Consider the following 115,343-nt stretch of genomic DNA (forward strand, 5'->3'; position numbering starts at 1 on the left):
GGCCGGCGGCGCGTAGTCCAGGCACATCCGCACGTCCTGCCGCAGGACCCGTACCGACAACGACACCAGCTCGTCCGGGATGGCCCCGTCGCCGAGGTCTCCGGCGACGCGCCGGAGCTCCGCGGCGATGCGGTGGTCGGACATCCACGGGTGGTAGTAGCCGTAGAAACCCCGGCTCGGCGTCAGGGACGCCGACACGAACAGCCGCTCGGGCGCCCGGACGCCGATCTCCATGGCGCGGGTGGCGAACGCGTGCGCGAGCAGCGCGCCCATGCAGTGGCCGATGAGCGCGTACGGCCGCGCCAGGTAGGGCAGGAGCGCCTCGACGGCGTCCTTGGCGAACGTCTCGAAGTCGCGGTACGGATCTTCCTTGATCCGGTACTCCCGGCCGGGAAGCTGCACGGGATGGACCTCGGCCTCCCCGATCCGCCCGGGCCAGCGCCGCAGCGAGGACGCGCCGGAGCCGGCGTAGGGGAAGGCGAACAGCAGCGGCCCGTCTCCGGCCGACGGCTCCTGCAGCAGCCAGCGCGTGGATGGTCGGCGCACATGCCCTCCAGAAGTCTCGACTGCCGACTGACGCTAGCCGGGAGGGGTTAGCCGCCGGTTACGCGGGAGAGGCGTAACCGGCGGCTAACCACGCCGGGGCATAGTCGGGAGCACGTGCGAACCGGAGGTGTCCCAGGTGTTGCCCGTACTCGACCCGGACCAGGTGGAGTCCCTGGACCTGACCTCGCCGACGATCCATGCCGAGGGTGACCTGTCGGCGGTGTGGCGGCGCCTGCGGTCGGAGCACCCGCTCTACTGGCACCCGCCGATGGGCGGCAACCCGGGCTTCTGGGTCGTCACCCGGCACGCGGACGCCGTCAGCGTCTTCCGCGACGGCCGGCGTTTCACCTCGACGTCGGGCAACGTGCTGGAGACCCTGCTCGTGGGCGGCGACTCGGCCACGGGCAAGATGCTCGCGGTGACCGACGGCCCCCGCCACACGGAAGTACGCCGCATCATCACCGGCGCGCTGACCCCGGCCGTGTTCGACCGGCTGGCGCGGCGGATCGAGGATCAGGTGCGGCGGCTCGTGGCGAACGCGCTGGAGCGCGAGGACTGCGACTTCGGCGACGACGTGGCCGCCCAGGTGCCGCTGGCCACGATCTGCGACACGCTCGCCGTGCCCGACTCCGACCGCGCCTACATCCACCGGCTCGGCTCCACCTCGGTCAGCTCGCACGGCCCCGCCCACACCTCGGCCGACGGCTGGAACTCCAAGAACGAGATCCTCGCCTACTTCATCGAGCTCGCGGAGGAGCGGCGCGGCGGCGACGCCGATGACCTGGTCAGCATCCTGGCCAACGCCCGTGTCAAGGGGCGGCCGCTCGGCACCGACGAGATCGTCTTCAACTGCTACAGCCTCATCCTGGGCGGCGACGAGACGACCCGGCTGGCGATGACCGGCGCGGTCCTCGCGCTGGCCGAGAACCAGGATCAGTGGCGGGCGCTGCGCACGGGTGAGGTCGGACTGGACAGCGCGGTCGAGGAGGTGCTGCGCTGGACGACGCCGTCGCGGCATCTCGGCCGGCTGGCGGCGGAACCGGCGGACCTCGGTGGCGGCCGGGTCGAGGCGGGCGACGTCGTCACGGTGTGGCTGGCTTCGGCCAACTTCGACGAGCGGGAGTTCGCCCGTTCCGAGCGGTTCCTCCTGGACCGCACGCCGAACCGGCACCTGACCTTCGCCTACGGGCCGCACTTCTGCCTGGGCGCGCGGCTGGGCCGCATCCAGCTCGCGGCGACCCTGGCCGCCCTTCGTGACCTGGTCGGCGAGATCGAGGTGACCGGCACCCCCCGGCGCGTCTATTCCAACTTCCTCGGCGGCACCTGCAACCTGCCGGTCAGGCTCACCTCGTCCAGTTAGAGGTCCAGGTAGGCGTCCAGGTAGGCGGCGAGGTCGCCCAGGACGGGGTGCTGGAAGACCGTCACCATCGGGATCGCCGGGACGCCTTTGCGGCGCAGGTGCGCGACCAGCCGGATGGCCAGCAGCGACTGGCCGCCGAGCTCGAAGAAGTTGTCGTCCACGCCGACGCGCTCGATCTCCAGCACATCGCGCCACGCGTCGGCGACGAGCCGCTCGGTCGGGCTCATCGGCGCCGCCTCAGCGGAGTGCTCCTGCCGCACCGGGGGCGGCAGCGCGCCGCGGTCCACCTTGCCGCTGCCGGTCAGCGGGAAACGATCAAGCCCGACGAGTACGGCAGGCAGCATGTACTCGGGCAGGTAAGCGGCGGCTGCGCGCCGTACCAGATCGGCGTCGAACGAGCCCGCGCGCTCGAGCCGGCAGTAGCCGATGAGACCCGCGCCGCCCGGCATGTCGTCGCGGACCATCGCGACCGCCTGGACCACGCCCGGGCAGCGGCTCAGCACCGCCTCCACCTCACCCAGCTCGATCCGGTACCCGCGCAGCTTCACCTGGTCGTCCACGCGGCCGACGAACTCCAGCCGCCCGTCGGGGCCGATCCGCGCCCGGTCGCCGGTCCGGTACATGCGCGTGCCGTCGCCGGCGATCACGTCGGCGACGAACCGCTGCGCGGTCAGCGCCGGAGCGCCGGCGTAGCCGCGGGACACGCCGTCGCCGGCCACGTAGATCTCACCTTCGACGCCGGGGCCGACCGGCCTCAGCTTGTCGTCGAGCAGGTGGATGCGGACCCCGGGCAGTGGCTCGCCCAGGTGCGGCCCGCACGTGTGGTCGATCGGCGCCCACGTGGCGTCGACCGTGCATTCGGTCGGGCCGTACAGGTTGACCGGCGTCAGGACCCCGGCGGCCCGCCGGTCCGCCAGCCGGATCCACAACGCGGGCGCGACGGCCTCCCCGCCGACGAGCAGCCGCAGGGGCGGCCCCTCGGCGCGTTCGGTCAGGTGGTCGAGCAGCGACACCAGGTGGGACGGCGTGATGTCGAGCTCGTCCAGCCGCTCCTCGGCGATGAGCGCCGCCAGCGCCTGCGGGTCGCCGCGCACCTGGTCGTCCACGAGGACGACGGTGTCGCCCCGGCACAACCGCGACCACTGCTGTACGGAGGCGTCGAACGACGGGCTGGCGTTCCACCCGATCCTGGCCGGCCCCGGCCCGACGGCGTGCGCCAGATTGTCCACGAGCGCGGCCAGCGACCCATGCGTGACCTCGACGCCTTTCGGCCGCCCGGTCGAGCCTGAGGTGTAGATGACGTAGGCCCGGTCTCCGGGCAGGATCGGGGCGCGGCCCGGGACCGCTCCGGCGGCGACGCGAGCACAGGTGTCCACCGTCAGGACCTGCCTGCCGAGGGCGGGCGAGACGCGGCGGCGGGTGACGGGATCGGACAGGACCAGCTCCGCGCCCGCCTGCCGGCACATGTAGCGCAGCCGGTCGATCGGCAGCGCCGGATCCAGCGGCAGGTAGGCGCCTCCGGCGCGCAACGTGCCGAGCAGGGCGGCAGCGAGGTCGATCCCGCGTGGCAGCAGCAGCCCGACCAGGGATTCGGCGCCGATGCCGCGCCTGATCAGCCCGGCCGCGATCGCGGCGCTGCGCGCGGCGAGCTCTCCGTAGGTCAACACGCCGCCCCGGTGGACGATCGCCGGGCGGTCCGGGCAGGCGGCGGCCGTCTGCTCGAATCGGCTGACCACCGTACGCGGGCCCGGGGCCGCCGGGTCGGTCGTGTCGGCAGGCGCGGGCAAGGTCATGCGGTTCTCCCGGGCGTCAGTAGCTGAACTTGGCCGGCGCCACGTCCAGCACGGCCACGCTTTCGGCGAATCGCCGCTCCAGAGCGGCCAGGCGCTCCGGGTCGCCGCCCCGGTCGCGCACCCCCATGAGTTCCTGGCTCGTCCGCAGGAGCCCCATGAGCTCCCGCACGTTCACGCCCTTGCCGTCCAGGTAGGGCAGCGACCAGAAGTCGAAGTCGTACAAGGGCAGCCACACCGACTCGGTGACGCGGTCGAGCATCTCGTCGGTGAGGTCGGCGGCCTGCGAGGAGGTCATGCTGAAGTGCGACCACTTGTAGCCCTCTCCCTCGATGCCCAGCAGTTCCTTCTGCTGGTAGATCGGCGAGCGGGGGTTGGCCCACCAGGCCTGGGCCCGCCACAGGTCGGGGGCGGTCTCGTTGAGGAAGTCGATGGTGTTGCCGACGGTCTTCTCGGTCTCGCCGGGGAATCCGACGATGATCGAGGCGAAGGTGGTCACGCCACGTTCCTTGAGCCTGGCGATGCCGGCGCGGTACTGGCTGTCCTGCGCGAGCTTGTGCATGTTGGCCAGCACGTCGCTGTCGCCGGACTCGATGCCCAGGAAGACGCCGGAGCAGCCACTGGCGGCGGCCAGGTCGAACGACTCCTCGTCGCGGGCGTTGGAGCAGCGGAAGTAGGAGTACCACCGCAGGCCGAGATCCTCGTCGATCATCATCTGGCAGAGCTGCTTGAACCGCTTCGGCGGCACGTTGAACGTGTCGTCCACGAAGACCACGTTGCGGACGCCGAGCTCGGCCAGCGCGCGAAGCTCCTTGCGCACCGTCTCCACCGAGGCCGTGGTGAGCGCCCCGGCGCGCGTCGGGTAGTCGCAGAAGCTGCACTTGAACGCGCAACTGCGCGCGGTGCGAAGCTGCGCGGTCGGGCCGATGAGGTCCGGGCTGAAGCCGGCCCAGTCGATCGAGCATGCGTCCAGATCGTTGGCCTCCGGGCGGCGCCTGGTGCGCACCCAGGTGTCCTCGGGGCAGTGGATCAGGTTGTCCACGCCGGACAGGTCGCCGCCGGCGCGTACGGCCTGGCAGAGCTGGCCCAGGCTGTGCTCACCCTGCGATTCCTGGATGTAGGAGTCGGCGCCCATGGCGAAGAAGAAGTCCTGGACGGCGCCGTTCACGCCGGACTGGCACAGGTTGTCGATGAGCGGGCCGCCGACCACGATGTGGCTGGTCGGCGACATCTGGCGGATGTACTCGACGACCGGGCCGACCGGCAGGATGTTGACGTAGAAGGTGGTCGTGATGGCGACGACGGCGGGCCGTTCCGCCAGCAGCGCCGCCAGCCGGTCGCGCTCGCCGGTGAACAGCGAGACGGGCTCGGCGCGCAGGCCGCGCCTGCGCAGGTAGCTGGTCAGGTAGAGCGCCGCCAGGTTGAACACCTCGCCGACGTGGTATCTGTCGGCCCGGCCGGTGCCGCGGTTCCTGAGCCGGCTGAACGCGTCCAGCCACGGCATCGCCGCACCGTCGACCACCAGGTGCTCGGCACGCATGATCTGGTATTCCGGCGTGCCGGGACCGGCCCGCTCGCACATGACCCGGTAGTCGTCGAAGTCGCCCTCGTTGTATCCGATCACCACGCAGTCGAGCTCGCTCATGCCGTCTCCCGTACGGTGTGGCGCTGTTCACGGTCCAGCCACCACTCGATGAAGATGAAGGCGAGCGTCCATGGCAGCCAGGTGACGCTCGCCGAGACCGCCTGTTCCAGGGCGTGCTTGTCGCCGCCGAACGTCGTGTCGAGCTGGTTGGCGAGGATCATCCCGATCGGGAAGCCGAGGAGCCGGTTGAAGATGATCGAGATGGTGAGGGTGAAGCTGCGCAACATCCACCGGCGGTGTTCGGCGTAGCGGCCCCGGCGGGCGTTCACGAAGCCGAAGGTCGTGACGGTGAACCACAACGACGCCAGCACGATGTCGCTCAGCGCGCTTACCGGGCCGAACCCCCACAGCACCGAGATCACCACCGCGGCCGTCGCGGCAGGCCACACGCCGGCGACGACGTAGGCCCGGCCGACGACGCGGTGCACGCGGGGGTGCCTGCGGCGCAGCCACGGCCACACCTGGAAGACACAGCCGACCATGGCCACCGTGGCGCCGAGTATGTGCGTCATGAGCACGGGGAAGAACCACGGCTGTTCGTCCGGCGAGATCCTGCCCAACTTCGGGTTGAAGGCGAGGTACCGCGGAATGGACAGGCTCACGAATATCGTGACGGCGATCGCGAGCACGCCGAGGGCGATGCGGCCACCGAGCCGCCGCCGACGGGGCCGGGCTGCGCGGCTGGGATGACCGTCCCGCTCCTGACCGTCGGTCTGTGCCGGGCTGACGGGCGATTGCGGTACGGATGGCATACGCACAGGATGAACTGCGGCCCCGTTTCCCAGGCATCCCTTCTTCATGTGACATCACCGGCCGCCGCACCCACGGGTAGCTTCGAGTCCCCGGAGAGACGGGGAGAAGACGTGGAAGAACGCATCTCTGTCCGCACGTTCGGCACGTTCGAGCTGGCGTTCGACGGCCGCCCGGTGGGACGGTGGAAGGCGGGCAAGGCCCGCAACCTGCTGCAGTTCCTCCTCCTGCGGCACGGGCGGATCGTCTCGCGCGATGTGCTGTACGACGCGTTGTGGCCGGACGGCCCATGGCCCAAGGGCTCCAGCTCGCTCAAGGTCGCCGCGCACATGCTCAGGAAGGTCCTGGACGGGCAGCCGGAGGGCGGCCCGGGCCTGCGCCTGCTCACCCGCGAGTCCGGCTACCTCCTGGAGGCGGCCGGAGTGCCGCTCGACTTCGAGCTCTTCATCCGCCTGGCCGACGAGGCGCACGCGGCGCAACGGCGCGGCGGCCGGGCGGAGGCGGCGGCGCTCTACCTGCGGGCCGACGGGCTGTACGCGGGCGACTTCCTGCCGGACGAACCGTATGAGTGGGCGGTGGCGCAGCGGGAGTGGCTGCGCAGCAGGCTGCTGTGCGGCCTGACCTACCTGGCGGAGACGAACATCCTGCGCGGCGACCACGTCGGCGTCATCAGGTGGTGCCAGCGGATGCTGGAGGTGGAGCCGTTCCACGAGGAGGCGTTCCGGGCGCTGATGCTGGTCCACGGCCATCTCGGGCAGCTCGAGCAGGTGCAGCGCTGGTACCGGCTGTGCGACGTACGGCTGCGCCGGCACCTGCAGACGGCTCCGGACCTGGCCACCCGGCGGCTCTACGCCCGTGCGGCGCACGGCGCGTTCACCGGGCGGGCCATCGATCCCCGGCTGTGGCAGCACGAGCTGCAGCCGGACGGCCACACCTCGCTGCTGCGCTCGACCGCCTAGGCCGCCACCTCGATCGGCAGATGTTTGATGCCGAGCATGAAGTTCGAGGCCAGCCGTTCGATCTTCCCGCTCGGCGTGAAGCGCAGGCGGCGCCGTACCAGTTCCTCCACCAGCAGCGTGATCTCCATCCAGGCCGCGGACATGCCCACGCAGCGGTGGTTGGCGACGCCGAAGGCCAGGTGGTGGTTGGGGGCGCGGCCGAGGTCGAGCCGGTCGGCGTGGGGGAAGGCGCTCTCGTCGCGATTGGCGGAGGAGTTCCACAACGTCAGCGTCTGCCCGGCGGGTATCCGGATCCCGCGCAGGGTCACGTCCTTCGTGGCGGTCCTGCGCACGTAGGCGTTGGTCGAGGTCCACCGGAAGAACTCGTCCACCGCCGTGCGGACCAGGCTCGGGTCGTCGTGCAGGCGGCGTTCCTCCTCCGGGTGGCCGATCAGCGTCTCGACGATCGCCGAGGCGGTGAACGGGGTGGTCTCGTTGCCGCCGACGGCCACGTTGAGCGCGTTGTAGAGGATCTGGCTCTCGGTCAGGCCACGCCCGTTCGTCTCGGCGGCGAGCAGGATGCTGACCAGGTCCTCGCCGGGCTCGGCCCGGCGCCGGTCGAGCAGCTCGGTGAGGAAGTCGAAGATCTCCACCTGGGCGCCGACCAGGGTCAGGGCCTCGCCGCTGTCCCTGACGTACTCCTCGTCGCGGAAGCCGATCATCGTGCGGGTGAGGTGGAGAAGGTGGAGCGCGTCGGCGCGGCCGATCCCGAACATCGCGGCGAGGAGACCGGCGGGCAGCGTGGGGGCGACATCGGTGGCGAAGTCGCCGCCGCCGTCGGCGGTGAGGCGGTCGAGCGCGTCGGTGAGGTACGCGCGCACGTGCTCGGCGGCCGCGTGCATCATCCGCCTGTCGAACGCCTTGTGCACGTGGTGGCGCAGCAGCCGGTGCTCGGGCGGGTCGGAGCAGATGAGCATCTGCCCGGTCGCGGTGTCGGTCGCGCTGCGGAACGAGCCGCCGAGCACGGTGCCGTCCTTGGAGGAGAACGCCGCCGGGTCCCGGTAGACCGCGCTCACGTCCGCGTACGTGGTCAGGGCCCAGTAGCCGCCGTCGGCGGTGGCGTTCCAGTAGACCGGCGCGTGCTCGCGCAGCCACGCCCAGGCGGCGTACGGATCGCCGGACACGAACAGGTCGAGATCATCGAGGTCGATGAGCGCTGTCGCCATGGCGGCGAGGGTAGGCGGCGGCGGTTGGCCACCGGTTACGCGCGCCGGAAAGCGACGGGTGTGTCCCCTGAAGTGGGGAGGTGATGGCGGCTGCCGTATCCACGAGCATGGGCGCGTGCGACGGCCATCGACGGCGGACGGAGCGATCGCTCATGCGTAGGTTCACCACACTCTGGGTGGGTTATCTGGTCTCGGTGCTCGGCTCCTCGCTCACCAGCCTCGCGCTCGGTGTGTGGGTGTTCCAGCGGACGGGCTCGGCCACCCAGTACGGGCTGATCATCGTCATGAGCTTCCTGCCGGGCATCCTGGCGACGCCGGTCGCCGGGGCGCTCGTGGACCGCTGGAGCCGGCGCGGCATCCTGGGTGTGAGCAACGCGCTGTCCGCGGTCACGATCTTCGCGCTGGCGGCGTTGTTCCTGAGCGGGACGCTCCAGCCGTGGCACATCTTCATCGTCGTCGGCATCCAGTCGCTCCTGCGCGCGCTGACGGCGCCCACCATGAACTCCATCGTCATCCTGCTCGTGCCGAAGGAGCAGGTCGGCCGCGCGAACGGGATGGTGCTCCTGGCCCAGGCCCTCGGCGGAACCCTGGGCTTCGCCGCGGGCGGCGTGCTGCTGATGGGCGTCGGGCTCGGCGGCGTCCTCCTGATCGACTGCGCCTCCTTCGTCGTCAACATGCTGGCCGTGCTGCTCGTCTCCATCCCGCACCGGCGCAGGTCCGAGAGGGGTTCGACGGGCGGGGACGGCCTCGGCGCCGAGATCCGGCAGGGCTGGCGCTACCTGTCGGCCCGCCGCGGCCTGCTGGCGCTCGTCGTCCTGTACGGCACGGTCGGCGTCGCGGTCGCCCCCGCCGACGTGCTGATCACGCCGGTGGTCCTCTCCTACTCCTCTGCCGAAGCACTCGGCGTGGTGCTGGCGGCCGCGGGAGTCGGCGCCGTGGTGGGCAGTCTGGTGCTGGCCGCCTGGGGCGGGCCGCGCCGCCGCATCCACGCGCTGGCCGGCCTCACGCTGCCGATCGGCGGGTTCATGTGCCTGGGAGTGGTACGGCCCAGCGTCGTCCTGATCATGATCGCGGCCTTCGGCTACTCGTTGTTCTCCACGATCGTCGACGGCACGGCCAGGGGCATCCTCCAGGTCGAGGTCGAGCCGGACATCCAGGGCCGGGTGTTCGCCCTGTTCAACATGGTCGCCAACACCGTCCAGTGTGTGGCCTTCGCGCTCGCCGGTCCGCTGGCCGACCAGGTCTTCGAGCCGCTGCTGCGGAACGGCGGGCCGCTCACCGGCTCGGTGGGGACGTTCTTCGGGGTGGGCCCGGGCCGGGGGACCGCCCTGCTCATCCTGTTCTGCGGCCTGGCCGTGATCGTGACGGCGCTGGTCGCCTACCGGCAGCCTGACCTGCGTGCCCTGCCCGACCGGCCCACCGGCGGCGCGAAGAAGGCGGCGGCGAAAGACGAGCCCGATCCACCGGCAATGGCTCTTGCGCGGGAACGCGCGGATGGGGAGACCTCATGACCGACCTGCAAAGCCGGATCGCAGCTCTCTCACCGGAGCAGAGGGCGAAGTTGGAGTCACGGGTCGCGGACCTGCTGGCGACCCGCGAGCCCGCCCGCGAGGAGCGGATCCGGCCACGCGATCGTTCCCTCCCCACCCCGCTGGGCATCGCGCAGCAGCGGGAATGGGCCATCGAGCGGCTCCGGTCGGCCAACAACATCAACAGCGCCTTCCGCATCGAGGGCAGGCTCGACCTCGGCCTGCTCGGCAGCGTGCTGACGGAGGTCGTCGATCGTCACGAGGTGCTGCGCTCCACGGTGGAGCTCCAGGATGACGGCACGCCTGTGCAGGTCGTCCATCCCACCGGTCCCGTGCCCACTCCCGTGGTGGACCTGACGCACGTCGCGCCCCAGGACCAGCGCGCGGCGGTGCGGCGGCACTGCAAGGCCGAGATCATGCGTCCCTTCGACCCCCGCGACCCGCACCGGTTGCGGGTCACGCTGCTGCGCCTGGCCGAGGACCTGCACGTCGTGCTGTTCACCACCGACCACGCCGCCTCGGACGCGTGGTCGTTGTCGATCATCGTGCGCGAGCTCGTCACCCTGTACGGCTTGAGCAAGAACGGCGGCGGCACGCTGCCCGCCCCCGGCATCCAGTTCGGCGACTTCGCCGCCTGGCAACGCGAGCAGTTCGACGACCAGAGGGTGGCCGCCGAGCTGGAGCACTGGCGGCGGACGCTCGACGGCATCGAGACGCCGCCCGAGCTGCCCGCCGACCGGCCGTATCCGGCGCGGCCGTCGTTCGCCGGCGACGTCCACATCGTGAACCTGCCGGCGGAGCTCACCGCCGCGCTCGGCGCGTTCAGCGAACGCGAGAACGCCCCGCTGGTCTCCATCCTGCTGGCAGGGTGTTCCATCCTCCTCCATCACTACCTCGAACAGGACGACCTGGTCGTCGGCTCACTGGTGTCCGGCCGCAACCGGCTGGAGACCGAGCAGGTCATCGGCTGCTTCGCCAACCCGGTCCCGCTGCGCGTGCGGCTGACCGGCGAGCTCACGCTGCGCGAGGTCGTACGGAGGGCACGCGAGTCCATGGCCGTCGCCATGGACCACCAGGACGTGCCTTTCGAACGCGTGATCGAGCTTCTGGACCTGGGCCGGGAGGCGTCGCAGACCTCGCTGAGCCGGTTGTGGATCAACGTCCTCACCGTGCCCGGCGAGACCCTGGAGGTTCCCGACCTGCGGATCAAGCCGGAGCCGATCGACCTCGGGCTGGTGTCGGTCGACCTCACCCTATCGGCCATCCCGAGCCCCGAGTCGCTGCAGCTCCAGTGGCACTACATGACCGAGCTGTTCGACAGGGAGACCATCGTCCTGCTGGCCGGGCAGTTCGAGGAGATCCTGCGGCAGCTCGTCACCGTGCCCGACGCGGCGGTGCGGCAGCTGACGCTGATCGCCGCCCCGGTGGCACCCGTCCGGCCGCAGACCTCGGACGCCGGCTTCGTCGAGTTGTTCCAGCGCCGGGTCACGCTCGCGCCGAACGCGCCCGCCGTCGTCTGCGACGGGGTCGCGACCAGCTACGGCGACCTCAACCGGGCCGCCAACCGGCTGGCGCGGGAGTTGCGGGCCAGGGGTGTGGGCCGGGAGACTCCCGTCGCCATCCTGGTGGAGCGTTCCCCTGAGCTGGCCGTGGCGATCCTCGGCGTGCTCAAGGCCGGTGGCGTCTATGTCCCCGTCGACCCGTCGTATCCGCCCGAGCGCATCTCCTTCATGCTCGCCGACGCGGGTGCGAAGGTCCTGATCACACAGGTGCGGCTCGCGCCGCTCGTGACCGACCCGCCCGCCGCAACCGTCCTCCTCGACGGCCCCGCGACCGGCGAACACGCCGACCACGACCTGGACGGCCCGCCGGATCTCGCCTCGCTGGCCTACGTCGTCTACACCTCGGGCTCGACCGGGCGGCCCAAGGGCGCCATGATCGACCACGGCTCGCTGGTGACGTTCGCCCGCGACATCATGGAGCGCCTCGGGCTCGGCGCCGGCGACAGGTTCCTGCAGTTCGCCTCGCCGAGCTTCGACGTGCTGGTGGAGGAACTGTTCCCGATCTGGCTGGCCGGCGGCGCGGTGGTCATCCCGACCCAGCACCTGATCAGCGGCGAGGCCGACCTGGTGGATCTCGTCGAACGCGAGCGGCTCACCGTGATGGAGCTGCCGACCGCGTACTGGCACGAGTGGGTACGCGAACTCGACCGGCTGGGCCGGATGCTCCCGAGCTGCCTGCGCCTGGTGATCATCGGCGGGGAGCGGGTCCTGCCCGAACGGCTGGCCATGTGGCCGCGGCTCGGCGTGCCGCTGATGCACGTCTACGGGCTGACGGAGACCACGGTCAGTTCGACCTTCTTCCGCCTCGACCCGGGCGAGAGCTTCGCCTGGCCGAACCTGCCGATCGGCACCCCGATCCCGTCGGCCGACCTGCGCATCCTCAACAGCAGACTCGCGCCGGTGCCGACGGGCGGCGTCGGCGAGCTGTACATAGGCGGGGTCAGCCTGGCCCGCGGTTACCTCGGCCGCCCCGGCCTGACCGCGCAACGCTTCGTCGCCGACCCCGCGCACCCCGGCGAGCGCCTCTACCGCACCGGCGACCTGGTCCGCCGGCGCCCCGACGGGAACCTCGAGTTCGTCTCCCGAGTCGACACGCAGATCAAGATCCGCGGCTTCCGGGTGGAGCCCGCGGAGATCGAGTCGGTGCTCAGCGGGCATCCGCAGGTCGGCGAGTCCGTCGTGGCCCTCTACGAGCCCGTGCCCGGCGACCGCCGCCTGATCGCCTACTTCGTCCCGGCACGCGCGGAGGACGCGCCGACCCTCACCGAGCTGCGCCGCTACCTCGAACGCGGACTGCCCGCGTACATGGTGCCCTCGACGCTCGTGGAGCTCGACGCGCTTCCCCTCAGCGCCAACGGCAAGCTCGACCGCAAGCGCCTGCCCGCGCCGGACGGCGGCAGGCCCGAACTGATCGAGGACTACGTCGCGCCGAGCACGCCGCTGCAGCGGAGGCTGGCCGACATCGTGGCCACGGTCGTCGGCGTGGACAAGGTCGGCATCTACGACAACTTCTTCGAGCTCGGCGGCGACTCCATCCAGGCCATCCAGGTCGTGGCCAGAGCCCAGGAGGACGGGATCGGGCTGTCGCCACTCGACTTCTTCGAGCAGCCGACGATCGCGCTGCTGGCGCAGGCGGCCACGGACGCCAGCCCGGACCGGATCGTCCGGCCACGGCCGCCGGACGCCGAGCCGGTGCTCTCCTTCGACCAGGAACGCCTGTGGCTGGAACACCAGCTTCGGCCCAAGACCGCCTACCACGTCGGCGGCCGCTACCGCCTCGCCGGCCCGCTCCGGGTGGACGTGCTGGAGGCCAGCATCCGCGCGATCGTGGCGCGTCACGAGGTGCTGCGCACCACGTTCCCCATCGTGGACGGCCGGCCGGTGCCCGTGGTCGGCGAGGTGGGCGACTGGCGGCTCGACGTGGTGGACCTCTCCGCGGCCGAGGACGGCTTCGAGATCGGCAAGCGCATGCTGGACGAGCAGTTCAGCGCCGCCTTCGACCTGGCCGAGGGCCCGCTGTTCAAGTGCACGCTGGTCCGGCTGAGCGACACCGAGCACCTGCTCAACATCACCTCGCACCACGTCGTCTCGGACAACTGGTCGATCGGCCTGTTCGGGCGGGAGCTGCTGGCGCTGTACGAGTCGGGCGGGGACCTGGCGCGGGCGGGCCTGCCCGACCTCCCCGTCCAGTACCGCGACTTCGCCGTCTGGCAGCGCGAACGCCTGACCGGGGACGCGCTCGCGGAAAAGGTCGAGTACTGGCGCGGCCACCTGGCCGGAGCGCCGCCCGCGATCACCATGCCGAACGCGCCGCTGAACCTCGGAGCCGGGGGCGGGCGCAGCATGCTGAAGATGACCGACGAGCAGACGGTCGCGCTGCACGAGCTGTGCCGCCGCCTCGGCGTCACTCCGTTCATGCTGGTGCTGGCCTGCCTGGCGACGGTGCTGCGGCGCTGGTCCGGCCAGTCCGACATCGTGATCGGGACCTCCGTGAGCGGTCGGACCGACGTCGCGCTGGAGAACCTGATCGGCTGCTTCATCAACACCATGCCGCTCCACCTCGACCTGTCGGGCGACCCGGACTTCACCGAGCTGCTGCGGCGGGCCCGCCAGGTGTCGGTGGACGGCTACACGCACTCGGACACGCCGTTCGACGTGCTGGTGAAGGAACTGCAGGTGCCCCGCGACCCGCGCAGGACGCCGATTTTCCAGGTGGTCCTGAACGTGTTCGACCTGCCGCCGATCCGGCGCATCGGCGACGTCGGCCTCGAGGTGATGCCGCTGCCGGAGCTGTTGAGCAGCTTCGACCTCGTCTTCACCGCGCTGGAGGCGTTCGGGGCCTTCCAGCTCCGGCTGGAGTACGACGCCGAACGGTACCAGGCGCCGATGATGGACGCGCTGCTGGAGCACCTGCGCACGATGCTCAACGCGGTGGTACGCGATTCGGGCAAGGGGATCCTCGACTATCCGCTGGAGGAGGCGGCCGAGGTCACGCCCGGCGAGCGGATGCTTCCCGCGCCGCACCTGGCGGTGGCACGGCAGGGCCGTACCTCTGACCAGGTCGCGGTGGCGGACCGGGACGGCGAGTGGAGCTACGGATGGCTCGCCGCGGCGGCCGAGCACTTCGCGCGGGCGCTTCCCGACGCGGAAAGGATCAGCATCGTCAGGCGGCCCACGGCGGCGTTCGTGGCGGCGGTCCTCGGATGCGTGCGGGCGGGAGCGGCGTTCGGCGTGGACGCGGCCGGCACGCAGGGCCCGGCGGTGCTCGACGTGAGTGAAGGCCCGCTCGACCTCGGCGAACTCGGCGGCGCTGCCGAGGGTGTTGGCGACCTTACGGCGGCGGACCGGCGGGACTGGGCGGTCGAGCGGTTCGGGCTCCGCGGTGACGACCGGTTCGCGGCGGTGTCGAGCAGCCCCGCCCATCTGGTGTCGGCGATGACGAGCGCGTTCCACGCCGGAGCGACGCTGGTCGTGCCGGACCGCTCGTTCACCGGGGACCTCGACGGCCTCGTGGCATGGCTGAAGGAGAACTCGATCAGCGTCGCCTACGTCGACGCGCCGCTCCTGCGCACCATCGCCGCGGGCGGGAACCTGACGGAGCTGCCGGGGTTGCGGTGCGTGTTCGTGGACAACTCGGGCGAGCTCATCTCCCACGACCTGGACGCGCTGCGGCGGCTGTCGCCGGACTGTCGGTACGTGGCGGTCTACCGGATGGGCCTCGACGGGCGGCCGCTGGCCGCGTACGCGGTGCCGCACGACTGGCAGCTCGACGCGGCGCCGCTGCGGGTGCCGCTCGGCGCGCCGCTCGACGACCTGCCCGCGCGGTTGCTGCACCCGTCGGGACAGCCGGCCGCGACCGGCGAGGTCGCCGAGATCTGCTTCGGCGAATACCACACCAGCGACCTGGGCCGCCGCTGGGCGGACGGGACGCTGGAGTTCGTCGGCAAGCTCCGCTGAGGAAGGGACCGGAAACACCGTGGTGAACCACACCGACCCGCAGGTGGACACCGTCGAGACCCTGGCCGCCCTGCGCCGCGTTCCTGACGTGCGCGGCGCGGTGGTGACCGGATACGTCGGCGTGGACGGCCGGACGATGCTGCTCGGCTACGTCACCGGCCCGGACCCGGCGGTCGGCACGATCCGGATCCGGCAGCACCTCAGCAGCAGGCTGCCCGGCTATTTGATCCCGGACCACCTGTTCGTGCTGGACGCGCTGCCGCTGACCCCGGAGGGCGACTACGACCTGAGCGCGCTGCCGACGCCGGAGGCGGACCTAGGCCCGGCCGACGCGCACGTGGCGCCGCGCACGCCGGTGGAGCGGCGCCTGGCGGAGATCTTCCAGGAGCTCCTCGGCGTCAGCGACGTCGGCGTCCACGACGACTTCTTCGCGCTCGGCGGCTCCTCCATCGTGGCGACCCGGCTGGCCGCCCAGGTCCGCGAGGTGTTCGCGGTGGAGGTGTCGCTGGTGGACGTGCTCGCGGCCTCGACCGTCGACGAGCTGGCGCGGCTCGTGGACGAGGCATGACGAGCTCTCAGGGCAGGTGCGCATGATCCCCGATGAGACCCGGCCGGCTGCCCGTCCCGATCTGCCGGAACCCGGCGGCCCCGTCCCGCGCCGTCGCCGCCGGTGGTGGAGGGTGGTGCGGTGGACGGGCGCCGTGGTCGTGGTGCTCGCGCTGGTGGCGTCCGGGCTGGCGGTGTGGTCGGTGCGGCGCGGCTTCCCCCAGTACGACGGGACATTGTCCTTGCCCGGCCTGACCGCGCCGGTGAAGGTCTTCCGGGACTCGTACGGCGTCGCCCAGATCTATGCGGGCTCGGCCACGGACCTGCTCCAGGCCCAGGGCTACGTCACCGCCCAGGACCGCTTCTGGGAGATGGACTACCGGCGGCACCTGACCTCGGGCCGCCTGGCGGAGTTGCTGGGCCCTCCGCTCGTGCGCACCGACGCCTTCCTGCGCACGCTCGGCTGGCGGCGGACCGCGGAGCGGGAATGGCAGCGGATCTCACCCGAGGCGAGAAGCTACCTGCGCGCCTACGCCGACGGCGTCAACGCCTGGATCGCCGCGAACGGCGCCGCCGCGGCCTCCGGAGCGAAAAGCCTGGAGTACACCGTCCTCGGCCTGCAGAACCCCGGCTACACGGTGGAGCCGTGGGACCCGGTGGACTCCCTGGCCTGGTTGAAGGCGCTGGCGTGGGAGCTGCTGGGCAACATGGACGCCGAGATCGACCGCTCGCTGCTGCTGGCCCAGGGCCTGAGCAGGCGCCAGATCGAGCAGCTCTACCCGCCCTACCCGTACGCGAGGAACCGCCCCATCGTGGACACGCCGGGCACCCCGTCCCGGCCGGTTCCCGCCCGCGTGTGGCGGGAGGCGGCCCCCGCGCTCGACGCGCTGCGCTCACTCCCGCTCCGCGCGGGCGGGGATACAGCGGGCATCGGCTCGAACTCCTGGGTGGTGAGCGGCGCGCTGACGGCGTCGGGCAAGCCGCTGCTGGCCAACGACCCGCATCTGGCGGCGTCGTTGCCGGGGACGTGGTACCAGATCGGGCTCCGGTGCTCCTGCGCGTACAACGTGCAGGGTTTCACGATGCCCGGCCTGCCCGGCGTGGTCACGGGACGCAACGAGCGGATCGCCTGGGGGCTGACCAACCTGCCAGCCGACGTGTCCGACCTGTACCTGGAGAAAGTCGAAGGTGAGCGGTACTTCGACGGCAAGGCGTGGCGCGCGCTCGACTCGCGGCAGGAGGTCATCAAAGTCGCGGGCGGCGAGCCGGTGACGATCACCGTGCGCGCCACGCGGCACGGTCCCCTGCTGTCGGACCGGCGGGCGGACATGCTCGGGGTGGCGGCCCGGCCTCCCCTGGACCCGTCGGGCGGACCGCTGCCGAGCCTGACGCCGGGGCCGCTGCCCAGCCTGGACACCGGCGAGCCCGGGGTGCCCGCGCCGGCGGCGGCGGAGCCGTACGCGGTGGCGCTGCGCTGGACGGCGTCCGAGCCCGGCCGGACGATGGACGCGCTCTTCGGCATCAACAAGGCGGCGAACTGGACGGAGTTCCGGGCGGCGGCGGCGCTCTTCGACGAGCCCGCGCAGAACCTGGTCTACGCCGACGTGGACGGCCACATCGGCTACCAGGCCCCGGGCCGCATCCCGGTCCGCGGCAAGGGTGACGGATCCTGGCCGGTCCCGGGCTGGGACCCCGCTTACGACTGGACGGGCTTCATCCCGTTCGCCGAGCTGCCGACGCTGTCCGACCCGCCCGGCGGCGTCATCGTGACCGCCAACCAGGCGGTGGCCGGGCCGTCCTACCAGCACGTCATCACCACCGACTGGACGTACGGCTACCGCGGCCGCCGCATCCTCGACCTGATCGCCGAACGCACGGCGCGCGGGAAGATCGGCGTGGCGGACATGCGGCGGATGCAGTCCGACAACCTCAATGGCGGCGCCGCCGCCGTGGTGCCCGCGCTGCTGGCCGTTCCCCTGAACGACGGCGCCTCCGCCAAGGCGCGGAACCTGCTGAAGGGCTGGGACTTCCAGCAGAGCACCGACTCGGCCGCGGCGGCCTTCTACAACGCGACCTGGCGGAGCCTGCTCGCGCGGACCTTCGACGAACTGCCGCAGGACCGCAAGGCCGGCAACGGCGACCGCTGGTGGGAGGTCGTGGCCGCGCTGCTGAAGTCGCCCGGGTCGCCGTGGTGGGACGACCGGCGCACCGGCAAGAGGGAGTCGATGGCCGACATCCTCGCCGCCGCCATGGACGAGGCCACCACCGAGCTCACCGCGCGGCTCGGCCCCGACCCGGCCGCCTGGCGCTGGGGCGACCTGCACACGCTGACGTTGCGGGGCTACGGGCCGGGCCAGTCCGGCATCGCGCCGGTGGAGTGGCTGTTCAACCGCGGCCCGGTGCCGATCGCGGGCGGCGGCGACGCGGTCAACTCCACGAGCTGGTCGGCCGCGGGCGGGTACGACGACGTCGTCTTCGTGCCCACGATGCGAATGATCGTCGACCTGTCCGATCCGGATGGGTCGCGATGGGTCCTGCTGGCCGGCACCTCCGGGCACGCCTTCCATCCCCACTTCGACGACCAGCTGGAGCTCTGGCGTACGGGACAGGACACCCCCATGCGCTGGAGGAGGAAGAGCATCGAGGCGGCGGCAGAGCACGTCCTCACCTTCGCACCGACCGGTAAAGGATGACCGTTCATGAAGCTCGCGATCGCGAAACTCGAAGAGTGGATGCGCCTCTACTACCACAACGTCGACCACGACATCGGCAGCAGCGGCGTGCGTGACCTGACCATCGACGAGCTGAGGACGATCTGCGGGTTCGACCTGTCCGAGCTCGGCTCGATGATCTTTCATGACAGCGAGTGCTTCGGCGGCGGCGCGTTGCGGGCGGCGCTGGCCGACCGGTGGACGGGTGGCGACGTGGACGGCGTGATGGTCACCCACGGCTCCAGCGAGGCGATCTACATCGTCATGCACACGCTGCTGGACCCGGGGGACGAGGTGATCGTGGTCGATCCCGCCTACCAGCAGTTGTACGACATCGCCGCCGGGATGGGCTGCCGGATCACCCCGTGGCCGCTGCGCGCGCAGGAGGGCTTCTCCGCCGACCTGCCGCTGCTGCGGAAGCTGGCTTCCAACGGGCCGAAGATGATCGTGGTCAACTTCCCGCACAACCCGACCGGCGTCTCCATCACGCGCGAGCAACAGCAGGAGCTGATCGACATCGCCGCCGAGGCCGGCGCCTGGCTGGTGTGGGACCACGCCTTCGGCGAGCTGACGTACACGGCCGACCCGCTCCCGCTGCCCTTCGGCCGCTACGACAAGTGCATCACGTTCGGCACGTTCTCCAAGAGCTACGGGCTGGCCGGGCTCCGGGTCGGCTGGTGCCTCGCACCGCCCGAGCTGCTGTCCCGGATGGCGGTGCTGCGCGACTACATCGCGTTGTACGTCTCGCCGGTCCTGGAGTTCTTCGCCGAGAAGGCGGTCAGGAACGCCGATCGGATCGTCGCGATGCAGCGCGAGCACGCGCACGGCAACCTGCGGTTGCTGCGCGACTGGGCGGCGGAGCTCCCGGACCTGGTGCGGGTGAACCCGCCCGACGGCGGCGTGACCGCGTTCGTGGAGTTCCCCGGCCACCCCGACGCCACCGCCGTGTGCCGCCGGCTGGCCGAGCGGGACAGGGTGCTGCTGGTGCCCGGCGAGTGTTTCGGCGACGCCTTCACCGGCTACGCGCGGCTGGGCTTCGGCGGCACCACCGCGGAGCTGACGGCCGGGCTGTCGAGCGTACGGCGGGCGCTGCTCGAAGGCGTGCCGGTCTCGGGGGCGCGGTGAGCGGCCCCAGGCTCCTGGCGGTCAGCGACCTCCACGTCGGCCACAGGGACAACCGCAGGCTGCTCCTCGACCTGGAGCCCGGGTCCCCGGGCGACTGGCTGATCGTGGCCGGGGACGTCGCGGAGCGGCCCGGCGAGATCGAGTGGGCGCTTCGGCTGCTCACCGAGAGGTTCGCCAAGGTGATCTGGACGCCGGGCAACCACGAGCTGTGGACGCTGCCCGGCGACGTGTACGGCCCGCGTGGCGAGGACCGTTACCGGAGCCTGGTCGAGATGTGCCGCCGGCTGGGCGTCGTCACCCCCGAGGATCCCTACCCGATCTGGACGGGGCCCGGCGGGCCGGTGACGGTGGTGCCCATGTTCCTGCTGTACGACTACAGCTTCCTGCCCGAGGGGACGACGACCAAGGAGGAGGCGCTCGCGCGGGCGTACGAGTCCGGTGTCGTCTGCACGGACGAGCTGCTGCTTCACCCCGACCCGTACGTGAGCCGCGAAGCCTGGTGCGAGGCGCGCGTCAAGGAGACGGAGGAGCGCCTGGCCGAGCTCGGACCCGGGGTCCGCACGGTGCTGGTGAACCACTTCCCGCTGGTGCGCGATCCCACGCGGGTCCTGCGTCACCAGCTGTTCGCGCAGTGGTGCGGCACGTGGCGCACCGCGGACTGGCACCTGCGCTTCAACGCCGCCGCGGTCGTCTACGGCCACCTGCACATCCGCAGGACCACCTGGCACGACGGCGTGCCGCACATCGAGGTATCCGTGGGCTATCCGCGGGAGTGGTCCAGGCGCGGCGGGGTCAACGGCACCGGGCCGCGCCAGGTGCTGCCCCTTCCCGTCGAGCCGTCGTGATCGAGCGGCTGCTCCCGCCCGCCGTGGCGGCGGCCGAGGCGTACGGCGACGCGCCGGGGGTGCCGCTGCACCCGGAGGAGGTGGTCTGCGTGACGCGGGCGCTGCGCGGCCGCCGCCAGGAGTTCGCGACCGGGCGCCACCTGGCCCGGTCCGGCCTCGTCCGGCTCGGGTTGCCGCCGGTCGGCATCCCCAGGGGTGAGCGGGGCGCGCCGCGCTGGCCGGAGGGGGTGGTGGGCAGCATCACGCACTGCGCCGGCTACCGGGCCGCCGCGGTGGCGCGAACCGACGACCTGCTCGCGCTCGGCATCGACGCCGAGCCGCATGGGCCGCTGCCTTCCGAGGTGCTGAAGCTCGTGGCCACGCCGGCGGAGGGCGCCAGGCTCGAAAGGCTGGCCGGCGGCGACCCGCGGATCGCCTGGGACCGGGTGCTGTTCAGCGCGAAGGAGTCGGTGTACAAGGCGTGGTATCCGCTGGCCGGGTCGTTCCTCGACTTCGACGCCGTGGAGGTGGTGTTCGAGGAGGCCACGGCGTCCTTCGCGGCTCGCCTGCTGGTGCCGGGGCCTTTCGTGGCCGGTGAGCGGCTGCGGGAGCTCACGGGGCGCTTCGCCGTGCAGGGTGGGCTGGTGGTCACCACGGTCACCATTGACGCGGCCTGACGGGAAGTTCCCCGTCAGGCCGCGTGGTGCGCTCACTTCCGGAGCGCCGAGCTGTCGTGGACCGCCGCGAGGTTCTTCACGTGGCCGTTCTCGGCTCATCCGTTCTCGCTACCGACCAGACGGCCCAGCAGGGCCGCACGGGTGAGCTCGGCCTTGTTGCCCACGCCGAGCTTGGTCCTGATCCGTTTGACGTAGGTGTCGACCGTGTGAGGGCTGATGCCGAGCCGCGTGGCGATCTGCCCGTGCGTCAGGCCCCTGGAGATCTGGCGGAGCACCTGTTCCTCCCGCTCGGAGAGGTGGTAGCCGGGCGCCTCGTGGCGTTCGAGCATGGGCCGTACTTCGCACTCGACGGGAACGAAGCGGGAGCCGGACGCCACGGCCCGCACCGCCGAGACCACGCGCTCGGCCGTCGCCCGCTTGCCGATGACACCCGACGCTCCCGCGTGCAGGTAGCTGTCGGTGTCGTCCCCGTCGTTCAGAACCAGTACTTCGGTGCGCTTGGCGACTTCCCTGATGTAGGCGAGATTGTCGGACAGCGGCAGCGCGTCCACGTCGATTAACGCGGCGTCCGCTATCCAGGAGGGTTCTTCGTCGGGAGATGACCTCTCCGCGACCACCTGAATACCGGCACTTGTCAGAGCCTGGACGAGCCCAGCGAGGAAGATTGGCGAACTGATAAGGACGTCGATTCTGATCACGGGGCCCCCGTACATCCCGCCGGCCGGGCATCATCATGGATTTCCATTACAAGCGAGGAAATATACTTCTTGACTCGCTTTTCACCTTACCAGCCTTTTCTAAGCTGTTTTCTCGTCGATGTCAACCTCTCGGCGTGCCTATCGAATTTCACATCCAGTGATGATTCCGCGCCGTTCGGTAATTCTCGGAGTTGACCTAGAGCCGGCCCGATAAGGCCTATAGGCAGCGCCGCGGCGGAGATGATAAGGTCCGCCGCGGCCTGCACTTCTGGATGAATTCGGGATCTAGGTAAATGTGATCAATTCGCAGGTATGGTCATGTACGACATTCCCGCGGCAGTCAAGCGACCGGCGAAATCAGTGAACGATTCCTGATCCACATTGCTAAAACTTGCCCGCAGCATCCGACCATCTTCAGGGAGAAATGCCGTACCGGGAATGACGAGCGTGTCATACGTGATCGCCAGGTCCCGGACGACCTCCTCGGTGGGGCGCCCGGCGAACGGATGGCGTATCCACCCGTAAAAGCCCCCGGCGGAGACCAGCTCGAAGCCGCCCGGCCGCTCCGCCATCACGGCGGCGAAGCGCCGCCGCTTCTCCTCCATCTCGCGCGCCCGCGCGAGCTTCCACTCCTGAGCCAGCGTCAGGCCCGCCCAGGCGGCCTCCTGCCCGATGCGCGGCGCGCAGATCGCCACGCAGTCGAGCAGCTTCATCACCTCGCGGTTGAGCAGCGGCGAGGCGACCAGCGCCCCCACCCGGTAGCCGGGAATGGCGTAGTCCTTCGAGAAACTGTGCAGGCTCACCACCGTCTGCTCCCACCGGGGGTCGGACAGGAGCCGGTGCGCCGGTTCGGCGGTGTCGCGGAAGGAGCGGTAGGTCTCGTCGAGGATCAGCGCCAGATCATGCCGCCTGGCCACCTCCGCCAGGCGCTCGATCGCCTCGGGGCCGGCCGTCACCCCGCTGGGGTTGCCCGGAGTCACCAGGACGATCGCCCGGGTCCGCGGGGTGATCAGCGCCTCGGCCGTCTCCGGGCTCGGCAGGAGATCCGGGCCGGGCTCCAGGTAGACCGGCCGGATGCCGTTCAGGCGCAGCCACATGTCGTGGTTCGGGTAATACGGCACTGCCAGCACCACTTCGTCGCCCGCCTCCGCCAGCGCGGACACCACGAGGCAGAAGGCCTGGTTGCAGCCCGCCGTGATGACGATCTGCTCCGCGCGCACGTGGCTCAGATAACTTTGGGACAGGTCGGCGGCGAATGCCTCGCGCAGGTGCGGCAACCCGGCGATGTCGGTGTAGTCCCCGCCGTGGGGGTCTCGCGCGATGGCGGCGATGTGCTCGACCACGGCCGGAGCGGCCGGATAACACGGAGCCGCCTGAGAGAGGTCGAGCAGGTCGCGTTCCCTGCGGCGCTGATTTTCCAACTCGCGTGCCTCGCCGAACGGCGAGTCGATCTGGCGCACCGTCCTCGGACTCAGTCGCAAGTGAATGCTCCCTTCGTATGGCACTGAGCATCCCGAGCACCGCGTGACAACACCATTCCCTCCTTCAGGGGACATTGATCCCGTATATCAACAAACCTTGTGAATCCAGGCGAAAGGGTCGGGGGTGCGGCCGTACTGGATGTCCATGAGGCTCTGGCGCAACCTGAGCGTGACCGGCCCCACTCCGCCGTCGCCGACGAGCCAGTCACCCGAGGTGCTCCTGACCGCGCCGACCGGGATCACGGTGGCCGCCGTGCCGCAGGCGAACACCTCGACGAGCTCGCCGGACGCGCACTGCGCGCGCCACTGATCGACCGAGATCCGGCCCTCCTCGACGTCGATGCCGAGCGTGGGCGCGAGGTGGAGCAGCGAGTCGCGGGTCACCCCCGGCAGCAGCGTCCCGGTCAGCGCGGGCGTCATGATCCGGTGCCGCCCGTCCTCGGTGGCGTAGACGAAGAACAGGTTCATCCCGCCCATCTCCTCGACCCAGACGTGCTCGGCGGCGTCCAGCCAGACCACCTGGTCGCAGCCCCGCGCCACGGCCGATTGCTGGGCGGCGAGCGCGGGGGCGTAATTGCAGGCCGCCTTGACGTCGCCGGTGCCACCGGGAGCGGCGCGCGTGTAGTCCTCCGACAACCACACCGTGAGCGGTCTCGGCGTGCCTCCGCCGAGATAGCTCGCCGGGGAGGCGATGGCGCACAGCAGGTAGCTGCGCGAGGGCAGCGTGAAGCCGAGACCGCGCTGGGTCGCGATCACGAACGGGCGCAGGTAAAGGCTGTTGCCGTCGCCCGACGGCACCCAGTCCCGCTCCTGGGTGACCAGCAGCTCCAGCATCCTGATGAAGACGTCCTCGGGCAGCTCGGGCGCCGCCAGCCGGCGCGCCGTCCGGTTGAACCGGGCGGCGTTCCGCCACGGCCGGAACATCACGATCGCCCCGCTGTCCTGCCTGTACGCCTTCATCCCCTCGAAGAACGCCTGCGCGTAGTGGAAGACCACGGTCGCCGGATCGAGGCTCAGCGGCGCGTACGGCTCCACGCGGGCGTCATGCCAGCCCTGCTCGGTCGTCCAGCGCAGCGTGGCCATGTGGTCGGTGAAATGCTCGCCGAACCCCGGCGCGGCCAGCACGGCCTGCCGTTCCGCGGCCGGCACGGGGTGGTCGCTGGGACGGATCTCGAAAGAGATCGACATGGGGTGCTCCTCAGGCGGCGGGCGACGGTTTGGGGCGGAGGGTGAGCTCGGAGGGCAGCGAGGCGAACCCGCGCTGGTGCGGCGAGTGGACGCGCCGGGCGGCGGACAGGTCGAGGTCGTAGTCCGCCACCACCGCGCCGACCTCCTGCAGCACGACCGCGATCTCGAGCTGGGCCAGCGCCGCGCCGAGGCAGAAGTGCGGGCCGTGGCCGAAGGCGATGTGCCTGCTCGTGTCGCGGTCCAGGTCGAAGGTGTCCGGTTTGGGGAAGACCCGCCCGTCGCGGTTGGCGGAAGCGGGCAGCAACGCGATCCTGGCGCCTTCGGGCAGCCGGACGCCGTGGATGACGCTGTCCTCGGTGAGCGTCCTGCCCGTCATCTGGCTGGGCGAGTCGTAGCGGAGCGTCTCCGCCCCCCAGTCCGTGGCCCGCCCGTTCAGGCCCGCGCGGGCGACGTCGGGAAGGCGCCACCCGTGATACCAGGCGTTGCCGATCAGCTTGCCGGTCGAGTCGTTGCCCGCGCTGACGAGCAGGAAGAGGAAGGCCACGAGCTGCGAGTCGGTCAGAGGACTCCCGTCGACCCGCGCCTCGATCATCATCGAGGTGAGGTCGTCACCCGGCCGCCTGCGCCGCTGCGCGATCAGGTTCACGTAGTAGACGGCGAGGCGCAGCCCCGCGCCGATGGTCTCGCCCGACCTCTCGTCGGTGCCGTCCTCGCAGTGGTTGAGCAGGTCGTTGTCGGCGCGGATCCGGTCCCGGTCCGCCGCCGGTATGCCGACGACCTCGCACATGACGTCGTTCGGCACGGCTGCCGCGAAGTCCGCGAAGTCGAAGACCCCGCCGTCCCGTGCGGGCGCCAGCCGGGCCCGCGTCAGCTCCCGTATCCGGGGCTCCAGCGCCGCCACCCACCGGGGCTTGAACGCGTTGCCCAGCAGGCGGCGCATCGCACCGTGGTCGGGAGGGTCCATGGCGAGGAAGAAGCTGGTCTTGACCGCGGCCTGCCCCCACAGATCCGGCTCCAGGGAGATGCCGTTACGGCTGGAGAACAGCCCCGGGTTCCGCAGCGCGGGCAAGACGTCCTCGTAGCGGGACAGCGCCCAGAAGTCCCGCTCGGCGTTGTGGTAGAGCGGCGCGTGCTCGCGCATCCAGGCGAACACCGGATACGGGTCCTCGTGGATCCGGTACGAGAACGGGTCGTAGACGAGCTCACCCGGTGCCAGGTTGCGCATATTCGGAACGTACGGACATGTCGCCCGTGTCGCCTGTCACGCGAACCAGGGGCTACCCCGGAAGCAGCGTGGTCTCCAGGTCGGGAAGCTTCTCCCACCAGCGGTCGTAGCGGCGATACGGGTGCGGCTCGCGCCCGGCCAGCAGCGCCACCAGGGCCTTCGCCTCGGCCGCGAGCCCGTCCCACGCCTCGTCCGGCAACGGATGGAACGCCGCCGCCTCGATCCCTCCTTCGGCCGGCCGCCACACCCCGGCGACGTAGCCGTCGACGAGCAGCGTGGGCAGCACGTCGCCGTTGGCGCGGATGACGAGCTTGCGGTAGGCCGGCGGGAGCAGGCGGTCGCGCTCCACGTGCGCGAGCAGCGTGTTGTCCCACATGGCCATCAGCCGGGGCGGCGCCGGGACGTCCTCGGGCGGGCGGGAGGCGCCCCGCAGGTCCCACATCACCTTGCCGCCGGGGCCTTCGAACTGCTCGACCTCGCCGTCCATGGCACGCAGCGCGACCTTGACCCGGGCCTGCTGGACGAGCGCGAACTGCGCGACGTCCGCCACCGACGCCGGTCCGAACGCCTCCAGGTAACGCCGCGTGAGCACCCGCAGGGCCTCGGCCGAGGCGTCCAGGTCGAGCGTGGGCCGAGGTGAGGAGGCCACGCACGACACCCGCGTGGTGAACGACCACGACCCGCCGGTCGGCACCCGCAGCAGCGGCGTGTACGAGCGCAGGATCGCCCACACCCCCGCCGCCGACAGCTCGCCGAGGCGTGGCTCCAGCCAGTCCTTCATCTCCTCCACGGTCCGCGGCTCAGCGGCGAACTCCAGCAGGTCCCTGACCAGGATCCGCCCCGCCTCGACGGTGAGGCCGCGCGGCGTGAAGCGGCCGTTCAGATGGGTGGCGTACATGGTCGGCTCGATGGCGTCGCGGAAGGCCGGATAGTCGTCGACGTGCACGGCGTGCAGCGTCATCCGCATCATCGTCCCCCGCACGACCGTGTAGCTCGAGAAGGCGGCGTCGAGGTCGGCGAGGTCCAGGTCGGCGACGCGGTTCCACAGCGCGACATACGGCGAGGCCGCCTGCTGCGCCTGCAACGCCATCACGCGGCGCACCGCCTCGGCCACCTCCAGCGGCTCCCTCCGCAGCAGGAGCTGCCGATCGAGTGTGGCCCGGTTGAGTGCCCGCGCGGTGAGCTTCATGCCCGGATTCTCTCAGCCCCCGCCTCCCGGGCAGATCCCCCGGAGGTCCCCAGTAGAGGGGACAGGTGCGCGACCGTGGCTCGACCTAGGCTGCCGCTGCGGCGGCATATGCCGCGAAGCCCCATGTCATGCCGCTGGGAGGGCCACAGATGATCGAGGTTGGCAACCTCACCACGATGGAAGTCGACGCGCTGACCGACGTCGATGGCGGCCTCAACCTAACCGACGGTCACGCGAGGCTGGTCCTCTCCGAGCAGCAGGCGGCCATCGTCGCCCGGATCCCGGAGATGTTCGCCGAAGCGTCCCGCCGTCCATTCCCCGACATCGAACGAGAGGCGCACGCCACGTTCCTGAAGGCGATCGGGCAGCACAGCGCCCCGGTCGGCACCGGTCGCATCCTGAGCTGCTACTCCTCGACGCTCGCCACCGACATCGTGGCGCGGGCGCTGCCGTCCGGGTCGACCGTCGCCGTCCTGCACCCCACCTTCGACAACATCGCCGACCTGCTCGTCACCCGCGGGCTGAAGCTGGTGCCCCTGGCGGAGGAGGAGCTGCTCGACATGAGCTGGCCGGGGCCGCCGGTCAGCGCCATCGTGGTGACGCACCCGAACAACCCGACGGGGCTGGTCACCCCCGAAGGCCATCTGCGCTCGCTCGCCGAGCACGCCGTACGGCACGGCCAGATCATCATCGTGGACGCCAGCTTCCGCGGGCAGGTGCGCGACGCGCAGTACGACACCTACGCCGTCCTCGACGAGGCGGGCGCCGACTGGATCGTGATCGAGGACACCGGCAAGCTGTGGCCGACGCACGAACTCAAGATCGGGCTGCTGGCCTACAGCGCGCGGACGAAGCTGCCCATCGACCGGGCGTTCTCCGAGTCGCTGCTGTCCGCCTCGCCGGTGGTCCTGCTGCTCATCGCGAACCTCGCCGGCGACTGGGTGAACGGCGGTTACGAGCGCGCCCGCGACCTGGTGACGCGCAACCGGACGGTGCTCAGGGAGACGATCGGCGAGGTCGATCTGCGGCTGGCCGACCCCGCCTCGCAGATCAGCGTCGCGCGGATCGAGCTGCCTTCCCACGGGCCGGACTCGTCGCTGTTGTACAAGGACATGGTCGGGCGCGGGGTGCACGTGCTGCCGTGCGCGCCGTTCCACTGGGCCGACTCGGACAGCGGTCTCCGGTTCATCCGGGTGTCCCTGGCGCGCCCGTACGACACGGTGGAGTCGGCGGCGCGGACACTGGTCCAGTCGTACACGGAGATGTCCGCGCGAAAGCCGTGAACCCCGGTTATTCTCCCGTCTCCCCGTCCACCGACTCCCGGAGGAGGTCGGCGTGACCGTTGTGGCGTGCGTACTCCTCGATCATGTGGACCACGATCCAGCGCAGGCTCGGCGCCTGGCCGTTGGGCCAGGCGCGCTGGGCCGGGCGGTCCAGCCCGCCGTCCTCCAGCGCCTCGGCGACCGCCTCGCGGGAGTGGTCCACGGCCTTCTGCCACAGAGCGAACAGCTCGTCCGGGGTGTCGCCGGCGGCGGAGTGCCACTCCCAGTCCTGGTCGGCGCGCCAGTCCACGGTGTTCCACGGAGCGGAGCGGTCCCGGCCGTGCAGCGCTCGGGAGAACCAGTCGTCCTCCACGTAGGCCAGGTGCTTGAGCAGCCCGCCCAGCGTCATCGACGAGGCGCCGACCGTCGCCGTCAGGCCCGCGGTGTCCAGGCCCCGGCACTTCCAGGCCAGCGTCGCGCGCTGGTAGTCGAGGAAACCCAGGAGGGTCGCGGTCTCGTCGCCTGCGACGGGCGGCCAGGGCCGATCGTGCTCGTCCATGTCTGTCATGGGCAGCGAGTGTAGCCACTGGGGCCCTCCACCGGTCACGACTCGCCAGGCCCCAGGTTCCGGGGACGCGACGAGCGCGTGGCCCCGCCGTACAGTCGCCGTGAGCAGCAGTGGAGTGTTGATGCCGCATTACGATCCGTTCGACTTCAAGGTGCAGGAGGATCCGCATCCCGTCTACGCGTGGATGCGTGAGCACGCGCCGGTCTATCGCAACGAGGAGCGCGACTTCTGGGCGCTGTCACGCCACGCCGACGTCCACGCCGCGCTGCGCGAGCCGCACCTCTTCTCCAACAGCCACGGCATCTCGCTGGAGCCGGAGTTGTGGGGGCCGCAGGCGAAGAAGACGAGCCTGTTCCTGTCCATGGACCCTCCCGAGCACGGCCTCTATCGAGGGCTGGTGGCCTCGGCGTTCACCCCCCGCCGCATGGCCGCGCTCGAACCCCGCATCCGCGAGCTGGCCCGCGCCCGGCTGGAGCGGCTGTGGGACGAGCCGACGTTCGACTTCTGCGCCGACTACGCCGCGGCGCTGCCGAACGACGTCCTCTGCGAGATGCTCGGCTTCCCCGCCGACGAGTGGGACGCGGTACGCGCCGACACCGACCTGCTCAACCACCACGTGGACGGCTCGGACGGGCGCAGCCCGGACTCGGCCATGGCCGCCCTGCGCCTGGCGAGCCGCTTCGTCGTCCTGGTGACCTCGCTGCGCCGCCGGCCCGGCGACGACCTGACCTCGGCCATGATCGCGGCGGAGGTCGGCGGCGCCAGGCTCACCGACGCGCAGATCGTCGCCTTCCTGTTCGTGATGATCGGCGCGGGCAACGAGTCCACCGGCAAGACGCTCGGCAACGCGTGGTACCACGGCTGGCTCCGGCCCGACGTGCAGCGGGCAGGGCTCAACGGGCGGGCCGACGACTGGGCCGCCGAGACGCTGCGCTACGACTCCTCCAGCCAGATGGTGGCGCGCGTGCTGACCGAGGACACCGTCATGCACGGCGTCCGGATGCCCAAGGGCGCCCGGATCGCGCTGCTGCCCGCCTCGGCCAACCGGGACCGGCGGGTGTTCCCCGACCCGGACACCTTCGACCTGGACCGCGAGACCAAGCGGATGATCAGCTTCGGGCACGGGCCGCACCACTGCCTCGGGGCCGCGCTGGCCAGGCTGGAGATGCGGATCGCGCTGGAGGAGATCGGGGCGTTGATCTCCTCGTACGAGATCGACCTGGCCAACGCCCGGCGCTCACACTCGCCGCACCAGTGCGGGTTCACCTCGCTGCCCTGCGTGGTGACCCCTCGTACCTGAGCCGAGCGGTACGGCCCGGGCCGGGCCGTACCGCTCAGGCGAGGTCGTGGCTGATGGTCCTGATCACCTGCTGCTCGCCGGCGGAGTCGAAGAAGTGCCCGCCGGGCACCGGGTCGAGGTCGAAACGCGCCGCTGTCTCCACGCGCCAGCCGTCCATCCGCGGCGGCGGCGACTCGATGTCCTCGGTGCCGGCGAATGCGCGGATCGGCACCTCCAGCGGCTTGTCCGGGTGGAAGCCGTGCGTGCTGAGCACGGTGAGGTCGGCACCCAGCGTGGGCAGCAGGCCCGCGAGCAGCTCGGGCTCGGCCAGCACCTCCGCCGGCGTGCCGCCCATCTCGCGCACGTAGCCCTCCAGGCCGTCCGCGCGGTCTTCCCACGCCCAGGTGCCGTCGTCCAGGCAGGGGGCGATGCTGGCCGCCACGAACAACACGCGCGGCAGCGGCAGCGCGCGTTCCCGCAGCTCGTGCGCGAGCGCCCAGGCCACCCGCGCGCCCATGCTGACGCCGTAGCAGGCGAACGGACGGTCGAGCAAGGGCTTGATCACCGCGATCAGCTCGTCCACGAGCGGCGCCATCCGATCGAACGGCGGCTCGGCGAACCGGTCGGCCCGGCCGGGAAGCTGCACCGCGATCGGCTCGACGTAGCTCGGCACGAGCTGCGGCCAGTGCCGGTACATCGCCGCGCTGCCGCCGGCGTGGTGGAAACAGAGCAACTGGACCTCGGCGGGCGTGCCACGCCCGAAACGTTTGAGCCAGCGGGGGTCGCCGTGCCGCACCTGCCCGTCCTTCCTACCCGTCCTTACGCTGCGCTCAGCCCTGAGCACATCACGTCCAGCAGATCCTCGGGCGCCTCGATGAAGCGGTGGTGGCGGCCGTCGAGGAGCACGGAGGTCGTCTCGCCGCACTCCCCCCATCCGCCCATGGTGGAGAACGGGATCTCGTCGTCCTCGGTCCAGCCGATCGCCGTGATCGGGCACGACAGCCGGTACGGTTCCGGCATCACGTACCGTTTGTTGGTCTCGACGTCGGCCCGTAACACCTCCAGGTAGAGCTCGATGAGCTCCGCGCTGGGCTTCCCCCCGAGCTGGGTGATCAACTTCTCCAGCTCGGCGCCGAGCCCGGCGTCGTCCATGGACAGGAACCGCCCGGCGGGCCCGTCCTGCGGGGCCACCTCCGAAGAGACGTAGACCCGGGCGGGCGCGGGCATGCCGCTCCTGATCAGCTCGGCCGACACCTCGTAGGCCGCCAGAGCGGACCCGCAGTGGCCGAAGAAGCCGAACGGCACGTCGAGATGGTCCTCGAGCCCGATCACCATGCTCTTGGCGAGCTCCTGGTAGGTCTCGAAGTTCGGCTCGGCGAAGCGGGTCTCGTGGCCGGGCAGTTCGACGGGCAGGAACTCGACACCGCCGCGCCGCCGCGGCCACTGGCGGTACATGCTGGAGCCACAGCCCGAGTACGGGATCAGGAAGACCCGGCCGGTCGCCGTGGCCGACGGCTCGTGCGGCAGCCATGGGTTGCGGCGCTTCGGGCGGTTTGCCATGAGCGGCCCTCCGGGAGTCAGAGCGTCTTAGCGGTGATCGGCAGGTGCTTGAAGCCGGAGATGAAGTTGGAGTGCAGGCGGACGGGCTCGCCGGCCGGCTCGAAGGCGGTGAAGCGCGACAGCAGCTGGTTGAACAGGATGCGCAGGGTGACCCGGGCGACGGTGTGGCCGACGCAGTAATGCGGGCCGATCCCGAAGGCGAGGTGCTTGTTGGGCTTGCGGCGCAGGTCGAACGTCTCGGCGTCCGGGAAGACCTCCGGGTCGCGGTTGGCCGCGCCGAGCCAGGAGACCACCGCCTGACCGGCCTTGATCCTGGTGCCGCGCACCTCGGTGTCCTGGACGGCGTACCTCATGAAGTGGCTGACCGGGGAGCCCAGGCGCAGGCCCTCCTCGACCGCGGTGGGGGTGACGCTCAGATCGGCCGCCCACCGGTCCAGCAGGCCGTCGCCGATGTGCTCGGTCATCATGTAGTTCGGCGAGTGCGGGGTGGTGACCACGGCGCCCAGCAGCACGCTGTAGCAGTTGGACATGACCTCGCCGGGCGACATGGTGCGCCCGTCGACCTCGGTGGTGATCAGGATGCTGATGAGGTCGTCGCCGAGGTTGCGGCGGCGCTCCTTGTAGATGTCCTGGAAATAGGCGAACAACTCGCGGTGCGCCTGGTCCAGGGTGGCCTGCGCGCCGCCGGGCACCCGGTACTCTGGATCCTCGGCGGCGATCGAGGCGTTGAGCAGCCGGCCGAGCCAGGGCCAGTCGGCCCGGGGGAGGCCCATGGACTCGCCGCCCACCGCGACCGGCAGGGCCAGCATGGCCTGGGCGAAGTCGAACGGACCGCCGTCGGCGAGCGGGGAGATCACCTCCAGGACCAGGTCGCGGATCAGGTCCTGCTGCGCCTCGATGGACTTGATGGCCAGTGCCTTCTGCAGGCGGGCCCGCATGATCGTGTGCCGGGGCGGGTCGGTCGCGGCGATCTGCCTGCCGCCCGCCGGGTCCTCGACGCCGAGGATGTTCAGGAGCGTGCCGCGTTCGGAGGTGAACGTCTGGGCGTCGCGCAGCACCCGGTCGACGTCGTGGTATTTCACCACCGACCAGAACCCGTTCCGCTCGTCGATCTGCTCCCAGTCCAGGTGGTCATGGTTCCGCAGGTCCGCCCACTTCTCGCGGAAGCGGAAGTCGAGATCGGCGTAGAGCATCGGGTCGGCCAGCCCTCGCGCGGCGGTGCTGACTGGGCAGCCGGGCGCGGCCTGCTCGCCGGTGCTACTGGGTCCCTGCATCCGCGCTCTCCTTCCTGGTCGTGCCGGGCTCCTGCCTCAGGAGCAGTTCCTCGGCGAGGGCGGCGATCGTCGGCCGCAGGTAGAGGATGCGGGCCGGCAGGTTGACGTCGAACTCGGCCTGGAGCGCGGACAGCAGCTCGGCGGCGAGCAGCGAGTGCCCGCCCAGGTCGAAGAAGTTGTCGTCCACCCCGATCGGCTCGACGTCCAGCGCGTCGCTCCAGATCTCGGCCAGGCGGCGCTCGACCGGGCGGTCCGGCTCGACGTAGTCGTTCCAGACGTTGCGGGGGATCTTCTCGGTGGGCAGCGCCGAGCGGTTCACCTTGCCGTTCGGGTTGAGCGGGATGTCCCTCACCACGATCACCGCCCACGGCACCAGGTGGGCGGCGACGGTCGCGATGAGTTTCTCCCGCAGCGCCGTACCGAAGGAGGTCCACTCGGCCGGATCCATGTCACCCACGGCCACGTAGGCGATCAGGCGGGTGTCACCGGCCCCGTTGGTACGGGTGAGGACGGCGGCCTGCTCGACGCCCGGCTGCCTGAGCAGCTCCATCTCCACCGTGCTCAGCTCGACCCGGTAGCCGCGGATCTTGACCTGCCGGTCGGAGCGGCCGAGGAAGTCCAGCACGCCGTCCTCGGTCCAGCGCGACAGGTCGCCGGTGCGGTACATGCGGCTGCCCGGCGGCCTGGACGGGTCGGGGTCGGCGACGAAGCGCTCGGCCGTCGCGCCGGGCCGGTTGAGGTAGCCGGTGGCGACGCCGTCGCCGCCGACCCACAACTCGCCGACGTCCCCGTGGGGGACCTCGTGCAGCCGTTCGTCCAGGACCCTGCCGGTGCTGCCGTCGATGGGCACGCCGATCGGCACGCGCGTCGCGTCGCCGCTGTCGCGGGTGGTCCAGCACGTGCTGAACGTGGTGTTCTCCGTCGGGCCGTAGCCGTTGGTGAAGACCAGATCCGGGTAGGCGGCCATCACCCGCTGGACGTGCGCGGGAGACAGCACGTCGCCTCCGGCCAGCAGGTGGCGGATGCCGGACAGCCCGTCGAGGTGATGGGTGACGATCTTGTGGAACAGGCCGGTCGTCAGCCACAAGACGCTGACGCCTTCGTCGCGGAGCGTCGCCACGATCTCCTCGAGGTCGGCGTGCCCGGTCGGCGCGAGCGCCAGCCTGCACCCCTTCACCAGCGGCATCCAGATCTCGAAGGTGGAGACGTCGAAGCCGACCCGGGTCAGTTGCAGGAAGACGTCGTCGTCGCGGACGTCGATCCAGCCGGGAGCGTTGATCAGCCGCCAGACCGCGCGGTGGGGGACGACGACGCCCTTGGGCTCGCCGGTGGAGCCGGAGGTGTAGCAGACGTAGACGGGGGTGTCGGGGTGAAGCGGCCGCGCCGTTCCGGCCGGCTCAGGTGCGCTCGCCTCGGTCATCTCGGGCTCGACGTAGAGGATGTGCTCCACGTCCGGCGCCTGCTCACCGAAGCGCGAGCCGACGACGGCGAACCGGGCCCGCGCGTCGCACACGATCTGCTCCCGCTGGCCGGACGGCTCCGCCGGGTCGAGATAGAGGTAGGCGCCGCCCGCCTTGAGGATCGCGTACAAGGTGACGATGAGCTCCGGCGTGCGGCCCAGGACCACCGCGACCACCGATCCGCTGCCGACCCCGGCCGCTCGCAGGCGCGACGCCAGAGCCTCCGCGGCCTCGTCGAGCCGGCGGAAGGTCAGGGTGCTGCCGCGGAAACTGACCGCGATCCGGTCAGGCGTGCGTGCGACCTGCTCGGCCACCATCTCGTGGATGCATCGCGGTGCTCCTGCGTCGGTCATCGCCACTCCTACTCGTGAGCGGTACTCGCGAGGTGCTCGCGACGGGCGCTGCGCGGGCGCAGGTCCGTCCAGTTGGCCTCGATGTAGTCCAGGCACGCCTGCCGCGTGTCCTCGCCGTGCACGACCCGCCACCCGGCGGGGACGTCCAGCGCCGCCGGCCACAGCGAGTGCTGGTCCTCGTCGTTGACGAGCACCGTGAAGCTGCCATCGGGGTCATCGAACGGGTTCATGAAGTCCTCTCCTTACGCTCCACCAGCAAAGCTAACGAGGACGCCGCTCGCCCGGATGTCCCCTCTAACGGGGACCCATGCGGGACGCGGATGGCTCCTACACTCCGGAATGTCACCGACATGGAAGGGAACCGCGGTGCGCCGTTTGACGCTGACACCGGAGGACAACGCGGAGCTGTCCCCGATGATCGCCGAGATCGCCAAGGCCTACGACACGGTCGAGAACCCCGAGCTGATCCGCCGGGCGCCGGTGCTCGCCCGGTCCTTGCCGGTCCACGTGCTGGAGTTCCTGGAGGAGTACCGGATCGGGGAACCCTCGGCCCTGTGCGTGATCTCCGGGCTCGACGTCGACGAGGCGCAGCTCGGGGACACCCCCGAGCACTGGCGCGACAGCCAGTACGACTCCCCGGCCTTCCCCCAGGAGGTGTTCTTCCTCCTGTGCGGCTCCGTGCTCGGCGACGTGTTCGGCTGGGCCACCCAGCAGGACGGCCGGATCATGCACGACGTGCTCCCCATCAAGGGCCACGAGCACTACGAGATCGGCTCCAACAGCCTGCAGCACCTGTCCTGGCACACCGAGGACGCCTTCCACCCCTGCCGGGGCGACTACGTGGCGCTCATGTGCCTGAAGAATCCCGACGCCGTCGAGACCATGGTCTGCGACGCCGCCGACCTCGACTGGCCGGCCATCGACGTCGAGTCGTTGTTCGCCGCCGAGTTCACGCAGATGCCCGACAACTCGCACCTGCCGCAGAACGCCACCGAGTCCACCGGCGACCCGACCATCGACCGGCTCCGGGCCAGGAGCTTCGCGCTCATCCAGTCCTGGAACGACGATCCGGTCAGGCGGCCCGTCCTGTTCGGCGACCGCGCGCAGCCGTACATGGCGCTCGACCCGTACCACATGAAGACCGAGGGCTGGTCCGAGGCGTCGCTGCGCGCCTTCCAGGGGTTGTGCGACCAGATCGAAGCCAACATGAAGGACGTCAGCCTGCGTCCCGGCGACTGCGTGTTCATCGACAACTTCCGGGCCGTGCACGGCCGCAAGTCCTTCCGTCCTCGCTACGACGGGTCCGACCGCTGGCTCAAACGTCTCAACATCACCCGCAACCTTCGCGGCTCTCGCGCATGGCGGCCGGCTGCCGACAACCGCATCATCTACTGAACCCGCGCCGCGGAGGGAACAGGGCCAGTGACCAGAGGAGACTTCCCCAACGTTCGCACGGTCGCCGAGGTGGAGACGCTGGCGTGGCTGCTCCGGTGGCGGGCTGCCCGCCGGCCCGAGCAGGTCGGTCACGTCTTCCTCGCCGAGGACGGTGCCGAAACCCCCCTCACCTACGGCGAGCTGGACCTCCGGGCCCGCGCGATCGCGGTCCGGCTGCGGGGGGCGGGCCTGGCCGAGGGTGATCGGGCGCTGCTGCTCTACCCGCCCGGCGCGGACTTCCTCTCGGCGTTCTTCGGCTGCCTGTACGCCGGTGTGGTCGCCGTCCCCACGTTCCCTCCCGACCCGCTCCGGCTGGACCGCACGCTGCCGCGCCTGCTCGCCACCGTCACGGACGCCGATCCTCGCGCGGCGCTCACCGTCACTCCACTGCTGCCCCTGGCCGGCAGCCTGCCTGGGCAACCGGCCTGGATCGCCACCGACGCAGATGTCTCGGACGCCGCCGAATGGCGGCCGCCCGAGGCGACCGCTTCCTCCACCGCCGTGCTGCAGTACACCTCCGGCTCCACCGCCGAGCCCAAAGGCGTGATCCTCTCCCACGGCAACCTGCTGCACAACTCCCGGCTCATCCACGAGTTCTTCGGCACCACCGAGGACAGCCGCGGCATGAGCTGGCTGCCTCCCTACCACGACATGGGCCTGATCGGCGGGCTCCTCCAGCCGCTCTACGCGGGCTTCCCCGTCTGGCTCATGTCTCCCCTCGACTTCCTGCGGCGGCCGCTGAGCTGGCTGGAGACGCTGTCGCGGGTGGGCGTGACGGTCAGCGGCGGCCCCAACTTCGCCTACGACCTGTGCGTGCGCAAGACCACGGCGAGCGAGCGGGACCGCCTGGACCTCAGCTCCTGGCGGGTCGCCTTCAACGGTGCCGAACCCGTCCGCCGCGCCACCCTCGAACGCTTCGCCGACGCCTTCGCACCCGCCGGTTTCTCCAAGGAGTCCTTCTTCCCCTGTTACGGCCTCGCCGAGGCCACGCTCATCGTCACCGGCGGCTTCGCCTCCTCCGTGGACGACTCCGTGGACGACTCCGTGGACGACCGGGTCAGCAGCGGCCGAAGCGCACCCGACCAGAGTGTCGAGATCGTCGACCCCGGCACCTGCCGCCCCTGCCCGCCCGGTGAGGTCGGCGAGATCTGGGTACGCGGCCCGAGCGTGGCAGGAGGCTACTGGGCCCGTCCCGACCTGAGCCGCGAGGTCTTCCAGGCGCGGCTCGCCTCCGGTTCCGACTACCTCCGGAGCGGCGACCTCGGCTTCCTGCGCGACGGCGAGCTCGTGGTCACCGGCCGGATCAAGGACCTGATCATCATCCGGGGCCGCAACCACTACCCTCAGGACCTCGAGGCCACCGCCGAGCGGGCCCACCCCGCCGTGCGTCCCGGCGGGGTCGCCGCCTTCCTCGTCGAGGACCGGCCGGCCCTGGTGTACGAGCTCGCCAGGGACGCCGGTGACGTGGACATCGCCGCCGTCTCCCGCTCGATCCGCCACCGGGTCGCGGAGGAGCACGGGGTGAGCGCCGGCCTGGTCGTGGTCATCCCCGCCGGCGCTCTGCCCAAGACCACCAGCGGCAAGGTACGGCGTGACGCCTGCCGTCAGCGACTGCTGGCAGGAGACCTGCCCGAGATCGGCAGAAGCGAAAGCGACCCCGACGCGACGGACGTGTCCGCCGCCGGTCTCACCCGGGAGGCGCTGCTCGCCATGCCCGGCGACCGGCGTGCCGGGGCCGTCCAGGACTACCTGCGTGCCCGGCTCGCCGCCCTCTGCGCCGTGCCCGCTGACGACCTGACGCCGGACCTGCCGCTGCTGGCCGCCGGGCTGGACTCGCTGGGCGCGCAGCAGCTCCAGCAGGACGTGGAGACCGAGCTGGGGTTGCGCCTGCCTCTCGCCGACATCCTCAGCGGCGCCGCGCTGTCCGAGGTCGCCACCCGGATCGCCGCGTCCGCGGACGGCGAGGCCGTACCGGACCCGCACACCACGGCACCGGCGGTGGCTGAGACGACGACGCGGCTCACCCCCGGCCAGCGCACCCTGTGGTTCCTGCAGCAGCTGGCGCCGGAGAGCACCGCGCACACCACGGTGGCGGCGTTCCGGCTGAGCGGCCCGCTCGACCCGCTCGCGCTGCGGGCGGCCTTCGACGCGCTCGTGTCCCGGCACGACGCGCTGCGGTCGGCCTTCACCGGCAAGGACGGCGAGCCCGTACGGGTGGCCCTGCCGCACCTGCCGGGAGCCTTCGAGCACGTCGAGGCGGACGGGCTCGACGACGAGGCGCTGCGGGCGCGGCTGGCTGAGGACGCGCACCGGCCGTTCGACCTCGCCTCCGGCCCGCTCGTGCGACTGCGCCTGTACCGGCGCGCGAGCGACGAGCACGCGGTCCTGGTGACGGCGCACCATATCGTGACGGACTTCTGGTCGACGATGATCCTCGGCCGTGAGCTCGCGGCGCTGTACACGGAACGGGCGGGCGGCCCGCCCGCCGAGCTCGCACCGCCCGGCGCGGACGTCATGGACGTGCTCGCGTGGCAGGACGCGCTGCTCTCCGGCCCGGCCGGACGTGAGCTGGATCGCTACTGGAGCCGGCGGATCGGCGAAGGCGCTCCTCCGCTGGAGCTCGCGTCGTGGAACGCGGACAACGCATCGGATCGCGGTCAGGCCCGGCATTTCAGGATCGACAGCGCGCTGATCGGCAGGCTGAAGCGATGCGCGGCGGCAGAAGGCGTCACGCTGAACGTGCTGCTGCTCGCCGGTTTCCAGGCACTGCTGCACCGGCTGACGGGCCAGGACGACATTGTGGTCGGCACGCCGGTGGCCGCCCGCACCGGACCGGGTTTCGCGGACATCGTCGGCTACCTCATGAACCCGGTGCCGATCAGAAGCCGCGCCGACGGACGGCTCACCTTCCGGCACCTGCTGAAGGAGACCAGAAGCCAGGTCATCGGCGCGATCGAGCACCAGAGCCTGCCCAGCGCGCTCCTGGCCGAGCGGCACGCGCGCCGCGGGTTGTTCCAGACGATGTTCGTGTTCAACCAGCCGAACGCCGCCGACCTGGCGCGCTTCCCCGCGGTGCTGCTCGGCCACACGGGGGTGCGCAGAGCCTTCGGCGGCGGTCTGGTGGCCGAGTCGCTGCCGGTCGAACCCCGGGAGAGCGCGTTCGACGTGGAGGTGTCGCTGTCCGAGATCGACGGCGAGGTCCGCGGCCTGCTCCGATACCGGACCAGCGTGTTCGACGGCCCGGGAGCGGAGCGGTTCGCGGAGACCTTCCTGACGCTGCTGGAGGCCGCCGCCGACGATCCGGAGACCCGGCTCGGCACGCTGCTGCCCGCGACGGGGGCCGAGCGCGTGCGGGTCCTGCGGGAGTGGAACGCCACGGATCGCGCCGTGGACACGAGCACGACCGTGGCGGAGCTGTTCGAACGGCAGGCCGCCCGGACACCGGACGCGATGGCCGTCGTGGCGGGCGGCGAGCGGGTCTCCTATCGGGAGCTGGACGAGCGCGCCAACCAGCTCGCGCACCTGCTCGGCGAGAGGGGGGTCAGCCCAGGAACGCGGGTGGGGATATATCTGGACAAGGGCCCGGCCATGGTCGAGGCGCTGCTCGCGGTCGTCAAGGCGGGTGCGACCTATGTCCCGCTCGATCCCCTCAACCCCCCGGAGCGGGTCGCCACCGCCTTCGCCGACGCCTCCGTGACGGGCGTGCTGAGCGAGCGTGCCCTGAGAGACAAGCTGCCGGAAGCTCCGGTGATCCTGCTCGACGCGGACCGGCCGGAGATCCGGCGGCAGCCGACGACGCCGCCACGGATGAAGCCCTCCGACACGGCATACGTGATCTACACCTCAGGCTCGACGGGGACACCGAAGGGGGTGGCGGTCCCGCACACGGCCCTGACCAACCACACGCTGCACGCCGCCGGGATGTACGGGATCAGCCCGGCCGACCGGATCCTCCAGTTCGCCTCGATCGGGTTCGACGCCAGCGCCGAGGAGATCTACCCCGCCCTGGCTCAGGGCGCCTGCCTGGTCCTGCGCACGGACCGCATGCTGGCCGACCCGGCCGGGTTCCTGCGGGCCTGCGCGGCGGAGGCGGTGACCGTGCTCGATCTGCCGACCGCGTTCTGGCACGACCTGGTGGGAGCGCTGGAGGACGGCGAAGCCGTACTGCCGGAAACCCTGAGGCTCGTCATCATCGGTGGCGAGCGCGCGCTGCCGGACCGGGTCGCGGCCTGGCGGGGCCGGGCCGGCGACCGGGTGCGGCTGGTCAACACCTACGGGCCCACGGAGGCCACGATCGTGGCCACGTCCGGCGAGCTGACGGGCGCCGCGGCCCCCATCGGCCGTCCGATCGCGAACACCCGCGCCTACGTGCTCGACGAGGCGTGCTGGCCGGTGCGGGCCGGAGTGGTGGGCGAGCTGTATCTGGGTGGCATCGGGCTGGCCCACGGCTATCTCCATCGGCCGGCGCTGACGGCGGAGAGGTTCGTGGCCGACCCGTTCGGCCCCGCGGGCGGGCGGCTGTACCGGACGGGCGACCTGGTCAGGCACCTGCCGGACGGCTCGCTGGCGTTCGTGGCCCGTGCCGACCGTCAGATCAAGCTGAACGGCTACCGCGTCGAGCTCGGCGAGATCGAGTCGGCGCTGCGCCGCCTGCCCGGCGTCGCTGACGCGGCGGTGACCCTGCGGGAGCACCTGATCGCCTACGTGACGCCTGCCCTGCCCGCCGAGGAACTGCGCGCGTCTCTGCGCGCCGTCCTCCCCGGGTACATGGTCCCGGCCCACTACGTCCCCTTGGCCGCGCTTCCCCGGACCGTCAACGGCAAGATCGACTACGCCGGGCTGCCCATGGCCGATCCCGCCCCCGTGCGGGAGGGCCCGGCCGAGCCGCCGCGGACGCCGGAGGAGCGCGCGCTGGCGGAGATCTGGCGCGAGGTGCTGGGAGTGCCGGAGGTGGGGCGGCACGACGACTTCTTCGCGCTCAGCGGCCACTCGCTGCAGGCCACCAAGGTGCTGGCCCGCGTGGCCGACACCCTCGGGCTGGACCTGCCGTTGCGCGCGGTCTTCGAGTCGCCCACGCTCGCCGCCCTCGCGGCCCGCCTTCCCGGTGCCGCACCCACCCGGTCCGGGCCGGTGCCGCCCGCCCCGCGTGACCAGCCGCTGCCCCTGTCGTTCGTCCAGGAACGCATCTGGTTCCTGCAGCAGGTCGAGCCGGACAGCACCAATTACAACGTCCCCCGGGCCATGCGCCTGTACGGCAGGGTGAACCTGGAGACGGTCACCCGGGCGCTGGCCGACCTGGAGGTCAGGCACGAGATCCTCCGCACGACCTTCCCCGACTTCGACGGCGAGCCGGTGCAGCACGTGCACGAGCCACGCGGCATCCCGGTGACCACGCTCGACCGGACCGGGCTGCCCGAGCACGAGCGCGACGCCTGGATCCGCGACTACATCCTGGCCGCGGGACAGGAGCCGTTCGACCTGGCGGAGGGCCCGCTGCTCCGCGTGTCCCTGGTCCGGCTGGCGGCCGAGGAGTACGTGCTGGTCGTCGTGGAGCACCACATGATCCACGACGGGTGGGCGCAAGGGGTGTTCCTGCGCGACTTCCTGGAGCTGTACGAGGCGCACGCCACCGGCCGCGAGCCCCGCCTGCCCGAGCTGCCCGTCCAGTACGCCGACTTCGCGCACTGGCAGCGCCGCGCGATCGCGGGGGAGCGGCTGACGACCCTGCTGGACTTCTGGCGCGGCAGGCTCGACGGCGCGCCGCCCCTGTTAAAACTCACCACCGACCGGCCCAGGCCCGCCGAGCCGACGTTGCGCGGTGGCGAGGAGGTCCTGGTCATCGAGGACGGCCTCGCGCGGCGACTGCGCGAGCTCGGGCGGGACCACGACGCCACCCTGTTCATGACCATGTTCGCGGTGTTCGCGATGCTGTTGTACGGCGACAGCCGCCAGCAGGACATCGTCATCGGCAGCGGGATCGCCAACCGGCAGCGGGCCGAGCTGGAGAACCTGCTCGGCATGATGATCAACACCGTTCTGCTGCGGGTGGACCTGTCCGGGGACCCGGCCTTCCCGGAACTGCTGGAGCGGGTCCGTGACACCTGCCTGGAGGCGTACGCACACCAGGACATGCCGTTCGAGAAGCTCGTCCAGCACCTGCGACCGGCGCGGAGCCTGAGCCACACGCCGTTGTTCCAGGTGATGTTCAGCTTCCTCGACACGCCGATGCCGAGACTGCGGCTGCCCGACGTGCGCCTGGAGGTGCTGAACGCGCACAACCGCTCGGCCAAGTTCGACCTGAACGCGGTGATCATCCCGCATGCCGAGGATCGCTTCCAGGACGCGGGCTCCGGGCCGCGTGAGGAGACGATCACGGTGTTGCTGGAGTACAGCACGGATCTGTTCGACGCGGCGACCGTGCGCGGGATGCTGGATCGCTACCTCACGCTGCTGCGGGCGGTCGTCGCGCGGCCGGGGATGTCGGTGGCGGAGCTGGTGACGGGTGGCGGGGTGCTCCGGTGAACGACTCGCTTCCCGCGTTGTTCGCGGAGGTGTGCGCGCGGCAGCCGTACCGGATCGCGGTCGTCTGCGGTGCGGAGCGCCTGACCTACGCGGAGCTGGACGCCGCGGCCCGGGGGCTCGCCGCCGAGCTCGTGCGCCGGGGTGTGCGGCGCGGGGAGCTGGTGGGGCTGCGGGTGAGCCGGTCGGCCGACGTTCCGGTGGCGGTGCTCGGGATCATGCTGGCGGGCGCGGCGTATGTGCCGCTCGATCCGCGGTATCCGGCCGAGCGGCTGCGGCTCATGGTGGACGAATCCGGGATTCGGCACACGGTGGGCGGCGACGTGCCGGTCTGGGGCCACGAGCCGGCAGCGGTGGACGGGCTGCCCGCGCTGACCCCCGGCGACCTCGCCTACGTGATCTACACCTCCGGCTCCACCGGGCGGCCGAAGGGCTGCGTGCTCACCCACGCGAACGTGCTGAGCCTGCTCGACGCCGCGCTGCCGCTGTTCGACGTCGGGGCCGACGACCGGTGGACGCTGTTCCACTCGATCAACTTCGACTTCTCGGTGTGGGAGTTGTGGGGGGCGCTGGCCACCGGCGCGACCCTGGTGATCGTGGACGCCGAGACCTCCGTGGACCCGGTGGAGTTCCTGGAGCTGCTGATCCGGGAGGGGGTGAGCGTGCTCAACCAGGTGCCGCCGGTGTTCCGCGTGCTGGTGGAGACGCACGCCGACGCGGGACGGCCCCCGCTGCCGCTGCGCTATGTGATCTTCGGCGGGGACGCCGTGGACCTGGACGTCACCGCCGCCTTCCTGGACGCACTGCCCGAGGACGGCAGGCCGGTCGTGGTCAACATGTACGGGATCACCGAGACCACCGTGCACGTCACCTTCAAGGAGCTCGACCAGGCGGCGTTGCGGGGCCCCGAACGCTCGCCGATCGGCCGTCCGCTCCCGCATCTGGACGTCGTGCTCCGCGACGCGTACGGCGGGGCGGTGCCGGACGGCGAGGCCGGCGAGATGTGGGTGTCCGGCGGCGGGGTCGGCGTGGGGTACCTGGGCCGTGACGACCTGACGGCCGAGCGGTTCGTCGTCGCGGACGGCGTGCGCTGGTACCGGTCGGGGGATCTGGCCCGCCGTACGGGTGACGGCGAGTTGCAGTACCTCGGGCGGGCCGACCGGCAGGTGAAGCTGCGCGGGCTGCGCGTCGAGCTCGGGGAGATCGAGACGGTGTTGCGCGGGTGCACGGGGGTCCGGGACGCGGTGGTGCGGTTGGTCGCCGATCGCACGCTCGGGGATCTCCTGATCGCCTATGTGGTGGCGGGCGACGGCTATGACCCCAAGCTGGTGCGGGACGAGTGCGGGACGGTGTTGCCCGCCTACATGGTGCCCGCCCGGTACGAGACCCTGCCGGCGGTTCCGCTGTCCACCACCGGCAAGGTCGACCGGGCTGCCCTGCCGTACCCCTAAGGGCGCTTCATCGCGACGATGCGCAGCTCGGCGGTGTAACGGGCGCCGCGGGCGTCGCGCAGCCACAGGCGGTCGATGTCCGGCAGCATCTCCGAGATCGTGACCGTACCGGACCCGGTTTCGGCGCTGCGGCGGATGGACTTGCCGAGCAGGTTCACCAGCGACAGGCTCCTGAAGTCCACGGCCATCGGCTTGCGCTCGGTCGGCACCCGGACGAAGCCGCGTTCCGGCAGGTCATGCTGAGCGCGCCAGCGTCGTCCCTGCACGTAACGCCGCCGCTCGTCCTTGACGAAGGCCCAGGCCACGTCGGCGGCCGGGAACGTCCACGCCTCGCGGTTGACGACCAGCCGGTCGACGGTGATGCGCGGGCTGTGCGTCGCGCCGCCGAACGGCTTGAACGCGTCGACGACCAGCGAGCTGAACAGGTCGCCCGCGGCCTCCATGAACGTGTGCTCGCGGCCGTGCCCGGAGCGATGCCGCACGACGAGGTCGTCCCCGCGCCGCTCCACCACCAGGTCCAGCACGGAGACCAGCGGAGACTCCGGTGGCGGCTCGAACGACTCGGCACCGATGCACAGGTAGGTGTAGCCGGACAGCATCATCTCGTCGGCCCGCGACATCCGCGTGGTGGCCAGCGGCGAGTCGGCGCGCGGGACGACCACCACGCGCTCGTCCAGGCCGCTGGCGACGGCGGCCTCGTGCAGGCGGCGCGGGTCCGGGTGCTGGTTGACGAATACCTTGTTCTCCAGCGTGTTGGCCGAGCAGTGCAGCTCGCCGAGCACGAAGTCCACGTCGCCGCGGGCCAGCGCGTCCTCGTCGGCGGTGAGGAGCATGAGGTCCGGCGAGAACCAGTGCGCGGCGCTCCAGCGCGGCACGCCCGTGGCGAACTCGGCCGCCACCCGGCCGGCGAGCTCCCCGGCGGTGAACCGGAGCTCCCGCGTCGAGCCGAACTCCTCCGGCGGCAGCTCGATCACCCGCCGCCAGCGCCGCCGGAACTCCTCCACGACCTCGTCCACGATCTCCGACCCCGGCGTCAGCGTGAGCCTGCCCAGCTCCGGCATGACCGAGGTCAGCAGTTGCAGCAGCGCCATCGTGGCAGAGCCCGTGCGGGCCGTCTCGCGGTCGAACGACTCGCGCGCCCGCGCCTCGTAGCGCTCGGCGACGGCATCGGTCAGCCACCTCGCGCTGTCCAGCACCAGTCCGAGCGGCGCGGCCAGCGCGTCGGTCACCCTCCGTCCCAGCCGCACGTCGAGGTCGCGGACGGTGTCCTCATAGACGAGGGTACGGCCGGCGTACACGCCACCGGAGCGGCGGGTGGCCTGCCGGCCGGTGATCCGCTCGAACGTCTCGGCCAGCTCACCCTGCGCCGTCATGAGCCGCTCCGCGTCGCCCGCCGCGGCCGACACGGCGTCACGCGCGCCGACCAGCTCGTCCAGCGAGGACCGGGCGCGGGCGCGTACCGCGGCGTCGGCGATCAGGTCGATGCGCTCGGCCAGCTCCCGCTCGGGCCAGGTGACCAGCTTGCCGTTCAGGTCGACGCGCACCGCGCCGAGCTCGCACAGCCGTAGCAGGACGGCGACGATCGCCGGATCCGGCGGGTCGCCCGCGAGGTCGCGCACGGTGCGGCGGCCGTCGCAGCGTCCGAGGACACGCAGCTCGGCGGCCCGCAGCGGGACCGGCTTGCGGAACGGCAGCCGCAGCACCCCTCCGGTGAGCGTCGCCGCCGCGTCCGTCGTGGGACGCAGCCAGGGCCACACCTCGGGACGTGCCGCGAGCGTCTCCGCCACGGCGTCGATAGCCCAGCCCTCGAAGTAGGCGGTGCGCCGGGACAGCAACCCGGGTCCCGGAGTCATTTCCAGGCCGGTGTCATCCGCGCCGATCCGGGCCCAGCCGAGCGGGCCGAAGAAGCCGACGGTGTCGTTCTTGAGGGAGTAGCGCTGCAGGTACGTCGTGATGGTGAGCTCGTGGCGGCGGCCCTCGCGGTGCGAGCGCGGCTCACCGGCGGCCACCTTGTCCAGGCAGACCCGGACGACCTGCGGGTTCTGCCAGGCCACCGCCTCGCGGAACAGGGGATCGGTGGACGCCCGGCGCATGACGGCGGTCAGCCGGTCGGTGGCGGCGGCCCAAACCTTCTCCCACTGCTGCTGGGTGGCCGGAGCGCGCTCATCCAGGTGGTCCGCCGCGGCGGCCAGCTCGGCGTCGCACAGCTCGGCGAACCACGCGGCCGGGAGCCCCGTGCTGCGCAGCGCGCATTCGCGCCACAGCATCCAGCCCGTCGCGCCCAGCGGCGTGTGGTGCTCGGTTTCCTGGGTCATCGTCCTCAAGCTCCCGGTCCTGCCGACTCGATCTCGTTCAGCAGCGCTTCGAGGTCGTCGGCGCCGTACAGCTCTCCCTGAGCGCGGACGATCAACTGGGCCAGGCTCTCCACCGTCGGCGAGCCGAAGACGTCCCGCAGCGACAGCTCGATGCCGAACGTGTCACGGATGCGCGAGGCGAGCTGGGTGGCCAGCAGTGAGAAGCCGCTCAGCTCGAAGAACGTGTCGTGGACGCCGACCCGCTCCACGCTGAGCAGCTCCTCGAAGATCGCGACGAGACGGTGTTCGATCGGCGTGCTCGGCGGCACATAGTCGTCGACCGGGTCGCCGTCGTCGTCGGGGACGGGGAGAGCGTCGAGGTCGTAGTCGCCGTCGCGGGTGCGGGGCAGCTCATCCAGGATGAACAGGTGCTCGGGCATCAAGGCGTCGGACAGCACCGTGAGGAGGTATTGCCGGATCTTGACGGTGCCGAGCGCCGGGTCGGGGCCGGTGAGGTAGCAGACCAGCACGATCCTGCCGTCCGCCGCGACATGCTCGGTCACCAGCGCGTCCCGGATGTCCGGGCCGTCGCGCAGCGCGGCCAGCGTCTCGACGGGATCGGCGTCCGCCCGGCCGACGAACTCCAGCGTGCCGTCGATCCAGCGGCGGGCCAGGTCGCCGAAGTGCTGGGAGCCGGAGCAGAGCTCGGCCACCTCGCCCACGGCGGCGAGCTGATCGCCGGCGTGGCGCAGCTCGGCCCGGTCGTCGGCCGGACTTCCGCTCAGCGGCACCCGCACGCCTGCGTTCTGCGGCTGCCAGTCGGCCGGGACCGGATAGACGGCGACCGGCCGCCCGTCGCGGCCCACCCGGTAGACGCCGACACCCCGGCATCCGGGCGACAGGCGGCGCAGCGCCACCAGGTCGTGGGAGATCAGGTCGCCGGAGTTCTCCACGAACGCGTGGCGGAGCGCCGGGAGCGTCTCGCGGGCAGCGTCCAGACCGCGCAGGATCGCCGGGGTCAGGTAGGCGACCGTGACCGCGTGTTCCCTCAGCAGGGACAGGTCGCCGCGCTCCGGCAGCAGCAGCGCCGCTCCGGCGCCGAACGCGCTGGACATCGCCGACACCAGGTGACCGGGCAGGGCCGACAACACCGCGAACCGGTCATCCTCCTCCAGCCCGAACCTCCGCACCGCCCAGTCAGCCTCCGGCCGCTCGGGATCCGACCCCTCCGTGGCTCCAGTCACCCTTTCGCCGTCGTTGTCGGATATTTCGGCGAAGATCGGGCTCAGATCGACATCCACTTCGCTGCCCGGGAGCACGTCCACCACCGTGGAAACCCCGAGATACCGTGCCGCGACCGGCCCCGCCTCCTCGATCACGGAGAAGGTCACGCCTGCCTTCCCGCATCCGAGGACCGCCGCCACGAAGGCCGCCGAGGCCCGCCGTACCACCCCGAAGTGCTCCATCTGCGACGCCGCACGCTCCGACACCACGCGAGCCACCCGATCGGCCGCGCGGCTGATCCACCGGTAGCTCCGCTCGCCGTCCCGGTCGATCACCGCGACCCGATCCCGCTCCTGCGCGAACCAGTCCACCGCCAGATGCGGCGCCACGGCAGGCCAGTCACCGGCGGCCGTCTTCCCGGCCGCGTCCGGCGGGTAGTCCAGCAACCCCCGGCCGGGATCCTCCACCACGGCGTGCAGGAACACCCGCAGCTGCTCCATCAACACCCGCATCATCGCCGGCCGGTACCGCTCGGCGTTGAACTCGAGGTGGATCTGCAGCGCCTCCCCGACCTCCTGCGCGCTGATCATGAGATCGAACTTGCTGTCCAGCGCGGGCATCTCCATCGGCTCGACCGCGACGCCGGTGATCTCCTCCGCCACCGGACTCCCGATCACGTTGAGCAGCACCTGGAACAGCGGCGTCCGGCCCGGGTCCCGTGGCACCCGCAGCTCCTTCACCAGCACGTCGAACGGCGCGTCGGAGTGCGCGTACCCGTCCAGCGCGACCTGGCGCACCCGGGTCAGCAGGTCCGCGAACGTCGGCTCGCCCGACAGGTCCACCCGGAACGGCAGCGTGTTGACGAAGAACCCGATCAACCGATCGGTGCCCTCGTCCGTACGCCCGGCGACCGGCACGCCGATCACCACGTCCCGCTGCCCGGACCAGCGGCCCAGCGTGGTGGCCAGGCTCGCCAGCAGCACCATGAACGGCGTCACACCGTGCTTGCGGCACAACTCGTGCAGCTCACCGGTCTCCTGCGGCGACAGATCGAACCGCAGCCGCTCACCCCGCGCTCCCCTGGCCGGCGAGAACCGCCGCGCCAGCGGCAACGCCAGCGGCGGTGGCGCGTCGGCCAGATGCTCGCGCCAGTAGCCCACCTCCCGCTGGAGCGCCTCGCCCGCCAGCGCCGCCCGCTGCCACACCGCGTAGTCCCGGTACTGGATCGGCAGCTCGGCCAGCTCCGCCCGCTCCACGTCGCCACCGGCCTCGTACAACGCCGACAACTCACGCACGAACAGCCCGACCGACCAGGCGTCGGAGACGATGTGGTGCATCGTGACGGCCAGCACGTGCTCGGTGTCGCTCAGCTTGACCAGCAGGCACCGGAACAACGGCCCCCGCGCCAGATCGAACGGAGTGGTCGCCTGCTCGTCCGCCAGCCGGCGCGCCTCGTCGAGATCGGCGCCCTCGACGACCTCCAGCCTCCAGTCGGCGCCGAGATCGTCCACCACCTGGACCGGCCGCCCGTCCACGGTCGGAAAGCGGGTACGCAACGTCTCGTGCCGGACCAGGATCGCGCGGATGCTCGCCTCCATCGCCGCCACGTCGAGCGGCCCCACCAGCCGCCGCCGCCCGTGCACGTTGTAGGCGGTACCCGGCCGGAGCTGGTTCTCCAGCCACAACCGCTCCTGGTCGAACGACAACACCGGCTCGGCCTCAGCCGTACGCGGCTCGACGGCGGAACCCTCCGACGACGAGCGCGCGGCCACCACCGCCGCCAGCCCGGCCACGGTGGGGGTAGCGAAGAACTCCTTCACCGAGACCCGCACACCCAGGATCTTCCTGATCCGCGCCACCACCTTGGGCGCCAGCAGCGAGTGCCCGCCCAGCTCGAAGAAGTCGTCGAACACGCTCAGGTGCGGAGAGCCGAGGATGTCGCGCCAGATGTCCGCGACAACCTCCTCATAGGGGGTACGCGGGGCCATGCGCCGGCTCGGAGCCCAGGAAGGGTGTGCCATAGCCGAACCGTACGTGTCGCCCCCGGGCGTCCGGATGTCACACAAAAGGGGGATCGCAGCAGCCCGGCCCGTCCGTGCGCTACCCCCGGATCACGTGCTCCGGGCCGGGCAGCGCCGCCGACTCGGGGCTGCGCAGATATCCCATGACGAGATCGGCCAACCCGGCCCGCCGCGCCTGCCCGCGCGGGTCGGGGGCGGGCTCGCCCCTGACGAGGAGCTCGGCCTGCCTCCCGGCACGGCTCGCGCTCACGACCGCGGCCCCGGCTGCCATCGGCCCGGCCGGCTCGGTGGACCCGGTGAGGACGTAATGGCCGGCCAGTAACTCCTCGATGTCGCCGCTCACCTGCACCTGACCGTCGTTCAGCATGACCAGCCAGTCACAGGTCTCCTCGATGTCGGCGACCACGTGCGAGGACAGCAGCACGGTCAGCTCCCGCTCGGCCACCTCCGCCATGATCGAGCGCATCACATCGTGCCTGGCGAGGGGGTCGAGGTTGGCCAGCGGCTCGTCCAGCACGAGAAGGTCGGGCCGCCGCGCCATCGCCAGCGTGATCGCCACCTGCGCCCGCTGCCCGCCCGACAGGACGCCCACCTTCCGATCCAGAGGCACCCCCAGCCGGCCGAGCCGGTCACGGGCGGCGCCGTCGTCGAAGCGGGGGTTCACCCGGCGGCCGAAGGCGAGCATCTCGGCGGCGGTGAACCTCTCGGTCAGCGGCCTGTCCTGGGCCACGAACGCCACCTCGCCGTGCACCACGACGCTGCCGCACGTGGGCTTGAGCATGCCGACGGCGGCGTGCATGAGCGTGGTCTTGCCCGCGCCGTTCGGTCCTACGAGCGCGGCCACGCGCCCGGCCGGGATGGACAACGAGCAGTCACGCAACGCCCAGGAGCGGCGGTACCGCACACCCAGCCCGTTCGTCTCCAGCGCCGGCCTCACGCCGCCCCTTCCTTCGTGCCCTTCCCGGGGCCGCCCTTCTGGGAGTCCGCGAGGACAACGGTGACCAGCGCCCTCAGGTCCTCCTGGTCGAGCCCGGCCTCGCGCGCCTCGCGTACCCACCTCTCCAGGTCGCGCCGCAATCGGGTGTGCGCGACGAGCGTCGCGCCCGTGACGCTCTGCAGCACGAATGTCCCCATGCCCGGCCGCCCTTCGACCAGACCGTCCCGCTCCAGCTCGCGGTAGGCCTTGAGCACGGTGTTGGGGTTGATGGCCAGGCTCTCGACCACCTCGCGGGCGGTGGGCAGCTGGTCGCCCGGCCGCAGCGTGCCGAGCCTGAGAGCCTGCTTGACCTGGTGGACGAGCTGGAGGTAGGTCGACACTCCCGAGCCGCGGTCGAGGTGGAACTCGATCACCGCAACACCCTTTCTCTATTCGAATAGTGAAAGAGTGTTGCAGGGGATCACCTGTTGTCAACTCCGAGCCGCGTCATGGGGTGAAGCGGTAGCCCATGCCCGGCTCGGTGATCAGGTGGACCGGGTGGGCGGGGTCGCGTTCGAACTTCTTGCGCAACTGGGCCATGTACTGGCGCAGGTAGTGGGTCTCCTTGACGTGCTTGCTGCCCCACACCTCCGTCAGCAGGTAGCGCTGGGGGATGAGCTTGCCGGGGTTGCGCAGCAGGATCTCCAGGATGTGCCATTCGGTGGGGGTGAGCCGCTGGCCACCCGAGACGGTCTTGCCGACGAGGTCGACCGTGTGGTCGCCGATCTGGATGCTGGCCAGCTCGGCCTCGTGGATGGCGGCGCGGCGGGAGACCGCTCGGATGCGGGCCAGGAACTCCTCGATGCTGAACGGTTTCGTCACGTAGTCGTCGGCGCCGGCGTCCAGAGCGTCGATCTTGTCCTGGTTCCCGGCCCGGCCGGACAGCACCACGATCGGGATGCGGGTCCAGCCGCGCAGGCCGTGGATGACGTCGACGCCGTCGATGTCGGGCAGGCCGAGGTCGAGCACGACGAGGTCGGGATGCCATTCGGCGGCTTCGCGCAGCGCGGAGGAGCCGTTCTCGGCGACGGCGACCTCGTACTGGCGGGCGGCCAGGTTGATGCGCAGGGCCCGCAGGATCTGCGGTTCGTCGTCGACGACGAGGATCTTGGTCATACTGTCACCGCCTGGGATGAGATGGGCATCTGGACGGTCATGGTGAGACCTCCCCCTGGTGTCTCCTCCGGTATGAGCGTGCCGCCCATGGCCTCGGTCAGGCCGCGGGAGAGCGCGAGCCCGAGGCCGACGCCCGTGCCGTTGTCGCGGTCGCCGAGCCGCTGGAACGGCTGGAAGACCCGGTCGCGGGCCTCGGGCGGGATGCCGGGGCCGCGGTCGATGACGCGGATCTCCACCTGCTCGTCGTGCCAGCTGGCGGTGATGAGCACCTTCCGGCCGGCGGGGCTGTAGCGGACGGCGTTGGTCATCAGGTTGACCAGGACGCGCTCCAGCAGGGCGGGGTCGGCGACGATCTCGGGGAGTTCGATGGAGATGTCGCCCTCGACGCGGTCGCGCAGCGATCCGAGGTCGTCGATCGCCCGCGGCACGACCTCTTCCAGGGCGACGGGCTGGAGCGACAGGCCGAGCACTCCGGCCTGCAGGCGGCTCATGTCGAGCAGGTTCTCCACCAGCCGGTCGAGGCGGCCCAGTGATTCATGGGCGGTGTCGAGCAGTTCGTCGCGGTCCTGGGGAGACCAGTCGATGTCGGAGCTGCGCAGGCTGTCGACGGAGGCCTTGGCGGCGGCCAGCGGGGTGCGCAGGTCGTGGCTGACGGCGGCCAGCAGGGCGGTGCGCATCTTGTCGGCCTCGGCCAGCGGCTTGGCCTGCCCGGCCTCCTCCTCCAGGCGCTCCTGCCGCAGCGCGACGGCGGCTTCGGCGGCGAACGCCTCCAGCACCCGCCGGTCGCTGGCGTCCAGCAGCCGGCCGCGGGCGGCGAGCACGAGCCGGTCGTTGATCTGCACGTCGGTGTCGGCCGCGCCGGGGTTGGTGCACGGGGTCTGGCCGGTGGTGGCGATGATGCGCCAGGCGGCGGGCTCGGACTGGTCGTCCGGGGTGGGCTCGCCGAGGCGTTCGAGCAGGGTGACCGAGTCCAGCCCGAACGTCTCGCGCAGGCGGCCGAGCAGCGACGGCAGGGCCGCCTCGCCGCGCAGCACGTGCCCGGCCAGCGTGGACAGCGCCTCGGCGTCCGCGCTCGCGCGGGCGGCCTGTCTGGTACGGCGGGCGGCGAGGTCCACGATCGAGCTGACCGCCGCCGCGACCAGCACGAACACGACCAGCGCGAACAGGTTCTCCGGATCGTTGATGGTGAACTCGCCGATCGGCGGCGTGAAGTACCAGTTGAGCAGCAGCGATCCTCCGACGGCCGCGGTGACGGCCGGCCACATGCCGCCGGCCAGCGCGACGCCGACGGTCAGGCAGAGGAAGAACAGGATCTCGCTGGGCAGCGACAGCACGTCCCTGAACGGCGCGAGCAGGGCCGTGAGCAGCGGCATCCCGGCCACCGCCAGCGCCCAGCCGGTCAGGCGGCGCTTCCTGGTCAACGCGGCCCGCGAGCGTTCGGGACGCCTGCGCCCCTGCTTGACCTCCTCGTGGGTGATCATGTGGACGTCGATGGAGCCGGACAGGGCCGTGGTCTCCACGCCGACGCCCCGGGAGAAGATCTGCGCGAAGCGGCCTCTCCGCGACGCTCCGAGGACGAGCTGGGTGGCGTTGACGCCGCGGGCGAAGTCGAGCAGCGCCTGGGGGATGTCGTCGCCGACGACCTGGTGGTAGGTGCCGCCCATGCTCTCGACCAGCGTGCGCTGGCGGGCCAGGTTGGCCGGGTCGCCGCCGGCCAGTCCGTCGGCGCTGGTGACGTGGACGGCCAGCAGGTCGGCGCCCTTGGTGCGGGCGGCGACGCGGGCCGCCCGGCGTACCAGCGTGTCGCCTTCCGGGCCGCCGGTCAGTGCGACCACGACGCGTTCCCGGGTGTCCCAGGTGGTGGCGATGCCGTGCTCGGCGCGGTAGTTGTCGAGCTGGTCGTCGACCTTTCCCGCGACCCAGAGAAGGGCGAGCTCACGGAGGGCCGTGAGGTTGCCGACGCGGAAGTAGTTCGACAGGGCGGCGTCGACCTTCTCGGGCATGTACACGTTGCCGTGGGCCATGCGGCGGCGCAGCGCCTCCGGCGACATGTCGACCAGCTCGACCTGGTCGGCGCGGCGCACCACCTCGTCGGGGACGGTCTCGCGCTGCGGTATTCCGGTGATCTCCTGGACGACGTCGTTGACGGACTCCAGGTGCTGGATGTTCACCGTCGAGATGACGTCGATCCCGGCGTCGAGGATGTCGTCGATGTCCTGCCAGCGCTTGACGTTCCTGGAGCCGGGCACGTTGGTGTGGGCCAGCTCGTCGATCAGCGCGATCTTCGGCTTGCGCTCGATGACGGCGTCCACGTCCAGCTCGGTGAAGGTGGCCCCGCGATAGACCAGCGTCCTGCGCGGGATCACCTCCATGCCCTCCAGGAGGGCCGCGGTGCGGGCGCGGCCGTGGGTCTCGACGAAGCCCACGACCACGTCCCGGCCGCGCTCCATGCCGCGACGGCCCTCGCTGAGCATCGCGTACGTCTTGCCGACCCCGGGCGCCGCCCCGAGGTAGACCCGCAGGCGGCCCCGGCTCATGACCGATCCAGCGCCAGGTTGAGTTCGAGGACGTTGACGGCGGGTTCGCCCATGAAGCCGAGCACCCGGCCGGTCGTGTTCTCGTCGATGAGCGCCTTGACCTTGTCCAGGGCCAGGCCGCGTTCCTTGGCCACCCGGGGAGCCTGGAGTTCGGCGTAGGCGACGGAGATGTGCGGGTCCAGGCCTGATCCGCTCGCGGTCACCGCGTCCGCGGGCACCGGCACCCGGCTCGCCTCGCTGCGCACGGGCACGGTCCGGCCGGCGGCGTAGTCCTCGCCGGGCTTGGCGCACTCCACCTTCAGCCCCTGGTAGGTGGCGACGAAGGGGGTGGCCGGGCAGGCCTGGTTGACGCTGACCGCCCGGTCGGGGAAGACCTTCAGCACCGCGCCGACCCCGTCTGCGGTGCAGTACGGGCGGGCGCCGCTGACGCCCTCCAGCTCGCCGACCGCCTTGGACCGGGCGCACACCCGGGTCAGCAGCGACTGCCTGCCCTCGGCGCCCAGCACCGGCAGCACGTCGACGACGTCCTCGGGGCCCAGATTGCTGGCCCCGGTCGAGGTGGGGTCGTAGCCGTCGCCGGCGGCCGACGGGCGGGACTGGAAGTACTTCTTGACCGGATTGCCGTCGGCGTCGGTGAAGGACTGGCCGATGATCGCGCTGCCCACGTCCTTGCCGCCGGCCCGCACGATCGAGCCGTTGGCCTTGCCGTTGAACAGCGCCTGCGCGATCCCGGTCGTGGCCAGCGGATAGATCAGGCCGAGCAGCACGGTCAGGACGGCCACGGCCCTGATAGCGGCCAGATGCCGGCGCAGCCAGCTGGGTAGACGGTCCATTACGACATCCCCGGAAGAAACTGGATGAACAGGTCGATGATCTTGATGCCGACGAACGGCGCGACGATGCCGCCCAGGCCGTAGACGTACAGGTTGCGCGAGAGCAGCTTGGAGGCGCTGGAGGGCCGGTACCGGACGCCGCGCAGCGCCAGCGGGATCAGCGCGATGATGACCAGGGCGTTGAACACGACCGCGGACAGGATCGCCGACTGCGGGCTGGCCAGGCGCATGACGTTCAGGGCGTCCAGGCCCGGGTAGACCGCCGCGAACATGGCCGGGATGATCGCGAAGTACTTCGCGATGTCGTTGGCGATGGAGAACGTGGTCAGCGCGCCGCGGGTGATGAGCAACTGCTTGCCGATCTCGACGATCTCGATCAGCTTGGTCGGGTTGGAGTCGAGGTCGACCATGTTCCCGGCCTCCTTGGCGGCCGAGGTTCCGGTGTTCATCGCCACGCCGACGTCCGACTGGGCCAGGGCGGGGGCGTCGTTGGTGCCGTCGCCGGTCATCGCGACCAGCCGTCCGCCCTGCTGCTCTTTCCTGATCAGGGCGAGCTTGTCCTCGGGGGTGGCCTCGGCCAGGAAGTCGTCCACGCCGGCCTCGTCCGCGATGGCCTTGGCGGTCAGCGGGTTGTCGCCGGTGATCATGACGGTGCGGATGCCCATGCGGCGCATCTCGTCGAAGCGTTCGCGCATGCCCTGCTTGACCACGTCCTTGAGGTGGATGACCCCGAGCACGCGGCCCTTCTCCGCGACGACCAGCGGAGTCCCGCCGGAGCCGGAGATGCCGTCAACGATGTGCCCGACCTCGTCGGTGGGGTGGCCGCCCCGGTCGCGGACCCACTTCATCACCGCGGTCGCCGCGCCCTTGCGGACCTGCCGCTCGCCCAGGTTGACCCCGGACATGCGGGTCTGGGCGGTGAACTGCACCCACTCGGCGCCGTGGATCTCCCGCTCGCGCAGGCCGTAGCGCTGCTTGGCGAAGACCACGATCGAGCGGCCCTCGGGGGTCTCGTCGGCCAGGCTGGACAGCTGCGCCGCCTCCGCGAGCTCGGCCTCGGTGACGCCGTTCACGGGGACGAACTCCGACGCCTGGCGGTTGCCCAGGGTGATCGTGCCGGTCTTGTCCAGCAGCAGCGTGGACACGTCCCCGGCGGCCTCGACCGCGCGGCCGGACATTGCCAGGACGTTGCGCTGGACGAGGCGGTCCATGCCCGCGATGCCGATCGCGGACAGCAGCGCGCCGATCGTGGTCGGGATCAGGCACACCAGCAGCGAGACCAGCACCACGCCGGTGACGCCGTCGGCGTTCAGCGCGAGCGAGTCCGGCACGCCGGGGTTGGTGAGCTTGGAGTAGATGGCCAGCGGCTGCATGGTGACGGTGGCCACCAGGAAGATGATCGTCAGCGCGGCGAGCAGGATGTTGAGGGCGATCTCGTTCGGCGTCTTCTGCCGGTTCGCCCCCTCGACCAGGGCGATCATGCGGTCGATGAAGCTCTCGCCGGGCTTCTGGGTGATCTGGACGACGATCCGGTCGGACAGCACCTTGGTGCCGCCGGTGACCGCCGAGCGGTCGCCGCCGGACTCGCGGATCACCGGGGCGGACTCGCCGGTGATGGCCGACTCGTCCACCGACGCGATGCCCTCGACCACGTCGCCGTCGCCGGGGATGGTCTCCCCGGCCTCGACGATCACGAAGTCGCCCTGCCGCAGCTCGGGCGCGCCGACCACGTCCCAGTCCGTGGAGGTGCGGCTCTTGAGGCGGCGGGCCCGGGTGTCGGTCTTGGCCTTGCGCAACGTGGCCGCCTGCGCCTTGCCGCGCCCCTCGGCGACGGCTTCGGCCAGGTTGGCGAAGACGGCGGTCAGCCAGAGCCAGACCACGATGGCCCAAGCGAAGAACGACGGGTCGAGGATCGCCAGCACGGTGGTGAACGCGGCGCCGACCTCGACGATGAGCATCACCGGGTTGCGCCACAGCGTGGCCGGGTTGAGCTTCTTCAGCGCGTCCGGCAGCGACCTCAGCAGCTGCTTCGGATCGAGCAGACCGCCGCCCACGCGGCCGTTCCGCTCCGCTGTCTTGAGCGCGGGGGATGACATGTCAGGACAGTCCTTCTGCGATGGGGCCGAGCGCGAGCGCCGGGAGGAAGGTGAGGGCGACCAGGATGATCGTCACGCCGACGACCATGCCGACGAACTGCGGACGGTGCGTCGGCAGCGTGCCGGCGCTCTCGGGGACCGGCGACTGCGCGGCCAGCGATCCGGCCAGCGCCAGCACCAGGATGATCGGCAGGAACCGGCCGAACGCCATGCACAGGCCGAGCGCCACGTCGTACCAGGGTGTGTTGACGGTGATCCCGGCGAAGGCGGAGCCGTTGTTGTTGGAGGCGCTGGTGAACGCGTACAGCACTTCGGACAGGCCGTGCGGGCCCGAGTTCAGCATGCTCGCCCGCTGCTGCGCCGAGCCCATGGCGAACGCCGTGCCGACCAGCACCAGCACCGGCGTGACCAGGAAGTACAGGGAGGCCAGCTTGATCTCGCGCGAGCTGATCTTCTTGCCCAGGTATTCGGGGGTGCGGCCGACCATCAGGCCCGCCACGAACACCGTGATCACGGCCAGGATCAGCATGCCGTACAGGCCGGAGCCGACCCCGCCGGGCGCGACCTCGCCCAGCATCATGTTGAACAGCGTCATCATGCCGCCGAACGGCGTGTAGGAGTCGTGGAAGGAGTTGACCGCGCCGGTGCTGGTCAGCGTGGTGGCGGCGGCGAAGGTGGCGGAGTCGGAGACGCCGAAGCGGACCTCCTTGCCCTCCATCGCCGCCCCGACGGCCTGCGGCACGGTCGCGTGCCCGCCCAGCTCGAAGACGTTGGTGAGCAGCACGCTGGCCAGCGCGATCACGCCCATCACGGCGAGGATCGCGTACCCCTGCCTGACCTGCCCGACCATCTTGCCGAAGGTGCGCGTCAGCGTGAACGGGATAACCAGGATCAGGAAGATCTCCAGCCAGTTCGTCCAGGTGGTGGCGTTCTCGAACGGGTGGGCCGAGTTGGCGTTGTAGAAGCCGCCGCCGTTGGTGCCCAGCTCCTTGATGACCTCCTGCGAGGCCACCGGGCCGCCGGTGATCGGCTGGGTGCCGCCGGTCAGCGTGGTGATCTCGTGCGGGCCGGAGAAGTTCTGGATCAGCCCGCCGGCCACCAGCACCAGAGCGCCGACGAAGGCGATCGGCAGCAGGATCCGGAGCGAACCGCGGACCAGGTCCACCCAGAAGTTGCCGATGGTGTCGGAGGTGCGCCGGGCGAACCCGCGCACCAGGGCGATGGCCACGGCCATGCCCACCGACGCCGACACGAAGTTCTGCACCGCCAGCGCGGCCATCTGGGTCAGGTGGCCCATCGTGGACTCGCCGGAGTAGGCCTGCCAGTTGGTGTTGGTGACGAAGCTGATCGCCGTGTTCCAGGCGATGTGGTCGGTGACCGGCTTCATCCCGACGCTGAGCGGCAGCCTGTCCTGCAGTCGCTGGATCGCGTACACGAACAGGATCGAGACCAGCGAGAACGCCAGCAGGCTGCGGGCGTAGACGCCCCAGCTCTGCTCGGCGTCCGCGCGCACCCCGAGCAGCCGGTAGATCACGCGCTCGACGGCGTTGTGCTTGGCGCTCGTGTAGACCCGGTGCATGTAGTCGCCGAACGGCTTGTGCACCAGGGCCAGAGCGGCGATCAGGGAGACGATGAAGATCATCCCTGCGACGGTCGTGCTCATCAGAAACGCTCCGGGAACAGCAGGGCCACGACCATGAAGATCACCAGACCGGCGACCACGATCAGGCCGGCGGCGTTGACGGCACTCACAGCCGCTCCACCGCCTTCACCACGAGCCCGAAGATCACGAAGATCGCGATCGTCAGGGCGACGAAGATGACGTCAGCCATCCCCACTCCTCAATCTGGACAAGTTGTTTCAGCTGCGCCCATTCCGGGCGGCTGCAAGGTAAGCAAACCCTGAGATTTGGGCGATTTTGGCGCTCTTGACGGCTTCCATACGGCGCGAGCCTGATTTTTGACGGCATCCCTACGCGCCGCTTCGAGCGCCGTCTTCTTGGCGCGTCAGGGTCTCGTGGACGTTCGTCATCGAAGTGTGGTGAGCTCCGTTTCCACGAGCACGTGCGCTCCACCAGACCCCTGGCGGCCCTGGCCGAGCGCCTGATCAGCCCCATCTGGTCACCGACCGCGAACGGCTGCCACCCCGCCCGCGACACGGTCCGGTCCATCGCCGGCGCCGGGTTCGCCGTCGAGCGTCTCGATCGCTTCGAGATCGATCGGATCACCTACGTGTTCGGAGTCGAGCCGGGGGCGGGATGCTCGTATCGGCGGGCGCTCTTGCGGTGGGCGCGGATCGGTGTGCCGGTGAGTGGGTCGCAGGCGGCCAGGACGGGCACGTTGTGGCGGCGCAGGATGCGGGTGACGGTCCGGGCCGGCACTCCGGTCGCCCGGGCGATGTGGTCATGTCGCCGCCGAGTTGGGCGTCTCGCGGCAGTGCGGGCACCAACCAGCGGGATCGGGTACGGGCAGGTTCCAGTCGAAGTCGTCGCTGCCTGGGGGAAGCCGGTTCGGCGCGTCCGGCGGTTGCTGAAAGGGTGGCAGCCCTTCGGTGTTGATCTGCGCGTTCTGGAAGTCGACCGCCCCCGGCCCGGACGGGAGGACGGTTTTGATGTTCAGCATGGCGCTGCGGAGGTCGCGTAGCTGTGTGGCGAAATTCAACAGGAAACCGCCGAGCTGGCCGGCGGCGGCGATGACCGCGATATTCGCCGTCTCCACCGCGATTTTCTCTCCGAATTTCGCCGCGATCATACTCTGTGGAAATCGTTGAGCGATCTTCAGTGCCACCAGAGTGATGATGAGCGAGGCACCCGTATATCTCAGGGACATATCGAATGCGGCATAGGAGTCCGCGAGGTGGCCCAGCCCTTCACCCATGTACTCCATCGCCGTCTTGAGCGCGCCTATTTGGCTGTTGAAGGCGTTGAGCGCGGCCTCGAACATATCCTGATCGGCCGCGTCCCACCCGGTCGTCGCCCTGCGCACGGTCTCGATGCCGGGCATGATCTGCCCTTCGACACCGAGCGTCCCTCCGAGTGCGTTGATCCAGCTCGTCTTGGCCTGCCGGATCGCCTCCTCGTTGCCCTGCGCCCCCACGACTATGAGAAAGGTGGCCCCGGCCATCACGCTCAGGCCCGCCGCGGTCCTCCATGTCCTCACGCCCGCGGACGGCTGTTTGGCGATGGATGAGGGTGGCGCCGAGCCGTACTGCCCCGGAGGCGGACCGAACTGGCCCAGTGGCTGCGTCGCCGGTGGTCCGCCCGGATATGGAACGGGCGACTGCGGTGGACCGGGTTGCCATGGCGGACCAGGCGGTTGCGTCATAGGTGCTCCCTCATATGCGCACGTTCATGCTGCTGAGCTCCTCGGCGGTCCGCCAGTTCCGCCGCGCGTAATCCAGCGTCCGCGTCCACGCGCCCATGAGGTTGACGGCGTCCCCGGCAAGGTCCTCCGTGTCCTCCTGCATTTCCCGGTAGATGCCACCGAGGAGCCGGCCGCCGATCGTGCCGAAGGAGTCCTCCGGCAGGTCGGTCTGCGGCTTGACGTTCCGCTTGAAGCTCTCCAGCGGCGTCGCAAGATTCGCGTCGATCGCATTCATGGTGCTCTTTATCGCGGTAGAACTGACATGGATGACGTCCCTGCGCATCTTGATGTCAGGCATGCATCAGCCTTTCCTAACGTGATCATCAGGCCGATCCATTATCCAGCGATCGCCGGAACAGTTCTCGCCGTAATCCGTATGTTCTGCATCAAGAAGCGGTGTCAAGGCGTGGTCTTGGCGTCAATATGGGAGTCCGTCACGCGGGCGCTTGCTAAACCTTGTATTCGTGACGACCTTCGACCCTTCTGCTCCGCAGTCCATCGATCTCGACGACCTCCTCCACAAGAGCGAGCAGGCACTCCGCCGCCTCAGTGAGGCGAATGCGGAGTTGCAGGCCATCACCGGTGCAGGCGAGGCCGACAAAGGCCTGATCAAAGCGGTTGTCGATAATAGTGGCGGGCTGCTCAGCCTCACTCTGGACCCCCGGGTAATGCGTCAGGACAGCCGAACCCTCACGGAATCGATCCTTGAAGCCGTGCGGGCGGCCCAGAACGACGCGTCCAGCCGGGGCCGGCAGCTCATGGCATCGGTGCTGGGGGACAACGGCAAGGATCTCCTCGACCTCAGCGAGTTCCAGGAGCGTCTCCGGGCGACGGAAGAAGCCTTCACCCGTTCACTGGGCGAGCACGCCGACGCCCTACAGCGTCTCCGCACCGACGGGATCTGATGGCCCGTCATCGCCTCACCGCTCACCGGGGAGGAGCCACGGGAGCCAATTTGGAGCCATGCTGTGCGCCTCTCTCAGACCTCCCGCGTCCTCCCCGGAGAGTGGACTGCTTGTCGATCAGGAGGTGCCGATTGGTGGGTGCCGTCGTCAGCGTTCGCCTTGACGACCGAAGAAGCTCACCGATTCTCCGTGGGTGGGCTTGACCTTGCCCCTAGGTCAAGGCTCGACGATGCTTCGCATGAACAACAACGCACTGCACACCGTTGAAGCCCGGATCCGGGAGCAGGCCGCCGCCTACTGCGAGGCCAACAACGTCCCCGGGTTCGTCGCCGGCGTCTACCACGCCGGCGAGCAGATCGTCGTCGCCCACGGCACCGCGAACATCGCCACCGGCGCACCGATGCTCGAAGACACCGGATTCCTCTTCGGCTCTGTCACCAAGGTCCTGACCGCCACGCTGGTCCTGCGGCAGGTCGAGCGTGGACTGCTGGACCTCGACACGCCGGTGGTGAAGTACCTTCCCGAATTCGCCCTGGCCGCACCGGGCGCGGCGGACAAGATCCTGGTCCGGCACCTGATCTCACACACCAACGGCATCGATGCGGACCTGTTCTTCCCCGATGCCAAGGGCCGCGACGCCCTGAAGGCCTACGTCAACGGCCTCGCGAGCAACTGCGGCACCCTGTTCGAACCGGGCGAGCAGCTCAGCTACTCCAACGGCGGCATGATCGTCGCAGGTCGCCTGCTGGAAGTGGTGACCGGCATGCCCTTCCCCGATCTGCTCGAGCGCGATATCTACGCACCCGTCGGCATGAAGGACTCCAGCACCTCAGCCGAGCAGGCCATCCTGCGTAGCACGGCGATCGGCCACTTCCTGGACCCCGAGACCATGGCGGCCAAGCCCACAGGCATGTTCATGCTGCCCGACACCTGGGGGCCGGCCGGCGGCACGCCGATCGGCACCGTCGCCGACCTGCTCGCCTTCGGACGCACCCACCTCGCGGGCGGTGTGTCCCCAGCCGGTACGCGCGTCCTGTCGGCCGAGTCGACCGCGCTGATGCGGCAGGTCTCGCACGACATGGCGACCCCGAACGTCCCGCCGATGGGCATGGGCTGGGTGCTGTACCCGTTCGGCGACACGACCGTCCTGGCCATGTCGGGAGCGTCGCCCGGCGGCGTGTCCATCCTGTGCCTCGTTCCTGACCACGACCTGGTCTTCACCGCCTTCGGCAATGCCTCGGGGGCGATCATGCTGCAGGACCAGATCCTGCAGCGGCTCCTGAGTGAACATCTCGGCGTCCAGATCCCCACTCTGGTCAGCGAAGTGGAGCAGGACGTCGACCTCACCCCATACGTGGGTACCTACTGCTCCAATCAGCTCCGCATCGACGTCAGCATCGTCGAAGGCCAGCTCGAGGAGAGGACGACCTACGAACCGGTGGACGAATCGCAAAAGCAGATCTTCACCGAGTTCGCCGGCGGCATGACCTCCGGCCCGCCGCGGCGCTACGTACCGATCCGGCCCGGCCTTTTCGCGCCCGCCGGATACCCGCTGGAGACGTTCGACGGATACCTGCGACTGCTACTCGTCTCTTACCACGACGTCCGCGACGGCCAAGCGCGCTTCCGCAACGGCGGCGGACGCCTGACCCGACGGGCCTGACCGTTGCGAACGGCCTGACCGCCGAGTGGAAGGATGTCCAGCATGCTCACGATTGGCCAGCTCGCGGACTACGCCGGAGTGACCATCAAAGCCATCCGCCACTATCACGAGCGCGGCCTGCTCCCCGAGCCCGGCCGCGACTCGTCCGGCTACCGACGCTACACCGCCCAAGATGCCATCGACCTCGTCAAGATCAGGACTCTGGCCAATGCGGGCGTGCCACTGGCCCGCATCAAAGACCTTCTTGACGCCGACCCGGATGCGCTCACGGCGGCCATCGCCGAGATCGACCACGACCTCCAAGACCGCATGGCGCAGCTGCGGCGAACCAGTGATCAACTCGCCCAGTTGCGCGGCGGCGACCGGCTTTTCGTGTCCCCGGAAGTCGCCGACTATCTCGACGATCTGCGCGAACTCGGCGTCAGCGAGCGCCAGAGGCGCCTGGAACGCGACGGCTGGATCCTCATGCAAACAGCCTCACCCGAGGATGCCTCCCGGTGGATCGCCGAAAAACGCGAGTTGATGGCCGATCCCGAGTTCCGCGCCCTCTACCTCGAACATGACGCCGCCTACGATTGGTCGCCGAGCGACCCCCGCCTCCCCGCCCTCGCGGACCGTACCCGGAACTGGTTCACCAATTACCACAGCCGATCCGAGACCGGTCCCGTCCACAACCCGGCCATCGCCCGGTTGGCGGCGCAATCCCAGCCCGGAGCCTCATCCCCAGCTTGGGACCGCCTGGCCCAACTCACGAAAGGCTAGCCTCGATTCTGCGCTGCTCGGCTGGGAGTGCCTGATCTCCGGTGAGTCCGATCTCCGTCTGACCGGCCGAGTGTGATGGTTCGGTGGGCAGGATCTTCCGATGTTGGAGATGCGTCCGCCGGTCGCGCCGGCACCAACCCGGCCAACACGTCGGGCCTGCGCAGATCCGGATGGCCGTTCCGCGGTTGGCACGCAGCGGACCGCGTCAGCTGCTGATGTCCCAGGCTGTACCGGCGGCGCTCATGGCGATCGCCGGCCTGCTGTGCGGGCTCGGCCGCTGGATGGCCAGAAGGGCGGTCAGGGACTTCGATGGACGGTCGCGCGACTACGCCGGCAACGGTTGATCACTTCCATACATGTCTGATTAACAAGCCGACAGGCTTACGGATTTATACGTTTTCTTGACGCTATCTCCTCGTCAATCGCTCTTCCGCCCCATGTAGTGTCCAATGCGTCTTTACGGGGCTTTGACGAGGAGTGACCGTTATGGTGCTGGCGAAACGGCCGGCCGCTACGGAAGGGACTGCGCGTTCCTGGCTGTTGGAGGGTTTGCAGACCGACCGGAAGCAGATCGAGCACGGTCCTCATGTGAAGCACTCGTGGTGGCGGGTGATGTGCCTGACCGGTGTGGACTACTTCTCCACGCTGGGCTACCAGCCGGGCATCGCGGCGCTGGCGGCCGGGCTGCTCTCGCCGCTGGCCACGTTGTTCCTGGTGGCGCTCACGTTGCTGGGCGCGCTGCCGGTCTACCGCCGGGTCGCGGCGGAGAGCCCGTACGGGCAGGGCTCGATCGCGATGCTGGAGAAGCTGGCGCCGCAGTGGTGGGGCAAGCTGTTCGTGCTGGCGCTGCTCGGCTTCGCGGCCACCGACTTCGTGATCACGATGACGCTGTCGGCGGCGGACGCGACCGCCCACATCCTGGAGAACCCGTTCGTGCCCGACTTCCTGGCCGGGCAGCGGGTCATCGTCACGCTGGTGCTGCTCGCCCTGCTCGGCGGGGTGTTCCTGATGGGCTTCACCGAGGCGATCGGCATCGCCGTGGTGCTCGTCTTCGTCTACCTGGCCTTGAACGCGGTCGTGGTCGCGACGGCCATCGTGCACGTGCTGGAGGCGCCGCAGGTCGTGGTTGACTGGCAGCGCGCGCTGAGCCTGGACTTCTCCAGCCCGCTGGCCATGATCGGGCTGTCGCTGCTGGTGATGCCGAAGCTGGCGCTGGGCATGTCCGGCTTCGAGACCGGTGTCGCAGTGATGCCGGTGGTCAAGGGTGACATGGAGCAACGGGTGAAGGGCACCCGCAGGCTGCTGACCACCGCAGCGTTGATCATGAGCGTGTTCCTGGTCTTCTCCAGCTTCGTCACCACCGTGCTCATCCCGCACCAGGAGTTCGAGGAGGGCGGCAAGGCGAACGGCCGGGCGCTGGCCTACCTGGCGCACGAATATCTGGGTGACTGGTTCGGCACCGCTTATGACATCTCCACGATCGCGATCCTGTGGTTCGCCGGGGCCTCGGCGATGGCCGGGCTGATCAACCTGGTGCCGCGCTACCTTCCGCGCTATGGCATGGCGCCGGAGTGGACGGGCGCGATCCGGCCGCTGGTGCTGGTGTTCTCCGCGATCGGGTTCGGTATCACGATCATCTTCGACGCCGACGTGGACGCCCAGGGCGGCGCGTACGCCACCGGTGTGCTCGTGCTCATGCTGTCGGCGGCTGTGGCGGTGACGCTGTCGGCGTGGAAGAAGCGTCAGCAGGTGGCGACGGCCGGGTTCGCGATCATCACGGCCGTGCTGGGCTACACGCTGGTGGACAACGTCATCGAGCGGCCGGACGGCGTCAAGATCGCCTCGTTCTTCATCGCGGCGATCGTCATCACCTCGTTGATCTCCCGCGCCACCCGCTCCACCGAGCTGCGGGTCACCGAGGTACATCTGGATTCGCTGGCCGAGCAGTTCGTCAACGACGCGTGCGGCGAGATCCACGTGATCGCCAACGAGCCGAACGCGCGGGACCAGGCCGAGTACACGGACAAGCTGCGCGAGACGTGGGCCACTCATCGGCTGCGCAGCTCGGAGCCGGTGCTGTTCGTGGAGGTGTCGGTGCCGGACGCCTCGGAGTTCGAGACCGAACTGCACGTCAAGGGCGAGGAGCGGTACGGCCGCAAGATCCTGACCATCGAGAGCTCGGCCGTGCCCAACACGCTGGCGGCGCTACTGCTCTACCTGCGCGAACGGACCGGGGGAGTGCCGCACATCTACTTCCACTGGACCGAGGGCAACCCGGTCGTGTCGATGCTGCGGTACCTGGTCTTCGGCGGCGGGGACGTCCCGCCGCTGACCCGGGAGGTCCTGCGGCAGGCCGAGCCGGACCCGGAGCTCCGACCGCGCGTCCACGTCGGCTGACCAGCCTCGTAGGTTTTACGTAGGTATTGCGGCGTTTCGCATCTTAAATGCGTATATATGGACGCCCCTGGGAGTGCATCGGGACCAGCATGAGGACGAAACCCTCATTCAGGAGCATTCTCCATGTCCATCGTGAAATCGCCCGCTGCTGCCAAGGAGCCTGCCGATACCGGCGAACGGCATCGCCTGTCCGTCATCGGCGGTCTGGCCGCGCTGTCCCTGGACGCGATGGCGTCGGTGGCGTACGGGCCCGAGGCGATCGTGCTGGTGCTCGCCCTCGCGGGCGGCGCCGGGCTCGGCTTCACCATCCCGGTCACGCTGACCATCGCGGGCCTGCTGGCCGTGCTCACCCTCTCCTACCGGCAGGTCATCGCCGCCTTCCCCGACGGCGGCGGCGCCTACGGGGTGGCCAGGACGTACCTCGGCCGCCGGGCATCCCTGGTGGCGGGGGCCTCCCTGGTCATCGACTACGTGCTCAACGTCGCCGTCTCGGTCGCCGCCGGGGTGGCCGCGCTCACCTCGGCCTTCCCCGAGCTGCTGCCGTACACGGTGTGGTTGTGCCTGGCCGTGCTGGCTCTCGTTACGGCGGTCAACCTGCGCGGGATCGCGCACAGCGCCCGCGCGTTCATCGCCCCGACCGTGATCTACGTGGGTGCGATCCTGCTCGTCGTCGTGGCCGGGCTCATCCGCCGCGAACCCGCCGTGGACGTCTCCCACCAGGTGAGCGGCCTGCAGACGGTCGGGGTGCTGCTGTTGCTGAAGGCGTTCGCGAACGGCTGCGCCTCGCTGACCGGCGTGGAGGCCATCGCCAACGCCGTGCCGTCCTTCAGGAAGCCCCGCGTACGGCGGGCGCAGCGGGCCGAGGTCGCCTTGGGCGCCCTGCTGGCGGTCATGTTGCTGGGCATCGCCGCGCTGATCGAGAAGTTCGCCATCGCCCCGGCGGACGGGGTGACCGTGCTCGCCCAGGTCACGCGGGCCTCGCTCGGGGACGGGCCGCTGTTCTACGTGGTGCAGTTCGCCACGGTGGTGCTGCTGGCGCTGGCCGCGAACACCTCCTTCGGCGGCCTGCCGGTGCTGGCCGAGCTGCTGGCCCGCGACAACAACCTGCCGCACTTCTTCGCCCTGCGCGCCGACCGCCAGGTGCACCGCTACGGCATCGCGTTCCTGACCGTCACCAGCGCCCTGCTGCTGATCGTGGCGGGCGGCGAGATGAATCTGCTGGTGCCGCTGTTCGCGATCGGGGTGTTCGTCGGGTTCACGCTGTCGCAGGCCGGCATGGTCCGGCACTGGGTGGGCGAGCGGCCCGCCGGGTGGCGGTGGCGGGCCGGGCTGAACGGGTTCGGCGCGCTGCTGACCTTCGTGGCCGCGATCGTGGTGACGGGCTCGAAGTTCGGTGAGGGCGGCTGGTTGATCGTGGTGGCGCTGCCGCTGATGGTGGCCGGCATGGAGTGGGTCAACCGCTCGTACGCGCGGATCGGCGGGCGGCTGGAGCTGGGCAGGACGCCGTCGCCACCGCGGCCACGCCGTTCGCTGGTGGTGGTGCCGGTGCACGCGGTCACCCGGCTGACCCGCGACACCCTGTCGGCGGCGCTGTCGCTGGGGGACCGGGTGGTGGCCGTCAACGTCACCCACCCCGAGGACGAGCGGCAGGCGCGGGCGTTCGTCGACGACTGGGACCGCTGGGACCCGGGCGTGGAGCTGGTGCAGCTCTTCGACGCCCACCGGCGGCTCGACGAACCGCTGCTCACCTACCTGGCCCAGGTGCCCGAGCCGCACGTGTTCGTGCTCATCGCCGAGGTCGAGCCGGAGCACGCCTGGCAGCGGATGCTGCAGAACCAGCGCGGCGCGGTGCTGGCCAGGGCGCTGCGGCGGCGTACCGACGCGGTGGTGTGCCGGATGAGGTTCCGCGTCTCATGAGGCCCACGGGGGAGTGGGCGTGGGCGGGACGGGGCCATCGGGCGCATGGTGTGACGGCGCTGGTCGCGCTCCTGGCCGGCTGTCTCGCCGGGCTGCTGGCGGCCGGGTCGCTCGTACGCGAGATCGACGCCTACCGGGCCACGCACCGGCAGGTCGTCGCGCGGATCGTCGAGGAGCGGGCCATCGTGTCGCACGTGGTCTGGGACGGCGGGCGGCACAGCGGCTGGGCCCGCGGGCCGCTGGACCGGGTCTCGGACACGACCGCCCGGATCTGGCTGGACGCCCGAGGCCGCCTGGCGCCGCGGCCTCTCGGTGCGGTCGAGGTCGTCTTCGGCGCCTTCATCGCCGCCGTGCCCTCCGGGGCGTTGGGGTGGCTGGTCGTGGGGGCGCTGCTCCCGTGGTGGGCCGCTCGTCGGGCCGTCCTGCGGGTGGATCGGGAGTGGCGCGAGTACGGCTCGTCAGGGCCGTAGCGCCGGTTCGGTTGGGCTTGTCATGGTCGTAGCAGGGCCCGTACCCGGTCGATGGTCGCGGCGGCGTTCGGCCTCGGCGTGCTCCCTGGCCTGGTGGATCAGGCCGAGGATGGTCTCGGCCAGCCGCGCCGACTCCATGCGCATGGCGCGTGGGTCAAGCCGCAGGTCCGTGACGCCTGACGCGCTGCTGTACTCGACGCTCACCCAGCCGTCCCGCGACTCCGCGCGGGCCGTCGCGGCACTGTCCGGCAGGCGGCCCAGCCGGCCGAAGAAGCGGTCGGCGTCGGCCGCCAGCCGCTCGGGGTCCGGGCCGAGCTCCCGTTCGAAGTCCATCATCCCTCCCAGGGGAACGTGCAGGAGCCGTCGGCTGCCTGTTCCGGCACGTACCGGCCGGTCACCGTCTGGCTGCCCGTCGAGATGTCGTTGACCGCCTTGACGCCCGCCAGCTGGGGCAGGCCCTGCGGAGGGCTCGCCCATGGGCCCTTGCCCGGGACGCGGCCACCCGGCCGGTACGCCCAGTGCCGACAGCGTCAACGCCGCGCCCGTGCCCATCTCAAGGCTCCGCCGGGACAGGCCGGCGAGGTTCATCTCCATCTGATCGAACTCGCGTGCTCCGCATCCTGCCAGTTCGTGAGGGACGCGGTCATGCCGTCCTGAATCCGTACCGTGTCCTCGGCCTGGTGGCGCAGCTCCGCGATGGTGAACGCCTCGACCTCGTTGTACGCGAGCGCCAGCGAGTACGTGAATGACGTGAAGGAGTCCTCCGGCACGGTGAGCGAGACGAGACGCGGCAACGCGTTCTCGAGCGGCTTGGCGGCCTCGGGCAGGCGGGACCTGATCTCGCGGAGCCGGGCCCGCTCGATCTCCACCTCGTGCGGGTTGTCAGGAGTCCAGGGGCTGGGATTGGTCGGCATGGGTCGCTCGCCCCGCCCGCTCGAAACGCGGGCGTGCGCGTCCCCGAGCCAGTAAAGGCCGTCAATGTCGCGCCAGTATTTACGCGGTCAGCGTCAGAATTGCGTAGCGATCGCGGATTGCGGCCGACGCCGGCTCTAACGTCTTCTGCGTACGACAGTTCGCTGGAAGGAAGCAGATGTCAGAGCCCCGATTGTGCGTCCCGGTCACGGTGGGAACGTGCGCCTTGACCCTTCGGTTGTTCCGCACGGCCTCGGGCAAGCGGACAGCGGTCGCGTTCTCCTCGCCGCTGAAGCTGGCCAAGGTGCTCGGGCCCGACCAGCGGTGGGTGCTGCTCACCGCCCCGGCGCTGCGTGGCATGATCGCCGACCTGGACGTCATCGGCATCGTCATCGATCCTGCGGGCACGATGACCAGGCCCACGAAGCGGGTGGCCTGATGTGCCTCCTGCAGCAGGATCAGGCGGGGCAGGAGTCCGGCCCCGGATTCCAGCAGGTCGCGGACGCCGAGGGGGCGCCGGGTGCTTCCCCTCAGGCGGCGGGGGGAGACCGTCCCCTTTGCTGAAGCGTCGGGGACCGGCCGTCAGGAGCGGCCGGTGCCGGCGGTGTCGATCGCGGCGCCTGCCTGGTCCGCCGGCGTGACCGCGGCCAGTCGGGCCTGCAGGCAGCGCCGTCAAAACCGCGTCAGAGTTTTCGTGATATGCGTCCAGATTGCGTAGAAATTTACGGACTTATCCTGCGATGCCTTTAGCGTCCAAAATGAAGCATTTCTCGCAGGAGGAACCAGATGTCAGAGCCCCGATTGCTCGTCCCCGGCCCGCGTGAGCCCGCACACTTCGACGAAGCCGCGGAGCCCTGGTCGGCCACCACCGGTTTCCGGCCGGTCGCCGCCACCGGAGGCGTGCCGCTCATGGACATCGTCGAGCGCTTCGGCACCCCCGCGTACGTGGTGGACGAGGCCGACATGCGCCGGCGCTGCCGGGCCTTCCGCGCCGCCCTGCCGGACGCCGACATCCGGTACGCGGCCAAGGCGTTCCTGTGCCGGGCGATGGCCACCTGGATCCGGGAGGAGGGGCTCGGCCTGGACGTCTGCTCCGGCGGCGAGCTGGCCATCGCCCGATCCGTCGGCTTCCCCGCCGAGCGGATCGTCTTCCACGGCAACGCCAAGACCCCGCACGAGCTGGCCGAGGCGGTCCACTACGGGGTCGGTCGCATCGTCGTCGACAACCTCGCCGAGGTCGCCCGGCTCGCGATGCTGGTCCCGCACGGGCATCGGCAGAAGGTGTTGCTGCGGGTCATTCCGGACATCGAGGCGGGCGCCTGCGCGGCGATCCGCACCGGTGGCGAGGGCCAGAAGTTCGGCCTGTCCATAGCCTCCGGGGACGCCGCCGCAGCCGTCACCAGAGTGCTGCGCCAGCCGGAGCTGCGGCTGGCGGGCCTGCACTGCCACCTGGGCTCCCAGATCCACACGACTGAGCCGTACGAGCAGGCCGCCGGGGTCATGGTCGAGCAACTGGCCGCGATCCGCGACACGTACGGGATCGTGCTGCCCGAGCTGGACCTGGGCGGCGGCATGGGCATCGCCTACCTGGAGTCCGAGCACGGCCTGACCCCCGACGAGTACGCCACGACGGTCACCAAGGCCGTGGTGGAGCGCAGCGCGGCGCTGAACCTGCCCGTACCCCGGCTGACCGTCGAGCCGGGCCGGGCGATCAGCGGCCCGGCCGGGCTCACCCTCTACCGCGTCATCGCCGTCAAGCGCACCCTCACCCGCACCTTCGTGGCCGTCGACGGCGGGATGAGTGACAACCCCCGCCCGTCCCTGTACGGCGCGCGCTACACCGCCCGCCTGATCGGTCGCCGCTCCGCCATGGCCGCCCGCGAGGTCACCCTGGTCGGCCACCACTGTGAGGCGGGCGACGTCATAGCCGAAAGCGTGCCGCTGCCCTCGGACATCAGGCCCGGCGACGTCATCGCGGTCCCGGCCACGGGCGCCTACCACCACTCGATGGCCTCCACCTACAACCTCACCGGCCGCCCACCCGTCATCGCGGTCGCCGACGGCGCGGCGCGGGTGGTCGTGCGCCGGGAGGAGATCGACGACCTGCTGCGCCGGGACGTGGGACTGTGACGCGCATCCGGCCACGGCAGGGAGTCCGGAAAGGCGTCCGACCAGAGGGCCTCATGCTCCTGGCTCTCGTCGCGCTCCTCACACTGGTCCGGACAGGGGCCTGACGCCGCCTGCCATGCTTCCGGTCGGCAGGTCGGGGTGATGGGCTCGACTGCGTCGTGTTTCGGCGGACGATCTCAGTCCGGCCGTGGACGTCAGCTGATTCATAGTTGGGGTGGCTGCTCCGCGCCCGGTGTGGCTTGGGCGTCGTCTTCCTCCACCCGCACATAACCCGCGGAATGGACGGCCACACCCAAGATCGTGCCGACCAGGATCGCGATCCCGGCGATCGTCATGATGTGCCAGAAACCGGCAACCACCCCGACGAACCCGAGCCCGAGCGCCGCCTGCTGCGCCGCCAGCACGAGGACGGAACGCGTCATGCGCCGACGATAGGTTTCATGCCGGTTCAACATGATGAGAGCAGACAAGATCGGGATGGACAAGGAGAAAGTGATCACGCAGATCTGGGCGGACAGATCAAGAGAAGCGACTCCCGAGGTCAGGAACGGCTGCACCAAGACGACTCCGACAGCGATCAAGCCGCCGTACATCAGGTTGTTCTGCCGGAGGGCCTCCTCCTGCTGTCCCGCCGACCGTTTCTTCCACCATTCCGCTTGTGCGGCGGCTTGCCGCCTCCACCACGCTTCGTTTGCGATGTTCTCATCCATGGCGACCATTGTGCAGATGGTGCGAGCCTGCCTCCACCGGCCATTGCCCCAGTTTGATGACGAACCGGCCAGGTTGCGGGTTCGACAGCGGCTGGCGCGGCGTGGCTTGTCCCCGGCAGGCCTCCGGGTCGAGGCTCCTCGCCACGCGAATATTGCTGACAAAGGTGGGCGCATGCGCCGGCCGCGACCGCCCGCTCATGTCGATCTTGCTCCTACTCGATGGGTCTGCCGTAGACCACCGGCAGCGAGATCGAGGTGCCGGCCAGGTCGACGGTGACCTTGGCCCCGGTGCCGGGTTCGACGTCGGTGCCGGTTCCGGTGCCGCTCTCGTCGAGGTTGAAGTCGTCGTTGGCTCCGGTCAGGACCAGGCCCAGCCGGTGCCCGGCCTTGAACTCGTAGTCCTGCGGCAGCGTCTTCCAGGTGATCTGGTACGGCTTGCCCGGCGTGAGCGGTGTCGAGCGGCTGAGCGACTTGTGGTTCTGGGCGTCCAGGATTCCGCGGGTGACCACGTTGAAGCCGGAGGTCGCTGTGTTGTCGCCGCCCCTGAGGTAGCAGCCGTCGTCATCGGCCGTGCTTTCGCCGACGCAGTCTTCGCCGCCGATGAACTTGAGGCCCTCCGCAGCCGTCGCGGAGCGTTCGCGGTAGTTGATGCGGGTGTCCTGGCCGTAGTCGACGAGCAGGACGCCCAGGTTGGCGGTCGGCTTGTCCAGCTTGAGGCGCAGGCTCGCCGACGGCGTTCCGGACACCCTGATCGCGTTCTTCAGCGGAGGGGTCAGGTAGGCCAGCCGGTGGGGATTGGCGGTGGCGGGGTCGGCGGCCATCGCGATCTCGGTCTGGGCGATGTCGACGTAGCCGGCGGTGCCGGTCGAGGGCGTGCGGCCCAGGGAGCCGTCCTGCTGTGGCCGCAGGGTCGTCGTCCGCGCCGTGGGTGCGGGCCAGTCGGCCTGGGTGATCCAGCGGTCCGGGCCGAGCTGCACGTCGACGCGCGGACGGCGCAGGATGTCGTTGGAGACGCCCATCAGTTCGTGGTCGAACCACTGGTTGAGGGTGTTGAGCCACGCCTCGCGGCGGGCCCAGAACGGGTCGAGGTGCCCGTACTGCGTCACCCACGCCTTGCGCTGCACCGTGCGGGGCAGCTTGGTCCACCACTCGGAGAACTGGCTGCCCACCACGTTGCGGTCCTGCATGCCCATCACCGAGAAGACACTGGCGCGGACGTTGCGCACCTTGGAGATCGGGCCGGTCCGGTAGTTGCGTTCGTCCCAGTAGGCGTTGTAGTTCCCGGTCTCATCGTCGGATTCGGCGTCCATCCGCTGGCGCACCGCCTCGCACTTCTCCGCCGGATCCTTGTCGACCCGCTCGGACTGCCACCTCGCCCCGCCCTTGAACCAGGTGAGGGTGCCGTTGGCGTGCGAGTTCTCGTAGCCGCTGGTGTAGCCCGAGATGTTCACGATCGTCGCCAGCCCCTGCACGCCGGTGCCGGCGACGCCGACACCGAGCGCTCCCTCGTACGAGTGGCCGATCATCCCGGTACGGCCGGTGGTCCAGGTGGCTTTGACCGGATCGCCCTGGTCGTCGTAGGCGGTCGCCCGGCCGTTCAGCCAGTCGACGACCGCCTTGCCGCCGAGCACGTCGGAGGCGCCGTAGGAGGTGGGGCAGCCGTCGGACAATCTGGTGCCGATCATGTCGACGGACACGAACGCGTACCCGCGCGGCACGAAGTAGTTGTCGTAATACATCGGGAACTTCGTCACGTTCCCGTCCGCGTCGTATTTCTTCTTCTCGATCTCGAAGCCGACGCCAGGGTCGTCGTAATACGGGCTCTCCTGCATGATCACCGGAACCCTGAGTCCGGAACCGGACTCCTGCGGTCGGATGATGTCCACCCGGACCAGGTCCTTCTTGCCGTCGCCGTCACTGTCGACCTGCGACTGCACCCGGACGTGCTCACGGGTGGCGTCCTTGTAGGAGAAGACCGGCTGGGTGAGCCCACCGGAGAGTTTGATCTTCGGCTCCGCCGTCGCGGATGCGGCGGGAGCACCGGCGGCCACGAGCGGGATCGCGAGTGCGACTGCGGCGAGGAACCCTCGCCGTCGGGAGTTTGACATGTGCTTTCCTACTGCTGTCGGTGGGATCGGCGGCGGCCGACGAAGCGCGCGGAGGCGGCGGCGTAGTGCGCTGACGGGCAGCAGCGAGCTTGCCGTGATGAGAGTGCGACCGGCTTTGGCCTTGGTGCGGCGCGAGCGCATCGGGCAGAACGCCTTGCGGCTACGGGTTGCAGCCTGACGGCGCCGACGAGGGGATCTGGTGCCCGGTCGGGCAGGTCGCGGTGTAGATGGCGAATGCGTCGAGGGGTCGGACCTGCCGGGTACGGGTCCGGCACAGCGGTGCGGGTTTACTCAAGGCGCGATGCCCGGCGGCGGGTGTCGGCCAGGGGAACTGCGCAGGTCGACATCCCCGTCAAGCGGCGTCGAGGGCTGCGGTGATCTTGCGGATCATGTCGGCCCCGGTAGGTCCGGGTGGCTGCTTCGACGGCGACGATGACAGCGTTGCGGAACGCGGTGGCGTTCTCGCCATCGGCGGGCGATCACGCGTCCCAGGTGACCGGGAGGCTCTTGACGCCGTAGATGTCGGCGGTCTCCGGGCGCAGGGCGACCTCTTCGGCCGGTACGGCCAGGCGCAGGGTGGGGAAGCGGTTGAGCAGCGCGGGGAGCGCGACGCGCAGCTCGACGCGGGCCAGCTGCTGGCCCAGACACTGGTGGATGCCATGGCTGAAGGCCAGGTGCCCGCCGTCCTGCCGCCGGATGTCGAGTACGTGGGGGTCGGTGAAGCGCTCGGGGTCGCGGTTGGCGGTGGCGTACGACAGGATGACCGTCGAGCCGCTCTTGATGGTCTGGCCGCCCAGCTCGACGTCCTCCAGCGCGACCCTGGCGAACTGCTTGGCGACACTCAGATACCGCAGCAGCTCCTCCACGGCCGGTTCGGCGAGCGCGGGGTCGGTGCGCAGCGCCGCCAGCTGCCCGGGGTTCTGCAGCAGCGCGAAGGTGCCCAGGGCCAGCATGTTCGCGGTGGTGTCGAAGCCGGCCGACAGCAGGATCAGGGCCATGCCCTGCAACTCCTCATCGGTCAGGTCGCCGTCCATGAGTTCGCTGAGCACGTCGTCGGTGGGGTCGGCGCGCTTGGCGGCCACGAGCTGCGCGAGGTACTGCTGGGTGGCGGTGTAGGCGGCGATCAGTTCCTCGTCGCTGACCTCTCCGCCGAGGAACTTGTCGATGTTGTCCTGGAAGGAGCCTCGGTCCTCGTACGGCACGCCCAGCAGCTCGCAGATGATGATGGCGGGGATGGGCTTGGCGAAGGCGGTCACCAGGTCGGCCGACGGGCCGGCCTTCTCCATGGCGTCCAGGTGTTCGGCGGTGATCTGCTCGACGCGTTCCGTGAGCAGGCGCATCCGCCGGACCGTGAACTTGCCCACCAGCGGTTTGCGGTAGCGGCTGTGCTGCGGGTCGTCCATGAGGAGGAACTCGCCGGGCGGCGCCGGGGGGACCTCGATGTCGCCGTACTCGCTGTAGTCGATCAGCGGGTGGTGGCGCATGAGCTCCTTGCGCGAGCTGAACCGCGGGTCGGCCAGGACCGACCGCGCCAGGTCGTAGCCGGTGACCAGCCAGCCCTCGTGCCCGTCGGGGAAGGGGAAGCGGCTGATCGGGCCGTGCTCGCGCGCCTGGATCAGCTCCTTGGGCGGGTCGAAGGGGCAGCCGGGCTGACGCTCCGTCGGCATCGTGGGGAGGGTGTGGAGGGATTCAGTCATAACCGTTCCTTCGTTGCAATGAATGGGGGAAGTCAGGAGATCTTGCGGCGGTAGGCGTTCATGGCGAAGACGTACGCGACGGCGAGGATGCCGACACACCAGGCCAGGGCGACCCAGACGTCGGTGCCGACCGGCTGCTGGCTGAACAGGGCGCGGATGGCGTTGACGATGGAGGTCACCGGCTGGTGCTCGGCGAAGAAGCGCACCGGGCCGGGCATGGTGGCGGTGGGTACGAAGGCCGAGCTGAGGAACGGCAGGAAGATGAGCGGGTAGGAGAACGCGCTCGCGCCTTCCATGGTCTTCGCGGTCAAGCCGGGGATGATGGCGATCCACGTCAGCGCCAGGGTGAACAGGATCAGGATGCCGGCGACCGCGAGCCATGCCTGCACTCCCGCCGCCGAGCGGAAGCCCATGAGCAGGGCGACGAGCACGACGACCGCGAGCGAGATCAGATTGGCGACCAGCGAGGTCAGCACGTGCGCCCACAGCACGGACGAGCGCGCGGTCGGCATGGACTGGAATCGCTCGAAGATGCCGCTCTTCATGTCCATGAACAGCCGGAACGCGGTGTAGGCGACGCCCGAGGCGACCGTGATGAGCAGGATGCCGGGCAGTTGGTAGTTCACGTACGAGTCCGACCCGGTGTTGATCGCACCGCCGAACACGTACACGAACATCAGCATCATGGCGATCGGCATGACCGCGGTCGTGATGATGGTGTCCGGGCTGCGCGTGATGTGGCGCAGCGATCGTCCCAGCAGGACGGTGGTGTCGCCGAAGAAGTGCTTGGTCATCGTGGTTCCCTTAGGTGTTGTTGGCGGCGACGAGGGAGAGGAAGACGTCCTCGAGGGTCGGCTGCTTTTCGACGTATTCGACCTTGGCGGGCGGGAGCAGCTGCTTGAGCTCGGCCAGGGTGCCGTTGACGATGATCCGGCCCTCGTGCAGGATCGCGATCCGGTCGGCGAGTTGTTCGGCCTCGTCCAGGTACTGCGTGGTGAGCAGCACCGTCGTACCCCGGTGGGCGAGTTCCTTGACGGCCTGCCACACCTCGATGCGCGCCTGGGGGTCGAGCCCGGTGGTCGGCTCGTCGAGGAAGATGACCGGCGGGTTCCCGATGAGGCTCATCGCGATGTCGAGGCGGCGGCGCATGCCCCCCGAATACGTCGCCACCTTCCGCGCGCCGGCGTCGGTCAGCGAGAAACGGGCGAGCAGGTCATCGGCGACCTTGCCCGGGTTCTTGAGGTGCCGTAGCCGGGCGACCAGTACGAGGTTCTCCCGCCCGCTGAGGATCTCGTCGACGGCGGCGAACTGTCCGGTGAGGCTGATGGACTCCCGCACGTCGCCCGCCTGCGTGGCGACATCGAAGCCGTTCACGCTCGCCGTGCCCGCGTCGGCCTTGAGCAGCGTGGACAGGATTTTCACGGCGGTGGTCTTGCCTGCCCCGTTCGAGCCGAGCAGGGCGAAGATGCTGCCGGGCGCCACCTCGAAGTCCACGCCGCGCAGCACGTGTAGTTCCTTGTACGACTTCTCCAGACCTCGCACCTGGATCGCCTGGGCTTGCTGTTTCGTCATCAGCTGGTCCTGTCTTCTTTTCCGATGTCTTCGCCGGCGGCGCGCGCGATGGCGCTGGTGAGGCGGTTTCGCTCCCGGGCTCTCCACTGCCCGATGGGGTAGTTCTGTGCGAACGCCTCGACGAACTCCACGGGGTCCTCCCCGAAGATGTCGCGGATCGGGGTTCCGTCCGCCGCGCTCCGTTCGAACAGGTCGGCGAGGTCCTCGTACATCGCGATCGAGCCCTCCACCGGCCCGGTGTGGATCAGGTACCGATCCATCGCTTCGACTGCTGTGCGGTAGTTCTCGGGAAGCTGCTTGATGCGCGCCTTGTACTGCCGGTAGCGCCGCTTCTCCTCGAGCGACCCTGTGACCACCTCCAGGTACTGCAGGTAGCGGCTCTTCTGCTCGTTCGGCTCTGTGGCCATGTCTACTTACCTCCTTCGTGGAGCTGTTCGAGCCGTTCTGCGAGGAAGCTCCAGGTCCTCCAGAACTCCTCGAGGTACGCCTGTCCCTGAGCGTTGAGGGAGTACACCTTGCGCGGCGGCCCCTTCTCGGACGGGACCTTCTCCACGTCCACGAAGCCGCGCTGCTCGATCCTGACCAGCAGGGCGTAGATCGTCCCCTCGGCGATGTCGGAGAAGCCCTGATCCCGCAGCCACGCCGTGATCTCGTAGCCGTACGCGGGCCGACCGGACAGGATCGCCAGGACGATGCCCTCCAGCACGCCCTTGAGCATCTCCGTCATCTGCTTGCCCATGGAACATCCTTCAGCTACTTGGTATTGCTAGCTACTGGTACATAGTAACGCTGAATAGCTGAAAGGCAAGCCGGGATGTCGATCCCCGGCTTCGCCGTCGCGGATGTTCATGGCATCCACCATCGCCGGTCGCGCTGACATGGGGCCGTTGCCGTGCTGACATGGCACCTGGGGCGATGACGTTCGTGAGTTCCATGGCGGGCTGGAGGAGGTGGATGCGGCTGCTCAGATCCGGGGGCCGAGGAAGCAGCCGCCGGAGGCGTCGAAGTCGGCGGATGCATGGTGTCGACGTGACCGGTGCGGGTGATCTGGGCTACCGGCGGTTATGTTGAGGCATCGGTATCGTCCGGTCGCGCGATGGGGGAGCGTTGTGAGCGATCGCCGGCACGTGCCCGCGCCGGAGGCGGCTCGTGGTCCGGGCGCGCACGACGCGGTGCGGCTCGCGTTGGTGGTCGGTGCTCTCGGTGTGGTGTTCGGCGACATCGGGACCAGCCCCATCTACACCCTGCAGACGGTGTTCAACCCGAGCGACCCGCATCCCGTTCCGGTGAGCACGGAGAACGTGTTCGGGGTGGTGTCGCTGGTGTTCTGGTCAGTGATGATCATTGTCACGGTCACGTATGTGTTGCTGGCGATGCGCGCCGACAACGACGGTGAGGGCGGCATCATGGCGCTGATCACGCTGGTGCGGCGGTGGAGCACGCAGCGGGGCAGGCGGGCCGTCGCCGTGCTGGCGGCGCTGGGCATCTTCGGCGCTTCACTGTTCTTCGGGGACAGCATGATCACCCCGGCGATCTCGGTGCTGTCCGCGGTCGAAGGGCTCAAGGTCGTCGAGCCGTCGCTGAAAGAGCTCGTCGTGCCGATCACCGCGTTGATCATCGTGCTGCTGTTCCTGGTGCAGCGCCGGGGGACCGCGGCCGTCGGCCGGGTGTTCGGGCCCGTGATGATCGCCTGGTTCGTGACCATCGGCGCGTGCGGCGTGGCCGGCATCGCCGAACACCCGGACATCCTCAAGGCGCTGTCGCCGACGTACGCGATCGGCTTCCTGGCCGGTCATTTCGGCGTCGCCTTCTTCTCCCTGGCGGCGGTCGTGCTCGCCGTGACCGGCGCCGAGGCGTTGTACGCCGACATGGGCCACTTCGGCCGCCGGTCGATCAACCGCGCCTGGCTGATCCTCGTGTTCCCCGCGTGCGTTCTCAGCTATCTCGGCCAGGGCGCGCTGATCCTCGCCGATCCGGCCAACATCAGCAGCCCGTTCTTCCTGCTCGTTCCCGGCTGGGGGCGGCTGCCGATGGTCCTGCTGGCCACGGCGGCGACCGTGATCGCGTCCCAGGCGGTGATCACGGGCGCGTACTCGGTAGCATCCCAGGCCGCACGACTCGGCTACCTGCCGCGGCTGCGGATCGCGCACACCTCCGAGTCCACCATGGGCCAGGTCTACGTCCCCTGGATCAACTGGCTGCTGATGGTCTCGGTGCTCACCCTGGTCTTCGCCTTCCGCAGCTCCACGGCGCTGGCCTTCGCGTTCGGCATGGCGGTGACCGGGACGATCACCATCACCACCCTGCTGTTCTTCTACGTGGCCCGCGCGAAGTGGGGCACACCGGTCTGGATCATCGGCCTCGGCGCGACCGTGCTGCTGGCGGTGGACCTGCTGTTCGTCGCGGCCAACCTGACCAAGCTCGTCCACGGCGCGTGGCTGCCGCTGCTGATCGGCCTCACCGCGTTCACCGTCATGACCACCTGGCAACGGGGCCGCGAGATCATCACCGCGGAGCGCGAACGGCGCGAAGGCTCGCTGCGCGAGTTCGTCGGGCGGCTGCGCACCGGGAAGGCGGCGACGCGGCGGGTCCCGGGCACGGCCGTCTTCCTCAACCGGGGCAAGGAGACCGCGCCGCTGGCCATGCGCGCCAACGTCGAGCACAACCATGTGCGGCACGACCACGTCCTGATCATGTCCATCGAGACGGAGCCCGTGCCCCGCGTTCCGGCCGACCGGCGCATCGCCGTCGACGACCTCGGCTACGCCGACGACGGGATCTTCCACGTCACCGCCCGCTTCGGCTACATGGAGACCCCGGACGTGCTCGGCGCGCTGGCGCTGCTCGACCCGGCCATGACCGAGGGGCGGCTGCGGCTCGACCAGGCGTCCTACTTCCTGTCGAAGGTCGAGCTTCGGCGTGGCACGGCCCCGACGATGGCGCCGTGGCGCAAGCGGCTGTTCATCGCCACCTCGTACATCACCGCCGACGCCGCCGAGTTCTTCGGCCTGCCCCGCGACCGCACGGTCATCATGGGCTCGCAGATCGAGGTCTAGCCCGACGGGGGTGACCTCGCGGGGGATGCGCCCGGACCTCGGGCGCGGATCGCCCGGCTACTGGGGCTTGTAGTGGGAGAACACGTCCCGCACCTCCTGCGGCGAACAGGCGAGCGCGGCCTCGTCGGGGTCGGCGCCCGTGACGTGAGGCAGATGCACGACGATGTCGTACGCGTCCAGCGCGCTTACAGGGGAGTAGTACGCGCCGACACCGGCGCGTTGCACGGTGGCACCCCGGACGGCCTCGGCGTCGGCCGGCGACAGTCGCCGCAGATCGATGGCGAAGGGGCCGTCGTGGCCGGCGTGCATGAGGGCGTCGAGGCTGCCGGGCTCCGGAGCCTCCATCGGCGCGAAGAGGACGCCGGCCTGGAAGGCCGCGAAGTCGGAGTTGAGCATGTGACCGGTTCCCGAGGTAGCGCCTATAACCAGGTAGTCCTTGCCCAGCCGGTCGGCCAGGTGCATCCCCATCGGGGTCACCGGGTCCATGCCGGGGAGCGTGGCGGGCCCGCGCTGGACGTGGCCGTTGTGGGCGGCCAGGACGATCCGGTCCTGTCGGCGCAGAACCCATTCGACCGTGTCGGCGATCTCGGCGTCGCGGTTGTACATCACGCTCTGCTGGTCGCCGCCGGTCATGCCGCGGATGACGGACTCCAGGGTGAGCACGTGGTGCATGGATCGCAGCGCGCGCTCGTACTCCTCGGCGGTGGTGCGCCGGACGTACTCCAGGCGCCGGCCCTTCATGCGGGCGGCGAGGCCGGCGAGGCCCGCCGTCAGCACGTCCTTCGTCTCGGGCGGGAGCTGGGCGTAGACGGCCATGGTCGCGGGGGCGGCGAACGCGGACGTCGCCGCGAAGGCCGAGGCCGTCTCCCGGATGGCCGGGTCGAGCTGGAAGCCGGGATCGGCCTGCGCGAGGTAGGCGAGCACGGCGTCCAGGGCGGGGATCAGGGAGGCGTTCTGGCCGCCTAGATCTATGCCGTAGAAGCCGACGGGGCGCTCGGCGGTGGCGTTGTGCCGGCGCATCCACTCCAGGTGGGCTCCCATCTGCCGCCAAAGGCCCGTCAGTGAGGTCAGGCCGCTCGCCATGATCTCGCCGAGCCGGTCCTCGCCGCCTCGAACCCAGGCGTCGGTACGCCGGCCCTCCGTGAATCCGGTCTCCATCGCGTACGCGCCGAACCCATGCCGCTCGGTCAGGTAACGCAGCAGGCGGTGGCGCAGCTCGTAGAACTCCCGGTTGTAGTGCGCGCTCTCGCCGATCGCCACCACCCTCGCGTCACCGATCGCGTCGTCCAGCCATTCCAGGTCGTCCAGCGCGGCGCCCGGGTCCAGCGTGCGCAGGGGGATCACCGCCTCATCGCTGAGCCGTGCCGGTGTCGTGGTCGCGGTCATCGATTTCCCCTCGAATAGTCCCAACTTTGGGAACAGTACCAGCTATGGGAAGATTGGAGAATGGACACGCTTGAGTTGATCTTGCATCCCGTCAGGCTGCGCATCATGTGGGCACTGTCGGGTGGGCGCACCCGCACCACGTCCGACCTGTGCGAGAGCCTGCCCGACGTGCCCAAGACCACCCTGTACCGGCACGTCGGCCTGCTCGCCGACGCCGGGCTGCTGGAAGTCGCCGACGAGCAGCGGGTACGGGGGATGGTCGAGCGCTACTACCGGCTGCGGCAGAACGCCGCCCACGTCGATCTCGACACGGCCAAGGCGATGTCACTTCAGGACCACCGCCACGGGTTCGCGGCGGCCATGGCGGCGCTGCTCGCCGAGTTCAACGCCTATCTTGACCGGCCGGGCGCCGATCCGGTCGCGGATCGGGTGGGGTATCGGCAGGGGACGTTGTGGCTCACCTCGGAGGAGATGGAGGAACTCGCGGTTGAGCTGCGGGAGGTGCTCAGGGCGCGGACGGGGAACGGGCCCGGACCGGAGCGGCGACCGCATGTGATCAGCGCGATCTTCTTTCCGACGGAGGAGCGGGGGCAGGACGAAGGAAGCCCGTGAACTCGTCCCCCGGCTGTGGCGAGCGTGGACAAGAAGATGGAGAGGTCAGTCGTCGATTGCCTGGTAGAGGGTGGTCCAGAAGTCGTGGATGGCTCGCGCCGAGTCCGGGGTGGACATCCCGGTCTGGGTGAGCAGGATGCCGACGAGGTTGTTGCGCGGGTCGGCGTAGGTGGTGGTGCCGGCTCCGCCGTCCCAGCCGAACTGGCCGATGGGCGCGTAGTCGCCACGGTAGGTACGCACCGCCATCCCGAAGCCCCAGCCGCCATGCTGACCGGTGCCGTACGCCAAATGGGCGACGCCGCGGGCCCAGGCCTCTCGGGCGGCTTGCTGCTCGGGCGTGAGGCGGTTGGTGGTCATCAGCTCGACGGCGGGCCGGGACAGGATCCGTTCGCTGCCGTGCATCCCGTGGTTGAGCAGCATCCGGAAGTAGGCGTGATAGTCGTCGACGGTGGAGTCGAGTCCGCCGCCGCCTGACTGGAACGCCGGAGGCTTACTGTGGTGTCCGCCTTCGGCCTCGTCCTCCACGTTGAACTCTCCGGTCTGCCAATCGGGGGAGTACAGGGGCGGCAGCCGGTCGATCTTGTCGGCGGGCACGTGGAAGGCGGTGTCGGTCATGCCCAGCGGATCGAAGATGCGCTCACGCAGGAACTCCTCGAACGACTGCCCGGTCACCCTGGCCACCAGCACGCCGAGCACGTCGTCGCCGACGTTGTACAGCCACCGCTCTCCCGGCTGGTACATCAGCGGCAGCGTGCCGAGGCGGCGCATCCACTCGTCCGGGTCCGGTGCCGGCAACATCCATCCGTCCTCCTGGCCGTACACCCCATGCTCGAAGAACGCGCTCATCATCGGAGCGGTCCGCGCCGTCATGTCCAGCCCGAGCCCCAACGTGTCGGTGAGCAGGTCCCGCACGATGATCGGCCGCCGCGCCGGCACGGTGTCGTCCAGCGGGCCGTCGGGCCGCTTCAGCACCCGCCGGTCGGCGAGCTCGGGCAGCCACTGATCCACCGGGTCGTCCAGCCGCAGCCGGCACTCGTCCAGCAGGACCATCGCCGCCGCGACCGCGACCGGCTTGGTCGTCGAGGCCATCCGGAAGATGGTGTCACGGAGCATCGGCGCGCCACCGTCATGGCGCATCGTCCCGATCGCCTCGACGTGGGTCTCCTCGCCCCGGCTGACCAGGGCGACCAGCCCGGGAATCCTCCCGGACTCGACATGCCGTGCCAGCACCTCGCGCATTCTGTTCAGTCCGGCCTTGGAGAAGCCGCTGTTGCCATTTCCCATCATGAATCTCCTTACACACAATGTTCGATCTTGCGAGACCCGTCCCGGCGTGGCGCTCATGGGCAATGCACGGGGTTCGGGGGTGAGCTGTGATGCGCTGTGCCGTTATCAGACCGTCTTGTCTTCGTCGCCGTCGGTCGGCACGAAGAGCATCAGGTGCCGCTCGATCGCGTCGACCGCCGTGCGGTAGTTCGGCGGGAGTTGTCCCACGCGCGCCTTGTACTGACGCCACCGCCGCTTGGGGCCGATCACCTTTGTGAGCAAGCCGCCCTTTTCAGCGTCGGACGTGGTCATCTGCCTCCTCCGGAATTCTTCGCGACGCCTGTCCCTCGCGTACCGCGGCGGACGTTCATGCATCGCTGAACTTTCGCGAAAAGTACATTGCATTCATCATTCAGTCAACATGAATGGAAGACTTAAAACCCTGTTCATAGCCAATAAGAGGCTGATATTGCAATGAATATGACACTGAATGCAATAGGTGATCAAGATTCGTATTGCAATGGACTTCGAGTGAATGCATACTGTGCGGAGCCCTGCGCAGGCTGGCAGATGGGAGACGAGTACCGATGCCCGGAGACAGACTCACCAACGAGGACCGTCAGCACATCGCTGAAGGGCTGGCCGAGGGGCTCGGATTCACAGAGATCGGCCGGCGTCTCGGGCGGCCCGCCTCGACCATCATGCGAGAGGTCACCCGCAACGGCGGACCCGACGATTACGGGGCGCAGCAGGCGCAGGAGACCACCCAGCAGCGTGCGCGCCGCCACAGGAAGGCCAAGTCTCTGGTGCCGCTGGCCGGCGACAGCAGCCATGGGCGTGACCCCCAGGCGGTCCAGAACCTCACGGAATCCTTCGCCACGCTTCTCGAGCAGCAGGGGATGCCCCGGATGGCGGCCAGGGTGCTGGCCTGCCTGTACGTCACCGACTCCGGCACCCTCACCGCCGCCGACCTGGTCCAGCGGCTTCGCGTCAGCCCGGCGTCGATCTCGCAGACCATCGCCTTCCTCGAACAGCAGGGACTGCTCAAGCGGGAACGAACTCCCGGCGGGCGCCGCGAACGCTATGTCGTCGACGACGAGCTCTGGGTCCGGCCCACCCTTGCGGCACTGGAAATGAACGACACCCTGATCGCCGCATCGCAGCGCGCGGCGGAGATCCTCGGGGCCACGACCCCGGCCGGCACCCGCTTCGGGTCCATCTCCAGGAAGATTGTTTGACAGCAGATGATTTGCAGGCATACGGTCCGAACCGTCTGTCCGCCAATTGTTTGCATGCAGATGGAGAGTGACCGTGATCCGAACCGACGGCCGCCAACAGGTGGCCCTGGTGTTGCTGTGCGCCGCGGTGTTCCTGGACCCGATGGACCTGTCGTTGATGGGCGTGGCCCTGCCCGCCATCGGGCGTGATCTGTTGCTGCCGGAGGACACCCTGCAGTGGCTGATGTCCGGCTACGCGGTCGCCTACGGCGGCTTCCTGCTGCTCGGTGGCCGCATCGCCGACCTGTTCGGCCGCCGCCGGGTGTTCCTGCTGTCGCTGGCGGTGTTCGCGGCGGCGAGCTTGGTCGGCGGCCTTCTGTCGGCCGGATGGCCGCTGGTGGCCACCCGGGTGAGCAAGGGGGTGGCGGCCGCGCTCACCGCTCCGGCGGCGCTGTCGCTCATCACCACCGCCTTCGCCGAGGGGCCGCAGCGCAACCGGGCGCTGGGGGTCTACTCGCTGGCCGGGGCGACCGGATACACCGCCGGGCTGATCGCGTCCGGCCTGCTGGCCGAGATCAGCTGGCGCCTGGTGTTCTTCCTGCCGGTCCCGGTCGCCCTGCTCGTGCTGGCCGCGGCGCCGCTGGTGCTGCCACGTGGCGTCCGGCAGGCCGGGACGCGCGAGGGGTTCGACGCCGCCGGCGCGGTGGCCGTCACCGGCGGCGTGTTGCTGCTGGTGTTCGCACTGGCGGAGCGGAGCTGGCCCGCCGGTGCCGTGGCCGTGCTCCTGCTGGGCGCCTTCGTCACCATCGAACGCAGGCGATCGGCGCCGCTCGTCCCGCTGGAGGTGTTCAGGTCCGGTACGGTGGCCGCCGCCTGGTCACCTCCGCCGTCCAGATCGGCGCCGGGATCGGCGTCGCGGTGCTGGCCGCGGTCACGACCTTGGGTGAGTCCGTACCGGCCGGTTGCCGGATCGCGTTCGTGACCGCGGGCGGCTTCTCCCTGGCCGGCGCCCTCATCGCCGCCTACGGCCTGCGCTCGCGCCGCCCCGTACCCGTCCCCACCGCCTGACAGGAGACCCATCGTGACGCTGGACCTCACCCCCGACGAACTGCTGGGCACCACCCGCGCCGTCCGCAAACGCCTGGACTTCACCCGGCCGGTGCCTCGCGAGCTGATCGAGCAGTGCGTCGACCTCGCCGTGCAGGCGCCCACCGGGCGCAACCGGCAGCGCTGGCACTTCATGGTCGTGACCGAGGCCGAGCAGCGCCGGGCCGTGGCCGACATCTTCCTGCGCGCCCTGACGCTGGCCACGGGGCAGCCGCTGACCGAACGTGATCTGTGGCGCATGAGCTACCATTCCGGCTCCACCGAGCGGGTTTTCGATGGCCTGCGGCACCTGGCTGCCAACATCCACCGGGTGCCCGCGTTCGTCATCCCCGGCGTGGAGGGACGCACCGACCATGAGCCGGTGGCCGTGCAGTCGGGGGCGTGGGGGTCGATCCTGCCCGCGGTGTGGAGTTTCATGCTGGCCGCCCGGGCGCGCGGGCTGGGCACGGTGTGGACCACCGCGCAGGCGCCGCTCGAACGCGAGCTGGCCAAGGTGCTCGGCGTGCCGTACGAGGAGGTCATGCTGGCGGCCTTCATCCCGCTGGCCTTCACGCTCGGCACCGACTTCAAGCCCGCTCCCCGCATCCCGCGGGAGGAGGTTCTGCACTGGGACCGGTGGTGAGCGCGCCGGCCAGGCCGCCCTGACCCAGATGCGGCCCGGTGAGCTCGGCCGCTGACCCACCGCACCCGGGCGCTCGGTGATCCGAGACTTGGCAAGGTCTTGGAACGCCCCATGCCATTACCCGAACACCTCGTGCACAGCCTGCTACGGCGCGCGTGTTCAACTGGGCGGAGGGATGGCGCATGAAGACTCCGCGACGTTGGTCGATTACGGTGCGTATCACGGTGTTCGCGGGGGCGGTGGCGACCCTGCTGTCCGCGCTCCTGGCCGCGATGGTCATGATGGCGATCCATCGGGTCGCCATGGGAGACCTCATGGCGGAGCTCACCGCCGCCGGTGGTCGTGTGGCCCATGAGGTGGAGCACAACGAGGTGGTCACGCCGCTGGTCGAGTACAAGGGCCGCAACCTGCAGATCGTCGACGGCACGGGGAAGGTCGTCGCGGCGACGCCGCAACTGCAGGGCAAGCCGATCATGGCCGGCATCACCCCCGACCACAAGAACGTCTCCAGCGGCGTCGTCTGCGACGGAGTCTTCCGTTCCGGCGAGTGCAACGTCGTGGTCGCGCAGTCGGCGTACCGGCCGGGAGACGACTGGGTCGTCTACAGTTCCTCTCCCACGGTCCCTCCGTACGTCGATCCGTGGCTGGCCGCGACGGTGATCGGCGCCGCCGCGGCGATGGCCGTGGCCATCACCACGATCGGCCATCGGATCGTCACCGAGTCGCTCAGACCGGTGAACGCCATCCGGATGGAGCTCGACAAGATCACTGAGACCCGTCCCGACCGGCGGGTGCCTCTTCCGCGGAGCCAGGACGAGATCCACGAGCTGGCCGACAGCGTCAACCGGACTCTGGCGCGGCTGGAGGCCGCGATGAAACTGCAGCGGCATTTCACCTCGGACGCCTCCCACGAGCTGCGTACCCCCATCGCCGCGATACGGGCCGAGGTCGAGGACGCCCTGCACGCGCCCGAGGAGACCAACGTGCCCACGCTGGGCAACACCGTTCTGAAGAGCGTGGACCGGCTCGAGGCGATCGTGGGCGACCTGCTGACCATCGCGCGGCTGGAGGCGGGCAAGAAGGTGGAACGCGAGCCGATCGACCTGGCCGAATTCGTGACCTCGGAGTGCGAGAGGCGCCCGAAGCAGGACAAGCGGTTCGAGTTCTCGCTCGAGCGCGGTGTGGTGGTGGCCGGCGACCGGGCTCAGCTGTCGCGCCTGCTCACCAACCTGATCGACAACGCCGAGCGGCACGCCGCCACCACCATCGCCTTCCACGTACGGCGCTCGTTCTGCCCCAAGCGCGACACCCAGCGCTTCCCGAACGGCATCGCGATGCTGGAAGTGATCGACAACGGTCCGGGCATCGATCCGGAGAAGCGCGAGCTGGTCTTCCAGCGCTTCACCCGGCTGGACACCGCCCGTGACAGGTACGCCGGAGGCACCGGACTGGGCCTGCCGATCGCCCGGCAGATCGCCGAGGCGCACGCCGGCACCCTTCGGATCGAGGACAGCCCCCACGGCACCCGGTTCATCCTCCGGCTTCCGCTCGGCTAGGCGTGGCCTGGTGCGGCACACGCTTCCACGCCGCATCGCGCAGCAGGCGCAGGCCGTTGAGGCCGACGATGACGGTGGAGCCCTCGTGCCCGGCCACCCCCAGTGGCAGCGGCAGCTCACCGAACAGATCCCAGGCCACCAGCACGGCGATGAACGTGCCGGCGATGACAAGGTTGGCGACCACCAGGCGGCGGGCGCGGCGGGCCAGGGCGAGGACCGCCGGGACGGTGGACAGGTCGTCGCGGGTGATGACGGCGTCGGCGGCCTGCAGAGTGAGGGCGGCCCCGGAGCCGCCCATCGCGATGCCGGCGTGCGCGCTGGCCAGAGCGGGGGCGTCGTTGACGCCGTCGCCGACCAAGGCCGGCCGGGCGCCTTGCCGCCGCAGTTCGTGGACGGCCTCGACCTTGTCCTGCGGCAGCAGCCCGGCCCGTACGTCGGTGATGCCGGCCTGGTCGGCCACGCGGGCCGCAGCGCGGGGGTTGTCACCGGTCAGCAGGACGGGGGTCGTCCCGGTCAGGCCGGTCAGCTGCGCCACCGCCTGCGCCGCGCCGGCACGCATGCGGTCGGCCAGACCGAGCACCGCGACGGGACGGCCGTCCAGGAGCAGTAGCACGGCGCTGTGCCCGTCCTCCTCGACCTCGGCGACGACCTGGCGGGCCTGCTCGGCATCGCCGGACATGGCGCCGCCCGCGGTCTGGTCCAGCAGGTGAGCGGGGCTGCCGATCTCGACCAGCCGTCCATCGACGCGGGCGCGGACGCCGCGCCCGGGCAGGGCGGCGAAGTCAGCCGCCGCGGGCAGCGGCAGGCGCTGGTGGTGGGCGGCGGCGACGATGGCGCGGCCGAGCGGATGTTCCGAGCCCTGCTCGGCCGCCGCCGCCAGCGCGAGCAGCCGATCGGCCTGCACCCCGGCTCCGCCATCTGATCCACTTCTCGCGGTGGCCGCCGTGCCGGTCAGGACACGCAGGCAGGTCAGGTACGGCCGGCCCTCGGTCAGGGTCCCGGTCTTGTCGAAGGCGACCAGGTCGACGTCGGCCAGGTGTTCCATCACCACCGCGGACTTGACCAGCACGCCGTTGCGGCCGGCGGTGGCGATCGCGGCCAGCAGCGGCGGCATGGTGGCCAGCACCACCGCGCACGGCGAGGCCACGATCATGAACGTCATCGCCCGCAGCAGGCTGTCCTGCACCGAGGTGCCCCACAGCAGGGGCAGCGTGAACAGAGCGAGGGTGGCGGCGACCATGACGATCGAGTAGCGCTGCTCGACCTTCTCGATGAACAGCTGGGTGCGGGCCTTCGTGGCGCTGGCCTGCTCGACCATGGCCACGATCCGGGCGATCACCGTCTCGCCGGCGGGCCGGGTGACCTGGACGCGCAGCGCGCCGGTGCCGTTCATCGTCCCGGCGAACACCTCATCGCCGCTCTGCTTGTCGGCCGGGAGGCTCTCGCCGGTGATGGAGGCCTGGTCGACGTCGCTGACCCCGGCCACGACGCGCCCGTCGGCGCCGATGCGCTCGCCCGGCCGCACCACGATGACGTCGCCCACCCGCAGGGCGGCGGCCGCCACGACCTCCTCGTCACCGTCGGAGTCGATGCGGGTGGCTTGGTCGGGGGCCAGGTCCAGCAGGCCGCGCACCGAGTCCTCGGTGCGTTTGGTGGCCACCGCCTCCAGCGCGCCGGAGGTGGCGAAGATGACGATCAGCAGCGCGCCGTCGAAGACCTGACCGATCGCCGCGGCGCCGATCGCGGCGACGACCATGAGCAGATCGACGTCCAGGGTCTTCTCGCGCAGGGCCTTCAGCCCGGCCAGGCCCGGCTCCCAGCCGCCGGCGGCGTAGCAGGTCAGATACAGCGCCCACCACAGCCAGGCGGGCGCGCCGGCGAGCTGGGCCAGGCCGCCCGCGGCGAACAGCGCGGTGGCCGCCAGGGCCCAGCGCACCTCCGGCAGTGAGCCCGCCCCCGAACGCCACCAGCGCAGTGGTCTGGATACGGGCGCCGGGCGTGCGGCGGCTTCGAACGTGGTCAGATCAGTGGTCACCGAAGCATCATATATGCGCAGTCACGCAGATACGCATGCAGTGAGGTTCGGGGTAGGCTTGCCGTATGCACACCTCGCTGCCCGACTTCGACATGCCGAACGAGGAACAGGTGCATCTGGCCGCCGAGTCATTCCGCCTGTTGTCCGATCCCACCCGCATCAAGATCCTTTGGGCGCTGCTGCAGGGCGAGTCCAACGTCGCCTGCCTGGCCGAGCTCGCCGACGCCGCCCCCACCGCGGTCAGCCAGCACCTGGCCAAACTCCGGCTGGCCGGACTCGTCAAGGGCCGCCGCGAGGGCACGTTCGTGTACTACAGCGCCGCCGACGAGCACGTCCGGCGCCTGCTGGCCGAAGGACTGTTCCACGCCGACCACCTCGACCGAGCCGGCCACGCTGAAGGGGCCGTCCAGGCCGAGGCTCGGCTGGACGCGCCGCCGGGCGAACGAGCGGCCGCGCACGCACGCTGACCCGTCCAGCCGTCGCGGGTAGGCGTTTTGGACACTCCAGCGGCATCGATCATGAGTCCGGAGACGCTTAGATCACAACAGATCAGAGCGGTGCAAGCGGCAGGATCGAAATTCAGCCGCCGACGGGCAGACGGTCGAGTGTGTGCATGATGGCGGCTTGGCCGGTGCGCAGGGCGGCGGCCGGGTCGGTTCCGACCGGTCCCTGCCAGCGGAGGTAGACCATGGTGGTGCCATGGCGCCCGCCCACGGCGACATGAGCAACCGAGGGGCGGTAGGTGCCCTTGGGCCTGATCGTGCCGTCCCTCGACGGCAACGGCCGCTCTCTGGCCGACCCCAGAGACTGGCTTGCCTGGGTTTGAGTCGCAGTTGGTCGAACAGCCAGGACGTCCCTGGGGTGTGGTGTCCGGCCTGACCGGTGGTGTCGCCGACCACGGCGCCGGCCGCCGGTGCCGATCGCCTCGGGCCGCTCGGCCGAGATGTTTGCGGCATTCCAGCTGCGGCATAGCCGTTCTTGCCATAGAACGGATACGGCAGTGGCGGCTTCTCCACGTTTCCCCGGGCGACGCGCTCGCGTCCGGGAGAACATTGAGGAACACCTGGAACCCCCGTCCCCGGCGAAGGAGCCTCGGCAGGTTGGCGGAAGTGGCCGATGCCGCGGTGTGGAGAAGTCGGCCACCAGGGAATGTTTCTCCTGTTCACGCCGGGGGTCTTTCATGAGCAGGAGGTCGGACGTGACTTCGATGGGCTCCTCGGCTCCCGGATCGAAGGGCCCTTCACGAACGGCCCAGAATGGCCGGAAATCCTGGCGCGACCGCATCCACTGGGAGATGGTGGGCGCCCTGGCGGGCATTGGCGGGTTGATCGTCGCTCTTGCCGCGCTTCGGACGGGTGGAGAACCTGGATCAGGGATCACGTCGGCGTCACCGACGCCGACGGTGACGGTGACCGAATCGGCGGCCCCGTCTTCCCGCCCTCGTTCCAGGACGCCGAAGCCGACGGCCGAAGAGGACCCGTCGACCGAGCCGACGGGGTCGGCGTGCGTCATGACGCCGGGCGAGTGCCGGCTGGAGAAGATGCTCGGCTCGGCGGACCTGAGGAACTGCCGGCCTGCCGCTCGTCCTCCGGCCGGTGCGGTGGCCGCGCTCGACTGCACGGCCGTCCGGTCGGGTCCGGTTCACGATCCGATGATCGTGCTGTTCCGCAGCGACGCCGACGCCGAGACGTGGGTGGAGTCGTACTGGTGGGCCCTGCACGACGGCCGGGGAGGCAACTGCGCCACCGGGGCCGAGTACAAAGGCACCTGGGTCAGGGGCAAGCTGCTCTGCACCCTCAACGGGCCGTACTACGCCATGTCCTGGACGTACACAGGTCGGTCCGTGGCCATGACCGCCGAGGCTTGGACCCCACAGCCGCTGTACGCCTGGTGGCAGGGCCTTTCACTGCTGAGCAACTGAGCCCGGCCAGACGGTGTTGAGCAGGAGTCGCTGTCGCAGTTCACCGAGTCGGGATCGTGCCTCGCTTGGGTGCGCGAGCTCGGGACGCTGCTCCTGATCGTCCGATGCCAAGCCCGATCCCGGCGGGTGCTGGCCGGCTGCTGGCGCGTGAAGTGCCCATATTTCGGCCGCAGTTCGTGTTATCGACACCCATCGGGCCGATTGCTAGGTTCGTCGTGATCAACCAAATCAGCCGAACGACCGGCAGGGTGGTGCACTTGCGCGAAAATGCCCACATCGGCGGAGCATTTGCCATAAGTCGTCGCACGCTCCTCCGAACCGGTACAGGGATAGCAGCAGCCGCCGCCAGCGGCGGCCTTTCCTTGTTCGCGGCCGAAGCGGCGTCCGCGACCGTCCCGACATCGCAGCGTTTCGTGTTCGAGGGGGCCGGCGGCGATCCCGTTGTGCGGGCCACGCTTCACCAGCCTTACTGGCCGATGCAGTCCTTCGCCTTCGACCACGTCCACGGGCACATCTACTTCGCGCAGAGCAAGGTCGGGAGCACGAACGGCGACCTCTGGATGACCAGGACCGACCTGAGCGGCAAGGTGCTGGGCGCCATGGCGCTCCACGGGTTCGACCACGGTTCGTCGATGGCGATCCAGCCGGACACGTCCGGGTCTCCGTATGTGTGGCTCGCGGGCGACTGGAGGAGTTTGTCCCCCGGTACGGCACCGAACAGTCACACGATCTGCCGCATCAAGTACAGCGACGGGGGCGTGCTCGACTACGCCAACGGCGCGGAGGTCCGAAACTTCCCGGTCCGCCTCTCCGATTTCCTGGACTGTCCGAGACCGTCGATCGATCCCTACACCAACCGGCTGCTCGTCCGGTACATGGGGACGACGAGCCCGTGGCGCCTCGCGCTGTTCGACCTCGCCGCCGTCCTCGACAAGGGCATCGGCGACACCACTCCCGTCCTTGCCATGCGCGCTCTCCCGACCAACTCCCAACTCGGTCTCTCCGACTCCGACCTCTTCCAGGGCGTGACCTCGTACGGCCAGTACGCGTACCTCTCCTACGGCGGTCCGCCCGCGCAGCCCTCGGACCCGGCCAAGCCGTCCTACCTGGTCCGTCTCGACATGAACAAGACCGGGGGTTCGGTCGAGGAGGTGTACCGGACGAGAGCGGGCGAGTCGCTGCCCGGTCGCGAACCTCAGGGAATGGCGATCTGGCGCTCTTCGGACGGCCCGCGCCTCGCGTTCGGCTTCTCCAGCAAGATCAGTGGCAGTCCTGACCGGTTCCAGGCGACCGTCTTCTACAAGAGCCAGCTCACCGGGTAAGTCGCCTAGGGAGCCGGCGCATGTCTGTGGAGAAGCGACGTGCGCGGGGCGGTCTCGCGCGCCAGGCGGGGAAGCACGTGCTCGCCGACCCGGTACGCCTCCTCCAGATGCGGCCAGCCCGACAGCACGAACTCGTCCACCCCGGCGGCGGCGTATTCCCGGAGCAGGGCGGCGACCTCGTCGTACGAGCCGACCAGCGCGGTGCCCGCCCCTTCGCGCACCAGCCCGATCCCCGCCCACAACCCTGGGTGGATCTCCAGGTCGCGGGTGTCGCCGGTGTGCAGATCCACCATGCGGCGCTGGCCGACGGAGTCGTAGCGGGCGAAGCGGTGCTGGGCGGCGGCGATGCGGGCCGGATCCATGCCCGTCAGCAGCCGGTCGGCCTCGGCCCAGGCGGCGGCGCCGGTGTCGCGGGCGATGACGTGCACGCGGAGGCCGTACCGGAGCTCGCGGCCGAGCGGCGTGGCCAGCGCGCGCAGGCGGGCGATGCGCTCGGCGATCGCGTGTGGTGGCTCGCCCCACATCAGCACCACGTCGGCGTGCCGGGCCGCGACCTGCTCAGCCGCCGGGGACGCGCCGCCGAAGTACAGCTCGGGCGCCGGGTCGAGGGGCTCGGCCAGCCCGCCGCCCTCGACGCGGTAGTGCTCGCCGTGGTGGTCGAAGGGCAGGCCCTCCCAGGAACGGCGCAGCACCTGCAGGAACTCGGCGGTCCTGGCGTAGCGGGCGTCGTGGTCCAGGAAGTCCCCGTACGCGCGCTGCTCCACCGGGTCGCCGCCGGTCACGACGTTGAGCAGCAACCGCCCGCCGGAGACCTCCTGGAAGGCCTGGGCCTGCTGGGCGAGCAGGGTGGGCAGCGCGTAGCCGGTGCGGAAGGCGACCAGCATCTTCAGCCGCTCGGTGTGCTGGGCCAGCGCCGCGCACACGATCCACGGGTCGGGGCAGCCCGCGCCGACCGGGGTGAGCGCGGCCTCGAAACCGGCCTGCTCCGCGGCCCTGGCGACCTGGGCCAGGTAGGCGACGGTGGCGGGGCGGGCCGCGGGACGGAACGCGTCGGTCGTGGTGATGGCCGAGCGGACGTCGTGGCCGTCGCCGGTCGTCGGCAGGAACCAGTGGAAGCGCATCAGGTCACCTCGGGATCGGAGGAGGCGGCCCGCCGTACGGCTGCCGCCACGGTCTCGCGTACGGCGGGGAACTCCGGGTGGGTGTGCGGGTCGAGCGCGTGCGGGAGGACGGAGGGCTGATCGAGCACGATGCGGCCGGGCCGGCGGCTCATCACCAGCAGGCGGGTGCCGAGATAGACGGCCTCGTCGACGCTGTGCGTGACGAACAGCACGGTCTTGCCCGTGGCCTGCCAGATGCGCCGGATCTCCTCCTGCAGGCGCTCCCGGGTGAGCGCGTCCAGCGCGGCGAACGGCTCGTCCATGAGCAGGATCGCGGGGTCGGGGGCGAGCGCGCGGGCGATGGCGGCGCGCTGCTGCATGCCACCCGACAGCTCGTACGGCCGCCGCCCGGCCACGTCGCCCAGCCCCACGAGGTCGAGCAGCTCGGCGGCCCGGGACCGCCTGACCGGCGCGGAGACCCCGGCCATCCGCAGCCCGAACTCCACGTTGCGGCGCACGTTCAGCCACGGGAACAGGCGCGGCTGCTGGAACACCACACCCCGGTCCGGCCCTGGTGCCGTCACCGGTTCGCCTGCCACGGCGATCTGCCCGCCGGTCGGGAACGCGAACCCGGCGATCAGCCGCAGCAGCGTGCTCTTGCCGCAGCCCGACGGCCCGACGATGGTCACGAACTCGCCCGCGCCGATGTCGGCGCCGATGTCGCGCAGCGCCTCAACAGGCTCGGCCCTGGACCAGCGGGAGCGTGGGCCGTATGTCAGCGAGACCTCGCTCAGCCGCACCGCGGCCGCGGTGCGCGCCGCGGTGAGCGTCTCATCCTGCGAACGCATCGCGGAGCTCCTCGGTGGCCAGCCCCTTCTGGAAAACGGTCAGTTCGGGCACGGCGGGGAGCTTGTTCTGCGACTTGAGGAACTCGGCGGCGCTGCGCAGGTTCTCGGCGAGTGCGCCGGGCTTCTCGGGCGTGCCCAGGTAGTCGGGGCCGGCCTGCTCCTTGCCGTCGAGCAGGATGAGTTCGTCGATCTGTTCGGCAGCCGCGGCCGGGTCGAGGTTGAGCTGGCGGCCGACGGCCGCGGCTGCTGATGCCTTGTCCGCGCGTACCAGCTTGACCGCCCGGTCCTGCTGCCGCAGCCAGGTCCGCAGGGCCGCCGGGTACGTCGTGGCGAACTGGGTGCGGACCACGGCCAGGTCGGCGGTGAGCTTGCCCTTGGCGGCCAGCTCCTTGCTGGTGACCAGCACCTTGCCGGACTTGCGCAGCTCGCCGAGCACCGGCGTCCAGACATAGGCGGCGTCGATGTCGCCGCGCGTCCAGGCGGCCTGGATGTCCGGCGGCTCCAGGTCGACGACGGTGACGTCGGACTCGGCAAGCCCGGCCTCCTGCAGGGCGGCCAGCAGGCTGTAGTGGGAGGTCGAGGAGAACGGGGTGGCGATCTTCTTGCCCTTGAGCTCGGCGACCGAGGCGGCCTGGCGGGCCACGAGCGCCTCGGGCCGCGTGCAGATAGTCCTCGTGCACGCCGCGTACCGCGTCCGCGGTGGCCACCGCCACGGGTGGCAGCGCGGCCACGAACAGCAGCGTGATCTTGGGCGGCTCGTCGATGCCCAGCCAGATGATCAGGAGGCTGAAATAGGCCAGCGGCGGCAGCGTCCGCACGAACGTGATCAGAGGGTTGAACAGGGCCCGCACGGTCGGCACGAGCCCGACGACCAGGCCGAGCGCGATCCCGCCGGCGATGCCGTACAGGCTGCCCAGGGCGATGCGGCGCAGGCTGGCCAGCAGGTGCTCCGAGAGCAGGTAGCCGCTGTAGCCGCGCTGCCCGTCGTGCACGGAGGAGGTCAGGAACAGCTGCTCCCACACGGAGCCGGGGGAGGGGACGAACACCTCGGGCCACAGGTGGGCGGCTGAGACCGCCCACCAGATCGCGGCCAGCAGGACCACACCCGCCACCCGGAGCCCGACACCACGGATCACCGGCTCTTCCCCTATTCCCCAAAAGCGACTGGTTTAGTGGGGATTACGGTAGACGATTCCACCTGAGCCGCGCAACCTGCTGTCGGCGGGTGCGCGGTGAGCTCGCCACCGCTCACCCGATGTCCGTCTCTTAACTCCCTACCGGGTAAGTCTTGATTTGCGAAGTAGATCACTCTTACAGTCGAAATACTGACCTATTCGTACGACTTACTCGCCTAGTGAGGTCTATCGTCCTGTCTGCGTGGCTTGTCTGACCGGCTCCCTCCGTCACTGATCGCGCTCTGACGTAGCGCTCGATCCCACCCCCCTTCTCGCACGCCTTCTTTCGGAGCCTTCCTCATCGTGAAGAGATTCTCTTTCTCCCTGCAGTTGCTGCTGGGCCTGGTCCTGGGAGTCGCTCTCGGCTTCGCCGCCCGCATCTGGGACCTCGCCTGGCTGGCCACGACCCTCACCGAAGTCGGAGCAATCTTCGTCCAGCTGCTCAAGCTGGCAGTGCCGCCGCTGGTGTTCACCGCCGTTGTGGTCAGCGTCGCCAACCTCCGCAACGTCAACGGCGCGGCCAGGCTGGCGGGCAAGACGCTGTTCTGGTTCCTGGCCACCGCGCTGATCGCCGTCATCGTCGGCATCGGCCTCGGCCTGATCATCAATCCCGGCCAGGGCGTCACCCTGAGCACGGCGGGCGCCAAGGCGCCCGAGCACGTCGGAACCTGGGTCGACTTCCTCACCGGCATCATCCCGACGAACGTCGTCACGGCGTTCACCGAGCTCAACGTCCTCCAGATCGTCTTCCTGGGGATCGTCCTCGGCGCGGCGGCCATCGCGATCGGCGAGAAGGCCGAGCCGTTCCTCAACTTCAGCCGCTCGATCCTCGAACTGGTCCAGAAGGCGCTGTGGTGGGTCATCCGCCTGGCCCCCATCGGGACCGCCGGCCTGATCGGCAAGTCGGTCGCCACGTACGGGTGGGATCTGCTCGCGCCGCTGGCCAAGTTCAGCCTCGGCGTCTACGTCGGCTGCTTCATCGTCCTGCTGGCCGTCTACCCGGCGCTGCTCTCGCTGGTCGGCAAGGTCAACCCGATCACGTTCTTCCGCAACGCGTGGCCCGCGATCGAGCTGGCCTTCGTCTCCCGCTCCTCGGTCGGCACGCTGCCGCTGACGCAGAAGGTCACGATCGAGCGTCTGGGAGTCGACCGCGACTACGCCTCCTTCGCCGTGCCGTTCGGTGCGACCACCAAGATGGACGGCTGCGCCTCGATCTACCCGGCGCTGGCGGCGATCTTCGTGGCGCAGGTGTTCGACATCCCGCTGGGGGTCGGCGAATACCTGCTCATCGCGTTCGTCTCCGTGGTCGGCTCGGCCGCGACGGCCGGTCTGACCGGCGCGATCGTCATGCTCACGCTGACCCTGAGCACGCTGGGCCTGCCGCTCGAGGGCGTCGGCCTGCTGCTCGCCATCGACCCGATCCTGGACATGATCCGCACCGCGACCAACGTCGCGGGACAGATCGTGGTGCCGGTCCTCGTCGCCCGTGGCGAGGGCCGGATCGACGAGGCGGTGCTCAACGCTCCGCCGCAGCCGCTCGACGAGTCTCCGGTGAGCGCGCCGCGCCCCTCCGGCGAACCGGCGATCGCATGACCTCCTCGCTCGGATGACCAGGCGGGGCGGCCCGCGCAAGGGCCGCCCCGCCTGGCCGTGGTCCAGCAGGCATGGTCTGCCGCCCCGCTGCCCGCTTCGACGACCCGCTCACCACGGTCATGCTCGACGGCCTCCGGGCCTGAGAAAGGCTCTCATCCTGCGCATCCATTTTCCTGTAGGGGATTCGAGCGCGGCGTGGCGTCATGGACCGGCTCGCGGCGGCTGTAAGCATCGTACGAGTCTCCTCGGTTCGCTCAGCGGGCGATGAGCGCTGCTTTCGGCTGCCGGACAGTAGCGGTCAGGGTTCGTATTTCTGAAGGAACGGTATATGTTCACGCGAATTCCCCGAACAGCAGCCGTAGCCGCTCTCGCCAGGCCAGGGGTACGTCACGCGACCCAGAGAACGACCATGTCGACCATGAGCGGCTGCCTTTCGATGGTCATGGTCGCTGCCTTGCCCCTCACCGCGCGCGCGGACAGCGTCGGCCACAGTCGGTGCTCTCCGCGCACCATCTTCAAGGCCGATTGGCTTTCACCGAGGAACTTCACCGTTCCCCGCACCCGCTACATCGATGGCCCCGGCGGCAAGATGAGGGTCTCGGTCACGAGGGAGCACCAAGTGCGCGCGTCCATTGAGACCTTCGACATCAGGCCCGCCGCGATCAGCATTGGCGACCTGGTCCGCGGATTGCAGCGGGTGGGGCTTCCCCATCTCCGGGAGGAGTACAAGGTCTTCGCCGGACACGAATACAAACGGGAGGTCAGCAAGGGCATGTACGGCAACATCTGGTACCGCGTCGCCGGTTACCGCATCGGATGGTCCGCCTGGTCCGTCCTCGGCACGTGCCGCCACGTCCAGATCGATTCCGGAATCGCCAACGTGCCCGCCAGGGTCGAAGGCTGGCGATATTGGGAAACCAGGCACCCGCAGTTCAAGGGCCGCCGACTCGATCTCTGACGCCTTCTGCCTGGACTCATCAGTGCAACCATGGTTACTGTAACTGTGGTTGCAGCAAGGGAGGCCGGATGGCGGAGACGGTGGGGCAGTGGGTGCTGCTGGCGTACCGCATCCCGCGCCAGCCCTCGACGTTGCGGATCACGATCTGGCGCAAGCTGGACCGGCTCGGCGTGGCGCGGCTGGGCGACGGGCTGGTGGCGTTGCCCGCCGACGCCCGTACCCGCGAGCACCTGGAGTGGCTCGCCGAGGAGATCGGCGAGCTGGGCGGCAGCTCGACCATCTGGCTGGCCGCCCCGGGCAACGCGGCGCAGGAGAAGGCCATCGCCGTGGACATGCGCCGGGCGCGGACGGCCGAATATCGCGAGGTGATCGCGCACGCCGAGGCCGCCGCGCACGCGCGGCCCGGAGAGCGCAGCCGGGCGGTCAAGCGGTTGCAGGCCGAGCTGCGCAGGATCGGCCGCCGCGACTACTTCCCGCCCGCCGAGCGCGAGACCGCGCAGCGGGCCGTGCGCGCTCTGGCCCGAGAGATGGAGAGCGCCGGATGAGGTGGGCCACGCGTGCCGGGGTGCACATCGACCGGGCGGCGTGTGCCTGGCTGATCCGCCGTCGGCTCGATGCCGAGGCGGAGTTCGTGTTCGTCGATGTTCCGGCCGAGGTCCTCGCCGATGCCACGCCGTTCGACATGCGCGGCGTGGAGTTGTCGCACCACGGCGGCGACTGCAGCTTCGAGACGATCCTGCGCCGTTACGACCTCGACGATCCGGTGCTGTGGAAGCTGGCCGAGATCGTGCATGAGGCCGATATCGACGATGAGCGCTATGACGCGCCCGAGGCCGCCGGTCTGGACGTGATCCTCCGTGGGCTGTCGATGACCTGCGACGATCGGCGGGTTCTCGAGCTCACGGGCCCGCTCTTCGACGGGCTGTACGAGTTCTACCGGCGCTCGATGCTGCTGGGACGCGAGCCGGCATGATCCGGAATGTCGTCGGCATCCTGCTTGCCGCCCAGGCGCTACGCGGCCTGGGGTACGGCGTCGCGGCGGTCCAGCTCGGTGTGATCCTGCGAGCCGACGGGTTGTCGCCGGCCGAGGTCGGGCTGATGCTGGCGGCGATCCTGGTCGGCACGTTCGTCTCCAGCCTCGTCCTGGCGCGCTGGGGTGATCGTGTCGGCCGCCGCCGGGCGTACGCGGCTCTGTACGGCGCGCTGGCCTGTTGCGGGATCGTCATCGCGGTCGGGGCGCCCATATGGCTGCTGGCCGTGGTGGCCATGACGGGCGCACTGTCGGTCGAGGTGATCGAGTCCGGGCCGTTCACCACGCTGGAGCAGGTCATGCTGGCCAGCACGGGGCGCCCGCAACGCGAGGTCGTCCGCGGGTTCGGGCTCTACAACGCGATCGCGGCGGTCGCCGGGACGCTGGGTGCGCTCCTCGGCGCGCTTCCGGCGGACCGCCGGCTGCTCGGCGGTGTGCTGATCATGGCAGGGGCCGTCGGCGCGGTGCTGGCGGCGCGGCTGCCCGCGAGCGTCGAGGCGCCGGTGACGCTGCCCGGTCTGCCACGTCCGCGGTTGCTCGCTCGTTCCCGTGGGCCGGTGGCCCGGCTGGCCGCGCTGTTCGCGGTGGACAGCCTGGCCGGTGGGTTCGTGGTGCAGGCGTACCTCGGGTACTGGCTCAGCGTCAGCTACGGCGCCACCACGCAGACGATCGGGATCACCTTCGCCGCGCTCGGCGTGTTGCAGACCGCGTCCCTGCTGGCCGCGCCGTTGGTGGCGGGGCGCATCGGATTGCTGCGCACGATGGTGTTCACGCACCTGCCGGCCAACCTGCTGCTGGCCGCGGTCCCGTTCGCGCCTGTCCTGCCTGTCGCGATCGCACTGCTGCTGGCCCGGGCCTGCCTGTCGCAGATGGACGTGCCCACCCGGCAGGCGTACGTGATGGCGCTCGTCCCGGCGGAGGAGCGGACCGCGGCGGCGGGTGTCACCAACACCGCCCGCTACCTCACCCGGCCCGTCGGTCCGGCACTTGCCGGCCTGCTGTTCCCGCTCGGGTTGGCGTTGCCCTTCCTGATCGCCGGAGTCGCCAAGACCGGCTACGACCTGACCTTATGGCGGATCTTCCGATCCGTCCGTCTGCCCGCCGATCAGCCTTCTCCCTGATGAGGTCGCCATGACCACCGAAGCGACACACGACCTGATCCCGTTTCGGCAGGCCGTACGTGCCTGGTTCCTGATCTCGTTGCAGACGTTCGGCGGCCCGGCCGGGCAGATCGCCGTCATCCGCGTCGCCAGGCGCTCGCTCACCCATCCGGCGTTCGTCGCCGTCGCGGTGGCCGCCTTCGCCGCGCTGGCGCTGTTCGGCGTGCCCTTCCCCGTCGTCATCGTGGTCGCCGCGCTCATCGGCTGGACCGCTCACAAGCCGGCCCCTCAGATCTTCCAGAGCCGTGGGGGACATGGCGGCGACGGGGGACCGGCTCCGCTGATCTCCGACGACGCCCTGCACCACGCGCAGCCAAGCCGGCGCTCCGCGGGCAGGATCCTCGCCGTCGGGCTGGTGGCCTGGTGGCTGCCCGTGGCGGCGGTCGCGCTGCTCACCGGCACCGACAGCGTCTTCACCACCCAGGGCCTGTTCTTCTCCGGCACCGCGCTGATCACCTTCGGCGGTGCGTACGCGGTGCTGGCCTTCGTGGCGCAGCGGGCCGTGGAGACCTACGCCTGGCTGGCCCCGGGCGAGATGGTCCGCGGCCTGGCCATGGCCGAGACCACGCCGGGACCGCTGATCATGGTGGTGCAGTTCGTGGCGTTCCTCGGCGCGTACCGGGATCCCGGGGCGTTGTCGCCGTGGGGCGGCGCGCTGCTGGGGGCGCTGCTGACCACCTGGGTCACGTTCGTGCCGTGCTTCCTGTTCATCTTCCTCGGCGCCCCGTACGTGGAACGGCTGCGCCACAACGCCGCCATCAGCGCCGCGCTCACCGGCATCACCGCGGCGGTCGTCGGCGTCATCGCCAACCTGGCCCTCTACTTCGCCCAGCACACCCTGTTCGGCAGGACCTTCACCTGGGTCTGGGGGCCGTTCAACGTCCAACTGCCCGAGCTGGGGACGGTGAGCCCGATCGCCCTGGCGATCACAGCGGCCGCGCTGGTCATGACGTTCGCTCTCAAGTGGCCGATGCTGCGCATCCTGGCCATCTGCGCGGTGCTGGGCCTGGGCACGGTACTGCCGGCGTGAATCGCAGAGCCATGCCTTTCGGCCAGTCACACAACGTGGTCGAACGGGCGACACGCTGCATCACAATCCGCTGCAGCGGACACTTCATGCTTAACCTTGGAAAACGGGAGCGGGCGAAGGCCAACTCATAGACCACCGGCGTGGACGCGCCACGCGACCCGGGGCGACATTCTCGCGGTGGCACGCATTCGACCTTGAGCGTGCGGGTTGCGGCAACGAAGGGAAAGCCATGACGTACGCATCGCCGCACATCACCTCCTTGGCGACCGTGTCACCCGCATTCGAGAACGAGCTCGGCTCGGTCACCATGGTCGACGCCACCGTGCTGCCGATCCTCAACCGGCTCTCGCTCAAGCGCGTCGTCCTCGAACCCGGCGCGATCCGCGAGCCGCAGTGGAATGTCAACGCCAACCAGCTCGGCTACTGCCTTTCCGGCACGGTCCTGGTGTCGATCCTCGGCAACGCCGACGCCTTCTCCTCGTTCATCGTCAGCGCCGGTCAGATGTATCACGTCGAGTCCGGCGCCGTTTACCACATCGAGAACATCGGTGCCGAGCGCGCCGAGTTCCTCCTCGCACTGCGCAACGAGCGCCCGCAGCATTTCTCGCTGCACGACAGCTTCAACGCCATGACCGATGCGGTGCTCGGCAACACCTATGACCTGCCCTCATCGGCGTTCAACGCCTTCGAGCGGTCTCCGGCTCAGCAGATCGTCCGCCGTGCCGGTGCCGCCGACGTCCCGTCCACGGCCGGGCTGCCCAATGCTCACCTGTTCGACGCAGAAGGCCAGCACGCGCCGCTGTCCTACGCCTACGGTGACGCCCGCCTGGCCCGTAAGCAGTATTGGGCCGCCCTGGAGGACATCTCCATGTACTCCCTGCGCATCAGGGAGAGCGGGATGCGCGAACCGCACTGGCATCCGGTCACCGCCGAGATGGGATACGTCGAGAAAGGTCACGCGCGCATGCGCGTCCTGGACCCCGACAACACCCTCGACGAGTATCTGCTCGGCCCCGGCGACCTGTACTTCGTGCCGCGAGCCTTCCCGCACCATATCGAGGTCATCGGCGACGAGGACATCCACTTCCTCATCTTCTTCGATCAGCCCATGCCCGGCGACATCGGCTATCGGGCCACCGCGTCGGCGTTCTCCCGCGAAGTCCTCGCCGCGAGTTTCGGCATTCCCGAGCGTGAGCTTCCGCAATTCCCCTTCACACCGATAGACCCGCTCATCGTCGCCCGGGCCAACCCCAGCGATCCTGTGAGGCAATGACGGCCGGCGGCTCTCATCGCCAGTCTCGTTTCGGCGGCATGAAGAAAAGGGAACGGACCAGCTCCTTCCCTCCTATGATCGCCACGGCGAGCAGAATCGCGGCACACGTGAGCAGCAGCGTGAGGGTGAGCCATACGGTCGCACCGTAAATCGCACAGCCGACGGCCAGCCCGGCGAAGACGAAGAACTTGACCCGAATTCTGGCCAGGGAAATCGGAATCACCGTCTCGGGTGGGGTGCGGTCCTCGTCGGGCCCGGTGTGGTCGTGCATCGAAAGACCCCGTTCACAGGTCAGAACAGCAGGAGAACCGGCAGCGAACAGCCGAGAAGAGCGACGATCGCCGCGGCGGTGCCTGCGATCCAGGTCGTGTGCGGGGCGTTGACGAGCGGACCCATCAGCGACCGATCGCGGCAGAAACGGACGAGCAGGAACAGCACCACCGGCACGCCGAGGGAGATGACCACCTGGCTGAGAACCAGCAGGTCGGTCAGCGGCGCGCCGGAGAACAGCGCGAGGACGGCCGGCGTCATGGTCACGATCCGGCGCACGTGCACGGGCACCCGCCGGCCCAGGAAGCCCTGCATCACGATGTCGCCTGCGAGCGTTCCGATCCCGGAGGAGGAGATCCCGGACGACAGGAGCGCGATGGCGAAGGCGAGGGCGGCGGCTCCGCCTATCCGGGCGCCCAGTTCCGCATGGGCGGCCGGCAGGTCGCCGGCCCACGCACCGCCGGTCTCGGCGCCGAGCCCGGCGCCGAGGGCGATCATCGACACGTTGATGATCGTGGCGACGCCCAGGGCCAGTGAGCAGTCCAGGCGCAGGATCCGGCGGACGAGGTCCGGCTGCGAGCGGGCGGCAGCGGTCGTCATGCCGCGTCCCTGCACCAGCGCCGAGTGCAGGTAGACCGCGTGGGGCATGACCGTGGCGCCGACGATGCCCATGGCCAGGAGCAGCGCTCCCTCACCTCCTAGGCTCGGGATCAGCCCGGTGGCGAGTCCGCTCGCGGACTGGTTTCCCGTGACGATGATGTCGTACCCGATGCCTGCGCCGACGAACAGGAGAGCCGCGGCGCTCATGAGTTCGAACGGGCGGGTGCGGTCCTTGCGACGCAGTTCGAGCAGCGCGAGCGACACCGCCGCCGTCGCCACCGCCGACACCCCCACCGGCATGCCGAACAGGAGTTGCATCCCGATCGCCGCGCCTACGAACTCCGCGAGGTCGGTCGCGAGCACGACGACCTCGACCTGCAACCACAGCATGAGGCTGCCCGTCCGGGTGAACCGCTGCCGGCACAACTGCGGCAGGTTCTTCCCGGTCGCCATGCCGAGTTTCGCCGCCTGGAACTGCACGAGGATCGCGACGAGGCTGGCCGCCACGACGACCCATACCAGGGTGTAGCCCAGCGTCGCGCCCGCGGCGAGGTTGGTGGCCACATTCCCGGGGTCGACGTACGCGATCGCCGCGACGAAGGCCGGCCCCAGCATTTCCGGCCTCGTAGCGGTGGTGGCGGTGCGGAGTCTGCCGGACCACCTACGCGAATTCGTCGGCTGGAGGCGAGCAATCACCGAGCTTCCCTAATGATGATGAATTCGGCATTTTTCCGTGTCGCCAGAATCGGCATGCCGAGTCAGGGATACCCGCACAAAGAGGGTCGTGAAACACGATCATTTCACGAAAGGGATCGGATCGATATCGTGGGATTGCTAAATTGCCATCAATCCATTCGAAGAGCTCTATCTTCAGGTTTCCCTGCAAATCGAGGCGATCTGGGTATGTGGCACGGGGGCCTCAACCGGAACACCCGCCGGCCCCGTACTCGGCGGTGCCAGGCGCCCTCCTCTAACGCCGGTACGCGCTGACGCCGACCGGCACCCGGCCGTCCACGGCGCGGATGGCCGGCTCGGCACCCTCGGGCCCGGACCCGCCGTACAGCTCGATCAGCTGCAGCTCGCCGGCCATCTTCCCGGCCACCTCGCCGGCGACGGTCTCGTCGGGCACCGCCACAAAGGTCGTCCTGCCGCCGTCATCCTTCTCGTGCACCACCACGTCGACCGCCGGATCGGCGCCTTCGTGCACGATGATGAACGCCTCGGACAGCGTCTCCCCGGCCTCGAAACGGGTCTTGTACGAGGCCACGCCGGTCAGCGACTCGAACCCGTAGTAGATGGCCCCCACGGGGACCTTCCCACCGGCCGCCCGGCCGGCCGCGGCGTGCCAGACCGCGCCGAACCCGCCGCAGAGCTCGACCTGGGTCGCCCCTTCGCCGACCAGCCGGGACACGAGCTCGGTCAGCTGCCCTGGCTCGCCGACGGCCCGCACCCGCGTGCGCCCGCCCTCGTTCTGGATGGTCATGAGGTCGGTCCGCGGGTCGGCGCCGGTCTCCTCATAAATGATCACTCTGTCTTCGCTCATGTCTACGAGTCTGCTACCTCAACCAAACTTGAGGTCAACTCGGCGGACCCACCCTGAACCGTTCGGTGGTTCCGCTGCCCCAGGTCGCCACCCGTGTCATCGACCCCCTCGTCCCGCTCAGGCGACGCGGTGGTCGTCGAGGGCATCGGGATTCCAGTCGATCCCGATGCCGGGCATGTCGGGCGGTGTCACATGGCCCTCCTCGATCACCAGAGAGCTGCGGGTGATCGCCTGCAACTGCGGGATGTGCTCGACGTACATCCCGTTCGGCACGGCGGCGGCCAGGCTGACGTGCAGTTCCATGAGGAAGTGCGGGCTCACCGCGACGTTGAACGCCTCGGCGGCGTGGGCGACCTTCAGCCAGGGGGTGATCCCGCCGATGCGGGCCACGTCGACCTGCACGATGCCGACCGCGCCCGCGGCCAGGTAGTCGCCGAACCGCTGGACGGAGTAGAGGGATTCGCCGACCGCCACCGGCACCGAGGTGGAGGCGGCCAGCCTGCGGTGTCCGTGCAGGTCGTCGGCCGGCAGCGGCTCCTCGAACCAGGCGATGCCGAGCGGCTCGTAGGTCCGGGCGCGTCGGATCGCCTCCGCGGAGGTGAACGCCTGATTGGCGTCGACCATGACCTCGAAGCCCGGTCCCACCGCCTCGCGGACGGCCGCGAGCCGCTCGGCGTCCTCGGCGAGCGACGGCCTGCCCACCTTGATCTTCACCCCGCACAGCCCGGCCGCGGCCGCTCGCTTCGCGCCGTCCACCAGTTCCTCGACGGGCAGGTGCAGCCAGCCGCCCTCGGTGTCGTAGACGGGCAGCCGCTCGTGCGCGCCGCCTGCCATCTGCCACAGCGACTCACCGGTACGCCGGCCGCGCAGGTCCCAGAGCGCGGTGTCGACGGCGGCGAACGCCAGCGAGGTGATGGCCCCGACGGTGGTCGCGCGGGTCTGGTCGAGCATGTGCCGCCACAGCGCCTCCACCGGCCGGGCGTCCCGGCCCAGAAGCGCCGGGACCAGGTGGTCGGCGATGAGCGACATGACGGCCCGCCCGCCGGTCCCGATCGTGTACGAGTACCCGGTGCCGGACAGCCCGTCGGAGGTGTGCACGGTGACCAGCACCGTCTCCTGCTTGACGAAGGACTGCATCGCGTCGACGCGGACGGCCGCCGGTTGCAGGTCGACCAACTGGACGTCGATTCGTTCGATTCGGGTCATGTCATATGCCTTCTTCACTTGAGCGCACCCAGGGTGATGCCGCTCGTGACGTAGCGCTGGAAGATCAGGAAGAGGATGACGATCGGGAACGTCGCGATGACGAGGCCGGCGAAGAAGGCCCCCTGGTCGCTGACGAACTGGCCCTGGAAGGAGAGCAGGCCGACCGACAGCGTGCGGTTCTGCGGGCGGGTCAGCAGGACGACGCCGAACTGGACCTCGCTCCACACGAAGATGAGCCCGAGCAGCGTGACCGAGACGAAACCGCCCTTGCTGATCGGCAGGACCACGCGGAGCAGCGCGGCCAGCTCCCCGTAGCCGTCGATCTTGGCCGCTTCGAGCAGTTCCCGCGGTACGGCGGCGAACACCGACCGCATGATGAGGGCGATGGTGGGCGTCATGAACGCCGCGTAGACCAGCGAGATGCCCGGCACGCTGTTGAGCATCTGATACCTGCCCAGCAGCTCGAACGTCGGGATCAGCGCGACGACCAGCGGGACGCTCAGGGCGAGGACCATGACGCGGCTGACCGCGTTCGACAGGCCCCTGGTCGCGCGGGCCAGGCCGTAGCCGGCCAGGCTGCCGCAGGTCACGCCGATGGCCAGGCTGCAGAGTGCCACCAGCACGCTGTTGATGATGTACGTCGACAGCGGCGCGCCACCGACCACGCCCCGCCAGGCGTCGGCGTAGTTCGACAGCACCCACTCGCCGCCCAGCCCCAGCGGGTGGGCGTAGATGTCGCTGGTCGGGTGCAGCGACAGCAGCAGCATCGACACGAACGGCACGACCGTGATCGCCGTCCAGACCAGCAGGAGCGTGTAGCCGACGTACCAGAGCGGGCCGTGCCGCCAGGCAGATCGTCGCCGTACGGCCGGCCGTGCCCCGCTCGGGGTCCGCGGCGCCGTCATCGCGCGTCCAGGGTCTGCTGGCGGAAGGTCCGCATGACCATGATCCCGATGACGGCGACGATCAGGGTCGTGATGACCGCGGTGGCCGAGCCGTAGCCGTAGTCCTGGTCGACGAAGGACTGCTTGTAGACCAGCACCGGGAGGATGCTCGTGGAGTTGCCAGGGCCGCCCCGGGTCATCGCGTAGATGACGCCGAACGCGTTGAACGAGAACACCGAGGTCAACGTCGTGATCGTGCCCAGCATCGGCACGATGTTCGGCAAGGTGATCCGGAACAGCCGTCCGGCCGCTCCGACGCCGTCGATCGTGGCCGCCTCGTGCACCTCCTGGGGGATGGCCTCCATCGCGCCCAGCAGGATCAGCATCGCGTACCCGGTCTGCGTCCACACCGCGACGAAGATCGCCGCGTACAGCGCCGTCGAGGACGACGCCAGCCAGGCGTGCCCGTCTCCGAGCCCGATCAGGCCGAGCAGGGAGTTCACCACACCGGTCGTGGGCTGGAACGCGTTCGACCAGAAGATGCCCGCGATGCTGACCGGGATGATCACCGGCAGGAACCAGACGACCTTGAAGATCCGGGCGCCGGGGACCTTCCGGCTGATCGCGTTGGCCAGCAGACAGCCCAAGGTCACCGTGAACACCACGGTCCCGATGAAGAACTGCAGGCTGGTCCCGATGGACTGCCAGACCAGCGAATCGTGCAGAAGCCGCCGGTAGTTGTCCAGGCCGTGGTAGACGACCGCGCCGACGCCGTCCCAGGAACCGAGGCTGATGCGCACGGATCCGGCGATCGGGTAGGCGACGAGCGCGAGCAGCAGCACCAGGGCCGGGGCCATCGCCGCGATCGGGAAGATCCGCGCCCTCCGGCGGGGCGGCCGCGCCGTGGCGGCCGTCGCCAGAACGACTTTGTCGGCCGTCATCAGTCCGACGCCCCCGACACCTTGCCGGACTGCAGGTCCTCCAGCGCCGACTGGAACTGCTGCGCCGCCTGCTGCGGGGTCAGCTTGTCCGCCACGAGCTTCTGCAGCACCGGCACCGAGAACGCCTGCCCGAGGGTGGAGGGCACGGTCGAGTCCCAGATGTTGACCAATCCGACGGACTGCGACAGCTCGAACTGCTGCTGCACCAGGTCACCGAGGTTCGACAGGCTCGATGCGGGGATCGAGGTGAACACCGGGAGCGACCCGGTGGCGGCGATGACGCTGACCTGGTACTTGTCGGTCATGAAGAACTGGAGGAACTTCTTGGCCAGCTCCGGGTTCGCCGCCTTGGCCGGGACCACCAGGGTGTCACCGTTGAAGGCGTTGAACGGCGTCTTCCGGCCCGGGGTGAGCGGGGGCAGCAGGAACCAGCCCATCTCGAACGACGGCTTGGCCTCCTTCAGGCTCGCGTAGGTGTAGTTGCCGCCCTGCAGCATCGCGAGTTTCCCGCTGGTGAACAGCCCCTGGGCCTGGTCGGTGTCCATGCCGAGCATCCCGTTCTGGTAGATGCCCTTCTTCTGCCAGTCCTGGATCGTCTGGAGCACCTTCACGAAGCCGGGGTCGGTGTACTTGACGTTCGTGGGGGATCCGGGCTTGAAGTTGGTGAGCATGGCGGCGTAGTCGTCGGCCGACACCGCGGTGGGCAGCAGCGCGTCCAGCGTGTGCCCCAGGTCGTACGGGCTCGAACCGCCCACGCCGAATCCCTCGTAACCGGCGGCCTTGACCTTGCCCACCATGGACTCGAAGTCGGCGACGGAGGCGATCTGGTGGTCGGCCGGCTCGGGGATGCCGGCCTTCGCGAAGGCCGCCTTGTTGTAGTAGACGGGGTTGATGAGCAGTTGCTCGTAGAGGACGCCGTAGTGGCGCCCGTCGGTCGTGTAGTAGTCGACCTGGCTCTTGGAGTACTTGTCCGCCAGGCCCGCGGCCTTCCAGACGTCGTCCAGCGGGGTCAGCTGCTTGTTCTTCAGCAGCGCGGACCAGACACCCGTGCTGCGCTGCAGGTAGCCGATGTCCGGCGTGCCGGTCGAGCTGAGCAGGGCCACGTTGGGGCCGCGGGAGCTGCCGGAGTCGACGCCCTCGAAGGTGACCACCGTGCCCGGGTTGGCCTTCTCGAAGTCCTTGCCGACCTGCTGCATGGCGCTCGCCAGCGGTCCGGTGGGGATCTGGATCCGGAGCGACTTGCCGTCGCCGCCGCCCGGTCCGGTGCCGGTGCCGCACGCGACGCCGACGGCCGCGAGCAGGACGCCCGCGAGGACCGGCCTGACTGCCCTGAGAGTTCTAGAGAGTGGCACGGGACCCGTCCTTCCAGGGGGCTGACAGCTCTATGGCGATGACATCGATGAGCGCGCCGGTCGGTGGTGGCACGGTGATGAACAGCTCGCCGAGCGGCTCGTCGTCCGCGCCGTTCGCCTTGTGCACTTCCTCGTTGACGCTGTACGGCAGCTGTTGCTCGGTGCCGAGCAGGCGGACGCCGACGACCGAGCCGATGGGAACGTTCCGGACGATGAGCACCTCCTGCGGCTGCAGCAGCAGGTGGAGGTAGACGTTGTTGCCGCGCTGCGTGGCCGGGCCGTGGAAGTCGAGGCGTTCCGGCGCGGGCGCGGCCCCGACGATGCTCTCGCCGTGGCCGGCGAGCCAGCTGCCGAGCTGCTTGAGCGTGGCGACCTCGGTCGGCACCAGCGACCCGTCACCCCGCGGACCGATGTTGAGCAGGAGGTTTCCGCCCCGGGAGACGACCTCGCTCAGGTAGGAGGCGAGCAGTCGCGGGCTCTTGTAGTCGAGGTCGTCGGGCCGGTACGCCCAGCTCTCGCTCATGGTGAGACACAGCTCCCACGGTCCGCCCGGAGGCCGGCGCGGCATGCCCTGTTCGGGGGTCGCGTAGTCGCCCTGACCCGGCAGCCGGTCATTGATGATCACGTCCGGCTGCAGGGATTTGATCAGCTCGCGCAGCTCGGCGGCGTGCCACTCCTCCGCGGTGCGTTCCCACTCCCCGTCGAACCACAGCAGGTCGATGGTCCCGTACTCGGTGAGCAGTTCGGTGAGCTGCCCCTTGACGTAGTCGAGATAGCGGGCCCACTGCTCGGGCGCGGGCCGCCGGTAGCGTTCGTGCGGGTAGGGACGATCGGCGTCGGTGAACGCCGGGTAGTCGGGATGGTTCCAGTCGAGCAGCGAGTAGTAGACGCCGACGCGCAGGCCCTCGGCGCGCAGCGCTTCGAAGAACTCCCGGGTGATGTCACGTCCGTACGGCGACGCCGCGACGGAGAACTCCGACTGCCTCGTGTGGTACATCGAGTACCCGGCGTGATGGCGGACGGTGAAGACCACGTAGCGGGCACCCGCGTCGCGGGCGAGCCGCGCCACGGCTCGCGGGTCCCAGCGCCGCGGGTCGAACGTGGCCGCGCTCGACTGGTACTGCGTGATCGTGATGTCGGCTTCGGGTTCTGTCCGGCCCGGAAGGATCGAATGGCCAACCAGGGGCCAGCCGATCTCCACGCCTTGCTGACTCGCATGGTCCCAGTGCACGAACAGGCCGAAACCCGCGTCACCGAACCAGCCGGGAATGGTCACGAGCTCATCCTTCTGCGTTGGGCGAGCTTGCCCAGATCGGATACGATACGATTTGCACGAGGATGCAGGGCGTTTCGGGCATGTGTCAACCACGAGCGGCGAAGATGTCCGCGGTGGTCTCAGATGGAGGGACGATGGGTGACTCCGCGCCGGTGGCAGGCGCATCCAGCGGCTCGGGCTCCGACGAGCCGGCCAAGGTCAGCGTGCGCGAATCGGTCTTCCAGGCGCTCAAGGCCCGGCTCATGGATCACGACCTGGAGCCCGGGACGAAGCTGTCGATCGACGGGCTCTCCCGCGAACTCGACGTGTCGCAGACGCCGGTCCGCGAAGCGCTCGCGCGCTGCGAGTCGGAGGGGCTCGTCGTCCGCCGGCCGAACGCCGGCTATCTGGTGGCTCCGCTGCTCGACCGGGCCGCCCTCGACGACCTGTACGACGTTCGCCTGCTCCTCGAACCGTCCGCTGCCGCGCGTGCCGCACGGCATGCCACGGCCGTCGAGGTGGCCGCCATGCGGGAGGCGCTGGAGCAGATGATGTCACCGCTGCTCGGCGACACCTACGAGGCCTACCGTGGCTTCGCGGAACTGGACGCCCTGTTTCACAACGCGATCGCCGAGGCCAGCCGCAGCCCGCTCATCGCCGACACGCTGCGCAGGTTCCGCGCGCACACCCATGGTTACCGCCTCTACTTCCGCCACGGGATCGCCACCCACGCCGCCGATGAGCACCGCGCGGTGCTCGACGCCATCTGCCGCAAGGATCCCGAGGCGGCGGCGAGCGCCATGACGGCGCACCTCGAGGCGTCGCGGTCACGCCTGACGAGCGCCTACGAAGCCTGACCCTGCCAGGTCCGCGGAGAGTGCGGCGTCGCGGGCCAGGGGCACCGCAAAATGCCTGATCAGAGGCTGCTATCCTCGCCCGCATGCCCGAACTGATCACACCCACACGTCGACTCCAGTCCTCATGGCTCGCGGCGCGTGACGAGTGGCCTCCAGGCGCCCATCAGGACGGGACCGGCTTGCGCCTCGCACCTGAGGCCGAGTTGGACAGCCCCGAGGTCTTCTCGGCGTGGGTCAAGGAACTGCGGCAGCAGTCGGACAGGTCGGTCGCCTTGGGAGACGGGAGCGTCCACGCCACCTACTGGTGGATCGTCGAGGACGACGACTATCTGGGAGCCATCGATCTGCGGCACTACCTGAACGCCGTCCTCCTCGATATCGGCGGGCACATCGGCTACAGCATCCGGCCCTCTGCCCGAAGGCGTGGCCTGGCCACGTGGGCCCTCGGGGCGGTTCTGCCCGAGGCGCGTGCGTTCGGTATGGATCAGGTCCTGGTCACCTGCGACGACGACAATGTCGGATCGGCGCGCAGCATCGAGCGCAACGGTGGCGTCCTGGAGGATGTCCGCACCACGGAGGTGGGCGTCAAGCGCCGCTACTGGATCACTCTGTAGGCAGTGGTTCGGGGCCGACGTGCTGGCGGGCATGGGTGAGGTGTGGACGCCCGAGCTTCGCAGATCGGTGATGGCCCGGCTGCGGGCCGGGTCCGGGCCGAGGACGCGCACCGTTCACGAGTACGTCCTGGGTATCCACAAGACGCCCGGGACGTATCGGTCGGGACGGCGGACGGAGTTGCGCAACGACCGGGCCGCCGCCGAGTTGCTCGTGATCTTGTCCGGTGCCCGATTCCTCGCCTCAGGCGTCCCGCTGGGCGAAGGCGAGCGCGGCGCCGGCCAGCCCGACCGCCAGCCACGCCCCCAGCACCAGCCCGCCCTCCACCGGCGTCAGCCCTGGCCCTTGCAGGTACATCCGCGCCCCCGCCGTGCTCGGCAGGTAGCCGGCAAGGGTGGTGACGCGGCCCAGGACCGGCGGCAGGATCAGGACCAGCACGAGCGCGGCGCCGAGCGCGGCGACGACCTCCCTGGTCAAGGTCGCCGCCACCGCCCCGAGCAGGCCGATCAGCACCAGATAGGCGGCGGCGGGCAGCAGGCCGGCGACGTCCACCTCGGCGCCGTCGGCGAGGCGGGCGGCGAGCGCGGCGCCGGTGACCGTGAGCAGGGCGGTGCAGGACGCGACCACCAGGTACGCGATGAGCTTGCCCACCATGAGCGGCATCCGCCCCGGGACGGCGGTGAGGGTCGTACGGATCTGGCTCCCGGCGTACTCGGACGCGACCGACAGGACACCGAGCACGAGCAGGCCGGCCTGGGCGTAATCGACGCTCCTGAACGCCGACGCCATCGCGGACGGCGGCCCGGCGGCGATGACGGCGGCGAGCCCGGCCGGGACGAGGACGGTCGCGCAGACCGCGGCGAGCGCGGCCGGGAGGGTGACGAGCTTGATCACTTCGGCGGCGACAGTGTTGCGCAGGCCCATGGGTCACGCGTCCCTTCGGACGAACACGCCCGCGGCCACGGCGAGCAGCACGGCCGCCCACGCCGCCATGACCAGGCCGCCGGTCGCCGGCTCGAATCTGACCTCGGCCGGGTAGCTCCTGACGAACATCTGCGCGCCGGCCACGTCCGGAAGGTACTTCGCCAGCGAGGTGACCTTGCTCAGCAGGAAGGAGACCGACACGACCGAGGTGTTGACGATGAACACGACCATCGGCACGACGCCGGCGCGGGTCATGACCGTGACGGCGAAGGCGATCAGCGCGGTGAGAACCCAGTAGACGACGGCCCCGAGCGGCCGCCAGCCGAGCGCCGCCAGCACCGCGCCGGGCGAGCCGGCATGCCCGCCGAGCAGGGCCGGCGAGATCAGGATGCCGGCGCCGATCGTGACGATCGCGAGGGCTCCGCTGACGAGGGCGAGCACGATCGCCTTCGCCGCCAGCAGGACGCCGCGGTCAGGGGTGGCGGTGAGGGTGACCGCGATCTGCCTGCCGCCGCCCGCGTCCTTGGTGGTGGAGGTGTACTCGCTGCTGATGATGACGACCCCGAGCACGATCACGCTGATGACGCCGAAGGCCGCCATCTCCAGGACGAGGTCGAGCGTGCGGCCGTCCTCCGGCATCCCGCCGTCCAGCCTGCCGCGCCTGCTCGCCATGGCCATGGCGGTGAACATGAGCGTCAGCCCGGTGCCGGCCACGGTCGCGACCAGCGCGGCGGGCAGCAGGACGAGCTTCCTGAGCTCGGCGGCGATGGCGTTCAGCACGGTCACGACCTGCTCTCGGCGTC

97 protein-coding genes and 2 pseudogenes (2 of these 99 running past the window's edge) are annotated in these 115,343 nt (G+C 70.1%); 41 read left to right on the forward strand and 58 right to left on the reverse strand.

The genetic code is table 11. The features are described from left to right. Positions 1-546 carry the 5' portion of a thioesterase II family protein gene (locus ACWDRB_RS43725; protein ID WP_350737293.1) on the reverse strand. The gene continues 186 nt to the left of window position 1, outside the view, so 546 of the gene's 732 nt are visible here — the first part of the coding sequence; it begins with the start codon at positions 544-546; its stop codon lies off the left edge, out of view. 136 nt (positions 547-682) lie between these two features. Between ACWDRB_RS43725 and ACWDRB_RS43730 the strand changes: the two genes are divergently transcribed. Beyond that, entirely contained in the window at positions 683-1,906 is a 1,224-nt protein-coding gene (locus ACWDRB_RS43730; protein ID WP_449904313.1) for a cytochrome P450, read from the forward strand. Here ACWDRB_RS43730 and ACWDRB_RS43735 read toward each other — a convergent pair. From ACWDRB_RS43735 to ACWDRB_RS43745, 3 genes are read right to left on the reverse strand one after another with little or no spacing between them, the layout of a single operon-like run. After that, the gene (locus ACWDRB_RS43735; RefSeq protein ID WP_449904316.1) at positions 1,903-3,699 is read right to left on the reverse strand and encodes a non-ribosomal peptide synthetase; all 1,797 of its coding nucleotides are present in this window, start codon (positions 3,697-3,699) and stop codon (positions 1,903-1,905) included. The two genes, ACWDRB_RS43730 and ACWDRB_RS43735, sit on opposite strands and share 4 nt — an antisense overlap. Positions 3,700-3,715: 16 nt before the next feature. Then, positions 3,716-5,341, reverse strand: a complete 1,626-nt coding sequence (locus tag ACWDRB_RS43740; RefSeq protein WP_449904318.1) for a PhpK family radical SAM P-methyltransferase — start codon at positions 5,339-5,341, stop codon at positions 3,716-3,718. Continuing rightward, complete coding sequence (locus ACWDRB_RS43745) at positions 5,338-6,093, reverse strand: DUF2306 domain-containing protein (protein ID WP_449904321.1); 756 nt, start codon at positions 6,091-6,093, stop codon at positions 5,338-5,340. The genes ACWDRB_RS43740 and ACWDRB_RS43745 overlap by 4 nt, the downstream gene beginning before the upstream one ends. A 111-nt stretch (positions 6,094-6,204) precedes the next feature. Between ACWDRB_RS43745 and ACWDRB_RS43750 the strand changes: the two genes are divergently transcribed. Continuing rightward, positions 6,205-7,050 (forward strand): AfsR/SARP family transcriptional regulator, encoded by an 846-nt coding sequence (locus ACWDRB_RS43750; RefSeq protein ID WP_449904324.1) that lies wholly within the window; start codon positions 6,205-6,207, stop codon positions 7,048-7,050. Here the strand turns inward: ACWDRB_RS43750 and ACWDRB_RS43755 are convergent. Then, on the reverse strand, positions 7,047-8,255 hold the full coding sequence (locus ACWDRB_RS43755; protein WP_449904326.1) for a cytochrome P450: 1,209 nt from the start codon (positions 8,253-8,255) through the stop codon (positions 7,047-7,049). The genes ACWDRB_RS43750 and ACWDRB_RS43755 overlap by 4 nt on opposite strands. 152 nt (positions 8,256-8,407) lie before the next feature. On the opposite strand from ACWDRB_RS43755, the gene ACWDRB_RS43760 reads away from it, so the two are divergent. From ACWDRB_RS43760 to ACWDRB_RS43790, 7 genes are read left to right on the forward strand one after another with little or no spacing between them, the layout of a single operon-like run. Further along, complete coding sequence (locus ACWDRB_RS43760; RefSeq protein WP_449904328.1) at positions 8,408-9,766, forward strand: MFS transporter; 1,359 nt, start codon at positions 8,408-8,410, stop codon at positions 9,764-9,766. Then, the gene (locus tag ACWDRB_RS43765; RefSeq protein WP_449904331.1) at positions 9,763-15,303 is read left to right on the forward strand and encodes an amino acid adenylation domain-containing protein; all 5,541 of its coding nucleotides are present in this window, start codon (positions 9,763-9,765) and stop codon (positions 15,301-15,303) included. Before ACWDRB_RS43760 ends, ACWDRB_RS43765 begins: the two co-directional genes overlap by 4 nt. A 19-nt stretch (positions 15,304-15,322) precedes the next feature. Further along, entirely contained in the window at positions 15,323-15,871 is a 549-nt protein-coding gene (locus ACWDRB_RS43770) for a phosphopantetheine-binding protein (RefSeq protein ID WP_449904333.1), read from the forward strand. 22 nt (positions 15,872-15,893) lie between these two features. Beyond that, the gene (locus ACWDRB_RS43775; RefSeq protein WP_449904336.1) at positions 15,894-18,542 is read left to right on the forward strand and encodes a penicillin acylase family protein; all 2,649 of its coding nucleotides are present in this window, start codon (positions 15,894-15,896) and stop codon (positions 18,540-18,542) included. A 6-nt stretch (positions 18,543-18,548) separates the two neighbouring features. Beyond that, on the forward strand, positions 18,549-19,685 hold the full coding sequence (vioD, locus tag ACWDRB_RS43780) for a capreomycidine synthase (protein ID WP_449904339.1): 1,137 nt from the start codon (positions 18,549-18,551) through the stop codon (positions 19,683-19,685). Then, positions 19,682-20,530, forward strand: a complete 849-nt coding sequence (locus tag ACWDRB_RS43785) for a metallophosphoesterase family protein (RefSeq protein WP_449904342.1) — start codon at positions 19,682-19,684, stop codon at positions 20,528-20,530. The genes vioD and ACWDRB_RS43785 overlap by 4 nt, the downstream gene beginning before the upstream one ends. Then, positions 20,527-21,186 (forward strand): 4'-phosphopantetheinyl transferase family protein, encoded by a 660-nt coding sequence (locus ACWDRB_RS43790; RefSeq protein ID WP_449904344.1) that lies wholly within the window; start codon positions 20,527-20,529, stop codon positions 21,184-21,186. Before ACWDRB_RS43785 ends, ACWDRB_RS43790 begins: the two co-directional genes overlap by 4 nt. A gap of 95 nt (positions 21,187-21,281) precedes the next feature. On the opposite strand, the gene ACWDRB_RS43795 is transcribed toward ACWDRB_RS43790, so the two are convergent. The 5 genes from ACWDRB_RS43795 to ACWDRB_RS43815 form a co-directional block, all read right to left on the reverse strand. Further along, positions 21,282-21,737: a response regulator transcription factor gene (locus ACWDRB_RS43795; protein ID WP_355205801.1), complete on the reverse strand. Its 456-nt coding sequence runs from the start codon at positions 21,735-21,737 to the stop codon at positions 21,282-21,284. A gap of 446 nt (positions 21,738-22,183) precedes the next feature. Then, positions 22,184-23,365: an aminotransferase gene (locus ACWDRB_RS43800; protein WP_449904347.1), complete on the reverse strand. Its 1,182-nt coding sequence runs from the start codon at positions 23,363-23,365 to the stop codon at positions 22,184-22,186. A gap of 87 nt (positions 23,366-23,452) precedes the next feature. Then, positions 23,453-24,553 (reverse strand): branched-chain amino acid aminotransferase, encoded by a 1,101-nt coding sequence (locus tag ACWDRB_RS43805; RefSeq protein ID WP_449904350.1) that lies wholly within the window; start codon positions 24,551-24,553, stop codon positions 23,453-23,455. Between the two features lie 10 nt (positions 24,554-24,563). Then, positions 24,564-25,778 carry a cytochrome P450 gene (locus ACWDRB_RS43810; protein WP_449904352.1) on the reverse strand — a complete coding sequence of 405 codons (1,215 nt, stop codon included), beginning with the start codon at positions 25,776-25,778 and terminating at the stop codon, positions 24,564-24,566. Positions 25,779-25,830: 52 nt separating this feature from the next. Then, positions 25,831-26,967, reverse strand: coding sequence for a winged helix DNA-binding domain-containing protein (locus tag ACWDRB_RS43815; RefSeq protein WP_449904355.1), 1,137 nt, complete (start codon positions 26,965-26,967; stop codon positions 25,831-25,833). 149 nt (positions 26,968-27,116) lie between these two features. On the opposite strand from ACWDRB_RS43815, the gene ACWDRB_RS43820 reads away from it, so the two are divergent. Then, positions 27,117-28,250: an aminotransferase class I/II-fold pyridoxal phosphate-dependent enzyme gene (locus ACWDRB_RS43820; protein WP_449904358.1), complete on the forward strand. Its 1,134-nt coding sequence runs from the start codon at positions 27,117-27,119 to the stop codon at positions 28,248-28,250. Positions 28,251-28,257: 7 nt separating this feature from the next. Here ACWDRB_RS43820 and ACWDRB_RS43825 read toward each other — a convergent pair whose 3' ends face one another. Further along, the gene (locus ACWDRB_RS43825) at positions 28,258-28,797 is read right to left on the reverse strand and encodes a DinB family protein (protein WP_363983645.1); all 540 of its coding nucleotides are present in this window, start codon (positions 28,795-28,797) and stop codon (positions 28,258-28,260) included. Positions 28,798-28,918: 121 nt separating this feature from the next. Here ACWDRB_RS43825 and ACWDRB_RS43830 point away from each other — a divergent pair, with 121 nt between their 5' ends. After that, positions 28,919-30,097, forward strand: a complete 1,179-nt coding sequence (locus tag ACWDRB_RS43830) for a cytochrome P450 (RefSeq protein ID WP_363983647.1) — start codon at positions 28,919-28,921, stop codon at positions 30,095-30,097. 34 nt (positions 30,098-30,131) lie between these two features. On the opposite strand, the gene ACWDRB_RS43835 is transcribed toward ACWDRB_RS43830, so the two are convergent. From ACWDRB_RS43835 to ACWDRB_RS43855, 5 genes are read right to left on the reverse strand one after another with little or no spacing between them, the layout of a single operon-like run. Further along, the gene (locus tag ACWDRB_RS43835) at positions 30,132-30,872 is read right to left on the reverse strand and encodes a thioesterase II family protein (protein WP_449904361.1); all 741 of its coding nucleotides are present in this window, start codon (positions 30,870-30,872) and stop codon (positions 30,132-30,134) included. A 23-nt stretch (positions 30,873-30,895) separates the two neighbouring features. After that, complete coding sequence (locus ACWDRB_RS43840) at positions 30,896-31,636, reverse strand: thioesterase II family protein (protein ID WP_449904363.1); 741 nt, start codon at positions 31,634-31,636, stop codon at positions 30,896-30,898. 17 nt (positions 31,637-31,653) lie between these two features. Further along, the gene (locus tag ACWDRB_RS43845) at positions 31,654-32,910 is read right to left on the reverse strand and encodes a cytochrome P450 (protein ID WP_449904365.1); all 1,257 of its coding nucleotides are present in this window, start codon (positions 32,908-32,910) and stop codon (positions 31,654-31,656) included. Then, complete coding sequence (locus ACWDRB_RS43850) at positions 32,894-34,723, reverse strand: amino acid adenylation domain-containing protein (protein WP_449904367.1); 1,830 nt, start codon at positions 34,721-34,723, stop codon at positions 32,894-32,896. Before ACWDRB_RS43850 ends, ACWDRB_RS43845 begins: the two co-directional genes overlap by 17 nt. A gap of 8 nt (positions 34,724-34,731) precedes the next feature. After that, a complete protein-coding gene (locus ACWDRB_RS43855) occupies positions 34,732-34,953 on the reverse strand; it encodes an MbtH family protein (protein WP_355205830.1) in 222 nt (73 codons plus the stop codon). A gap of 136 nt (positions 34,954-35,089) precedes the next feature. Here ACWDRB_RS43855 and vioC point away from each other — a divergent pair, with 136 nt between their 5' ends. From vioC to ACWDRB_RS43870, 3 genes are read left to right on the forward strand one after another with little or no spacing between them, the layout of a single operon-like run. Then, complete coding sequence (gene vioC, locus ACWDRB_RS43860; protein ID WP_449904369.1) at positions 35,090-36,118, forward strand: arginine beta-hydroxylase, Fe(II)/alpha-ketoglutarate-dependent; 1,029 nt, start codon at positions 35,090-35,092, stop codon at positions 36,116-36,118. A gap of 27 nt (positions 36,119-36,145) precedes the next feature. Next, positions 36,146-42,679 (forward strand): amino acid adenylation domain-containing protein, encoded by a 6,534-nt coding sequence (locus tag ACWDRB_RS43865; RefSeq protein ID WP_449904372.1) that lies wholly within the window; start codon positions 36,146-36,148, stop codon positions 42,677-42,679. Next, positions 42,676-44,127, forward strand: a complete 1,452-nt coding sequence (locus ACWDRB_RS43870; protein WP_449904374.1) for an amino acid adenylation domain-containing protein — start codon at positions 42,676-42,678, stop codon at positions 44,125-44,127. The genes ACWDRB_RS43865 and ACWDRB_RS43870 overlap by 4 nt, the downstream gene beginning before the upstream one ends. Here ACWDRB_RS43870 and ACWDRB_RS43875 read toward each other — a convergent pair. The 13 genes and pseudogenes from ACWDRB_RS43875 to ACWDRB_RS43935 form a co-directional block, all read right to left on the reverse strand. Beyond that, positions 44,124-46,442: a lantibiotic dehydratase gene (locus tag ACWDRB_RS43875; protein ID WP_449904376.1), complete on the reverse strand. Its 2,319-nt coding sequence runs from the start codon at positions 46,440-46,442 to the stop codon at positions 44,124-44,126. The two genes, ACWDRB_RS43870 and ACWDRB_RS43875, sit on opposite strands and share 4 nt — an antisense overlap. A 5-nt stretch (positions 46,443-46,447) precedes the next feature. Further along, complete coding sequence (locus ACWDRB_RS43880; protein WP_449904378.1) at positions 46,448-49,666, reverse strand: condensation domain-containing protein; 3,219 nt, start codon at positions 49,664-49,666, stop codon at positions 46,448-46,450. A 79-nt stretch (positions 49,667-49,745) separates the two neighbouring features. Beyond that, positions 49,746-50,603 (reverse strand): ABC transporter ATP-binding protein, encoded by an 858-nt coding sequence (locus tag ACWDRB_RS43885; protein ID WP_449904381.1) that lies wholly within the window; start codon positions 50,601-50,603, stop codon positions 49,746-49,748. Continuing rightward, a complete protein-coding gene (locus ACWDRB_RS43890) occupies positions 50,600-51,016 on the reverse strand; it encodes a GntR family transcriptional regulator (RefSeq protein WP_449904384.1) in 417 nt (138 codons plus the stop codon). The genes ACWDRB_RS43885 and ACWDRB_RS43890 overlap by 4 nt, the downstream gene beginning before the upstream one ends. A 73-nt stretch (positions 51,017-51,089) precedes the next feature. Continuing rightward, positions 51,090-51,758 carry a response regulator gene (locus tag ACWDRB_RS43895; protein WP_449904386.1) on the reverse strand — a complete coding sequence of 223 codons (669 nt, stop codon included), beginning with the start codon at positions 51,756-51,758 and terminating at the stop codon, positions 51,090-51,092. Further along, positions 51,755-54,295, reverse strand: coding sequence for a DUF4118 domain-containing protein (locus ACWDRB_RS43900; protein ID WP_449904388.1), 2,541 nt, complete (start codon positions 54,293-54,295; stop codon positions 51,755-51,757). Before ACWDRB_RS43900 ends, ACWDRB_RS43895 begins: the two co-directional genes overlap by 4 nt. After that, a complete protein-coding gene (locus ACWDRB_RS43905; RefSeq protein WP_449904390.1) occupies positions 54,292-55,128 on the reverse strand; it encodes a potassium-transporting ATPase subunit C in 837 nt (278 codons plus the stop codon). The genes ACWDRB_RS43900 and ACWDRB_RS43905 overlap by 4 nt, the downstream gene beginning before the upstream one ends. Further along, positions 55,128-57,224 (reverse strand): potassium-transporting ATPase subunit KdpB, encoded by a 2,097-nt coding sequence (kdpB, locus tag ACWDRB_RS43910; RefSeq protein ID WP_449904392.1) that lies wholly within the window; start codon positions 57,222-57,224, stop codon positions 55,128-55,130. The genes ACWDRB_RS43905 and kdpB overlap by 1 nt, the downstream gene beginning before the upstream one ends. 1 nt (position 57,225) lies before the next feature. Next, the gene (kdpA, locus tag ACWDRB_RS43915; RefSeq protein ID WP_449904394.1) at positions 57,226-58,887 is read right to left on the reverse strand and encodes a potassium-transporting ATPase subunit KdpA; all 1,662 of its coding nucleotides are present in this window, start codon (positions 58,885-58,887) and stop codon (positions 57,226-57,228) included. After that, positions 58,887-58,976, reverse strand: coding sequence for a K(+)-transporting ATPase subunit F (kdpF, locus tag ACWDRB_RS43920; RefSeq protein WP_350737184.1), 90 nt, complete (start codon positions 58,974-58,976; stop codon positions 58,887-58,889). Before kdpF ends, kdpA begins: the two co-directional genes overlap by 1 nt. A 493-nt stretch (positions 58,977-59,469) precedes the next feature. Continuing rightward, positions 59,470-59,619 (reverse strand): annotated as a pseudogene (locus ACWDRB_RS43925) (IS481 family transposase); the annotation flags it as partial. A gap of 7 nt (positions 59,620-59,626) precedes the next feature. Beyond that, complete coding sequence (locus tag ACWDRB_RS43930; RefSeq protein WP_449904396.1) at positions 59,627-60,346, reverse strand: hypothetical protein; 720 nt, start codon at positions 60,344-60,346, stop codon at positions 59,627-59,629. 211 nt (positions 60,347-60,557) lie between these two features. Further along, complete coding sequence (locus tag ACWDRB_RS43935) at positions 60,558-60,884, reverse strand: hypothetical protein (RefSeq protein WP_449904399.1); 327 nt, start codon at positions 60,882-60,884, stop codon at positions 60,558-60,560. 166 nt (positions 60,885-61,050) lie between these two features. Here ACWDRB_RS43935 and ACWDRB_RS43940 point away from each other — a divergent pair, with 166 nt between their 5' ends. From ACWDRB_RS43940 to ACWDRB_RS43970, 7 genes are all read left to right on the forward strand, one after another. Next, the gene (locus tag ACWDRB_RS43940) at positions 61,051-61,491 is read left to right on the forward strand and encodes a YbaB/EbfC family nucleoid-associated protein (protein WP_449904401.1); all 441 of its coding nucleotides are present in this window, start codon (positions 61,051-61,053) and stop codon (positions 61,489-61,491) included. Positions 61,492-61,729: 238 nt separating this feature from the next. Continuing rightward, positions 61,730-63,154, forward strand: coding sequence for a serine hydrolase domain-containing protein (locus ACWDRB_RS43945; RefSeq protein WP_449904403.1), 1,425 nt, complete (start codon positions 61,730-61,732; stop codon positions 63,152-63,154). A 42-nt stretch (positions 63,155-63,196) separates the two neighbouring features. Next, entirely contained in the window at positions 63,197-63,916 is a 720-nt protein-coding gene (locus ACWDRB_RS43950) for a MerR family transcriptional regulator (RefSeq protein ID WP_449904406.1), read from the forward strand. Between the two features lie 215 nt (positions 63,917-64,131). Next, complete coding sequence (locus ACWDRB_RS43955) at positions 64,132-64,260, forward strand: hypothetical protein (protein WP_449904409.1); 129 nt, start codon at positions 64,132-64,134, stop codon at positions 64,258-64,260. Positions 64,261-64,504: 244 nt separating this feature from the next. Next, on the forward strand, positions 64,505-66,313 hold the full coding sequence (locus tag ACWDRB_RS43960; protein WP_449904412.1) for an amino acid transporter: 1,809 nt from the start codon (positions 64,505-64,507) through the stop codon (positions 66,311-66,313). A 123-nt stretch (positions 66,314-66,436) separates the two neighbouring features. After that, positions 66,437-68,230 (forward strand): APC family permease, encoded by a 1,794-nt coding sequence (locus ACWDRB_RS43965; protein WP_449904414.1) that lies wholly within the window; start codon positions 66,437-66,439, stop codon positions 68,228-68,230. Further along, positions 68,227-68,700, forward strand: coding sequence for a hypothetical protein (locus tag ACWDRB_RS43970; RefSeq protein ID WP_449904417.1), 474 nt, complete (start codon positions 68,227-68,229; stop codon positions 68,698-68,700). Before ACWDRB_RS43965 ends, ACWDRB_RS43970 begins: the two co-directional genes overlap by 4 nt. On the opposite strand, the gene ACWDRB_RS43975 is transcribed toward ACWDRB_RS43970, so the two are convergent. Together ACWDRB_RS43975 and ACWDRB_RS43980 are read right to left on the reverse strand one after the other, a co-directional pair. Beyond that, entirely contained in the window at positions 68,689-69,036 is a 348-nt protein-coding gene (locus ACWDRB_RS43975; protein WP_449904419.1) for a YbaB/EbfC family nucleoid-associated protein, read from the reverse strand. The genes ACWDRB_RS43970 and ACWDRB_RS43975 overlap by 12 nt on opposite strands. Positions 69,037-69,284: 248 nt before the next feature. After that, positions 69,285-69,614, reverse strand: a complete 330-nt coding sequence (locus ACWDRB_RS43980; RefSeq protein ID WP_449904423.1) for a hypothetical protein — start codon at positions 69,612-69,614, stop codon at positions 69,285-69,287. Positions 69,615-69,790: 176 nt separating this feature from the next. Here ACWDRB_RS43980 and ACWDRB_RS43985 point away from each other — a divergent pair, with 176 nt between their 5' ends. Next, complete coding sequence (locus ACWDRB_RS43985) at positions 69,791-70,051, forward strand: SAV_915 family protein (RefSeq protein ID WP_449904425.1); 261 nt, start codon at positions 69,791-69,793, stop codon at positions 70,049-70,051. 347 nt (positions 70,052-70,398) lie between these two features. Further along, on the forward strand, positions 70,399-71,742 hold the full coding sequence (lysA, locus tag ACWDRB_RS43990; protein ID WP_449904428.1) for a diaminopimelate decarboxylase: 1,344 nt from the start codon (positions 70,399-70,401) through the stop codon (positions 71,740-71,742). Between the two features lie 203 nt (positions 71,743-71,945). Here lysA and ACWDRB_RS43995 read toward each other — a convergent pair whose 3' ends face one another. From ACWDRB_RS43995 to ACWDRB_RS44025, 7 genes are all read right to left on the reverse strand, one after another. Then, a complete protein-coding gene (locus ACWDRB_RS43995; protein ID WP_449904430.1) occupies positions 71,946-72,452 on the reverse strand; it encodes a hypothetical protein in 507 nt (168 codons plus the stop codon). Between the two features lie 212 nt (positions 72,453-72,664). Next, a complete protein-coding gene (locus ACWDRB_RS44000; protein ID WP_449904433.1) occupies positions 72,665-74,560 on the reverse strand; it encodes a CocE/NonD family hydrolase in 1,896 nt (631 codons plus the stop codon). Between the two features lie 479 nt (positions 74,561-75,039). Further along, entirely contained in the window at positions 75,040-76,257 is a 1,218-nt protein-coding gene (locus ACWDRB_RS44005) for a cytochrome P450 (protein WP_449904435.1), read from the reverse strand. Positions 76,258-76,289: 32 nt separating this feature from the next. Then, the gene (locus ACWDRB_RS44010) at positions 76,290-77,051 is read right to left on the reverse strand and encodes an ABC transporter permease (protein WP_350737161.1); all 762 of its coding nucleotides are present in this window, start codon (positions 77,049-77,051) and stop codon (positions 76,290-76,292) included. A gap of 10 nt (positions 77,052-77,061) precedes the next feature. Next, positions 77,062-77,829 (reverse strand): ABC transporter ATP-binding protein, encoded by a 768-nt coding sequence (locus ACWDRB_RS44015; protein WP_350737158.1) that lies wholly within the window; start codon positions 77,827-77,829, stop codon positions 77,062-77,064. Further along, a complete protein-coding gene (locus ACWDRB_RS44020; protein WP_449904438.1) occupies positions 77,829-78,236 on the reverse strand; it encodes a DUF1048 domain-containing protein in 408 nt (135 codons plus the stop codon). Before ACWDRB_RS44020 ends, ACWDRB_RS44015 begins: the two co-directional genes overlap by 1 nt. 2 nt (positions 78,237-78,238) lie before the next feature. Next, the gene (locus ACWDRB_RS44025; protein ID WP_350737154.1) at positions 78,239-78,568 is read right to left on the reverse strand and encodes a PadR family transcriptional regulator; all 330 of its coding nucleotides are present in this window, start codon (positions 78,566-78,568) and stop codon (positions 78,239-78,241) included. 370 nt (positions 78,569-78,938) lie between these two features. Here ACWDRB_RS44025 and ACWDRB_RS44030 point away from each other — a divergent pair, with 370 nt between their 5' ends. After that, on the forward strand, positions 78,939-80,885 hold the full coding sequence (locus tag ACWDRB_RS44030; protein WP_449904441.1) for a potassium transporter Kup: 1,947 nt from the start codon (positions 78,939-78,941) through the stop codon (positions 80,883-80,885). Positions 80,886-80,942: 57 nt separating this feature from the next. Here ACWDRB_RS44030 and ACWDRB_RS44035 read toward each other — a convergent pair whose 3' ends face one another. Next, entirely contained in the window at positions 80,943-82,271 is a 1,329-nt protein-coding gene (locus ACWDRB_RS44035; RefSeq protein WP_449904444.1) for an erythromycin esterase family protein, read from the reverse strand. A 60-nt stretch (positions 82,272-82,331) separates the two neighbouring features. Between ACWDRB_RS44035 and ACWDRB_RS44040 the strand changes: the two genes are divergently transcribed. Beyond that, positions 82,332-82,883, forward strand: coding sequence for a helix-turn-helix domain-containing protein (locus ACWDRB_RS44040; protein ID WP_449904446.1), 552 nt, complete (start codon positions 82,332-82,334; stop codon positions 82,881-82,883). Positions 82,884-82,928: 45 nt separating this feature from the next. Here ACWDRB_RS44040 and ACWDRB_RS44045 read toward each other — a convergent pair whose 3' ends face one another. Both ACWDRB_RS44045 and ACWDRB_RS44050 read right to left on the reverse strand, forming a co-directional pair. Further along, the gene (locus tag ACWDRB_RS44045) at positions 82,929-84,170 is read right to left on the reverse strand and encodes a serine hydrolase domain-containing protein (protein ID WP_449904448.1); all 1,242 of its coding nucleotides are present in this window, start codon (positions 84,168-84,170) and stop codon (positions 82,929-82,931) included. 105 nt (positions 84,171-84,275) lie between these two features. Further along, entirely contained in the window at positions 84,276-84,461 is a 186-nt protein-coding gene (locus ACWDRB_RS44050; protein ID WP_449904450.1) for a hypothetical protein, read from the reverse strand. Positions 84,462-84,736: 275 nt separating this feature from the next. On the opposite strand from ACWDRB_RS44050, the gene ACWDRB_RS44055 reads away from it, so the two are divergent. From ACWDRB_RS44055 to ACWDRB_RS44070, 4 genes are all read left to right on the forward strand, one after another. After that, positions 84,737-85,387: a helix-turn-helix domain-containing protein gene (locus tag ACWDRB_RS44055; protein WP_449904452.1), complete on the forward strand. Its 651-nt coding sequence runs from the start codon at positions 84,737-84,739 to the stop codon at positions 85,385-85,387. Between the two features lie 73 nt (positions 85,388-85,460). Next, positions 85,461-86,348 carry an MFS transporter gene (locus tag ACWDRB_RS44060; RefSeq protein WP_449904454.1) on the forward strand — a complete coding sequence of 296 codons (888 nt, stop codon included), beginning with the start codon at positions 85,461-85,463 and terminating at the stop codon, positions 86,346-86,348. Between the two features lie 99 nt (positions 86,349-86,447). Next, positions 86,448-87,095, forward strand: coding sequence for a nitroreductase family protein (locus ACWDRB_RS44065; protein ID WP_449904456.1), 648 nt, complete (start codon positions 86,448-86,450; stop codon positions 87,093-87,095). Positions 87,096-87,307: 212 nt separating this feature from the next. Then, the gene (locus ACWDRB_RS44070; RefSeq protein ID WP_449904458.1) at positions 87,308-88,651 is read left to right on the forward strand and encodes a HAMP domain-containing sensor histidine kinase; all 1,344 of its coding nucleotides are present in this window, start codon (positions 87,308-87,310) and stop codon (positions 88,649-88,651) included. On the opposite strand, the gene ACWDRB_RS44075 is transcribed toward ACWDRB_RS44070, so the two are convergent. Beyond that, positions 88,626-90,686, reverse strand: coding sequence for a heavy metal translocating P-type ATPase (locus ACWDRB_RS44075; RefSeq protein ID WP_449904460.1), 2,061 nt, complete (start codon positions 90,684-90,686; stop codon positions 88,626-88,628). The genes ACWDRB_RS44070 and ACWDRB_RS44075 overlap by 26 nt on opposite strands. Positions 90,687-90,751: 65 nt before the next feature. On the opposite strand from ACWDRB_RS44075, the gene ACWDRB_RS44080 reads away from it, so the two are divergent. Then, on the forward strand, positions 90,752-91,153 hold the full coding sequence (locus tag ACWDRB_RS44080) for an ArsR/SmtB family transcription factor (RefSeq protein WP_449904461.1): 402 nt from the start codon (positions 90,752-90,754) through the stop codon (positions 91,151-91,153). Positions 91,154-91,265: 112 nt separating this feature from the next. Here ACWDRB_RS44080 and ACWDRB_RS44085 read toward each other — a convergent pair whose 3' ends face one another. After that, entirely contained in the window at positions 91,266-91,466 is a 201-nt protein-coding gene (locus tag ACWDRB_RS44085) for a hypothetical protein (protein ID WP_449904463.1), read from the reverse strand. Positions 91,467-92,088: 622 nt separating this feature from the next. Between ACWDRB_RS44085 and ACWDRB_RS44090 the strand changes: the two genes are divergently transcribed. Together ACWDRB_RS44090 and ACWDRB_RS44095 are read left to right on the forward strand one after the other, a co-directional pair. Further along, positions 92,089-92,607 carry a hypothetical protein gene (locus ACWDRB_RS44090; RefSeq protein WP_449904465.1) on the forward strand — a complete coding sequence of 173 codons (519 nt, stop codon included), beginning with the start codon at positions 92,089-92,091 and terminating at the stop codon, positions 92,605-92,607. 476 nt (positions 92,608-93,083) lie between these two features. Beyond that, positions 93,084-93,929 carry a phage baseplate protein gene (locus tag ACWDRB_RS44095; protein WP_449904467.1) on the forward strand — a complete coding sequence of 282 codons (846 nt, stop codon included), beginning with the start codon at positions 93,084-93,086 and terminating at the stop codon, positions 93,927-93,929. 5 nt (positions 93,930-93,934) lie between these two features. On the opposite strand, the gene ACWDRB_RS44100 is transcribed toward ACWDRB_RS44095, so the two are convergent. From ACWDRB_RS44100 to ACWDRB_RS44115, 4 genes and pseudogenes are all read right to left on the reverse strand, one after another. Beyond that, a complete protein-coding gene (locus tag ACWDRB_RS44100) occupies positions 93,935-95,050 on the reverse strand; it encodes an LLM class flavin-dependent oxidoreductase (RefSeq protein WP_449904469.1) in 1,116 nt (371 codons plus the stop codon). Then, positions 95,050-95,877 (reverse strand): ABC transporter ATP-binding protein, encoded by an 828-nt coding sequence (locus ACWDRB_RS44105; protein WP_449904471.1) that lies wholly within the window; start codon positions 95,875-95,877, stop codon positions 95,050-95,052. The genes ACWDRB_RS44100 and ACWDRB_RS44105 overlap by 1 nt, the downstream gene beginning before the upstream one ends. Beyond that, a complete protein-coding gene (locus ACWDRB_RS44110) occupies positions 95,861-96,520 on the reverse strand; it encodes a taurine ABC transporter substrate-binding protein (protein ID WP_449904473.1) in 660 nt (219 codons plus the stop codon). Before ACWDRB_RS44110 ends, ACWDRB_RS44105 begins: the two co-directional genes overlap by 17 nt. Before the next feature lie 67 nt (positions 96,521-96,587). Beyond that, positions 96,588-97,013 (reverse strand): annotated as a pseudogene (locus ACWDRB_RS44115) (ABC transporter permease); the annotation flags it as partial. Positions 97,014-97,355: 342 nt separating this feature from the next. Here ACWDRB_RS44115 and ACWDRB_RS44120 point away from each other — a divergent pair. From ACWDRB_RS44120 to ACWDRB_RS44150, 7 genes are all read left to right on the forward strand, one after another. Beyond that, entirely contained in the window at positions 97,356-98,645 is a 1,290-nt protein-coding gene (locus tag ACWDRB_RS44120; protein ID WP_449904475.1) for a dicarboxylate/amino acid:cation symporter, read from the forward strand. A gap of 409 nt (positions 98,646-99,054) precedes the next feature. Further along, on the forward strand, positions 99,055-99,603 hold the full coding sequence (locus ACWDRB_RS44125) for a hypothetical protein (RefSeq protein WP_449904477.1): 549 nt from the start codon (positions 99,055-99,057) through the stop codon (positions 99,601-99,603). A gap of 68 nt (positions 99,604-99,671) precedes the next feature. Beyond that, on the forward strand, positions 99,672-100,148 hold the full coding sequence (locus ACWDRB_RS44130; RefSeq protein ID WP_350737102.1) for a Chromate resistance protein ChrB: 477 nt from the start codon (positions 99,672-99,674) through the stop codon (positions 100,146-100,148). Next, positions 100,145-100,576 carry a chromate resistance protein ChrB domain-containing protein gene (locus tag ACWDRB_RS44135; RefSeq protein ID WP_449904480.1) on the forward strand — a complete coding sequence of 144 codons (432 nt, stop codon included), beginning with the start codon at positions 100,145-100,147 and terminating at the stop codon, positions 100,574-100,576. Before ACWDRB_RS44130 ends, ACWDRB_RS44135 begins: the two co-directional genes overlap by 4 nt. After that, complete coding sequence (locus tag ACWDRB_RS44140) at positions 100,573-101,754, forward strand: MFS transporter (RefSeq protein ID WP_449904484.1); 1,182 nt, start codon at positions 100,573-100,575, stop codon at positions 101,752-101,754. Before ACWDRB_RS44135 ends, ACWDRB_RS44140 begins: the two co-directional genes overlap by 4 nt. Positions 101,755-101,764: 10 nt before the next feature. Further along, the gene (locus tag ACWDRB_RS44145; protein WP_449904486.1) at positions 101,765-102,823 is read left to right on the forward strand and encodes a chromate transporter; all 1,059 of its coding nucleotides are present in this window, start codon (positions 101,765-101,767) and stop codon (positions 102,821-102,823) included. Positions 102,824-103,052: 229 nt separating this feature from the next. Beyond that, the gene (locus ACWDRB_RS44150) at positions 103,053-104,096 is read left to right on the forward strand and encodes a cupin domain-containing protein (protein WP_449904488.1); all 1,044 of its coding nucleotides are present in this window, start codon (positions 103,053-103,055) and stop codon (positions 104,094-104,096) included. Between the two features lie 13 nt (positions 104,097-104,109). On the opposite strand, the gene ACWDRB_RS44155 is transcribed toward ACWDRB_RS44150, so the two are convergent. The 8 genes from ACWDRB_RS44155 to ACWDRB_RS44190 form a co-directional block, all read right to left on the reverse strand. After that, positions 104,110-104,367 carry a hypothetical protein gene (locus ACWDRB_RS44155; RefSeq protein ID WP_449904491.1) on the reverse strand — a complete coding sequence of 86 codons (258 nt, stop codon included), beginning with the start codon at positions 104,365-104,367 and terminating at the stop codon, positions 104,110-104,112. 20 nt (positions 104,368-104,387) lie between these two features. After that, the gene (locus ACWDRB_RS44160; RefSeq protein ID WP_449904493.1) at positions 104,388-105,581 is read right to left on the reverse strand and encodes an Nramp family divalent metal transporter; all 1,194 of its coding nucleotides are present in this window, start codon (positions 105,579-105,581) and stop codon (positions 104,388-104,390) included. A gap of 355 nt (positions 105,582-105,936) precedes the next feature. Beyond that, positions 105,937-106,509 (reverse strand): DUF6506 family protein, encoded by a 573-nt coding sequence (locus ACWDRB_RS44165; RefSeq protein ID WP_449904495.1) that lies wholly within the window; start codon positions 106,507-106,509, stop codon positions 105,937-105,939. 117 nt (positions 106,510-106,626) lie between these two features. Further along, positions 106,627-107,715: a mandelate racemase/muconate lactonizing enzyme family protein gene (locus tag ACWDRB_RS44170; RefSeq protein ID WP_449904497.1), complete on the reverse strand. Its 1,089-nt coding sequence runs from the start codon at positions 107,713-107,715 to the stop codon at positions 106,627-106,629. 14 nt (positions 107,716-107,729) lie between these two features. Then, positions 107,730-108,620: a carbohydrate ABC transporter permease gene (locus tag ACWDRB_RS44175; protein ID WP_350737077.1), complete on the reverse strand. Its 891-nt coding sequence runs from the start codon at positions 108,618-108,620 to the stop codon at positions 107,730-107,732. After that, the gene (locus ACWDRB_RS44180; RefSeq protein WP_449904499.1) at positions 108,617-109,540 is read right to left on the reverse strand and encodes a carbohydrate ABC transporter permease; all 924 of its coding nucleotides are present in this window, start codon (positions 109,538-109,540) and stop codon (positions 108,617-108,619) included. Before ACWDRB_RS44180 ends, ACWDRB_RS44175 begins: the two co-directional genes overlap by 4 nt. Continuing rightward, a complete protein-coding gene (locus ACWDRB_RS44185) occupies positions 109,540-110,892 on the reverse strand; it encodes an ABC transporter substrate-binding protein (protein WP_449904501.1) in 1,353 nt (450 codons plus the stop codon). Before ACWDRB_RS44185 ends, ACWDRB_RS44180 begins: the two co-directional genes overlap by 1 nt. Next, positions 110,879-112,168 (reverse strand): alpha-L-fucosidase, encoded by a 1,290-nt coding sequence (locus ACWDRB_RS44190; protein WP_449904504.1) that lies wholly within the window; start codon positions 112,166-112,168, stop codon positions 110,879-110,881. Before ACWDRB_RS44190 ends, ACWDRB_RS44185 begins: the two co-directional genes overlap by 14 nt. A gap of 134 nt (positions 112,169-112,302) precedes the next feature. Between ACWDRB_RS44190 and ACWDRB_RS44195 the strand changes: the two genes are divergently transcribed. Next, entirely contained in the window at positions 112,303-113,004 is a 702-nt protein-coding gene (locus tag ACWDRB_RS44195) for a GntR family transcriptional regulator (protein WP_449904507.1), read from the forward strand. Positions 113,005-113,087: 83 nt separating this feature from the next. After that, positions 113,088-113,618, forward strand: a complete 531-nt coding sequence (locus ACWDRB_RS44200) for a GNAT family N-acetyltransferase (RefSeq protein ID WP_449904509.1) — start codon at positions 113,088-113,090, stop codon at positions 113,616-113,618. 241 nt (positions 113,619-113,859) lie between these two features. On the opposite strand, the gene ACWDRB_RS44205 is transcribed toward ACWDRB_RS44200, so the two are convergent. The 3 genes in view from ACWDRB_RS44205 to ACWDRB_RS44215 are tightly spaced (at most 3 nt apart) and all read right to left on the reverse strand, a layout consistent with a single transcriptional unit that may run on beyond the window. Continuing rightward, positions 113,860-114,540, reverse strand: a complete 681-nt coding sequence (locus ACWDRB_RS44205; RefSeq protein WP_449904512.1) for an ABC transporter permease — start codon at positions 114,538-114,540, stop codon at positions 113,860-113,862. Positions 114,541-114,543: 3 nt separating this feature from the next. Beyond that, positions 114,544-115,326, reverse strand: coding sequence for an ABC transporter permease (locus ACWDRB_RS44210; protein ID WP_449904514.1), 783 nt, complete (start codon positions 115,324-115,326; stop codon positions 114,544-114,546). Then, positions 115,323-115,343, reverse strand: the final stretch of a protein-coding gene (locus ACWDRB_RS44215) for an ABC transporter ATP-binding protein (protein WP_449904516.1). Its footprint extends 708 nt past the window's final position; 21 of the gene's 729 nt are visible here — the last part of the coding sequence; the start codon falls outside the window, past its right edge; its stop codon occupies positions 115,323-115,325. The genes ACWDRB_RS44210 and ACWDRB_RS44215 overlap by 4 nt, the downstream gene beginning before the upstream one ends.

The organism is Nonomuraea sp. NPDC003707, from assembly GCF_053587055.1.

Bases quoted from the DNA above. Each gene is read 5' to 3' on its own strand.
- ACWDRB_RS43900 (WP_449904388.1), bottom strand. From the start codon at position 54,295: ATGAGCCGGGGCCGCCTGCGGGTCTACCTCGGGGCGGCGCCCGGGGTC.
- ACWDRB_RS43845 (WP_449904365.1), bottom strand. From the start codon at position 32,910: ATGCAGGGACCCAGTAGCACCGGCGAGCAGGCCGCGCCCGGCTGCCCA.
- ACWDRB_RS44150 (WP_449904488.1), top strand. From the start codon at position 103,053: ATGACGTACGCATCGCCGCACATCACCTCCTTGGCGACCGTGTCACCC.
- ACWDRB_RS44000 (WP_449904433.1), bottom strand. From the start codon at position 74,560: ATGTCAAACTCCCGACGGCGAGGGTTCCTCGCCGCAGTCGCACTCGCG.
- ACWDRB_RS44035 (WP_449904444.1), bottom strand. From the start codon at position 82,271: ATGACCGCGACCACGACACCGGCACGGCTCAGCGATGAGGCGGTGATC.
- ACWDRB_RS44010 (WP_350737161.1), bottom strand. From the start codon at position 77,051: ATGACCAAGCACTTCTTCGGCGACACCACCGTCCTGCTGGGACGATCG.
- ACWDRB_RS43930 (WP_449904396.1), bottom strand. From the start codon at position 60,346: ATGGCCGGGGCCACCTTTCTCATAGTCGTGGGGGCGCAGGGCAACGAG.
- ACWDRB_RS44045 (WP_449904448.1), bottom strand. From the start codon at position 84,170: ATGATGGGAAATGGCAACAGCGGCTTCTCCAAGGCCGGACTGAACAGA.
- ACWDRB_RS43755 (WP_449904326.1), bottom strand. From the start codon at position 8,255: ATGGCGACAGCGCTCATCGACCTCGATGATCTCGACCTGTTCGTGTCC.
- ACWDRB_RS43985 (WP_449904425.1), top strand. From the start codon at position 69,791: ATGTCAGAGCCCCGATTGTGCGTCCCGGTCACGGTGGGAACGTGCGCC.
- kdpB (WP_449904392.1), bottom strand. From the start codon at position 57,224: ATGTCATCCCCCGCGCTCAAGACAGCGGAGCGGAACGGCCGCGTGGGC.
- ACWDRB_RS44050 (WP_449904450.1), bottom strand. From the start codon at position 84,461: ATGACCACGTCCGACGCTGAAAAGGGCGGCTTGCTCACAAAGGTGATC.
- ACWDRB_RS44130 (WP_350737102.1), top strand. From the start codon at position 99,672: ATGGCGGAGACGGTGGGGCAGTGGGTGCTGCTGGCGTACCGCATCCCG.
- ACWDRB_RS43955 (WP_449904409.1), top strand. From the start codon at position 64,132: ATGTCCCAGGCTGTACCGGCGGCGCTCATGGCGATCGCCGGCCTGCTG.
- ACWDRB_RS44055 (WP_449904452.1), top strand. From the start codon at position 84,737: ATGCCCGGAGACAGACTCACCAACGAGGACCGTCAGCACATCGCTGAA.
- ACWDRB_RS43830 (WP_363983647.1), top strand. From the start codon at position 28,919: ATGCCGCATTACGATCCGTTCGACTTCAAGGTGCAGGAGGATCCGCAT.
- ACWDRB_RS43810 (WP_449904352.1), bottom strand. From the start codon at position 25,778: ATGCGCAACCTGGCACCGGGTGAGCTCGTCTACGACCCGTTCTCGTAC.
- ACWDRB_RS44180 (WP_449904499.1), bottom strand. From the start codon at position 109,540: ATGACGGCCGACAAAGTCGTTCTGGCGACGGCCGCCACGGCGCGGCCG.
- ACWDRB_RS43935 (WP_449904399.1), bottom strand. From the start codon at position 60,884: ATGCCTGACATCAAGATGCGCAGGGACGTCATCCATGTCAGTTCTACC.
- ACWDRB_RS44105 (WP_449904471.1), bottom strand. From the start codon at position 95,877: ATGCGTTCGCAGGATGAGACGCTCACCGCGGCGCGCACCGCGGCCGCG.
- ACWDRB_RS44095 (WP_449904467.1), top strand. From the start codon at position 93,084: ATGCAGTCCTTCGCCTTCGACCACGTCCACGGGCACATCTACTTCGCG.
- ACWDRB_RS43815 (WP_449904355.1), bottom strand. From the start codon at position 26,967: ATGAAGCTCACCGCGCGGGCACTCAACCGGGCCACACTCGATCGGCAG.
- ACWDRB_RS43760 (WP_449904328.1), top strand. From the start codon at position 8,408: ATGCGTAGGTTCACCACACTCTGGGTGGGTTATCTGGTCTCGGTGCTC.
- ACWDRB_RS44015 (WP_350737158.1), bottom strand. From the start codon at position 77,829: ATGACGAAACAGCAAGCCCAGGCGATCCAGGTGCGAGGTCTGGAGAAG.
- ACWDRB_RS44145 (WP_449904486.1), top strand. From the start codon at position 101,765: ATGACCACCGAAGCGACACACGACCTGATCCCGTTTCGGCAGGCCGTA.
- kdpA (WP_449904394.1), bottom strand. From the start codon at position 58,887: ATGAGCACGACCGTCGCAGGGATGATCTTCATCGTCTCCCTGATCGCC.
- ACWDRB_RS44205 (WP_449904512.1), bottom strand. From the start codon at position 114,540: ATGGGCCTGCGCAACACTGTCGCCGCCGAAGTGATCAAGCTCGTCACC.
- ACWDRB_RS44195 (WP_449904507.1), top strand. From the start codon at position 112,303: ATGGGTGACTCCGCGCCGGTGGCAGGCGCATCCAGCGGCTCGGGCTCC.
- ACWDRB_RS43745 (WP_449904321.1), bottom strand. From the start codon at position 6,093: ATGCCATCCGTACCGCAATCGCCCGTCAGCCCGGCACAGACCGACGGT.
- ACWDRB_RS43765 (WP_449904331.1), top strand. From the start codon at position 9,763: ATGACCGACCTGCAAAGCCGGATCGCAGCTCTCTCACCGGAGCAGAGG.
- ACWDRB_RS43970 (WP_449904417.1), top strand. From the start codon at position 68,227: ATGAGGCCCACGGGGGAGTGGGCGTGGGCGGGACGGGGCCATCGGGCG.
- ACWDRB_RS44100 (WP_449904469.1), bottom strand. From the start codon at position 95,050: ATGCGCTTCCACTGGTTCCTGCCGACGACCGGCGACGGCCACGACGTC.
- ACWDRB_RS44135 (WP_449904480.1), top strand. From the start codon at position 100,145: ATGAGGTGGGCCACGCGTGCCGGGGTGCACATCGACCGGGCGGCGTGT.
- ACWDRB_RS43965 (WP_449904414.1), top strand. From the start codon at position 66,437: ATGTCCATCGTGAAATCGCCCGCTGCTGCCAAGGAGCCTGCCGATACC.
- ACWDRB_RS43775 (WP_449904336.1), top strand. From the start codon at position 15,894: ATGATCCCCGATGAGACCCGGCCGGCTGCCCGTCCCGATCTGCCGGAA.
- ACWDRB_RS44160 (WP_449904493.1), bottom strand. From the start codon at position 105,581: ATGCTGGGGCCGGCCTTCGTCGCGGCGATCGCGTACGTCGACCCCGGG.
- ACWDRB_RS44140 (WP_449904484.1), top strand. From the start codon at position 100,573: ATGATCCGGAATGTCGTCGGCATCCTGCTTGCCGCCCAGGCGCTACGC.
- ACWDRB_RS43820 (WP_449904358.1), top strand. From the start codon at position 27,117: ATGATCGAGGTTGGCAACCTCACCACGATGGAAGTCGACGCGCTGACC.
- ACWDRB_RS44165 (WP_449904495.1), bottom strand. From the start codon at position 106,509: ATGAGCGAAGACAGAGTGATCATTTATGAGGAGACCGGCGCCGACCCG.
- ACWDRB_RS43735 (WP_449904316.1), bottom strand. From the start codon at position 3,699: ATGACCTTGCCCGCGCCTGCCGACACGACCGACCCGGCGGCCCCGGGC.
- lysA (WP_449904428.1), top strand. From the start codon at position 70,399: ATGTCAGAGCCCCGATTGCTCGTCCCCGGCCCGCGTGAGCCCGCACAC.
- ACWDRB_RS44125 (WP_449904477.1), top strand. From the start codon at position 99,055: ATGTCGACCATGAGCGGCTGCCTTTCGATGGTCATGGTCGCTGCCTTG.
- ACWDRB_RS43825 (WP_363983645.1), bottom strand. From the start codon at position 28,797: ATGACAGACATGGACGAGCACGATCGGCCCTGGCCGCCCGTCGCAGGC.
- ACWDRB_RS43975 (WP_449904419.1), bottom strand. From the start codon at position 69,036: ATGATGGACTTCGAACGGGAGCTCGGCCCGGACCCCGAGCGGCTGGCG.
- ACWDRB_RS43850 (WP_449904367.1), bottom strand. From the start codon at position 34,723: ATGACCGACGCAGGAGCACCGCGATGCATCCACGAGATGGTGGCCGAG.
- ACWDRB_RS43950 (WP_449904406.1), top strand. From the start codon at position 63,197: ATGCTCACGATTGGCCAGCTCGCGGACTACGCCGGAGTGACCATCAAA.
- ACWDRB_RS43880 (WP_449904378.1), bottom strand. From the start codon at position 49,666: ATGGCACACCCTTCCTGGGCTCCGAGCCGGCGCATGGCCCCGCGTACC.
- vioD (WP_449904339.1), top strand. From the start codon at position 18,549: ATGAAGCTCGCGATCGCGAAACTCGAAGAGTGGATGCGCCTCTACTAC.
- ACWDRB_RS44005 (WP_449904435.1), bottom strand. From the start codon at position 76,257: ATGACTGAATCCCTCCACACCCTCCCCACGATGCCGACGGAGCGTCAG.
- ACWDRB_RS44200 (WP_449904509.1), top strand. From the start codon at position 113,088: ATGCCCGAACTGATCACACCCACACGTCGACTCCAGTCCTCATGGCTC.
- ACWDRB_RS44155 (WP_449904491.1), bottom strand. From the start codon at position 104,367: ATGCACGACCACACCGGGCCCGACGAGGACCGCACCCCACCCGAGACG.
- ACWDRB_RS43980 (WP_449904423.1), bottom strand. From the start codon at position 69,614: ATGCCGACCAATCCCAGCCCCTGGACTCCTGACAACCCGCACGAGGTG.
- ACWDRB_RS43895 (WP_449904386.1), bottom strand. From the start codon at position 51,758: ATGACCAAGATCCTCGTCGTCGACGACGAACCGCAGATCCTGCGGGCC.
- ACWDRB_RS43840 (WP_449904363.1), bottom strand. From the start codon at position 31,636: ATGGCAAACCGCCCGAAGCGCCGCAACCCATGGCTGCCGCACGAGCCG.
- ACWDRB_RS43855 (WP_355205830.1), bottom strand. From the start codon at position 34,953: ATGAACCCGTTCGATGACCCCGATGGCAGCTTCACGGTGCTCGTCAAC.
- ACWDRB_RS44170 (WP_449904497.1), bottom strand. From the start codon at position 107,715: ATGACCCGAATCGAACGAATCGACGTCCAGTTGGTCGACCTGCAACCG.
- ACWDRB_RS44040 (WP_449904446.1), top strand. From the start codon at position 82,332: ATGGACACGCTTGAGTTGATCTTGCATCCCGTCAGGCTGCGCATCATG.
- ACWDRB_RS43740 (WP_449904318.1), bottom strand. From the start codon at position 5,341: ATGAGCGAGCTCGACTGCGTGGTGATCGGATACAACGAGGGCGACTTC.
- ACWDRB_RS43995 (WP_449904430.1), bottom strand. From the start codon at position 72,452: ATGGATGAGAACATCGCAAACGAAGCGTGGTGGAGGCGGCAAGCCGCC.
- ACWDRB_RS43805 (WP_449904350.1), bottom strand. From the start codon at position 24,553: ATGTCGATCTCTTTCGAGATCCGTCCCAGCGACCACCCCGTGCCGGCC.
- ACWDRB_RS43945 (WP_449904403.1), top strand. From the start codon at position 61,730: ATGAACAACAACGCACTGCACACCGTTGAAGCCCGGATCCGGGAGCAG.
- ACWDRB_RS44080 (WP_449904461.1), top strand. From the start codon at position 90,752: ATGCACACCTCGCTGCCCGACTTCGACATGCCGAACGAGGAACAGGTG.
- ACWDRB_RS44020 (WP_449904438.1), bottom strand. From the start codon at position 78,236: ATGGCCACAGAGCCGAACGAGCAGAAGAGCCGCTACCTGCAGTACCTG.
- ACWDRB_RS43905 (WP_449904390.1), bottom strand. From the start codon at position 55,128: ATGGACCGTCTACCCAGCTGGCTGCGCCGGCATCTGGCCGCTATCAGG.
- ACWDRB_RS43875 (WP_449904376.1), bottom strand. From the start codon at position 46,442: ATGACCCAGGAAACCGAGCACCACACGCCGCTGGGCGCGACGGGCTGG.
- ACWDRB_RS44025 (WP_350737154.1), bottom strand. From the start codon at position 78,568: ATGGGCAAGCAGATGACGGAGATGCTCAAGGGCGTGCTGGAGGGCATC.
- ACWDRB_RS44175 (WP_350737077.1), bottom strand. From the start codon at position 108,620: ATGACGGCGCCGCGGACCCCGAGCGGGGCACGGCCGGCCGTACGGCGA.